This is a genomic window from Enterococcus sp. AZ035 (assembly GCF_050548325.1).
GTDB classification, from domain to species: Bacteria; Bacillota; Bacilli; order Lactobacillales; family Enterococcaceae; genus Enterococcus; species Enterococcus faecalis.
Map to the genome: position 1 here is coordinate 334799 of NZ_CP172958.1, position 115343 is coordinate 450141.

A 115343-nucleotide genomic window follows, 5' to 3' on the forward strand; every position below is an offset into this window, starting at 1 on the left:
AGCCGATTCCTACCGATTTATTGGTAGGCGGCGAAGATCAAAAATTTATTGGGATTGCGAAAAAAATGCAGGCACGTCAACCGTTGTTGAGGCTGACAATTTTTCCTGAAGCAGGACATTGTATCCATTTGGAACAACCAACGATTTTTTATGAAAAGGTGACAGCGTTATTGGAAGGAGCCATCTGAATGAACATTCAATCAATTGAAACCTATCAGGTTCGTTTGCCTTTAAAAACGCCGTTTGTCACGAGCTATGGTCGCCTGGAAGAAAAAGCGTTTGATCTATTTGTAATAACGGATGAGCAAGGAAATCAAGGGTTTGGCGAATTAGTGGCTTTTGAGCAACCTGATTATGTGCAAGAAACGTTGGTAACCGAACGCTTCATCATCCAACAGCATTTAATTCCGTTACTTTTAACAGAAGCGCTTGAACAGCCGCAAGAGGTTTCAACAATTTTTGAAGAAGTTAAAGGGCATTGGATGGGAAAAGCTGCGTTAGAAACTGCCATCTGGGATTTATATGCCAAACGGCAACAGAAGAGTTTAACTGAATTTTTTGGACCAACGCGGAGGAAAATTCCTGTAGGGATTAGTTTAGGGATTCAAGAAGACTTACCTCAATTGCTTAAACAAGTTCAGTTAGCTGTAGAAAAAGGGTATCAACGAGTGAAGCTGAAAATTCGTCCCGGTTATGATGTGGAACCCGTTGCTTTGATTCGTCAGCATTTTCCTAACTTGCCTTTAATGGTCGATGCCAATTCAGCGTATACATTGGCTGATTTGTCTCAATTGCAACGTTTAGATCACTATCAATTAGCGATGATTGAACAGCCTTTTGCTGCAGATGATTTTTTAGATCACGCACAATTACAAAGAGAACTGAAGACAAGAATTTGTTTGGATGAAAATATTCGTAGTCTCAAAGACTGCCAAGTGGCGTTAGCATTGGGCAGTTGCCGTAGTATCAATTTGAAGATTCCTCGTGTAGGTGGGATTCACGAGGCGTTGAAGATTGCCACATTTTGCCAAGAAAATGATTTATTGGTTTGGTTAGGTGGTATGTTTGAGTCTGGTGTTGGTCGCGCATTGAATTTGCAATTTGCATCACAGCCTACCTTTTCCTTTCCAGGTGATATTTCAGCAACGGAACGCTATTTTTATGAAGATATCATCACGGAACCTTTTATTTTAGAGCAAGGGACAATGACCGTGCCTCAGGGACTTGGTATTGGTGTTACACTTTCCCAGACGAATTTGCTAAAATACAGTCAGTATCAAAAAATCATGTAATGATAACAAAATTGCGCCTATGACTATGCAGAGAAGCATAATCTAGGCGCAATTTTTTATTTTTCTAATTGACTCGCTGCGGCTTCATCCAAGAGAACCGTTAAATTTGGATGGAGTTGAAGAATAGAAGCAGGATACGTTTCTGTGACAGGTCCTTGGAGCACTTGTTTGACCATCTGAGCTTTTTGTTCACCATTTACAATTAGGACAAGATGCTTAACTTTCATGATGCTGGCTGGCCCCATCGTAACAAAGGTCATGCCTGGCTGCATCATTTCAGGAACAAACCAAGGCTCTGAACCAGTGACGGTCACTTGATAGGTTTCATTTTTAAAATGAGTGGTAGTGGGCATGTTCCCGCAAAAATGACCATCTGCTCCTAAGCCAATTAACATCAAATCTAAGCCGCCTGCGTCAGCAATCCGTTGATCTTGTTGTTGAAAGTTTTCAACAGTTAATGGATGGATGTTTTGCTCGGATATTTCCGCAGGTGTCAAATACAGCGTCCGCAAATCTGTCAGAGTAATGCCTTCCTTTTGATGAGGAACGGGGATTTCATCAAAGTTATAATAATGAACATTATCAAATTCAGATGAATTTTTCACAATCGAGGCTAATTTTTGGTAAACAAGTGTTGGCGTTTTGCCAGCGGTAATTGATAAATTCACTCGTTTATCTTTGCTCATCGTGCTTAGAAGTAACATTTTTGCCCATTCGCTCATCGTGTCGAAATCTTGTTTAATTAAAATTTTCATACTTGCTCACTCCATTCTTTGAATAAGCTAAGTATAATTTGTGGGAACCATCCCATGTCAAGCTCTTCACAAAAAGGATTTAATTAACGGTAGACAAAAGAAAGAGGAGCAGCCGTCAAAACGATGGCTGCCCCTCTTTTTAAAACTTAAGATAACCTACAACGAGTTAACTTTTTAGCTTTCTGTTCCACTTGCTACAATGCTAATCTAAACGTTCTTTTGACCAACACTGTTTAACAAAGAATTTTATTTTATTGTTCTTTTAACCATTTTTCTAGTTGTAAACGTTGCACTTTCATAGTAGCTGTGTGAGGGATTTCATCAAAAGCCATAATGATAGGTTCGTTTAAATGTGGTAAATCGGCTACTTGTGTCCACCAAGCGTCCCAATCCATTTCTTCCCCAGGAACAACCGCTAAAATTGGCTGAGGTTCATTTTCTTTGCCACGGACAATAATCACTTCTTCTAAGAAATCTAATGCATCCAATAAATGATCTTCAATAGCTAAATTACTGTCGATGTTTTCAATTAGATCTACTTGGCGATCTTTCAAGAATAAGTGGCCGCGTTCATCTAACATTCCGTAATCGCCGCTGTCCCACCATTCGCCGTAGACATTTTCTGCAAAGCGGGCATCTTCTTTGTAATATGTTAAGGCCCGTCCTTTTGATAAGAATTGGATATGGCCGTCCGTCATCACAGGTAAAACTTGTCCTTTTTCATCAGTAATTCGAGCTTGTGTTAAATCCTCTAAACCAACGCCCATGTCACGAGCATCTGAATCTTTTAGAGATTCTAAAGTATGCGCTCGTAAGATCATTGGCCCGCATTCACTTTGTCCATAAACTTGTAGGAAAATTGGTTCATTGGCAGCAGATGCTTTTAAGAAAGCCACCATTGTAGCGTTGTTAATTGCATCAAAAGTAGAATGATAATAATGGACACTAGCGAAAGCTTCAGGTTTTTCTTTGGCCAAACGAACCCATTGAACGAAGTTATTGGGGTGTGTTTCTACAGCGATTGGTTGATAGGTGCTGAACATTTCAGCGACTTTTTCGCTCGAAGCATTTGCTAAAGGCATCATAGGGAAGCCCATGGCCATTAAAGAAGACACGCCAATGTTAAAACGAGAATGAACTGGCGAAATATGAAAGCCAACTAATTTCTTTTCAGCAATTTTTGTAAAAATGGTTTTTTGCCATTTTGTACGCCAACCCATAGAGTGATTGGAATGACAGATAAGTTTAGGAATACCTGTTGTTCCAGAGGTGTGGGTCATGTAGGCAATTTCGTCTTTAGTCAGTTCGTCTTGAGGAACTTCCGTGGCATCAGCTTCTAAAAGAGAAGCAACCGAAAGTTTTTTATTGGCAGAGCTATTACGAACAGCTTGAACTTTTTCAGCAGTCACATCATCAAATAAAATATAAGGATCTTCTAAACGATCAACGAATACTTCAATTGTTTCAAAAGGTAAATGGTATGAAACCATTACAGGAACGGCTGCTAGATATGAGGCTGCAACAGCTAGTAAATACGTGTCGAATTTAGGACTTTTATAAATAATAATTTTGTCGCCTTTTTTTACACCTAAAGTGGCTAATTGATATGCCCGTTTCAAAATTTCTTGATGGCTTTCACCATAAGTTGTTTCTAAGCCAAGTGCAGGAAAAGCAGGCAAAGATTCATCAAAAATAATTGGAACAGTTGGTGTTTTTTCTGCGGCTTCTTGATAGTTTGTATAGAGGTTTAATGGTTGATAATCAAGTAAGTGTGTCAAGGGAAAGTCTCCTTTGTAAAATAGTTTGTGTACAAATGTACAAGTTCACTTTATCCTATCATAGAATGGGTTCTTTTTCTACGTCAAAAATACAACGTTAAATGTTATTTTTTATTATTCACAAGCACAACGTTTGCTGTATCTGGCAAAGTTTCCTACAATAATTATGTAAGTAACAAGTTCTCAGAAGTGTAAAACTTTACAAAGGAGAGGAATTTACATGAAAAAAATCTATGAAACAACTATCATTAATACGGGTGGACGTGCAGGAGAAGTTCACTCACCGGATAAATCATTTTCTTATGCGGTTGCTTCGCCAGGTGTCAAGAAAGAAAATACAACAAATCCAGAACAATTATTCGCAGCGGCTTACAGTGCTTGCTTTAACGGTGCATTAGAATTAGTGATGGATCAAGAAAAAGTCGAAGGTAAAAGTACAGTAACTGCACGTGTATCCTTATTCCAAGGAGAAGATGGGTTTAGCGTTGGTGCTGAATTAGAAGTTCATATTGATGGGGTAGATCAAGCTAAAGCAGAAGAACTTGTTAAAAAAGCCCACGAAATTTGCCCATATTCTAAAGCAACAAGAAATAATATAGATGTTAAATTAACAGTGATTTAATTAAAAAAGAAGCGTTTTGTCTATACGACAAAGCGCTTCTTTTTTAGATAACAGTCCACAAATTATACATATTTAACAAAATAACTAAAAAAACAACTAAACTATAAATTTGGGCGACCCGTTGTTGGGATAATTTTTTACTGAAAAGACCTCCGACATAACCACCGAATAAAGCGGCAGGAATAATAGCCCAAAGCATTGTCAAATCAAAAACCGCAAACCCTGTGGTCAAGCCGATATTGCCAAGTTTGGCGAGTTGGGAGAAAAAAATAGTAATGATGGAATAGACAGTTGCTGATTTGATATCCATTCCAAAAAAGAGAATAAGGCAAGCTACATTAATGGGACCGCCACCGATGCCTAAAAAGGTTGATAGAATCCCTAAGCCTAATCCGACAATCAGAAAAATGCTCAATCCGTTGAGGTGTAAGTGCCAGTTGGAAAATTGATTGTAGAGAAGAACCAAAACCAAGGTCAGCAACATGATGATATATTGGATTAGTTGTACTTTTTCTTCATTTGGCGCTAGTGCAATCGCCTGATTAAGAAGTAAATCACCTAACATGCCGCCGACTAAGGAACCAAACGAAATACTCGCGGCTTTTTTCCATTCAATTTGGACACCATTTTGATACTGTTTATAAGTCGAAGAAATGGACATGACAAAAACAGCGACACTTGAATAGAACGCAATACTATTTAACGAATGGAACCCAAGAAAATCCAAAACAGGCTTAATAATGACGCCTCCACCCATCCCAGAGAGCGCCCCAACTGTATTGGATAGAAAAATAGTTATGAAATAAATCAGCAAAACCCGCACATAATCACTCCTAAACCGTTTTCTTTTAGTATAGCACAAAAATTATATAAGAAATGTAATTTCATTTAAAAATATTTTTAAAAAGAAATTGAAATGATATTTCTTTAATGGTATTCTACAAATACAAAAAAGAAAACGCATTCAAGGAGGATGAGAAAGCATGACAGTATCGATTGGTATTATTTTGATTTTATGTCTTTACACAGTTGTTGGTGTACTTGACCAAATTTCTATTCAGATTGGTCCATATACACCATTGTTTGCTGCAACGTTTACTGGCCTAGTCTTAGGGGATGTTCAAACAGGTTTGATGATTGGGGCAACGCTTCAATTGATGACATTAGGTGTAGCGACTTATGGAGGAGCAACAGTCCCAGACTTTCTTTCAGGGGCCATTATGGGAACGGCTTATGCAATCATTTCAGGGAAAGGGGCAGAGTATGGTATCGGAGTTGCGGTTCCAATTGGGTTATTATTAACACAACTAGATATTTTAGGCAGAATGGCTAATACGTTTTTTCAACACAAAGCAGATCGTTATGCGGAAGAAGGAAATTATAAAGGGGTCGAGCGCTGCAATGTTTTAGGAATTTTTCCTTGGACGATTTCTCGTGTCATCCCAGTTTTTATTGGCCTAGCTTTTGGTGAACAAGTTGTAAACGCTATCAATGATTGGATTCCTATTTGGGTGATGAATGGGTTAAAAGCAGCAGGCGCTATTTTACCAGCGATGGGGATTGCTATTTTAATGCGTTACTTGCCAATTAAAACATACTGGCCTTATTTTATTATTGGGTTCGTGTTACTTGCTTATGGGGCCCAATTCTTCTCAGTTTTAGGTGTCGCACTGGTTGGCTTGGCTTTAGCAGCGATTTATGTGATGAATCATAACAAAGGCGGCGCAGCTACAACAAGTGGCACGGTTATTTACGAAGATGATGAGGAGGTTGAGATTGATGACTAACAAATTAACAAAAAAGGATATTAATAAAGTTTACGTCCGTAATCTTTTTGGCTATCAGTGGGGCTGGAACTATGAAAAAATGCAAGGACTTGGTTACGCTTGGGTGATGATGCCTGCATTAAAGCGACTATACAGTGAAGATCCAGTAGCTATGAAGAAAGCCTTGAAGACACATCTTGGCTTTATGAATACAACGCCAGCCATGTCGCACTTAATTGTCGGAGCTGATATGGCTTTGGAAGAAGAAGTCGGCATTGAAGATGAAACGGCCATTACTGGTTTGAAAACAGGTCTAATGGGTCCGTTTGCTGGTGTTGGTGATACCATTTTTATCGCGATTTATCGTGCGATTGTTTTTTCGATTGCAGCTTACATGGCGCAAGGGGGCCAGGTTGTTGGGTTACTGATCCCGTTAATTGCCGGAGCAGTGGTCCTATGGGTTCGCTATAAATTCACTTGGATTGGTTACCATCAAGGGAAAAAAATTGCGACAGAATTTGCGGATAAAATGAAATTGTTTACGCAAGGTGCAGCCATTTTAGGGTTAACAGTGGTCGGCGGTTTGATTCCTTCGGTAATTACTTACAAATTAGATTTAACTTATAAAATGGGAGATGTAACATTATCTGTTCAAGAAATGTTGGATAAAATTTTACCCGCATTAATTCCTTTAGGGATTGTTCTTTTATCCTATTGGTTACTAGGGAAAAAGAAAATGAATTCAACACGGCTAATCTTTGTTTTAATTTTAATTGGCATGGTTTTAGGCAATTTACAACCAATGTTGGCTTGGGTTGGCGGTTTATTTTAAAAAAATAGTATATAATAGGAGAGATTTATTATGACAATTGTACATGCAAGAGTAGATGAGCGTTTAATTCACGGACAAGTTGCAACCGTTTGGACGAATACGGTTGGCGCACAAAGAATCATGGTAGTAAATGATGCCGCTGTCAAAGATCAATTACAAATTGGTGCCTTAAAAATGGCTAAGCCTGCAGGAGTTAAATTATCCATTTTATCAAAACGTAAAGCGATTGAAAAAATTTTAGCAGGCAATTATGATGAAGAAAAAGTCTTTTTAATTACGAAAGACATTGCAGATATGGCGGCTTTAATTGATGGCGGTGTTCCGTTGCAGAGCTTCAATGTCGGCAATATTTCTCAAAAAGAAGGCAGTCGAGCAATTAAAAAATCTGTTGCATTAACCGATGAAGATATTCAAACCGTTCGTCGTTTAACAGATAATGGGGTGACTATTACCGCACAGATGATCCCTTCTGAACCAAACGAAGCAATTTTAACTTTCATAAAATAGAAATGGAGATGAGAAGATGGAGCCAATCCGTTCAATCAGACAAAAATATAAGGACTTTTCCAAAGTAAATAAGAGAATCGCAGACTATATACTGAAGGATCCGACCCGTCTTCTCTCATTAACAGCAAACGAAATTGCTAGCAATAGCGAAACTTCTCCGGCGTCAGTTACCCGTTTTTCTAAACAATTAGGGTTTGACAGCTGGGAAGAGTTAAAACTATCCATTGCAGCGGTACAAGCTGCCAGTAACGGTAAAAAAGATATTGATCCAATTGTAGCGGCGGATGATTCGGTGGATACTATTTGTATGAAAGTGGAATCTTTATTAAATGCTACGATTGAGGATTTATTTTATACAGTGGATAAACAAGCCTTGGAACGAGCAATCGCGCATGTTAAAAAAGCGGAAAAAATTCATTTGGTTGGAATTGGTGCCTCTTCTTTAACGACTTATAATCTTTATCACAAGTTTAACCGCGCTGGTCGCCAAGCAATTTTTAATTATGATAGTCACATGATGTTGGAGTTTTTAAATTATGCAACGGCACAAGACATTTTGATCACGGTCTCCTATAGTGGTTTGACAAAAGAAGCCTTAATCGCCTGTGAAATTGCCAAAAATAGAGGCGCAACGGTTATTTTTATTACCAGTAACGATGGAGAAAACGTGCGATCATTGAGCGATGAAGTTCTTTTAGTCCCCAATAATGAGCACCTCATTCGAGTTGGGGCTATTTCATCGATTGCTTCGTCAATGGCAATTGGCGATGTTCTGTATTTAGGTTCAATTCAAGATGATTTAGACACAGAAATTGAACGCAATATGATTGAAACGAGTCAACTTGTCAGCCGTCTAAAAGAGAAGTAGGGGTGTGCAAGCAAATGAACTTAGAAGGATTAACGACAGAAGCCAGAAATGAAGCGACTAAAAAGATTGACCAAGTGTCAACATTAGAAATGGTAACTTTAATAAATCAAGAAGACCAAAAGGTAGCACAAGCAATTGAAAAGGTGCTTCCGCAGATTGCTGCAGCAATTGATGCAGCGGCAGAACGATTTAAAAAAGGGGGCCGTTTAATCTATTGTGGTGCAGGAACGTCTGGACGTTTAGGTGCTTTGGATGCGATTGAATTAACACCCACATATAGTGTGTCGCCAGAACGCGCATTTGGTATTTTAGCTGGTGGTGAAAAAGCAATGTATCAAGCAATTGAAGGCGCTGAAGACTCGAAAGAATTAGCTATCGAAGATTTAACGCAACATCAATTGACTGCCCGAGATGTCGTAATTGCGATTGCTGCTAGTGGTCGGACACCATATGCTGTTTCCGCAATTGAATACGGAAAAAAAGTGGGCGCTCTAACCATTTCAGTTACCTGTAATAATCAAAGTCCGATGAATCAATTGGCGGAAATTGGGATTGCGCCAATTGTAGGACCGGAAGTCATTACAGGGTCAACTAGAATGAAAGCGGGTTCAGCACAGAAAATGGTGTTAAATATGTTTTCAACAGGAATTATGGTTAAAGTAGGGAATATCTATCAAAATTTGATGGTCAATGTACAACCAACGAACGAAAAATTAATTCAACGTGCCACGAATATCATTAAAGAAGCAGCAGAAATCGAGGAATCGCAAGCCAAAGAATACTTGGAGGCAGCACAGCTAGAAGTGGCACCAGCCATTGTAATGGCGAAAGCCCACGTTGATTTTCAAAAAGCCAAACAACTATTAGCAGAACATGACGGACGGATTTCAGAAGTTTTAGCATAGAAGTGGTGAACAATGAATCAAATCGCAATTCAAGAAACAATTCAGAGACTGATTAATCAGCAAGTCGTTCCGGGTGTCGCTTGGGGGACGATCACAGAAGATAGCTTATCAGAACAGTATACGGGCTTTTTAGGTAATACTGGTCCATTTGCAAGACAAAAGATTTCATCAGCTAGCCTGTATGATTTAGCGTCCTTAACGAAAGTTATTGGGACAACAAATCGAATGTTACAATTAATCGATACAAATCAGCTTACATTTTCAACCACTGTGGGGGAAATCCTACCTGATTATCAAGGACTATCTTGTTCGATTGGGGAGCTTCTACTGCATCAGAGTGGATTGCCAGCTGATGTTGTCGATAAGAAAAATGTCACAAAAAAAAGCTTGCAAGAAATCATTTTAACGCATTCGTTATCTGAACGAGGGAAAACCACTTATTCTGATTTAGGGTATTACTTATTGGGAGAAATTATTCAAGTATTGGATCGCTGCTCATTAGAAGAGAGCTTTCAAACATACGTATTTCAACCAATGAACCTACAGCATACAAGTTTTACGGTCAGCGATTTTGCCCAGGCAGTGCCCACAGAGATTACAAAACAACGCGGCGTTATTCAGGGAGTGGTCCACGATTCGAAAGCCTATCAACTAAAAGCGCCAATTGGCAGTGCAGGTTTATTTGCAACTTTACCAGATTTACTCACTTTTGTTCAGTGTTTTATGAACAATCGCTACCCGTCTGGCAAACCATTATTTTCTGAAAAAATGTTCACTGCTCTCTGGTCTATGAATCAAGGGGGACGTACATTTGGTTGGGAAGTGAAAAAGACGCAAGCAGGGGCAGACTATTTGTATCATACTGGCTTTACTGGAACGGCGATTGGTATGAAAAAAGAGACCAAAGAAGCCCTAATTTTGTTAACGAATCGGATTCATCCCACTCGTGAAGAACGTGGCTTTCTGAAAGCACGAACAAAAATTTATCAGCAGTATTTTTAGGAGGATATGATGAAACCAAAATTAATTTTAATGAGCCATGGACGGATGGCAGAAGAAACCTTAGCTTCTACTCAAATGATTGTCGGGGAATTAGCAGATGCTGCGATTGTGTCAATGACCGCAGAAGATGGCTTGAGCGGCACGCAAGCAAAACTGGCAGCAATCTTAAAAGAAGCTGGCAATGTCCCGACGCTTGTATTAGCTGATTTAAAAGGAGGAACACCTTGTAATGTGGCTATGATGGCCATGGGCACTTATCCGCAATTGCGAGTAGTCGCTGGACTTAATTTAGCAATGGCAATTGAAGCAGCCGTCTCACCTGTGGAAAATGTGGATGAATTAGCTGCATATTTAACGCAAATTGGCCAATCTGCGGTGACCACGATTGACTTACCTGAATTAACAGATGAAGAAGAATTTGAAGAATAGTAAAAAGGTGTTGTCTTTAAGACAACACCTTTTTTTAAGAACCAGGGATATTCCGTGGTTCGTTTTTGGTTGTGACAAAGAAAAAGAACAGACTTAGTAAAATAACTAGGATGCCATCGTTAAACATCGGATTTACGAAGTTTAAAATAGCACTTAAGATAACTGGCACGGTAGCACAATACGTAATAATTTTTAAACAATCAATCAAACGTAAAGAATAAAAACGTAATTTTGAATAGAGAGATGCACCGATAGCGGCAATCAGTAAGTCTAAAACTAAACCGATTAGAACAGGGTAGATAGCCACTAAAAAGACAATGAGTTTTGTCCACCAGGGGATCGCTGCCTCACTTAGCGCAGTCTTGATACTCTGAGCGTTAACGCCATCTAAGGTTCCTTTACTATAGGGGAAGATAAATTGGTCGGTGCCTAGAATTGATTCAGTTGCGCCTGAATTTGGTAAGGCGACTACAAATTCATCTTGTAAAAAAGCCAAACCAAACGCATTACCAATTAAATCCTTTTGGACATCAGCGGCTGTACGTTTTCCATCTGGATCAAACGTAAAAATAATCGAGTCGGTTTGATAAATAAAGCCAGATTCTTTGGCCTTTGTTTGCAACGTGCCATTTTCAATAGAAAAGTCAGGCAACTTTTCTGCAATTTTTTGGCCATCTTGTTGCACCTCTTGTAGCACAGAAAAGACTTGTTTGGTAATAGGTAGTGCTAAAATAGCACTTAAAAAAACAGCATAGAGAATTACTTTCCAAAACGCCATTTTTTTCGCATGCCGTAATTCTGAAACTGAAAAAAAGGCCTGCTTAAATAATTGCAATGTATTCATTTATTTACTCCTCACATCATTCTTCTACAGGTCATTCTAGCGAATTTATGAGGGAAACACAAGGTAATCTCCCTCTTTTGTAAAACTTTTCTTTTGGCAAGCAAACTATTTTGTAGAAAGCGGTTCACTCTGTTATCATAATAGTTGTATGAAAGACGTATGTTACATACTAAAAAATAGGGGGATTTAAAAAATGACTTACACATTACCAGAATTACCATATGCTTATGATGCATTAGAACCTTACATTGACGTGGAAACAATGCACTTACACCATGATAAACACCACAACACTTATGTGACTAACTTAAACGCAGCGATTGAAAAACATCCAGAATTAGGCGAAAAATCTGTAGAAGACTTAATTTCAGATATGAATGCTATTCCTGAAGATATCCGTACAGCCGTTCGTAACAATGGTGGCGGTCACGCAAACCATACATTCTTCTGGGAAATTATGGCACCAAATGCTGGTGGACAACCAACTGGCGCTATTAAAGAAGCAATCGATGAAACATTTGGTAGCTTTGATGAAATGAAAGCTGCTTTCAAAACAGCTGCAACTGGCCGCTTTGGTTCAGGTTGGGCTTGGTTAGTTGTGAATAACGGTAAATTAGAAATCACTTCAACACCAAACCAAGATTCACCATTAATGGATGGTCAAACACCTGTTTTAGGTCTTGACGTTTGGGAACATGCGTATTACTTAAAATATAAAAACGTTCGTCCAGATTACATTGAAGCATTCTGGAACGTTGTTAACTGGGATAAAGTAAACGAACTTTTTGCAGCAGCAAAATAAGTTTGCCAATTGTGAAGGAAAGAGTCAAATGACGGCTGTCATTTGACTCTTTCCTTTTACAAATCCAGGGTCGAAATAGTTGTTCGTTTATGGCATACTAAAGTAAGTAGGGAAAGATAACGGATACATAAAGAAGGAGCTAAAAAAATGAATGTTATGATGCAAAAAGTACACGGGTCAGAAAATGATTTCTTTTTATTGGATGAAACACAGTTTGAGCGTTCTTTAACCGCTGAGGAAATTGAGCAATTGCGCATCCAGTTATGTTCGCGGGAAACAGGATTATTGGCGGGAGCAGATGGGTTACTTTTGGTAGGAGAAGGGACTCACGGCACGTCCAATGCTAGAATGCGAGTGATTAACAGCGATGGTAGTGAAGCAAGCATGTGCGGGAACGGCTTGCGTACGGTTGCCCGTTATTTAGCTGAAAAAAACCAAGAAAAATCATTTACAGTTGAAACAATGTTTGCAGATTTGAAAGTACGTCAAGCCCCCAATTTAGCTGAAGAAGTAGCGACTTACCAAGTGGAAATTTCACCAGTAAGTTTTGAAGCAGTCACTATCCCAATGCATTTAGGGGTCCAAACATTAATTGATGAAATCGTACCAGCCTTATCTAACACCATTCGCTTTACAGCGGTAGCAGTGCCTAATCCGCACCTTGTAGCATTTGTGGATCATGAAACCTTAAATGGTCCAGAATTTGAACGAATCGCTACCTATGTAAATAATGAAAATCCATATTTTCCAGAAGGGATAAATGTGAGTTTTGTTGAAATTCTTGGCAAAAATCAACTATTTGTTCGAACGTATGAACGTGGTGTAGGTTTTACAAGTGCTTGTGGGACAGCTATGTGCGCAAGTAGTTTACTTTATACGTTATTGAAAGATGGTGTTTTTTATGAAGAAATAACCGTCAAAAATGCTGGAGGTATGGTGAAAACAGTCGTCCACGAAACGTCTGATGGCAGTTATTGGATGGAATTAATTGGGAATGCCACGATTACGCATTTGATTGAAGGATCACTGACTGATTTACTAAATGGTGCATTTGAGAAAATAACTATTACTGAAACGAATGAACAGAAACATTATCAAGAATTTCTGCAAACACTTTCTCAAAAATAACAATTGTTCCTTGATAAAGCACTCTTTTATTTTACAATTGTGTTAAGTTCTTGTTCCAAAAAATAAAAAATATTGCTTGAATAAGCAAACTATGAGAAAATAAAGGGCATGAATTAAGAATTATTCTTAGATAAACGAGGAAGTGTCTTATGAAACTATGGAAAAAAGTAGTACTGGGCTTCTTGAGCGTCTTGCTAGTGGTAGTAGCTGGGGTATGTGCTTACGGGATTAAGATGTATTCAGATGCCAATTCAACAATTAATGGGATCTATCAATCAGTTAACCGTAAGTCCAATAAAGGAGCCACGGCCAATATTGATGCGCAAGAACCATTCTCTGTTCTTTTAATGGGGATTGACACAGGCGATTTAGGTCGAACAGAACAAGGTCGTTCAGATACTACAATGGTTGTAACCATCAACCCGAAAGAAAACAAGTCCACAATGATCAGTTTGGATAGAGATATTTTAACAGATATTGTTGGAAATGACACACAAGACAAATTGAACCATGCCTATGCATTTGGTGGCGCCGAAATGGCGATTAATACAGTCCAAGAATTACTGGATATTCCCATCCATCACTATGTATCCATCAATATGAAAGGGTTAAAAGACCTGATTGATGCGGTAGGCGGTATTGAAGTAGATAATACGATTGGTGAATTTACGTTGGACGGTATTACTGTTCCAGCAGGTAAAATCAAGTTAGATGGCACGACAGGTTTGGCTTATGCGCGGATGCGTCACGAAGATCCTGAAGGAGATGTGGGTCGTCAACGCCGCCAACGAGAAGTTGTTGAGAAAATTGTGCGCAAAGTCATGAGTTTTGATGGTGTTTCAAAATATCGAAAAATTCTTGATGCTGTTGAAGCCAATGTAAAAACAGACTTAACTTGGGATGACATGATGGACATCCAATCAAAATATTTGTCTGCCTTTAAAACAATTGACTCTGAACAATTACAAGGATACAGTGCAACTATTGATGATATTTATTATCAAGTCCTAGATCCAAATAGTTTATACAAAACACAAACAACACTTAGAAAACAACTTGGTTTAAAAGAACATGCTTCTGAACGTGAAAAAGATTTAGCCTTTTATAATCAGTTTAGCTATGCTGTTACAGATACTGCACTGATTGGTGAATCTGGTGATTCAAGTGCCAATAGCTCTACTAGTTCGAGTAGCACAGCGGACACCACAGCCGGTCAAACAGAATACAACGGCAATACGCAACAAGCAGCAGAAGGAGCCTACGATCCGAATACGTACGTTGACCCAAATACGTACACAGATCCAAACGCTTATGCTGATCCAAATACGTATGTGGATCCCAACGCACCACAATATTAATCTGTTAAACAAGCTCGAAAACTTCTATTTCTGATGGAAATAGAAGTTTTTTTCTTTTATTCTAGAAATTTTTTTCAGAAGGTGTTATAATTGGACTATACCAAAATAAACCGTAAGGAGCGTGTCAAAATGCAAATTATCCGTGTAGCAAATGCAGAAGAAGGCGGCAAAAAAGCGTTTGAATTAATTAAAGAAGGTATGAACAATGGTGCGAAAGTTTTAGGCTTAGCAACAGGTAGTACACCAGAAACATTATATAAAGAAATGACAGCAAGTGATATCGACTTTACAGAAATGACTTCTGTAAACTTAGATGAATATGTTGGTTTAGGTGGCGAAGATGAGCAAAGTTACCGTTATTTCATGAACAAACACTTATTCGACAAAAAACCATTTAAAGAAACATTTGTACCAAATGGTAAAGCAGAAGATTTAGATGCTGCTTCCGCAGAATATGAAAAAATTATCGATGCACATCCAGTAGATATCCAAATCTTAGGTATTGGTCAAAATGGACACATTGGTTTCAACGAACCAGGCACACCTCTAGATAGCTTAACACATGTCGTTGAGTTGACTGAATCAACAATCAACGCAAACAAACGTTATTTTGACAAAGTAGAAGATGTCCCAACACGTGCTGTTTCTATGGGGATTGGCTCAATCATGAAAGGTAAAAAAATGATTTTAATGGCTTATGGCGAAGCAAAAGCAGAGGCCATTAAAGGAATGATTGACGGACCAGTAACAACAGACATGCCAGCAAGTGCATTACAAAACCATCAAGATGTTGTTGTAATCATTGATGATGCAGCTGCAAGTAAATTATAATCGTTGATGAAAAAGAACTTGAAACATAAGGATTTCCTTATGTTTCAAGTTCTTTTTTTGTTATACTGGAAGTAATAGAAGAAGAGGTGAAAAGGATGTTACAGCTAACAATTCCAGAAATTATTTTACGGTTAGTCCTAGCGATGGTGATGGGTGGCGCAATTGGTTTTGAAAGACAATATAAGAATCGCCCAGCAGGGATGCGCACTCACATTTTAGTTTGTATGGGCGCGGCTATTATTGCGTTAATTCAGTCGCAAATTGCAATCAATGCATTGAAAGATGCGTTAGCTAATCCGGCTTTGACGGGGGTCATTCGTTCAGATCAAGCAAGGTTGATTGCACAAGTTGTAAGTGGAATCGGCTTTTTAGGTGCTGGAACCATCATTGTAACGAAACAAAGTGTCACCGGATTGACGACAGCAGCGTCACTATGGACCGTTGCTGGTTTAGGGATCGCGGTGGGCATGGGCTACTATACGATTGCCTTAACAAGTTTTATCGGTGTATTATTTGCCTTAACCATTGTCAAACGAATTATTCACGTACCAACAATCAAAAAATTAGAAATTCGCTATCAACATAAACAAGAAACCAAAGAATTTATTAATCAGTATTTTGAAGAAAAACATATTGAAATTTATGATGTGAATTTCAATGTTTCTTGGGTGGATGATACAAAAATCTATACGAATATCTATACTATTGATTTACCTAAAGGCCTAACGTATGCCGATGTTATCGAAGATCTATCTGTTTCAAATAATGTAACAAAATTACGATTGATTAATGTGTAGAAACATCTATTTATAATTAATGACAACCGCTATAAGTTAAAATGCTTATGGCGGTTTTCTTCTAGGACCTAGGACTGATTTTTTAAGTTTAATATTTCAAAAAGATTACAAAAGAGTTATGATTGTATTACGAGTTAGAAAGAAAGGTGATAAGTAAGATGAATAAAAAAAATAAATTTCTTAGTATTATTGTTGTTGTCGTTGTGATTATTGGTGCATTTGTGATGAAAGCTTATAATCAATTGATTACTTTAGATAATAAAGTCGAAGCAGAATGGTCACAAGTAGAGAATGTAATGCAAAGACGTGCTGATTTAATTCCTAATCTTGTCAGTAGTGTTCAAGGCAGTATGACTCAAGAAAAAGAAGTTTTAAAAGAAATAACGGAAGCACGTAAAGCATACGCAGGAGCAAAATCTTCTTCTGAAAAAGGGCAAGCAAATGAGCAAATTGAAAAAGGATTAGGTAATTTTGTTACAGTATTGAATGAAGATTACCCAAAGTTAGCTTCTTCTGAAAATGTCAAAACCTTAATGACTCAATTAGAAGGATCTGAAAATCGAATTTCTGTTGAACGCCGTAACTATATACAAGCTGTTGAAACATATAACCAACAGATTTCAAAATTCCCTGATAAAATAATTGCAAAACTTTTAGGATTTGAGAAGAAAACTAACTATGTTGCGACAGAGCAGGGAAAAGAAGTGCCACAAGTAAAATTTAAATAAAAAAATTATAGAAAATTTGGGTTAAAAAGAAAGAAGTGAGGAAGGTTGGATAAAAAAGTCGAAAAAATTCAAGAAAAAGTTCGTTTGTTTTATAAAAAGCATCAGCGGAATACAACGATTGTTGTGGTAATTAGTTTAAGTATGATTTTAATATTAGGAATGGCTGCTTGGCATGAAGGAAAGGGAATCTCCTATGAAGCAAAACAAACTGCACTGAGAGAGAAGCAACAAGTCTTACAAAAAAAGAGAGACGATATTTTAGCAGGGAAAATGACTGAAGCGTCAACCCAGACAACAATAAATAACTTTTCTAAACAAGAAATAACTGGTGAAAATGAATTAGTGACAATTACTGGAACGAATGGGCAGTTGAACATTAATGATGCTAATATCTATGTTTCAGATAATGCAGGTATTGTCTCAAATCAACTTAAACAGAAAATGTTTCAATTGAATCAACAATTGTTGGAAAATGCGAATGGCGCACAATTTATGCTTATTACCGTTCCTGCGTTACCTAGTGGGGAATCTGTTGAATCTTACAGCAATAAGATTGCTAATCAATTAGGTGTAGGGGATCGTGAAAAAAATAATGGTGTGGTTTTTCTAATGGCAATTGAGGATCGCGAGTCTCGCTTGGAAGTTGGATATGGCTTAGAGAGTATTTTAACGGATAGCTATGCGGATGATATTATTAATAATGAAGAAGTAAAAGAGGCTTTTAGAGACGAGGATTATAATACAGGTCTCAATAAAATTATTGATCAAGTATCGGCTGCAATCAATTCAAAAACCGCACAAGTGGATAATGAATTAACAAATATACAAGCAGAGTTAAACACTAACACAACGAAAAGAAATGTTCTTTTAATGGCAAGTATTGCTGGGATGCTCATTTGTGCTGTTTATATTTTACAAATTTTAAGAACAAGAAAACTTGTTAAAAAAATGTATCAAGATTATTTGAATTGTTTACCAACAAAGGCTGTCCTAAATAACTCAGAACAGACAAAGAAAGTATTAAATAAGATGAAAAAGACTTCTTTTTATTGTTTATATCTTAATGGAGCAACGTTATTTGCCACAAAAGGGAAAATAAGACGTGCCACTAAGCGTGGTTCTTTACTAAGTATATATCCAAATGCAAAAAAACAATCTTTTGGGCGTTTATTAGTAGGAGATACTTTATATAGTTATGATGGTAGTGTTTTGACGTATGCTTATTTAAACTCACAATACAATCCGTCTAATCATAGTAGTTCTGGTAGCAGCAGTGGTGGTTCATTCGGTGGCGGCTCATTCGGCGGTGGCGGTGCCTCTGGAAGTTGGTAAAATAAAAAGCTAGAAACGTTAATCGTTTCTAGCTTTTTGCTATTTATCTAAACCGTAAAGATAGTCATCATCTTTCATGGCTTCAACTGTTCCTAGTAAATAGCCATTTCCTACTTGAGAGAAGAAGTCATGGTTGCTAGTTCCTGTCGAAATACCATTCATTACAATCGGGTTCACATCATTGGCTGTATCCGCAAATAAGGGATCCATACCTAAGTTCATTAAAGCTTTGTTGGCGTTGTAACGTAAAAAGGTTTTTACTTCTTCGGTCCAACCTAAGTCATCATATAATTCTTCTGTATAACGTTCTTCGTTTTCGTACAATTCGTAAAGTAAATTATACATCCAGTCTTTTAGTTTATCTTGCTCATCTTCTGGTAATTCATTAAATCCTAATTGGAATTTATAGCCAATATACGTGCCGTGCACTGATTCATCACGGATAATCAATTTAATAATTTCAGCGACGTTCGCTAGTTTATTGTTTCCTAAATAGTAAAGGGGAGTGTAGAACCCAGAATAGAATAAAAACGTTTCTAAAAATACACTAGCAATTTTTTTCTCTAACGGAGTACCGTTTTTATAAATTTCGTTAATCCGTTCTGCTTTATATTGCAGATGTTTGTTGGTATTTGTCCACTCAAAAATATCATCAATCTCTTTTTTTGTATTTAATGTACTGAAGATAGAAGAATAACTTTTGGCATGGACAGATTCCATGAATTGGATGTTATTTAAGACGGCTTCTTCATGAGGCGTCCGCACATCATTTCTCAGTTGATCCATGCCGCTTTCTGATTGAACAGTATCTAATAAAGTTAAACCGCCGAAAACGTAGCCGACAGTAGTTTTTTCTAAATCGGAAAGAGTCCGCCAATCATCTAAGTCATTGGATAACGGAATCCGTGTATCTAACCAAAATTGTTCGGTTAATTTTTCCCAAGTGGATTTATCAATGACGTCTTCAATGGCGTTCCAGTTAATTGCTTCATAATACGTTGCCATGGTTATTCCTCCTGTATGCTGGGACAGCAGTCTATTTGACTAGTTGTCTCGTTTCTTCGCTTAAAACGTTCTACAGAGTCCAAATAGGAGCGTGCAGCCGTTCTTCTTTGTCCAGTATATCTGAAAATGTCCTGTTTAAAAAGAGAACATTCCTAAAAAATAAGACGCTCAAGCAGAACGCCTTATTTAAGTGCTTTTCATTAAATCACGCAAGACTCACATTGATTGCTGCCAATTTCTTCAGCATCATCTGTAAATGTACGAATATAGTAAATTGATTTAATCCCTTTGTTGAACGCATAATGACGTAAAATGTTCAAGTCACGGGTTGTTTGTTTTGGTGTTTCTTTCCATTCATACAAGCCTTCAGGGATTTCTGAACGCATAAACAAGGTTAAACTCATTCCTTGATCAACGTGTTGTTGCGCTGTTGCGTAGACATCAATCACTTTGCGCATATCCATATCGTAAGCAGAAGTATAGTAAGGGATTGTATCATTCGCTAAATAAGGCGCTGGATAGTAAATCTTACCAATTTTCTTCTCTTGACGTTCTTCAATCATGCGAGTAATTGGATGAATGCTGGCACTAGTATCATTAATATATGAAATTGAACCATTTGGCGCTACGGCTAAACGATTTTGATGATAAAGACCATCTTTTTTCACAGCATCGCGTAACGCAGCCCAATCTTCAGCTGTTGGAATCTGAATGTCTTTGAAGATTTCTTTCACTTTATCAAATTTTGGTGTAAAGTTGCCTTCAATATATTTATCGAAGTAAGCACCAGAAGCATAATCTGATTTTTCAAAATTGTGGAAGACTTGGTTACGTTCTCTCGCAATTTGGTTACTTTCCATTAAAGTCCAGTAATTTAATAACATGAAATAAATGTCTGTAAAGTCTAGTGATTCTTCAGAGCCGTATTCCATATGATTTTTAGCGAAGAAGGTGTGTAAGCCCATTGCGCCTAGTCCGATTGTATGGCTTAAACGATTTCCATTTTGGATAGTTGGCACGACATCAATTTCAGAAGCATCTGTTACAAAAGTTAACGCACGCGTCATAGCGCGGACAGATTTTCCAAAGTCAGGACTTTCCATTAAATTAACAATGTTAGTTGAACCTAAGTTACAACTAATATCTGTTCCTAAAACTTCATATTCTTGTTTCCCATTAATAACAGAAGGCGTTTGAACTTGAAGAATTTCAGAACATAAGTTACTCATGATAATCTTGCCATCAATCGGATTGTTTTTGTTAGCTGTATCAATATTGATGATATAAGGATAGCCAGATTCTTGTTGTAATTTAGAAATTTCATTTTCTAAGTCACGGGCTTTAATTTTACGTTTACGTATGTTTGGATTGGCCACTAGGTTATCATATTCTTTGGTGATATCTACATAGGAATAAGGCACACCATATTCGCGTTCCACACTATAAGGACTAAATAAATACATATCTTCGTTGTTACGTGTTAATTCGTAAAATTTATCAGGAACAATAACACCCAGAGACAACGTTTTTACACGGATTTTTTCATCAGCGTTTTCTTTTTTAGCAGATAGGAACATTTCAATATCTGGATGGAAGACGTTTAGATAGACCACACCAGCACCTTGACGTTGACCTAGTTGGTTAGAGTAGCTAAAGCTATCTTCAAATAATTTCATAACAGGGACAACACCACTTGCTGCGCCATCGTAACCTTTGATTGGTGCGCCCGCTTCACGTAAGTTGGAAAGAGTAATCCCTACGCCACCGCCGATTCGTGATAATTGAAGGGCAGAATTAATTGAACGCCCAATGCTGTTCATATCATCTGTTACTTGAACTAAGAAACAAGAAACCAATTCACCTCGACGTTTACGCCCAGCGTTTAAGAAAGAAGGTGTGGCTGGTTGATACCGTTGATGGATCATTTCATCCGCCAATGTTAAAGCCAACTCTTCATCGCCATCCGCAAAATACAAGGCATTAAAGGCAACCCGATCTTCATATGTTTCTAAATACTCTGTTCCGGCGTTGTTCTTTAAAGCGTATTGAGAATAAAATTTATAAGCCGCCATGAAAGACTTGAATTGGAAATGTTGTTCATCTAAGAAAGCATACAATTTTTCAATAAAGTCCATTGAATATTTTTCGATGAATTCAGTTTCAATAAAATCTTCTTTCATTAAAAAGTTGATTTTTTCTTCAGCAGAGCTGAATTTACGTGTATTCGGTTCTACATTTTCTTTAAAGAAGGCTGCGAGTGCTTCTTTATCTTTATTTAAAGGGATTTGACCATCAACAGGACGGTTAATCTCGTTATTCAGTTTGAAATAGCTGACATCTCTAATTTCTTTTAGACTCAATTTCTTCCACTACTTTCTTAAAGGTCTCCACGTCTTCGTCTGTTCCGCTAAACTCAAAGGAGTATAGAAGCGGAACGTGGTAATCGCGGGCAATATCTTTGGCGGTATAGACAAATAATTCAGCAAAATTACGGTTGCCCCCACCAGCTACACCAACTAACAGTTCTTGGTTACTTTTATAATCAAGAAAGTCATTCACTACCTCTGTAATTTCTGCATCATAGGTAGGAATGACAAGAATAAAAGGCTCATTTATTTCAAAAAAAGGATTCGCTGGCTCAAGTTCATAAGCAGGCAAATCCAATTTTTTAATAAAGCGCCTTGTTTGACCGGTGACTGAAAAATAAACAAGTTTCATCTTAGCTAGCCAATTGTTTTAATTGGTCTGGACGGAAGCCAACAACGGTTGTTGCTTCAGATGTGATTACCGGTACGCTTTGGAACCCTTGTTCTTTTAACCAGTCGATAGCATCTGGTTGTGCATCGATATTGATTTCTTCAAAAGCGATGTTATTTTCACTTAGGAAACGTTTCGCCATTTTACATTGGATACAGTTATTTTTTGAAAAGATTTTTACGTTCATTGAAAGTTCCTCCTCTTTTTTTCTACATAGACTAGTATAAATCTATGTAGAAAAAAGTCAACACTTTAACACTATATATTGTGGTGCGTTTTTCTCATAATACTAGTTTTTGTGTTTTTGAAAGAAAAATGAAAACACGTGAATCCTCGTTTTTGGGAGAAAAAACACATTGGTCAGTGTTTGACAAACAAAAAAATTAAAATTTTGAAAGAGAACATTTAGTGAAAAAACACTAAATATTGTGTTGACATTTGAGTTAGGCACAAGAAGAAAAAATAAGCGGATTTGTTATTGAATGAGTGGAATTTTATAGTAGCTAGTAACATAAAAAACAAGAGCTGACTTTTTTCAAAAATGGTAACCTGAAAAAAGTGTCTCTATATAGAAGGAAAATAGAAGAAAACAGGAGATACATCCAGAAATTCATTGACTTTCCGTGTAAGCAAGCGTATTCTTTTAATTGAGAACGATTCTCATTTTCGTTTGAAACTTTTTCACATGGAGGAAAGTAAATGATTACGTTAGCGCAGGCAGAAGTTGGGAAAGTCTATACAGTCGAAAGCGTCCAAGCAGATGTTCAGACAAAGAAACATCTGAACAATTTAGGTGTCGTTGCAGGCCAAGCAGTTGTCCTTGTCAATTATCAGAATCAAAATGGTATTGTTTTATTACATAATAGTCGAATTGCGCTGACAGATACGATTTTACAAGCGATTCATGTGGAGGAGCGCTCGGCGAATGAGAAAGTTTGGGTCTCCTTAGATACCTTGAAAGTTGGAGAACGCGCTACAATAGTAGGGATCCACGGACAAGGAGCGGTGAAACGTCGGTTGATGGACATGGGCTTAACAAAAGGAACAGTAATTTTTATTCGCAAAGTAGCTCCTTTAGCTGATCCAATTGAAATCAATGTACGTGGCTACGAACTAACGTTACGAAAAAGTGAAGCGGAACTAATCTTGGTTGAAAAGGAGGAAAGCGAATGACTCAGCAAATTGCACTAGCCGGCAACCCTAATAGCGGTAAAACGACAACGTTCAATATGTTAACAGGAGCCAACCAATATGTTGGAAACTGGCCAGGGGTGACTGTGGAACGCAAAGAGGGGGTGGCAAAGAAAGATAAGACACTCATTATTCAAGATTTGCCAGGGATTTACTCTCTTTCTCCTTATACGCCTGAAGAAATTGTGGCACGAGATTATCTTTTGGAGGACCAACCTTCAGTGATTTTGAATATTCTCGATGTGACCAATTTGGAACGGAATCTTTATTTAACAACACAATTAATTGAAACTGGATTACCGGTTGTTTGTGCGTTAAATATGATGGATTTGTTGGAAAAAAACGGCCAAACATTGAATAGTGAAAAGTTAAGTTATGGCTTAGGCGTGCCTGTCGTTGAGATTAGTGCTTTGAAGAATCGTGGGTTGGATCATGCTTTAAAACAAAGTAAGCAGCGAGCGAATGCCATAGAGACAGAGGTTATTTATCCTTCTTATGATAATCGCTTAGAAGCAGCACTTGCTGAAATTGTTGATATTTTAGGGAATACTGTTCCTGAAACGCAACAGCGTTGGTATAGTTTAAAACTTTTTGAACGAGATGTTCGAACCAAAGAGCAATTATTATTGAGTTCTTTTCAAGAAAAAGAAATTGAAGAAGTCATACAAATTACCGAAAAAATCTTTCAAGATGAAAGTGAAGCCATTATCATTAATGAACGCTATGCCTTTATTGCTCGATTAATTGCTTTGTGTGCGACGAAAAAAACAGAAATGACATTTACTCACAGTGATAAGATTGACCGAGTGGTAACCAATCGGTGGTTGGCGTTGCCAATCTTTGCGTTTGTGATGTGGTTGGTCTATTACTTATCTATTCAAACGGTTGGTACAATGGGGACAGACTGGTTAAATGATGTCTTTTTTGGGGAATGGGTTCCTCAATTTGTGGGAAATTGGTTGGCGCAATGGCAAGTAGCGCCATGGATGCAAAGTTTAATTTTAGATGGGATCATTGCAGGTGTTGGGGCGGTGTTAGGATTTTTACCACAACTGGCCGTCCTGTTTTTATGTTTAGGTTTTTTAGAAGATTGTGGCTATATGGCCCGGATTGCCTTTGTCATGGATCGCTTGTTTCGGAAATTCGGCCTATCTGGTAAGTCGTTTATTCCAATGTTAATTGCGACAGGTTGTGGGGTCCCAGGCGTGATGGCTAGTCGAACGATTGAAAACGAACGCGATCGGCGAATGACTATTATGGTCACGACTTTTATGCCATGTTCGGCGAAGTTGCCAATTATCGCTCTGATTGCAGGTGCATTTTTTCCTAACCAAAGTTGGGTCTCGCCCTCTGCTTATTTCTTAGGGGTTGCTTCCATTGTGTTATCAGGAATTGCTTTAAAAAAGACCAAGCATTTTTCGGGAGATCCAGCACCATTCATTATGGAACTTCCCGCCTATCATTTGCCACAGCTTAGAAGTGTGGTTCGGCATGCCTATGAACGATGTCGCTCATTTGTAAAAAAAGCAGGTACGATTATTTTTGTTTCCAGTATTCTCATTTGGTTCATGTCACATTATTCTGTGACGTTTCAACCCGTTCCAGAAAGTCAAAGTATTCTAGCATTTCTAGGTAAAGGGTTGGCGGTGCTATTTATCCCATTAGGTTGGGGTAATTGGCAAGGGGCAGTTGCCACAATTACAGGATTGATAGCGAAAGAAAATATTATTGGTACCTTAGGCATTTTATTTGGCAATGTGAAAGATGTTTCTGAAAACGGGGTAGAAGTCTGGGGCGCACTGCAACACACCTTTACGCCAGTCGCGGCCTATTCGTTCTTAACTTTTAACTTATTATGTGCACCTTGTTTTGCTGCAATTGGCGCAATTCGTCGTGAAATGGGAGACCTTAAATGGACATTAGGAGCCATTGGTTATCAATGCGGTTTGGCTTATATGGTTAGTTTTGTGATTTATCAATTAGGCCATGTGTTAGTCGAAAAAGGCACACTAACTCTGGGGACTTTTTTAGCGATGGGTGTTGTTTTAGCTGGATTTTATTTCCTTATAAGAAAACCAAAGCCAGGCAAAGAAAGTGTCCAAGCAATCACTTCTTTAGAAAGAGGGTAATAACGGATGGCAACAATTATTTTATCCATTTTAATTTTTGGAACAGCAGGAATCATCACCTATCGACGAATCAAAAAAGGGGAAAGTTGTGAAGATTGTCAAACAGCTTGTCCTGTAAAAAAAGAACAATCTTCACAAGAATAACAACTGAAAAAAATTCCCTCTTGTATAAATAATAGCGGAGTGCTACAATATTGAGGTAGCTGAAAAGCCATTTTATACAACGGGGGCATAGCTCAGTTGGTTAGAGCATCTGACTCTTAATCAGAGGGTCTAGGGTTCGAATCCCTATGCCCCCATTGGGTGCCAAACCCACGAGAACGGTATTCTGTCGGCGTCTTAGGACGTTTCGAAGACGGAGTACGCGTTCTCTTTTTTTACATAAAATGTCGTGTGTCGTGAGAGATACACTAGTTAAATCGGTTAAAGAATGCTACGCTTAGAAGAGCGAGAAAGTACGTTATATAAAAAAAGTTAAAAATTTTTCAGGCTAAAAAAGCGAATTTACCAAAAAGCGCACTTTTTGGTTCCTATGAAACGAAAAAGTACGTACTATACAGCATGTACGGCACGGTATATGATGATATCAGAAAACGTTAAAGGAGCGAATCAAATGATTACATCACTAGCAGATACAGTAACATTAAACAACGGCACTAAAATTCCAGGAATGGGTCTCGGGGTATTCCAAATACCAGATGAAGAGACAGCAAAAGTGGTCGAAGAAGGGATTATAAATGGTTATCGTTTAATCGATACAGCGCAAATCTATGGCAATGAATCTGGCACAGGAGCGGGAATTAAAGCAGGCTTAGCGGCAACTGGTTTGAACCGTGAGGACTTATTTGTTACCTCGAAAGTTTGGAACGCGCATATTTCCTATGATGAAACAATTCAAGCTTTCAATGATAGTTTGGAACGTTTAGGTTTAGATTATTTAGATTTGTATTTAATTCATTGGCCAGGAAATAATTCTTACAAAGAATCATGGCAAGCTTTAGAAACTTTATACGCCGAAGGAAAAGTGAAAGCAATTGGTGTCAGCAACTTCCAAGTTCATCATTTAGAAGATTTACTTTCTTATGCAAAAGTTGTTCCGGTAATTAACCAAGTGGAACTACATCCAAAATTGGATCAAAAAGAAGTGCGTGATTTCTGTGAAAAACATGATATCAAAGTCCAAGCTTGGTCACCGTTGATGCAAGGTCAATTATTATCGAATGAAACCATTTTGGCGATTGCTGAGAACCATAATAAATCAGCAGCCCAAGTGATTTTACGTTGGGATATTCAACAAGATATCTTATTAGCCGTGAAATCTGTCCACAAAGAACGGATGATTAACAATGCAGCGGTCTTTGATTTTGAACTAAGTGCAGAAGAAATGGCACAAATTAACCAATTGAATGAATCGTTACGTGTGGGACCAGATCCAGACACGTTTGATTTCTAAAAATTAACTAGGAGGAGATATAATGAGTGAAGCAGTTAAAGGTTTTTCAGTAGTCAACCACGTGGGGATTACAGTCAGTAATTTGGATGAATCAGTGAAGTTTTATGAAGCATTAACAGGAACAAAAATCGCAAATCGTGATGAAATTGGTGGAAAACGGATGGCCCAAACACAAGGGTTAGATGATACATTAATCAAGTATGCCAATGTGCATCTAGAAAACATCAATATTGATTTATTAGAATATGTTAAACCAAAATCAGAAAAAGCTTCTTATTCCAACGAACAAATTAGTGCAATGCATATGTGTTTCGAAGTGGAAGATATTGATGCAGCTGTTGCACGTTTAAGAGCGATTGGCGTAGAACCTGATGGAGAGCCGATTACATTCCAAGAAGAAGATGGCTTGAAGAGCGGTTTTGGTACAGGGGTCGCTTACTTTACCGATCCAGATGGTACAAATTTAGAATTGATTGCTCCTAAAGGTCCATTTACACGAAATTAAGTTAAAGGACTTTCAAACAAACATCAAAAAGAACCCCTCATTCTAGTTACTGGTACTAGAATGAGGGGTTCTTTTTATTTTTTTAGACAGAAGCAGCTAAAGAAAAGATATTCCAAATCCGTAATTGATGGTATACTAAAACGTAACAAATAAAGGAGGAAGACAATTGATTCTTAGCGTCTTAACAGTTATTTATTTTATTAATGCAATTATTGCGGGAATTACCATTTTGTTAAAACCTCGAGATGTAGCAGCAATTTGGGCATGGCTACTCGTACTGATTGCTCTACCCGTTTTTGGTTTTTTCTTATATTTATTCTTTGGGCGCGGTTTAACCGACAAAAAGAAATTTTATTTGCAACAAAGTGATTTACGGGAATTAGAGAATTTCCAGAATTTCCAAGAAGAAAGTTTTGAACTTTATAGTCAAAAGATGCCGACGGAGGAGCAACAACAGTTTACAGACTTTTTTTCCTCGTTAAATAGGATGCCTCTGACTAAGAAAAATGATGTTGAAATTTTTACGGATGGTACGGAAAAATTCAATGCGTTGATGGCGGACATAAAAAAAGCTCAGCACTCCATTCATATTGAATATTATGCCTTTGTAACGGATCATATCGGTACCAAAATTTTGAACTTATTAGAAGAAAAGGCGGCTGAAGGGGTTGAAGTGCGGTTGCTTTACGATGCCTTTGGCTCAAAGGGCACCAAGGTTCATCATTTGAATGAATTGAAAAAAAACGGCGGTTTTGTCCAAACGTTTATTACTTCTCAAAAAGCACTCTTGAAGTTTCGTTTGAATTATCATGATCACCGGAAAATTGTTGTTATTGATGGGAAAGTAGGCTACATTGGCGGCTTTAATGTTGCCGATCAATATGCCGGGACGACTAAAAAGTTTGGCTATTGGCGGGATACACATTTACGGATTCAAGGGCCAGCAGCCTCATTACTGCAAATGCGTTTTTTAATGGATTGGAACGTCTCTTCCCCTGAGAAAAATCGTGTGGCGTATCAATTGGATTATTTCTTTAAACTTGAAGCATTGGTGCCAGAGGCAAATACATCCATTCAGATGATTGCCAGTGGTCCTAATAGTGACCGTGAACAAATTAAATTGGCCTTTATTAAATTGATTACTTCTGCCAAGAAAAGAGTCTGGATTCAAACGCCGTATTTAGTTCCTGATGATAGTGTCTTGGCGGCTTTAAAGGTTGCTGCGGCTTCAGGAGTAGATGTTAAAATTATGATTCCAGATAAGCCCGACCATCCGTTTATTTATCGAGCAACACAGTATTACGGCCGCTTGTTGATGAAAGAAAATATTGAAATTTTAATTTATAACGGTGGTTTCTTACATGCGAAAACAATGATTATGGATGATGAAGTCTGCACAGTAGGTTCAGCCAATCAAGATATCCGAAGTTACAAATTAAACTTTGAAGCAAATGCTGTGTTATATGATAAAAAAATCATTGATCAATTAGAAGCAATTTTCTTAGAAGATCGAAAAAAATGTACAACAATGACTCCAGAAGTTGTTCGCGACATGTCCAAATGGTTGATTTTTAAACAACAAATTTCACGATTATTTTCACCAATTCTTTAAAACTGTTTTTCACAAAATGACGAACTTCGGATCAGAAGTTCGTCATTTTTCTTCGGGAATTCTATAAAAGTATAGAAAATCACAAAAAAAGTCAAAAAAATTTTAAAGAATATTTTTTAAATTTTTTCGTTATTTTTTTATCTTTAGTTGCTGTTAAAACAAATAAATCTTATTGTAAATTTGTTATTTTATTTTTGCGAAAAAGGGACATCTTTTATAAAAGTAAAAAAAATTAAGCAAAGAGTGTTGACAAAAAAAACGAAAAGGAATATGCTACATGTACAAGTTAAATACAAAGCAATGACAGAAAAGCAGTAGAGAAATAACCACTGTTACAGAAAGCTAGTGGCGCTGGAAACTAGTACACGTTATTTATCGAATTACATTCTTGAGCTTCTGCCTACAGGGCACGGGTAACAGCGTTATTTGTTAAGAGGTATATAGTATTTTAAATAAATTAAACTATGTATAAATTTGGGTGGTACCACGAGAAATTCGTCCCTAAGTCGTTTCGACGGCTTAGGGATTTTTTGTATTCTTTTTTTGAATACGTGGCAGACCAAAGAAAATTTCGTGAACCCGTGTATACATAGAAATAAACACGGGATATCGTGTAAAAACAAGTGTGTTAATCGTTTATTTCTTTAAATGAACGATTTCCTATAAAGAGATAATTATAAATATGGAGGGTGATAACATGAATATCATTGACGAGCTAGCATGGCGTGATGCAATCAATCAACAAACAAACGAAGAAGGACTAAGAGAACTTACAGAAAATACGAGCATTTCGCTATATTGCGGTGTCGATCCAACTGGAGATAGCATGCATATTGGACATTTAATTCCTTTTATGATGATGAAACGATTCCAATTAGCAGGTCATCACCCATACATTTTAATTGGTGGCGGAACTGGAACAATTGGTGATCCAAGTGGACGAACAACTGAACGTGTCTTACAAACGATGGAAGCTGTGCAACATAATGTGGACAGTCTTTCAAATCAAATGAAAAAATTATTTGGTAAAGATGCTGAGGTAACAATGGTGAACAACTACGATTGGTTATCAGAACTATCTTTATTAGATTTTTTAAGAGATTACGGGAAAAACTTTAATGTCAACACGATGTTGGCAAAAGACATTGTCGCTAGTCGTTTAGAAAGTGGCATTTCCTTTACAGAATTCACATACCAAATTCTTCAATCAATTGACTTTTACACATTGCATAAAAAACATAATATTCAATTGCAAATTGGTGGCGCTGATCAATGGGGCAATATCACTGCAGGATTAGATTTGATTCGTAAAAAAGAAGGACCAGAAGCCAAAGTATTCGGGTTAACCATTCCTTTAATGCTAAAAGCAGATGGTACAAAATTTGGGAAAACAGCGGGTGGCGCTATCTGGTTAGATCCTAAGAAAACCTCACCATTTGAATTCTACCAATTCTGGTTAAACCAAGATGATCGTGATGTCATCAAATACTTGAAATTCTTTACTTTCTTAGATAAAGAAGAAATCGATGCGTTAGCTGAAAAAGTTGAAAAAGAACCAGGTAAACGTGAAGCACAAAGACGCTTAGCTGAAGAAGTGACACGATTTGTTCACGATGATGCAGCATTAGAAGAAGCGCAAAAAATTTCAGAAGCTCTTTTCTCAGGCAATATTAAAGACTTAACGATTGAGGAAATCGAGCAAGGGTTAGAACATGTGCCAACTGTTGAAATTACCAAAGATGCTAAAAACATCGTAGATTGGTTAGTTGACACAGAAATCGAACCATCAAAACGTCAAGCTCGCGAAGATGTGAGCGGAGGAGCTATAAGTATTAACGGTGACCGAGTTACCGATTTAGATTTTGCAGTCGATCCAACACAACATTTCGATGGAAAATTCGTTGTTGTACGGAAAGGGAAGAAAAATTACTTTTTAGCAAAAGTAATGGATTAGAAATTGATAATAATTTCACGAAGAGAAGACGTGTGATTATTTGATCAAAGTTAAAATTCTATTTCTCCTTACAGGTAGTGGTGAAACCGTTAATACACCTAATAAGAGTGGGATTGTACACACAATCCCACTCTTATTTTTTTATATAATGGTTCTGACAAGACACCTTGTGAAAAAATTATAAAATTAAAGAGCTATGATAACCATTGTTATTTTTCTTCTTTACACTTTAGCCGTTTGGGTGTAAGTTGTGAATGCAAAATCTAATTCATTAAAATTTGTAAGGAGGAATTTTCGTATGAAAAACGAAAAATTAGCAAAAGGCGAAATGAACCTTAATGCACTATTCATTGGGGACAAAGCCGAAAACGGACAATTATATAAAGACTTGTTGATCGACTTAGTAGATGAACATTTAGGATGGCGTCAAAACTACATGCCACAAGACATGCCAGTTATCTCTTCTCAAGAACGCACATCTGAAAGCTACGAAAAAACTGTCAACCATATGAAAGATGTATTGAATGAAATCTCTTCTCGCATGCGTACACATTCAGTTCCATGGCATACAGCAGGTAGATATTGGGGACATATGAACTCAGAAACATTAATGCCTTCTCTATTAGCTTACAACTTTGCAATGCTATGGAACGGGAACAACGTTGCCTATGAATCTTCTCCAGCAACTTCTCAAATGGAAGAAGAAGTAGGACATGAATTTGCTCACTTAATGAGCTACAAAAATGGTTGGGGACACATCGTTGCTGATGGTTCTTTAGCTAACTTAGAAGGCTTATGGTATGCCCGTAACATTAAATCATTACCATTTGCTATGAAAGAAGTAAAACCAGAATTAGTTGCTGGCAAATCAGATTGGGAACTATTGAACATGCCAACAAAAGAAATTATGGACTTATTAGAATCAGCTGAAGATGAAATTGATGAAATCAAAGCTCATTCAGCTCGTTCAGGTAAACATTTACAAGCAATCGGTAAATGGTTAGTCCCACAAACTAAACACTATTCTTGGTTAAAAGCTGCTGATATTATCGGTATCGGTTTAGATCAAGTTATCCCAGTACCAGTTGACCATAACTACCGTATGGATATCAACGAATTAGAAAAAATCGTTCGTGGCTTAGCAGAAGAACAAATTCCAGTGCTAGGTGTTGTCGGTGTAGTTGGTTCTACTGAAGAAGGTGCCGTTGACTCAATCGATAAAATTATTGCTTTACGCGATGAATTAATGAAAGACGGTATTTACTATTATGTACACGTGGATGCTGCTTATGGTGGTTATGGACGTGCCATCTTCTTAGACGAAGACAACAACTTCATCCCTTACGAAGATTTACAAGATGTTCATGAAGAATACGGTGTCTTCAAAGAGAAAAAAGAACACATTTCAAGAGAAGTGTATGATGCATATAAAGCAATCGAATTAGCAGAATCAGTAACAATTGACCCTCATAAAATGGGTTATATCCCTTATTCAGCTGGTGGTATCGTTATCCAAGATATCCGTATGCGCGACGTTATTTCTTACTTCGCAACTTACGTATTTGAAAAAGGTGCCGATATTCCTGCATTACTAGGTGCTTATATCCTTGAAGGTTCAAAAGCTGGTGCAACAGCTGCTTCTGTATGGGCTGCACATCACGTTTTACCTTTAAACGTTGCAGGTTATGGTAAATTAATTGGTGCTTCAATTGAAGGATCACATCATTTCTATAACTTCTTGAATGATTTAACATTCAAAGTTGGCGACAAAGAAATCGAAGTCCACACATTAACTCATCCAGACTTCAACATGGTTGACTATGTGTTTAAAGAAAAAGGCAACGATGATTTAGTAGCAATGAACAAATTAAACCATGATGTATATGACTATGCATCATACGTTAAAGGAAATATTTACAACAACGAATTCATTACTTCACATACTGACTTTGCTATTCCAGATTATGGCAACAGCCCATTAAAATTTGTAAACAGCTTAGGATTTAGTGACGAAGAATGGAACCGTGCAGGTAAAGTAACTGTGTTACGTGCTGCTGTAATGACTCCATACATGAACGATAAAGAAGAATTTGATGTTTACGCTCCTAAGATTCAAGCTGCTTTACAAGAAAAATTAGAACAAATTTACGACGTAAAATAATTGAATCTTAAACGGAAAAAAGAAATGGTAACCGAACGAGGGAACGTTGGTCTGGTTGATTTATTCAATAGATAAATCAACCAGACGGCTAACCTCTTAACCAATTCTTTGTCTGGGTAAGAGGCAGTCGAATGACTGTTTTACTCAGCGTATAACAGTCATTCATGCTCCTTATCCAAAATCTTATAAGGAGTGTACAAAATTGGATAAACAACAAGTTAAAAAAATTGAATTAGGTACTTTTATCGGTTTAACAATGGCATTGTGTGCAACTGTACGTAGTATCCCAACACTTGCTGCTGTTGGTTGGACATTAATTTCTTACACAATTTTCGCGGTCTTATTCTTTGCTGGTCCAATCGCATTGATATCTGGTGAATTATCTACGATGCTTCCTCAAGAAGGTGGCCCTCAACTTTGGGTTAAAACTGCCTTAGGTAGCAAATGGGGTTTTGTTGTCGCTTGGTTACTATGGGTGCAAATGTTCCCAGGAATGGTAATGGTTGCTTCTACATTAGGCCCTTTGCTAGGTAATACATTTGGTAATGTTCATTTAGGTGAAAATCATTGGTTCGTATTAGGTTGTATCTTAGTGATTTACTGGATTATTACAATCTTGAACTTGAAATTTGACATGGCGAAAGTTGGCGGAAATATTGGTGTTTGGCTAGGTGTTTACATCCCAGTATTAGTTATGTTTGTTTTAGGTCTTCTTTCAATGATTAAAGTAGGCTTAACACCTGGCGGCTATTTAGGTGCCTTCTCTTGGTCAAAAGTTTTACCAAACTTAGAAAATATGGACACATTTAAATATCTAGCAGGGATTGCGTTTATCTTTGTTGGGATTGAAATGTCTTCTGTTTATATTCCTCGTTTGAAAGATGCAACAAAAAATTATACAAAAGGCGTTTTCATTTCATTAATTGGTTTAGTTTTATTAAACGTTATTAATGCAATGTTTGTTGCTAATATTGTTCCAAATGGCAAAATGGAATTGTCTAACATTACACAACCAATTTTGCTTTATTGTGACGTTTTAGGTTTACCAACAATTATTGGTAATATCTTTAGTTTCATGGTCTTCTTAGGTGTGTTATTACAATTATCTGCTTGGGTTACTGGACCATCAAAAACAATTATTCAAGTTGCTCGTGATGGCTTATTGCCACCAAAATTTGGTTTCCATCGCGAAAATAAATATGGCGTTTCTCGTAACGTTGTGTTAACACAATCTGTAGTTATCTCATTATTCGCTTTACTTTATGGGGTAATGGATGATGTCAACGCTGTATTCTTAACTTTAACAAATGCAACAACAATTATTTATAGTATTGTGTATGTATTGATTGCGATTTCCCTAATTAAATTACGTAAATCTCAACCAGATACACTACGTCCTTACCGAATTGGTAAAAAAGGTAATGGCTTAGCTTATTTAGTGGCAGCAATGTTAATTTTTAGTGTTATCATTGTTATTTTCGCCACATTAGGTACAACAACCGTGACTGATGCAGTCTTAGTTGCATTAATCACTATTGTTATGTTTGTGATTCCGTTAATCATTAATCGCTTTAAAAAAGCAAGTTGGGCAACGGAAGTAAAAGAAGATTTAGGTGAATAAAAAGGCTAGCAATTATTTTGCTGAGTGCCTCTTCACCTGATGACTATAGTAAATTGTCGTTTGGAAACTGAAGCAAGTTCGATTATTGCTTCAGTTTTCGCTTTCCATAAAAGGAGGTTTTCATATGAAATCAACGAAACCCACTGTTTCGTTCGCTGAAAGTTTAGGCATTTTGATTGCCTTGTTAGCGATTCTCGGGTACTTAATTATTGGTCAAAAATTAACCCCTCACATACCGATTCTTTTTGTGTTCATGTTGTTGTTGCTTTATGGCAAATGGAAAGGATTTTCTTGGGATGAGATCCACGAAGGCATTGTGGAAGGGATTAAACCAGGGATCATTCCGATTATTATTTTCTTGTTGATAGGTGTCTTAGTTGCTACTTGGATCTTGTCTGGGACGATTCCAACAATTATGGTCTATGGTTTTAAAATTATCTCAGTGAAGTTCTTCTTACCAACCGTTTTTGTGGTCTGTGCACTAGTTGGTGTGACGGTAGGGAGCTCCTTTACGACTGTTTCAACTATGGGGATTGCCTTTCTAGGTATTGGACATATTCTTGGATTCGACAATGCGATGACAGCTGGCGCAGTTGTTTCAGGTGCCTTTTTAGGGAACAACATTTCACCGTTATCTGATACAACAAACTTAGCTGCTGGAATTGGTGGCGTGAACCTTTTTGAACATATACTAAACATGATGTACACTGTTATTCCGGCGTTTATTATTTCGATTGTCGGCTATATCTTCTTGGGACATCAATCTGGTTCGGCGGATTTAAAATCGGTTGATGCAATGGTCCAAACGTTACATCAAGGATTCTGGATTTCACCGATTACATTGTTGCCAGTAGCGGTTTTATTCTTATTCGCTTGGAAAAAGGTACCAGCTATTCCAACGTTATTAGTCGGCTCTACAGTGGCGGTCATCTTAGCTTTTATAAATGATCATCACCTAAGTTTAGCGAAAGTTTCTACCATTTTAATGAGTGGTTATGTGGCAGATACAGGGGACCAAAGTATTGATACACTTTTATCTCGTGGTGGGATTGAAAGCATGTTAGGTTCTGCTGCGTTGATTATTTTGGCATTAGGTTTAGGCGGCTTGTTGATTAAGTTTAACATCGTGGCTACTTTAATTGATAAAATTAAAGGCTATGTGAATAATCCAGCCAAATTAATCGCTTTAACTGCCTTAAGTTCTGTGGGAATTAACTTACTAGTTGGCGAACAATATTTGTCAATTATTTTACCAGGGGAAACATTTAAATCCTCATTTACTCGTTTAGGTATTGATAAAAAATATTTAACTCGTACTTTGGCAGATGCTGGGGCGGCAGTCAACTCGTTAATTCCTTGGGGGGTTAGTGGTACCTTCATTATGGGAACGTTAAAAGTTGGTGCACTAGAATACTTACCATATGCCTTTTTCCCATTGCTTTGTCCCATTATCACCGTCATTTTGGGGATATTCTTAAAAAAACAACAAGGGGAAAACAAAAAAGCACCAGGGACTAACGTTGAATTGTGAGTTTTTTCAGATAATTAAACAATTGGTTACGATTGAACCTCAGTGTATCTACTGATTGGTTCAATCGTTTTTTCGTCACAGATTTTTTACAATTCTTCATATAATCTTTGAAGCTCCTTAAAGGCAATTTAATTATTCTAAGTTATGATACAAAGGACCAATCAAATAGGTGGATGAACGTGGTGTTAAACTCATAGAGACTAACAGTAGTTTATTCTTGCTCAATGTTGAGGTGTAGGTTCGAATCCTACCGTCCACTTTCTGTTATTTAAACCAACTAGAACGAAACACAAACAAGTGACGGATACAAATGATTAAGGTACAATAAGGGTAGGGAAAACAAGGAGGAATTCTTATGAAAAAGATAGGGCTTATTTCTAGTGCTTTTCTTTTAACCCTTGCTTTAGCAGCATGTGGCGGCGGAAAAAGTACAGAAAATACGGATAGTCGTTCCAGTGCTGCGGAAAGTACCACAGTCGAGAGTACAAAAGCATCTGCTACAAAAGAATCAAGTAGCAAAGCAGCAACGAAATCTAGTGATGCGAAACCGTCAGGAACAACGACAGCTGATTCGAAAGCAACAGCTTCTTCTACGAAGGAAGTGGCAAATAATGGCTCAGCAGAAAAACAATCACCAGCGAAAAATGCGAATCCAGATGACCAAGCCAAGCAAGTGCTTAACCAGCTAGCAAACATGTTTCCTGGTCAAGGCTTACCGCAGGCAATTTTAACGAGTCAAACGAATAACTTTTTAACTGCAGCGACAACTTCACAAGCGGATCAAAACAATTTCCGTGTTTTATATTATGCAGAAAAAGAAGCGATTCCAGTGAATGATGCACGTGTCAATCAGTTAACGCCAATTAGTTCTTTTGAGAAAAAAACATATGGCTCTGATGCCGAAGCAAAAAATGCAGTGAACCAAATCATTGACAATGGCGGTCAACCAGTAGATTTAGGTTACAATATTACTGGGTATAAACAAGGGGCGGCAGGTTCTAGTTACTTATCTTGGCAAGAAGGCAATTGGAGTTTAGTCGTACGGGCCTCAAATATCAATGGTGAATCGCCTGATGATTTAGCGAAAAATGTTGTCAACATTTTGGAACAAGAAACGTTGCCAGCACCGAATACCGTTGGTCAAATCACACTGAACGTGGCAGGAACCACTGACTATAATCGAAACTCAGTAGTTTGGCAAGCCGGTACAGTCGTTTACTCTGTCCATCATTTTGACCCAATTCAAGCAGTGAAGATGGCAACATCGATTTAAATAATCAAAAGAAAGCGTGCAACAATGCCCATTGTCGCACGCTTTCTTTTATTATTTTTGTTCTGTATAACCTTGTGACTCCACCAATTCTTGGCTTTTCTTCATGCTAATTCCCTTAGAAGAATCTCCATCAATCTGGATACCATCTACTTTTTTGGCTTTATCATAATCAAGTTTTTCATAATTAATCGTCAATTTTTCGATGGCTTGTTTGTCCTCATAGGTCAGTTTGTAATTAAGCCCTTTGATGTCCTCATATTGTTTAGAAACGGGTTCCAACGCTGTTTTTGCCTCTTCTTTTGTAATCCCCAATTTGTCATAAGAAACAATGTTTTTAGCCGTTTGCGTTAAGACTTTATCTCCTTGGTACGTATAGGTTAAGGTGGAATCAATCCCATCTTGTGGCGAACCTACAAAGGTTTTTGTCTCTATTTTTGAACCGCAACTTGCAAGAAAAAATACCCCAATAAAAATTAAAAATACGCGTAAAAACTTTTTCATTTCTAGATAACCTCCTTTAGCTGTTTATTCTTGAGTGTAACATAACACGGCAAATAATTACTGTTAAGTAGAAAGCTTGTGAGAAGTCCAGCAAATAAAACTAAATAAAAAAACTTGCCTCTTCATTTTTATGAGAAGAGGCAAGTTTTTTTATTTAGTAATATCACTTAAATCTGGTTGTGAGTGAGCCAACCGACTGGCAGCCGCAGCCGCAATTGCGCCCACGATATCATCCAAGAATGTGTGGACATGTTCGCCATCATGCGCATTTAACTCTTTTAAAATGCCTGGTTTTACCTTGTCGATATACCCATAGTTCGTAAAACCGATAGATCCATAAACATTTACAATGGAGAGCGCCATAATTTCATCAATGCCATAAAGCCCTTCATCTTCCGTTAAAATTTCTTGTAACGGTGAAAGTAGCTTGTTTTCTTCCGCCAGAATATCCAGTTGGACACCTGTAATAATCGCGTTGTGTACTTCACGCTTTGTTAACACGGCATCAACACTTTCTAAACAAGTATCTAATGTTAAATTGTCAATATAATTTTTTTGTAAAAATAACACAAGTTCAGCTAAATCATTCATTGTTACGCCACGTTCTTGCAATAAACGACGTGCGCTATTTTCTAACGTATCTCCTTGGATTACCATTTTTTGTCCTCCTAATTTCTGCTTTAGTTGAAGTTCTTCTTTCATGGTACCAAAAAGAACGATAAAGGGGAATTAGAATCTATTTTGGTAGAGAATAATTTAGTTGAAGTGTTATTTTTAGTTAAAAATTACTAAGCGTTCGGTTGTAACGATGCCATCACTTGTTTTAATTGTGTCACTGATTTTTGGAAGAGTTCTTTTTCAGCGGCATTCAGATTCAATTCAATAATGTCAGTCACACCTTGATTGCCAACGACTGCAGGAATCCCTGTAAATACATCTTGTTGCCCATATTGCCCATCTAAGTAAGCTGAGACAGGTAAAATAGCTTGTTCATTATTTAAAATGGCTTTAACAATGCGTGCAGTACTCATACCAATCCCATAATAGGTCGCTTGTTTGCGATCGATAATTTCATAAGCTGTATTTTTCACTTTATCAGAAATGATTGGTAAATCATCACTAGTTAAGCGCTCTGTCGTATCCACAATTTCTAAAATAGGTTTTGTTCCAATCATGGTATGAGACCAGACAGCCACTTCAGAATCCCCGTGTTCGCCAATAATATAGCCGTGAACATTGCGTGGATCAATCGCTAAACGTTGAGACAGTTCTTTGCGGAAACGAGTTGTGTCTAAAGCTGTACCAGTTCCAATTACTCTTGAAACAGGTAAAGCAGAAGCTTGCCAAGCCACATAAGTCAGTACATCGACAGGATTTGAGGCAATCACTAAAATTCCATCAAAACCAGATTTCATGATATTGTTAACAATTGTTTTCATAATTTCTGCATTGATTGAAACCAAATCTAGACGACTTTGCCCAGGTTTTTGATTAGCGCCAGCTGTAATCACGACGATATCGGCATCTTGGCAGTCTTGATAGTCGCCAGCCCAGACGTTTACATTTTCTTGACCCCAAGACACACCATCTAATAAGTCAATTGCTTCGCCTTCAGATTTGGCTTTGTCAATATCAACTAAGATTAATTCATTCGCAATCCCTTGGTTGATCATGGAATAGGCAATACTTGTGCCAACAAAACCAGTACCAATAATTGCGACTTTTTTGTTAAATACTTTCATCGTTCATCTCTTCTTTCTGTAATATTTCTTTCTTAGTGAATTATATCACGAACTTTTTAGGTGTGGTTATACCAATCTGTAATAGTCTTTATTAACAATTTAAATAAGGGAAGCGTGCTTTTTTTGTTATGATAAGAGTAGGAAAATAGAGGAGATAAGGAGGCAAAATGACAACGACAACAGTATATTATGCAAGCAATAATGAAAAACAGCCGAACTGTTTTCAACTAGTTATCGGTAGCTGTAGCTATGAACTTCCAAAAATAGAAATCTACGAAATCCTGGAATGTGTCGCTTCAGCATATGGCTATCAAAAAGAACCATTCATTGAAGAACAAACAGAATGTTTTGTTAAAGGCAACCGTTGTATACATGTTTCCCAACAAGCGACGACGTTGACTTTTGTTGTGAATGATCTGCGTTTAGTAATGGAAAAACAATGCCGGAATCACGAAGAAGTCTTTCAAGAAGTCAATCATATTTTATTGAATATTTTTGAGGAGACCCCTTGTGTTTTTCTCGAAAAGTAGGAAAGAAGGATTAAGATGAAACAGGTGAAAATAACAACTACCTCAGACTTGATTAATGGCGGCTGCAATGCCTGTCCGAATGTGAAGTGTACGAATTATCTTGTTCATGTAGAAGATGAAACAATTGCGTTAGAAACGCTAACGGTTGCAGATTTAGTAACTTTATTAGCACTCAAAGAAGGGTTTCGTCAAAAATTAGTTATGGAAATGTTCGAAGAATATACGGTGTTTGAAAGGGAAACTCATCAAGTTGTATTTAAGGAAGAGGAAACGAGAATTCTTTTTCAATCAAAAAAACAGACCATTCAAAGCACTCTTTTGTCTAAAGAACCACAACAAGTGTTCCAAGAAACCCAGCAAATTTTACACCAACTATTTGAGTTAGAACCTTTTGAATTTGAATTTGTAGAGGAAACTGATGAATAAAAAACAGGAAAACGATTTAGCGAAAGCTAAGTCGTTTTCCTGTTTTTTAGGCTTGTCGTTCACGAATTTTTTCAACGATTCGGTTATAAACTTCAGAGAAGGAAGTATTGGCATGGTGATCGGTCTGGACAATGAAAATTTTTCGAGAAGCAAAGGACTGATCAATTGGTTGCCAAGGGATCTCATCGGAAATAGATAATCGAGAAACAATTGATTGCCCAATGTTATTTTTTAGCAATTGTAACAGGACTTCGTTGTTGTTTAATTCGATAATTGGTAAGTTGATGCTGTGTTCGTTGAGATAAAGCTCATTGAAAAAACGTAAGCCAGAGTTCTTTTCTCTTAAGAGCCAAAATTTTGAAGCGGCATCTCCTGCTAGAACTAGTTGATCTTCATAAACAATTTCTTTGTGTAGATTTTTGGTTTCAATGGGTTTTTCAATTAGTCCAATGTGGGCATGATTATTTTGAACCATATCCACGACTTCGTTTGAATTCATCAGTTGAATCGAAAAGTTGATGAGTGGAAAAGCGGTAACCAAACTCTCCATAATATCTGGCAATAAATAAATAGCAACTGTATTTGAAGAGGCTATAATGCAGTCTTCTTTAAAATTCTCTTTTTCTGCAGCTTGCGCAAAAGAAGTAGTTAAGCTTTCAATAATCGAGAGCATTTTTGGATATAAAAAATCAGCTTCTTTGGTAGGAATAACCGATTGTTTTCCATTACGATAGAACAGCTTGATCGAAAAGTGTTGCTCTAATTTCTTGATTTGCAAAGAAACAGTTGGCTGAGAAATATACAATTGTTTGGCCGCCGCACTAAAATTTTTGGTTTCATACACAGCAATAAATGTTTTGATCCATTCGAACATAAAATCGCCTCTTTCTATTTACTATCTTAATAGTTGGTATTGCAAATATTTATTTTACAAATATAAATATTTCATTTAGTATAATAACATACTTTTGATTAATATCAATAATAATAAATAAAGACGGAGTGTGACTACATAATGGTAGAAAGTGCGAAAAAATTCTTGCGGAAAGTCCCGATTCCCATTTGCGGACTAATTTTAGGGATGGTTTCTTTGGGGAATTTACTTTATTCCTTGGGATATGCAACAATTGGGACCATTTATTGTGTACTTGGCAGTCTCTTAATGATTTTAGTTATTTTAAAAATTATTTTTACAATGAAACATGCATTAAGCACCTTAGATGATCCAATTATTGCTTCGGTATCACCAACATTTACAATGGCTTTAATGGTTATCTGTGTTTTCTTAGATCGGATATTTACCAATGCTGCTTGGATTAATGTGTTGTGGATTGGCGCAGTGATTTTACATTTTATTTTAATGATTTATTTTGTAGCGGTGCATATTTTTCCAACAAAAATCGAACTGGAACATATTTATCCAAGCTGGTTTATTACGTTTGTCGGCATTGGCGTTATTCCTAATACTTCTCAATTGTTTATCAATGAGTTGGGAAAAATTGTTTTTTGGGTAGCGTTGTTCTTTTATTTACTCTTGTTACCAATTTTAATCAAGAGAATTACGAAGTCGAAAGAAATGCCTGAATCGACCATTCCTTTATTGACGATTATGACAGCGCCAGGTTCGTTATGTTTAGCTGGCTATATTTCAATGGGTGGTCATTTGTATATGCCATTAGTTGTTTTCTTGCTAATTTTATCTCAATGTATTTATGGGATTGTAGTTGTGAATCTATATAAAATTATGCAAGTGACATTCTATCCAAGTTATGCTGCCTTTACATTCCCATTAGTGATTTCTGCGACAGCATTAGTCAAAGTTAAACCTTTATTTGCAGAAAAGGTAGGCCTAACGAGTCTGCTAAATATTTTGTCTACTTTTGAACTTTTATTAGCTGTGGCTATTGTAAGTTATGTGTTCATTCGATATTGCATTTTTTTATTCCAAAGAGAAAATAACACGAAAAAAGTGGAATTAAATTAAAAAAGAGAGGAAGCAAAGAGGTGAAGAAACTATTAATTACTGGAGGAGCTGGCTTTATTGGTTCTAATTTGGCTAATTTTTATAGTCAACAGTATCAAGTTTTTGTGATTGATGATTTGTCCATGGGGCGAGTGTCAAATTTGCAACAAACTGAGCAGTTGGTTTTTATTAAAGGAAGTGTGACGGATCAGCAATTATTGGACGAAGTACTTTCAAAGCATTCGTTTGAGTATATCTTTCATCTTGCGGCCGTGGCAAGCGTGGCAAGTTCTGTGGCACAGCCTCTAGAGACCCACGAGGTCAATTTTTTAAGTGTATTGAAAATATTGGAATCAATAAAAAAATATCAAAAAGAGCTCAAACGTTTTGTTTTTGCTTCGTCGGCAGCCGTTTACGGTGCAGAGCCAACGTTGCCTAAAAGAGAAACTTCGGTGATTTGCCCTTTGAGTCCCTATGCTATTGATAAGTTTGCTGCTGAACGTTATGTTCTCAATGAATACCATTTACACGGGGTACCCACGAGCGCAGTTCGCTTCTTTAACGTCTATGGTCCCAATCAAAATCCTTCTTCACCCTATTCTGGTGTCCTGTCCATTTTGATGGATCGTTATATCCAGTTAGAACAAGGGCAAGCGAGCCAATTTCAAATATTTGGAGATGGTCAGCAAACACGTGACTTTATCTACATTGAGGATGTCCTAACTGCATTAGATTTAGTAGCAACCAAAAGTGAAGCGTTGGGACACGTTTATAATGTGGGTACCGAAGTTGCCATTTCCCTTAATCAATTAATTGAAGAAATGAACCAATTAGTGGGACTTTCTTTGCCAGTTTCTTATCAAAAGGAACGAGATGGCGATATAAAATATTCTCTTTCAGATAGTTCTGCTTTGAAAGGCTTAGGTTTTTCACCCGTTTATTCAATTCAAGAAGGACTTCAAAAATATCTTAAGTTTACCCATAATACCCAAAATAGATAAAAAAAGACGAGACTTATTTGTTAAGTCTCGCCTTTTTTTGTGCAAATGTTTCGCCCCAATGGCAAAGTGAAGAGAGGGCATCGTAAAGAGCATATCCTTCCGGAGTGAGCGTATATTCCACACGCGGGGGTAGTTCGTTAAAGGATTCTCGATGGACTAGGCCATCTTTTTCCATTTCTCTCAAGCGATCTGTCAGGACGCGCTGAGTGATTCCGTCGAGCGCACGCATCAATTCACCGTTGCGCTTGGTTCCTTGGAATAATTCATCCATTAATGATAATTTCCATTTGCCGTTAATGGTGGAAAGGGCTAAGTTGATACTGGTTTGTTTATCAGTTGTCATAGTTTCTCCTTGTGACACGTAATGGTTACTTTTTTCTTCCTAGGTGAATAAAAAGTGCGTACTTTTTTTCTCCATCATAGTGAGTAATAATAACTATGTAAAGTAAGGCAAGAGGAAGGAAGAAGAAATATGATGTATCAAGATGTTGTTCGCAGCCGCCGCTCAGTTCGGGATTTTATGCCAGATGTTGAGATTCCTAAAGAGGAATTAATGGCCATAATTGAGGAAGCGATGTTCGCGCCAAATAGTACCAATTTAAATTCATGGCGTTTTTTAATTGTCACAGAAAAAGAACAAAAAGAGGCCCTTTACGAAGTTTCGATGCAACAACCAGCAGTTAAAGGGGCAGCGGCGGTGATTATTTTATTAGGTGATTTGACTGCTTATACAGTGGCCAATGCAGATGAAATCAGTGCTAAAGCTGTCGCACAAGGAACGATGACGGAAGAAATTCGTCAAGGAATTAATGAAAATGTTTCTTGGTACTATGATGTTAGCGAAGAACAAAAAAGAGAGTGGCTAATGTTAGACCAAGGCTTAGTTGCGATGCAGCTGATGCTTTCTGCAAAAGATCGAGGCTATGATACTGTGGCGATGTCTGGTTTTGAAACAGAAGCTGTTCGCAAGTTATTTAATATTGAGGATCATTTAGTGAACGGACTGATTATTCCGATTGGCAAAGCTCAAACACCCGGCTTTGAAACAGTCCGACGAGATGTTTCAGAAGTAGTAACTTGGTTAGATTAAAAAGCTAAACAGTTCTGCAATTGCTGTTTATTAGATTTTGAGCGTGGAACAAACATCCAAAGTGATTGTTGTCCCACGTTCGTTTTTTTGTTGATCATCCGCTTTTGAGAATGGCCAGAGAAGACGTTTAGTGAACCAATTTTGAAAGAAAGTGATACACTAGAAGAAAAAGAAGTGGGGCGACCTTATGCGTTATGTCATAATGCAGTCACGAGATATTCGTGAAAATTTAGCAACGGAAGATTATCTATTAAACACTCTCTCTTTTGAAGAGCCCTTAGTGTTGTTTTATATTCAGGAACCCTGTGTTATTTTAGGCCGAAATCAAAATGCTTATGAAGAAATTGACTTAGCTTATGCTAGAGAGAAGGGAATCGTTATTACTCGCCGTTTATCGGGCGGTGGTGCTGTTTATGATGATCTCGGGAATGTCAGCTTTAGTTTTGTTGTTCAGGAAGGACATCAAGCTTTTGGGGATTTTAAAGCGTTCACTAAACCAATTATTGAAGCATTACATAAAATGGGCGCAACGGGGGCCGAGATTAGCGGTCGCAATGATTTATTAATTGATGGGAAAAAATTTTCTGGCAATGCCATGTATACAAAAAAGGGGAAGATGTATACTCATGGTACCTTGATGTATGATGTTGATTTGGCAGAAGTTCAACGTGTTTTAACTGTTTCTAAGAAAAAAATTGAATCAAAAGGGACAAAATCTGTTCGGGGACGCGTAACCAATTTACGGCCGTACTTAGACGAAAAATATCAACAATTAACCATTGAGGAATTTCGCAATCGTTTACTGATGGAGCTCTTTGATGTCGAATCTCTAACTGAAATTGCGGAGAAAGAATATGTCCTAACCAAAGCAGATCAACAGGAAATTAGGAAATTGGTCGCTGAAGTGTATGGCAATGAAGCTTGGATTTTTGGTGAAGCGCCTAAATTTACGATCAAAAAAGAAGAAAAGTTTAAAGGCGGCATCGTGGATGCACGTTTGACTGTTGAAAAAGGTAAAATAATTGAGTTAACGATTTATGGTGATTATTTTGCCAAAAAAGAAACAACGGAAATCGTTGCAGCTTTATTAGGTGTGGACTATCAGTATTCATCAATTTGGCAAGCATTAGCAGCGTTTAACTTTGAAGACTACTTTGTAAATATCACCAAAGAAGAATTTGTTCATTTATTGGTGGATTAATAAACGTGCTGGGACAAAAGTTAAAGAATCTTTTGTCCCAGCACGTTTATTTAATGATGGTTGGCTCTTGCTAGAAAAATTTCCCATGAACGTCCCAATTGCCAGTATCTTTGGCTTTTTTCAATGTTTGCATTCGACGGAAGCCAACAGGATGATCGGATAAGAAGTTACTCAATTTAAGCCAGATGGTATCATCATGTAAATCAATACTGTGAAAGTATTCTTCTAAATCCACACGACTGCCCATGTATTTTCCTGAAAATAAATAAATCATACTTAAAGCACCTTCTTCGGCGTAGTATAAACCTGCGCGATCAGCGGTATATTCTTGCGTTCTTGTAAAACTTTTATCTAACGCAACTGGTTTCAAAATAATGGATAACATTAGTCGCCATAAATTAGTGTGCCCACATTTATGGTGTCCTAGCTCGTGTGCCAAAATAAAGCGAATCAGCGAAAAATCGCCTGTATTGTACGCGATATCCAACAAATCACTGTGAATGACAACATAGCGTCTGTGTAAAGAGCATTTTGCCGCAAAAGCGTTTAAGACACCATTCCCGTTGATTAAATAAAGACGTGGCATCCTTAATTTTTTAGTGCCAAAGCCCATTTCTTTTGCCAAATCAATATACAAGGAATAAATTTCTGGTAACTGATTTTCTGTAATTTCCACTCCGTTAGAAGCAGTATCCATGTACATATAACGAATGGTAAAAAAAGCAATGACTGGCGCAATTGGTGCAATTAAGACAATTAATAACCAGTCAGGAATCGGCAAATCACTCAATATCAATAAGGCAACTAACCCCAATGCGAAAAACAATAAAACAAAACCAATGATAATCATTGGTACTTCAAAACGATAACGTAACTTAGCAACAGAAATTTCTTTCTTTTTTTCCTGCGGTTGACACATAAACATTCCTCCCCAAACATTTCCCAAACACTTTTTCAAATAAAATGACTTATCTGTTACTTCTAATATACCATTGGTTAATCGATAATGACAATGGTGGGAACTTGAATAAAGGTAATTATATCAAGTGATTAATGAAAGGGACTCGTTGTACGCGGGGAATTGGTCTATCTTGATTAAATAAAATTTTAATAATCTAACTGTTTTAGACGTAATAAAGTAGTTTCTGGAGTTAATTTTTTAATAACATACAAACGCAAAATCGCATGTTCAATTTTTTGTTCTTCTGGCGATAGCGCCGAATTTATATAGGATAACTTCTCGATTAAATAGGTTAAAAATGAGCCAGCACCTTGGCTGCCCACTAAAAAGCCCATTTCTTCCGTTTCGGTTAATTGTTGTTTTTTTAAGTGGTAAATTTCTTGTGCAAGTGCCCCCGAGATAATGATTTCATCTGTTTGCTTGTTCAAATTTGTTAGTAAGTCGCTTTTTGTTGCTACTGTAACAGTTTCCATTGCACTCATCCTTTGCTTTTATATGATACATCTAGTATAACATGGTCTCACTTTTTTTATTTTTCCTCTTGCTCTGGTACGCGTTTCATAAGGTAAGCTAGGTGTATCAAAATATTGGAGGGCATGAAAATGAATGTTATAGTGGAGATAAGCGATAGACTTGGTATGGATTACTATTTTGTCTCGGTGACTACGACGGCCAAAAGTCTGCAGTTAAATAGTCCCAAAAAATACTATAAGATTTGGCATCAAGAAATTCCGTACCATCAGATAACGGAGTGGCACTTGACACAGCAGGAGGATATTCAGGAAATTTCTTTTGCTTGGCAGGAGACCTTTTATCGTTTTGTTGATTACGGGACAGGGATTGTGCCTTATTTAACTCAATTTTGTAAAGTAATGAGGTGAAAGTATGACAACAATTCGAGAAATTGCGCGCCTTTCAGGATCTTCAGTTACGACTGTTTCGCGTGTGATTAATCATCATCCTTATGTTTCTGAAGAAAAACGACTGAAAATCCAAGCAATTATCGATGAGTTGGGCTATAAGCCCAATATATTAGCGAGAAATCTTAGCTTTAGGAAAAGTAATACATTAGGTGTCATGGTTCCTTATACGAATCAACCTTATTTTGATGCTATTTTAAGTGGGATTATCCACCAAGCATTTCAACAAGGGATGATGGTCAGTTTATTACCAACGGATTATGATAAAGAAGTTGAAAAAAGTTACTTGGAAAAAATGGCCACGGGTGCGTTTGATGGCATGATTGTTTTGTCAAAGGCAAATCCTTTAAGTGTGTTTGCTCCATATAAAGAGCAAGTTGTTTTTTGTGAAAAAATAGAAGACCCTAGTTATGCTAGTATCTATATCGATCGTTTAACCGTTTATCGGCGGGTCTTCCAAGCATTGAAACAACAAGGATGTAGTGAAGTGGCAATTACGATTAACCGTGCACCAGAAAAAAGTACAAGCGCACGCTATTTAGTTGACGCATATCAGGAAATTTATGGAGCGATTCCTGAAAATCGGTTATTTAAGGACTGTTTAACCTATGAAGATGGGTGTGAAGTAGGACGTCACTGTGGGCAAGATCCAACGCTCCAAGCGGTTGTGACCAACGGTGATGAAATTGCCGCAGGGATTCAAGCCGTTATTGAAAGACCACTCTTTTTAGTGGGACAGGAACAAACTTTATTAAGTGAAATTTTAAATTTTTCAACAATCTGTCATCCATTAATGGAATTAGGGGAAAAAGCCACACATTTATTTCAAGAAAAACGGCCGAAAACGATTCAATTGACTTCTACATTTATTAATCGACAACCAGATTTTTCTTTTTCTTAGAAAAAAGCTGGTTGTTTTTTCTTTGGTAGAATAAGGTTTTTCACTAAAAAATAAAAAAAACTTACAAAAAGTAAGACAAAAAGCTTTACTTACTTTTAGTAAGGTAGTATAGTAAGCATGTAAACAAAATTAAATGAATTTACTGAGGAAATTCGAAAGGATGAACATATTATGTCAAAATTTACTGAAATGATGAAAAACCGTCGTTCAATCTATGCTTTAGGAGAAAACTTACCAATTTCAAAAGAAGAAGTAACTGCTTTAGTAAAAGAAGTTGTTAGAGAAAGTCCAACAGCTTTTAACTCTCAAACACAACGTGTTGTGTTCTTATTCGGCGATGCTCACAAAAAATTATGGGCAATGACTGAAGACGCCTTAAAACCATTAACTCCAGCAGAAGCATTTCCAAACACACAAGCTAAATTACAAGGTTTTGCAGCTGGTGCGGGCACAATTTTATTCTTTGAAGATACAGATATCGTGAAAAACTTACAAGATAGCTTCCCATTATATGCGGATAACTTCCCTGTTTGGTCTGAACAAGCAACTGGTTTAACACAAGCGAACGTTTGGACTGCCTTAGCGCAAGAAAATATCGGCGCAAACCTACAACACTACAATCCAGTTATTGACGAAGCGGTTGCTGCAGAATGGTCAATTCCTGCAAACTGGAATTTACGTGCACAAATGGTCATTGGTTCCATTGAAGCGCCAGCTGGCGAAAAAGAATACATGGAAGATAGTGCTCGTTTTAAAGAATTCAACTAAATCATTGCTTTAGTAAAACGAAGAGGAAAGGAGTGAAAGCAAATGGTTCAAGCATTACCAAGTAATATTGGGATTCAACAAGTCACTTTGAAAGTGGCTGATTTAGATAAAATGGTAAACTTTTATACGAAAACAATTGGCTTAAAACTTTTAAAACAAGGAGAGGGACGTGCTTGGCTAGCGCCACAAGGCACCAACGATGCAATTCTTGTCTTAAAAGAACTAACAGCTGGGGAAGAAAATCAGGGTACCACTGGCTTGTACCATATTGCTTTCCTGCTACCAACCCGCAAAGATTTAGGCAATATGTTGCTGTGGCTTTTGCAGGAAAATGTGCAAATTGGCGCAGCAGATCATGGCTATAGTGAAGCCCTTTACTTAAGTGATCCAGAAAATAATGGCATCGAAATTTATTGGGATAAACCAGAAGAAGTCTGGGATATTCGTCCAAATGGTGAAATTATCGGTGTGACAGAAGAATTAGACGGTGATAGTTTAGCTGCAGAAGCTGACGGTCACTGGCTAGGAATTTCCGAAGGTTCTAAAATTGGGCACATTCATTTGAAAGTGGCCGATTTAGATGCCACTGAAACGTTCTATAAAAACTTAGGGTTTGGCTTAAAGTCTAACTTTGGTCAACAAGCGAAGTTTTTTGCAGCGGGTCAGTACCATCATCATATTGGGACAAATACATGGAGCGGCAAACAGCTGCCAACGATTCAAGAAAATCAATTTGGCTTAGAAAATTACACCTTCCGTTTACCAACTGCGGCAGATTTAGAGATAGTCCAAGCCAATGCGGAAGAAGCAAAGTTACATTTTATTGCCAAAGATCATTTACTTGCGTTAGAAGATCCTAGCGGCATGATTATTCAATTTACCTATTAAAACCACTCTCAAACTAGCCCTTCGTTAGAAAATGAAGGACTAGTTTTTTTGTCTTTTTTTTGCATTGTTTTGCATTTGTTTGCAAAATGATGCAAAAGGTGCTATCTTTACTTAGAAGAGGTGAGGAAGCATGTTGATTGAAGAACGTTTAGCCAAGATTCAAAAAATAGTGAATGAACAAAAAAGTATTTCCATGGAAGCGTTAGCGGAGCAAGTCTCCGTTTCAAAAGATACTATTCGGCGAGATTTAATTCGTTTAGAAAAGGAAGGACATTTAAAGAGAACGCACGGTGGCGCTATCTCAGTGCAGTCTGAAGCAACTATTTACGATTATGCTCAACGAATAGTGAAGCATCCAGAGAAAAAACAAGCGATTGCCCAAAAAGTTTGGGCAAATATTCCCAAACAAGCGTCCATTTTTTTTGATTCATCAACCACGGTGGAAGCAGCTATTCGAGCGATGGAAAATAGTCCGATTCACGCGATAACGAACTCTCTCAGTCATGCGCTACTTCTAGCGCAAATGGATCAGACAAAAATTACAGTATTACCTGGGCAACTGCATAAACAACAACTCTTTTTGTTTGGGGCAGAAACAGTCGCTAAGGTTGGGGAATTTGCCCCCGACTATACATTATTAGGTGTGTTTGCGTTATCTGAACAAGGATTATTTATTCACACAGAAGAAGAAGGTCAAGTCAAGCGGCGAATGATTCAACAAGGCAAACAAGTCATTGCCTTAGCAGACCAAACGAAATTAAACAAAACGGGTTTATTTAAAATTTGCGAATTAACAGAAATTGATTGTTTAGTGACAGATACACGACCTGATGAAAAATTCTGTGAGCAGTTAGCGCAAGCAGGCGTAACGTTGATTGTCGCAGATGAATAATGGAGGATAATAATGAAGCGAAAAATTAATTATACACATATTGCTGAACCTACTGTTTTTGAGAATGTTTTTCCAACGTATTTGACGAATGAAACGATGATGGCGCGCAAGCAGAAAGTATTACAACGAATGGAAACAGAAAAATTCGATCAATTGGTCTTCTATGCAGACAAAGAGCATGGCAGTAATTTTGAATACTTAACTGGCTTTATTCCGAGGTTTGAAGAAGGACTTCTTGTGTTAAATAAGGATGGTGCGGCGACACTTATTTTAGGTAATGAAAATTTAAAACTGTGCCAACATGCCCGCATCTCAGCCGATTTAATTCATTATCCAGCTTTTTCACTACCTAATCAACCAATGGCTGGGGAACAAAAGTTGTCGCAGATTTTTGAAACGCTTCTCGATGAAACTGCTCAAAAAATAGGTATCGTTGGGTGGAAAATGTTTACGACACAACAGCAAGAACCTGCTACTATGTTTGATGTGCCACATTTTATTGTCGAAGCACTGAAAAAAGCGCTGCCGAAAGAAGCTCGTTTACTAAATGGGACCCACTTATTGATTGGAGCAAAGGGGGCTCGCGCAACAAATAATGCTAACGAATTGGCGCACTATGAATATGGGGCGAATTTGGCTTCTCGCAGTATGTTAAAGGCCTTAAATGCAATTGAAATAGGACAGCGTGAAACGGACATTGGGGCTTTGTTAAATGATGAAGGTCAAACGCCGACGGTAGTAACCATTGCGGCAACTGGTCAACGTTTTGAATATGCAAACATGTATCCGACTGCCAAAGAAATTCAGTTAGGTGATGCCTTATCATTAACTACAGGCTACAAAGGCGGCTTGTCTAGCCGAACAGGTTTTGTTATTGAAAACGAGCAGCAATTGCCAGAAGCGCAACGTGATTATTTAGAGCGCGTAGCAAAACCCTATTTTCAAGCTGTCGTTCACTGGCTTGAAACCATTCGAATCGGACTGTTAGGGCGAGAAATGTACCAAGCGATTGAAGAACAGTTACCAAAAGAAATCTATCACTGGCATTTGAATCCTGGGCATTTAGTTTCGGATGATGAATGGATGTCGTCGCCTATTTATCCAGATTCAGCCATTCGCTTGGAAAGTGGCATGCTCTTTCAAGTGGATATTATTCCTTCTGTACCTGGTTATACAGGGGTGAGTGCAGAAGAATGTGTGGCTTTGGCTGATGAAACACTGCAAAAAGAGATTCAGCAAACTTATCCAGACATGTGGCAACGGATTGCGACACGCAAAGCCTATTTAAAGGAGACATTAAAGCTCGATTTACCATCGGAGGTTTTACCAATGTCTAATTTAGTTGGTTACTTACGGCCTTTTTATTTAGCTAAAGACAAAGCTTTGTGTGTAGAAAAACCAGCGCTTAAATGAATAGGCTCCTTTTTTTGAGTTTCTTTTGGGCCTTATTTATAATCAATATAGCGAAGGAAGAACACCAGAAGAGAGGCGTGATGGTAAATGCACTATCCTGAACATCTGAAAAAAGCAGTTTTAGCTAAAGCGAAAGACTTACCATTAGAAGGTTTTGTGGAAGGTCAAGGTCCGCAACAGCCAAAAGTGATGCTGATTGGGGAAGCCCCTGGAAAAGAAGAAATTAAAGAAAACGTACCATTTATAGGGCGTTCAGGTCAATTGTTGATGGAACAATTACAACAAGTTGGCTTAAGTCGTGAAACGGTGTATATCACCAGTGCGGTTAGGAGTCGGCCTTTTTCTGTAAAAACGAAGCAGATTGCAAAAACGGGAGAAAGAGTAACCAAATTTCCTAATCGAACGCCAACCAAAGAAGAAATCAAAATTTTTGCACCTTTGCTTGATTGGGAAATCGCTGTTTGCCAACCTGAACTAATTTTGACACTGGGGAATATTGGGTTGCAACGACTTTTAGGACCAAAGCCAACAATCACTGCAGTGCACGGAACGGTCATTCAGTCGCCCATTCAAACATTTGATGAGCAATCACAAAACTATCATTGGACGCAGAAAACCTATCAAATCATTCCACTCTTCCATCCAGCGGCTGTCTTTTATAATTATCGTTTAAAAGAAGTCGTGAAAGAAGATTGGCAAGTGGTTCAAAAACAACTGCAACTGCTTAAGAAAGTTTAAAATGAGAAAAATAAAAGGATGGTTGTTTTTTCGAAGAGAGAATGCTACCCTAGAAGTATCAATAAATAGACAGATTATTTAATCGCTGGGTTGAATAATTGAAGGATTCTGATTTTTGCGTAAGCCTTGAAGCAAAAAGAATGAGTCCTTTTTTTGTTAGAAGGAGATTTGGGTATGGAGCAAACACAGCAAAACCATTTTACTGCGTTGTTTTATAAAAATGTTCTGTTAGGAATTTTAAGTATGGCGGCGCAATCAATTTTTATTTTGGCGGACACATTTTTCATTGCAAATGGGATCGGCACCGAGGCGTTGGCGGGGCTTAACATTGTCTTACCACTCGTTAATATTATTAATGGATTAGGTTGGATGTTTGGCGTTGGCGGCGCTACGTTGTTTTCGACCACGGTTGCGCAAAAAGAAATCAAAAAAGCCAATCAGTATTTTAGTTTAACGATTGGGTTAGTTTTCGTTATAGGGAGTCTCTTTACTTTAGTGAGCTTGATTTTTTCCGATCAAATTATTCGGGGGCTTCAGGGGACCGGTGTCTTGTTTGGTTTGGCAAAGGAATATTATATGATTTACCTTAGCTGTTCATTATTATTTATTTTAAACAATTGCCTGATTACTTTTTTAAGAAATGACCATAATCCTCGTTTGGCAACGATTGCTTTTGTCAGTGGGGGAATTGTCAACATTATTTTGGATTATGTCTTTATTTATCAATTTGGGTGGGGTATGGCAGGTGCGGCCATTGCAACGGTGATGTCACCGTTAACAAGCTTAATCCTGATTACGTTGCATAAGTGGTCGCCGCAACGAGTTTTACGTTTTGAAAAGTTTAAAGTGAAATTTCAGGATGTTCGAGAAATTATGTCGATTGGTTTTTCCTCCTTTTTAAATGAATTTTCTTCGGCCTTTGTCATGTTTTTATTTAATATTGTTTTGTTAAACTTAGTTGGTCATGTGGCGATTTCAGCTTATGCGATTGTTGCCAATCTCAATATTATTGTGATTGCTATTTTTACAGGGATTGGGCAAGGGGCGCAACCATTACTCAGCCGATACTATGGTTTAGGGGAAACGAAGGTGTTGCGTAAATTTGTTAAACTTAGCTTTATTACGTACTTGGTCGCCGGCTTCCTGTTCTTTTTAATCAGTCAAGTGTTTACGGGACAAATTATTGAGGTCTTTAATAGCGAAGGGAACGACCAGTTGGCGCAAATTGCTAGGACAGCCATCCGCTTATATGCGATTTCCTTCTTGTTTACAGGATTGAATTTTATGGGGATTTATTACTTTTCGGCAGTTCGTAAACCGAAAATGGCGCTAATGATTTCCTCTTTGCGTGGGTTCTTTTTAATTGTGCCAGTTTTATTTATTTTGGTGAAATTACTAGGATTAACCGGTGTTTGGTTAGCCATGCCAGTAGTTGAATTTGTTACGTTTGGACTAATGCTTGTGGGCTACCTTGCGTATCGAAACTATTTGAAAAAAAGAGAAGCAGTAACCTGATGTTGGTTACTGCTTCTTTTTTGCTTAGTTTACATAGTTTTCAGTTAAAGTCATGAATTGTTCCACATCTTTTAGGACTTGATCAATGCCGGCTTGCCAGAAATCAGGTTTTGTTAAGTCAACATTTAAATGTTTTTTCGCTAATTCTTCGCTTGTCATCGAAGCAGTGTCTCTTAATAACGCAATGTATTGGTCTTCAAAAGAACTGCCTTGTTGATTGGCATACGCATAGATACCCATGCTGAATAGATAGCCAAAAGTATATGGGAAATTATAGAAAGGCACATCATCAATAAAGAAGTGCAATTTGCTCGCCCAGAAATGAGGATGATAACTGCCAAGACTATCTTTGTAGCTTTCTTTTTGCGCCGCTAACATTAATTCAGTAATATCTTCTTCCGCTACTAAACCTTTTTGGCGCGCTTGATAAAAATTATTTTCAAAGATAAAACGCGCATGAATGTTCATAAACATGGCAATGGCATTTTGCATTTTTGTGTCTAAAAGGTTAATCTTTTCAACATCTGATTTGGCCTCTTTTAAGGTGGCGTCAGCAACAATCAATTCTGCAAAGGTACTAGCCGTTTCTGCTACGTTCATGGCATACTCTCGATTCAATGAAGGTAAATCCCACATCACGCTACTATGGAAAGCGTGACCTAATTCATGGGCTAAAGTAGCTACTTCGTTGATTGAATTGCCAAAGGTCATGAAAATACGCGACTCTTGTGTTTCAGGTAATTCTGTACAATAACCCCCAGGACGTTTGCCTGGACGATCTTCAGCTTCAATCCAACTTTTTTCAAAAGCCATCTGGGCAAAATCAGCCATTTTTGGACTGAATTTACGGAAATTTTCTAAAATAAAGGCAGCGGCTTGATCAAAGGAATACGTTTTTTCTTCTAAATCACCTAAAATAATTGGCGCATCTTGGTCTTGCCAATCCATTTTTTCTTTGCCAAATAATTGCGCTTTGCGCGTTAGAAAGTCGACGAATGGTTGTTTATTTTTTTGGATGGTTTCCCACATAACCGTTAATGTTTCTTGACTCATTCGATTATAGTTTAAGGGATTTTCTAAATAATCTGTAGTGCCATGCAATTTGTAATCAGATAAACGGAACCCATCCAAGTGATTTAGGGTGTCTGCTAAAATTGAAGCTTTGCCACTCCAAGCTTTCTCCCAGGCTGTAAACAAACGTTGACGAACCTCTTTGTCAGGATCTCCCATCATGCGGTTAAAGGCTTGGCCTGCAGATAGTTCTGTCACAGAGCCATCTTTTTCTTCAAAAGGAATCACAATGGAAGCAACAATCGTATCGTAATGTGTACTCCAAGCATTTAACCCATCTAGAGAAAGCGTATTGATGATATTTTCTTCTTGTTCGGAAAGCAGTTTTTTTCCATCACGGCGTAATTCATTTAAGCGAAAAGCCATTGTTTTAAACGGTTCTTCGGCTAACAGGGCTTGCCAATGTTCTGCTGAAATCTCGGTGATTTTTTTAGTAAAAATGGTTTCAGCTAATTGAATCGCTGGCAATAGATTGTATAAATCGCCTGATAAAATTTTGGCCTTGGTATCATTAGTATTAGCAGAAATTAAAGCAGTTAAAAAACTATTACATTGTGAAAAGCCATTTGAGATTTTCCCTTGTAACGTTAAGATTTCAGCAAATTGTTCTTTGCCTTGGGCACTTTCTGGTGTCCATTCTGTGATTAATTGATGGTACTCTTTTGTCTGTTCGGTTAATTGAGTCATTCGTTGGCTAAGTTCTTTGGACTCGCTCCCATTGGGGAAAATACTGTCTAAATCCCATGTAATAGAATAGGTCATATCCAATCCTTCTTTCATTTTTTTCTTTTCAGTATATCATAAGACCTAAGAGAAGTTGTTTCTTTTTCCCTCGAAACCGACTATAATAAAAAAGAATTTTCCGTGGCAGGCACGGGGCAACTTGAAACCAAGAAAAGAGGATTATATGAAAAATTATTTGAAAGATAGTAATTTATATTTAGTCATTGCGTTTGTTATTATGGCCATTTTATTTTTCAGTTCATCACAGACGTATGAACAGCAATCACAAGTTGGTCTTTTAGATAAACTTCTGAGCAGTCATCCTTTTGAAGAACAATTAAAAAACATTTCTTTTCAATATGCTGGCAGTGAAGTGAGCATTCAAGCTAGTGGTTATAGTAAATTTATTGAATTTTTTATTCGTAAGGGAGCCCATTTTGGTACGTATTTTCTATTAGGTGGTAGTTGGTTTATTGGATTAGTGCCAAGAATCAAAGGTCTGTTTTTAACAGCTGTTGTTTCCTGGCTAGCTGCTACTGGCTATGCAGGTTTAGATGAATTTCATCAAATGATCACAGGCGGAAGGACCTCTCTTTTTCAAGATGTTATGTTGGATGCCATGGGTGCTTTGACAGCCATCGTTATTTGTTTGGTGGTTCATGGTTTGAAGAAAAATAAAAAAAGAAGACGCTAATTTAGAAGAGCTTCGTTTATTCGTCAGAAAGGTGGATAAGCGAGGGTCTTTTTTTGGTAGCGCTTGTTCCTAACTGAAAAGAAGAGTAGAATAAAGGAGAATAGTAACGAAAAGTCAGGAGGAATCAAGGATGTCAGGACACAGCAAATGGAGCAACATTCAAGGGCGTAAAAATGCGCAAGATGCCAAACGTGGGAAAATTTTCCAAAAAGTTTCAAGGGAAATCTATATGGCGGCAAAAGCAGGTGGCCCTGACCCCGCAATGAATCCTGCTTTACGTTTAGCAGTCGATAAAGCTAAGTCAGCCAATATGCCCAATGATAATATTGCGCGCGCCATAAAAAAAGCCAGTAGTGCTGGTGAAGGGGAACATTATGACGAGGTAACTTATGAAGGATACGGGCCAGGTGGCGTGGCAGTTTTAGTTCATGCACTAACAGATAACCGCAACCGAACGGCCACCAATGTTCGCGTCGCGTTTACTCGAAATGGTGGCTCTTTAGGTGAAACGGGTTCGGTGAATTATATGTTTGATCGTAAAGGCTATATTGTCATTAAGCGAGAAGATCATGCAATTGAGGAAGACGACATGCTAGAAGTCGTTTTGGAAGCAGGCGGCGAGGATATAGAAACATCACCAGAAGTATTTGAAATTTACACAGCACCAGAAGATTTTACAGCGGTTCGCGATGCTTTAGAACAAGCAGGTTATTCATTAGCACAAGCTGAATTAACAATGGTTCCGCAAACCTTACTAACCTTGAACGATGAACAAAAAGCGCAATTAGAGCGCTTGGTTGACAAGTTAGAAGACGATGATGATGTGTCAGAAGTATTTACCTCTGCAGAAAATCTATAAAATAAAGGGATGCTTGGCATCCTTTTATTCATAAAATGAAAGCGGATACAGAATGGAGGGCATTTTGAAAAAGAGAATTTGTTTACAAGCAATCAGGGAAGAAGCGGAAGCCTATTATCGTAACGGTGATTTTTATTGCTCGGAAGCGATTGTGGCGACCATTCGGCAACACTTCGATGCGGAGATTCCCATTGAAGCTGTGGCCATGGCTTCTGGGTTTCCTGTAGGTGTTGGAGGAGCGAAGTGTATTTGTGGTGCTCTTTCAGGCGGGGTTATGTGTCTGGGCTACTTTTTTGGTCGGACAGAAGCCAAAGGAGAACAAGTAAATAAAACGATGGCTTTAGCCAACGAATTGCATCAAAGTTTTCGACAAAAGCATCGAGTGGTTTGCTGCAGTATTTTGACAAGTAAAATGACGATGGGTTCACCTGAACATATGGAACAATGCATTGGCTTTACTGGAGAAATCGCTGAAACAACCGCAAAAATTATTGCACGAGAACTTGCTTACGAATTAGTCTAGTAAAAAATGAGAGAGGAGCAACCAGATTCATTCACCTGAATCTGGTTGCTCCTCTCTCATTTAATGCGTAATCAATTAACCAAGTACTTTTTCATAAGCTTCCACTTGAGATAAGACACGTTGGAGCTGTAATTCATTTTCAATATAGTTGATTGAATTACCTAAATCTTCTTGGCGGTTTGTTTCTAAACGATCGACTTCTTTTTTTGCTTCGTTCAATAAGTGTAGAACTTCTTCCTTAGATAACATGTACTCACCTCCTTGCGCAGTTCATCTACTATTAGTGTACTCCTTTTTTTCAAAAAAGGGCAATAATAGGATATTAAAAAACAAAAATAGCGGTTAGAACCGCTATTTTTGTTTACTCATGGCGTTGTTGTGCTAAAATCGCTTCGATTCGTTCTCTTTGATCTGCCAAAAAGTGAGGCAAATAAAGGGGGATTTCATCAAAGTTTGAGCTTTGATTTTCATAGGCTTCGGCATCTAGCAGGCCTTTTTGTGTGGCTACTTCAAATAACAAGTGGTTCGGTTCTCTAAAATACAATGATTTGAAAAATTCGCGGTCTTTAATTCCTGAGTTTGTAAAATTCTTTTCCTCTAACAGGCTATCAACTTGCGTTAATTCTTGCGTATCTTCCACCCCAAAGGCGACGTGATGAACGCCACCAATTCCTTCAATGGCAAGCGGATTGGTACGGTCATCAATGATATGCACCTCTTGATAAAACTGTGGATGATGATTTTCCAGAACGGTTACTTCATGCGCAGTTTCAAAAAAAGGTACTGTTTCTTTTTCATGCCAATGTAAATAATCCACTAAAGGTTGTTTGGTAGCTACGGCATATTGGACGCGTAATTGAATTGCATCAATGCCTAAAATTGCATGTTCTACTGGAATTTCGGAATGCTCAGCTGGAAAATAATCTTCCGCATTTTCAAATTCACGTAACGGAACAAGCGCCATTTGCGTATTATCGGGCGCTTCAAAACGCAAAATTGGGTGTTGGTTAAATGTTTCCACACCATAGTGGCAGATACCCGCTTGCTCAAGACGTTCTGCCCAAAAATCCAAAGAGGCGCGCGTTGGTACTTTTAAAATAGTTCGTTCAATCGTATTTGTCCCAAAGGATTGATCTTGGCCATCATTCAATTCAAAAAAAGTTAATTCGGTACCTGTTCGTTGCTCATTATCTGAGAAAAACAAGTGATACATGGTGTGGTCATCTTGGTTGATCGTTTTCATTAGTAATTTTAATCCCAGTGTATTATGATAGAAGTCAAATGTAGGCTTTATCAATCGATTTAAAATAGAGATGTGATGAATTTGTGCATACATAGTAAAATTCCTTTCTTGGAGGTTTATTAAATGAAACAATTTTTTCAAAAAGGGTCGAAACCTAATCAATTAGTTGTCGCTTTCCATGGTACTGGTGGCAATGAATATCAATTATTAACCACCATCGCAACCCTTTATCCAGAAGCGAGTGTTCTAAGTTACTTAGGGACAGAAGGTGTAGGCGAACAGCGACGCTTTTTTGCGCCATTAGTCAATGGAGCATTACCTCGTGCTAACTTTGATGAGCGAGTGACGGCGTTTCTAGAAGAAGTTTGGCAACCGCAAAAGTTATACGATGAAGTTATTTTTATAGGGTACTCTAACGGTGCCAATTTTATTTTAGGCCTGTTAGAAAAGAACCCAACTATTGCTAACACTGTTATTTTACTGCATCCAAGCAATTTAGGCTATCAATATGTATCTGGTGAGTTTGCGACAAAAGTGATTGTCACAACAGGGGCTCAGGATGAGTTGAGTATTCCGGGACAAGTTCTTTCTTTAGCTAATCAATTAAAGAAACATTTTCCAGTCGACTTTTTACTAGTGGATGGCGGTCATGGCTTATCAGAAGAAGAAGTAACGAAAATAAAAGAAGTTCTTTAAAAAACAAGCTGCAACCTTTGCTGATAAGTGGTTGCAGCTTGTTTTTTTCATGTGTGTTTAAATGATTTAGTTCTTTTTATTAATGAAAGCTTCCGCAAGGGCAAAGTCTCCTGCGTAAGGTTCATCTACGCCGTTTACTTTTTGATAAAGGTCGGCGCCTTTACCAGCTAAGACAATCGCATCATCAGCCGTTGTGCTTAAAGATAATGCGTGAGCAATTGCTTCGCCACGATCTAAAACGGTGTAAACAGGCATTTCTTTGGTAATATGGGCTTGAATTTCTTGGCAAATTTTTGCTGGATCTTCACTGGCTGGGTCATCGGTTGTTAGGACTGCAACATCAGCCAATTCAGAAAGAACCCTACCAAAGTCTTTGCGGCGAGAAATCGCTTTGTCTCCCGTGCTACCGACAAGAACAATTAAGCGGCCGTCAGGATGTTCTTCACGGACAAAGGTTAAAAGATTCTTCAAACTGTCATAGTTATGAGCGTAATCAACATAGACGGTTGCACCGTTGGTATTCGTTAAAGATTCCATCCGGCCAGGGACGGTGGTTGCTGCGATTCCTTGTTGACACTCTTCTTTTGAAGCTCCCACAAGGACACTAGCAATCGCCGCACTTAACGCATTACCTTTGTTAAAATCACCACCTAAACGAAGGTGATAAGAGCCGGCCAATCCTAACGCATCTGCAGGACTTTCAACGATAAAACGTAAGGAATCCTCTGAAGAAACAGCGAATGAATAGTCTACTTCTGGAGCCGGCTGACTGCCATAGACAATGGCTGGGACTTTTTGCTGTTGTGCAGTTTCTTTAAGTAATGGAAAATAATCAGCTTCGTGATTCAACACAATGACTTTAGAATGTGTAATCAATTGACGTTTGCAATAAAAGTAATCGTCAAAGGTTGGATGTTCAATTGGACTGATATGGTCGGGGGTAATGTTTAAAAAAATGCCGACATCAAAAAATAACTTGTAGACACGATTAGTTTTGTAGGCTTGGGAAGAAACTTCCATAATAAAATGAGTCATCCCGTTAGCAACAGCGGTTGCCATCATTCGATACAAGTCCAAAGATTCGGGTGTAGTCAAGGCAGATTTAAAGAATGTTTTGCCATCTAATGTCGAATTCATGGTAGAAAGCAAGGCTGTTTTTTGTTGTGTAGCAACATCTAAAATATATTTGGTGAAATAAGCCGCTGTTGTTTTACCCTTGGTTCCAGTAAAGCCAATCAGTTTTAATTTATTTTGTGGATAATCATAAAAAGCCATGCTTAACACAGCCATTGCTTTTTTAATGTCAGTCACGATAATTCCTAGTTGCGCCGGAACCTCATAAGGCACCTCAGAAACATAGATTTCTAGGCCGTCTTTTACAGCATTTTCTAAATAGATTTCTTTAAAGTTTAATCCTTTACAAAAAAAGAGTGTTTCTGCTGTTACGTCTCTCGAATCGTAAGAAAGAGCCGTTACTTCTCGTTGACCTAACGTGTCGGAAAGAGTCAAGTGCCAGCCTTCTGGTGAAATAAATTCTTTTAATAAATCTTCTTTTTCTAAGCAATCGCGAATTGCGAATAATGAAATCGTCACTTTTTTTGCCTCCAAACGTTTCAACGAAATTTCAAAACTGATGTCATTATAGCATTATTTTTCTTTTAAAAAAACCATCTCGTTAGCGTGAGAAAATCCATGAGAAATGTTAAAATAGGATAATTCTTCGAGAAAGTCGTTGCATATCCCAAGATGAACAATTAAAATAAAGAAAGCATACTCAAAGAATATTGGAGGACAAAATGATCAATCAACCAAATTCAGTTGATCAACCAATCCTGACGAACCAAGAAAAAATGGTCAAAGGCTCAGCTTGGATGACAGCTAGTAATATTATCTCCCGCATGTTAGGGGCGATTTACATCATCCCCTGGTACGCTTGGATGGGCGAGCACGGAAACGAAGCGAACAGTTTGTTTTCAATGGGGTATACGATTTATGCCTTATTCCTAATGATCTCTACCGCCGGAATTCCAGGTGCGATTGCCAAGCAGACCTCGCATTATAATTCATTGAACGAATATAAAATTAGTCGACAGCTTTTTTATCGTGCCTTACAACTAATGGGTGGCTTAGGTGTGGTTTTTGCTATTGTGATGTATTTGGCATCTCCGGCATTAGCAGCTTTGTCTGGCGGAGGACCTGAATTAGTTCCAACAATGCGTTCATTAAGTTTAGCCGTTTTAGTTTTCCCAAGCATGAGTGTCATTCGCGGTTATTTCCAAGGAAATCAAGAAATGATGCCCTTTGCTTTATCACAAATTGTTGAACAAGTAGCACGAGTTTTTTACATGTTATTAACTGCTTTTATTATCATGAAAGTCTTTGAAGGTAATTACGTTACAGCGGTGACCCAAGCCACTTTTGCGGCATTTATTGGGATGCTCGCAAGTTTTGCGGTTTTAGGTTATTACATGTACAAACAAAAACCATTATTTGATTATTTAGAAGAACACAGCGCCAATGAACATGAAATTGCTCCAAAAGAGTTATTGATTGAAACTTTTAAAGAGGCGATTCCTTTTATCGTAGTCGGCTCAGGAGTGACTGTCTTTAAACTTGTCGATCAGTTTACTTTCTCAAACTTTATGCGTTTGTTTACGGATTATTCAGATACCCAATTACGAGAGCTTTTCGGTATTTTTAATGCCAATCCGGACAAATTAACCATGATTGTCGTGGCTTTAGCGACTTCGATTTCGGCTACTGGATTACCGTTAATTACAGAAGCGGTCACCTTAAAAAATCACCGTGAATTAGCGCGTTTGATTAGTAATAATTTACAACTTTTTGTGTTTGTAATGTTGCCAGCAACGTTCGGTATGATTGTTTTAGCGCAACCACTATACACTGTTTTTTACATGCCAGATGCTTTAGGTACTTCTTTATTAGTGCAAGCTTGTTACGCTAGTTTATTCTTGGGCTTGTATATGTTAGTGTCAAATATGTTGATGGGGATGTATGAAAATCGTGATGCAATGCGTTATTTAGGAATTGGTTTAGCAGTGAAATTAATCGTGCAATTCCCCGCAATCCGTTTATTTGAAGTTTACGGTCCGTTATTAGCAACGATGATTGGCTTTACGGTTTCTTGCGTATTGATTCTAAGAAGAATTCGTCAAGTGACACGTTTTAATTACAAATTAACCTTACGGCGAACATTGTTAATGTTCTGTATTACAGTCATCATGATGATTATCGCTTTGATTTTCCGTCAGTTCTTGTATCTATTTTTAGATCCAACTAGACGTTTCCAAGCCTTCATTATCGTTGTAATTGTGGCTGCTGCAGGAGGCGCTTTTTATGGCTATTCGGTCTTGAAGATTCGCTTAGCTGATCGTTTATTAGGGAAAAATGCCGCAAAATTACGTGCAAAATTCAATATTAAATAATAGCTGATTGAACTCCTTTCAGCAGATTCTCTTAAGAGACAAGGCTTGAGACATCGATCGATTCGATTTATGTCCCAAGCTATTTTTTTAAAGGAAAGAGGAATGACGATGCGTTTAGATAAATTTTTAGCCGATGTTGGTATCGGTAGTCGTAAAGAAATCAAACAATTGTTAAAGAAAAAAGTCGTTACGGTGAATGGTGACGTCGTAAAAGAAGCCAAAACACAAGTAAATGAAGAAACAGATCAAATTGCCTTGATGGGAGAAATTCTTACGTATCAGAAATTCTTTTATTACATGTTGCATAAACCACAAGGTGTCATTTCTGCGACGGAAGATCAGCGAGATGAAACGGTAATTGACTTGTTAACTGATCAGGATTACCGTGCCGACTTGTTCCCAGTTGGTCGCTTGGATAAAGATACCGAAGGCTTGCTTCTATTAACAAATGATGGCCAGTTAGCGCATCAATTATTATCACCCAAAAAGCATGTGGATAAAGAATATTTAGCTGAAGTTGAAGGACTTGTGACAGCGGAAGATTGTCAACTGTTTGCGCAAGGATTTGCCTTGAAAGATGGAGAAATGGTTAAACCAAGTCGTTTAGTCATTGAGACGATCAATGAGGAAGAAGGGACTTCCGTAGTCCGTTTAGTGATTCAAGAGGGGAAATTTCATCAAGTCAAACGGATGTTAGCCACTGTAGGCAAACCTGTGACGTATTTAAAACGATTACGAATGGGCGAACTATGGTTGGATGAAACGTTAGAACTAGGGGAATATCGGCCCTTAACAGAAGCCGAATTGCAACAACTACAACCTAAACAATCATACCTCAATTAAAATAAACAAAAACCCAGCCCTTTCTGCGGAAAAGATAAAAAATTTCTAGAAAAATAGTGTCGGGTTTCTTTCTTTTTCTGCATAAAATGGTATGATTGACTATGTAGAACTTTATGAATAGGAGTGACAACAAATGACAATTGATTGGACAAAAGAAGTCGAAGCACGTAAAGACGACTTATTAGAAGATTTACAAAACTTATTACGGATCAACAGTGAACGTGATGATGCACAAGCAACACCTGAAGCGCCCTTTGGACCTGGGCCAGTTGCTGGCTTAAAACACATGTTAGCGTATGGTGAACGTGATGGCTTTACGGTGAAAAATGTCGACAATTACGCTGGACACATTGAATATGGTGAAGGCGACGAAACGTTAGGAATTTTTGGTCATATGGACGTTGTTCCTGCTGGTGATGGTTGGGAAACAGATCCTTATGAACCAGTCATTAAAGATGGCAAAATTTATGCACGTGGTGCAAGCGATGATAAAGGCCCAAGTATGGCTGCTTATTACGCAATGAAAATTATCAAAGAATTAGGCTTACCCGTGTCTAAAAAAATTCGTTTCGTAGTAGGAAGTGACGAAGAAAGCGGCTGGGGCGATATGGATTACTATTTCCAACATGAAGAAGCGCCAGACTTTGGTTTCTCACCAGATGCTGAGTTCCCAATTATCAATGGGGAAAAAGGAAATGTGACTATTCGTTTAACTTTCCGAGGCGGTAACGGCGCTGATTATAAATTAGAAAGCTTCAAATCTGGCTTACGTGAAAACATGGTTCCGGGAACAGCAGATGCTGTTGTAACGGCTGCTTCAGCAGACGAAGCGGCTTCACTAGCTGCTAGCTTTGAAACATTCATCAAACAAGAAGCAAAAATTTCAGGTAACGCAGAACTTTCAGATAAAACAGTGACTTTCCATGTAGTTGGTAAAGGTGCTCACGGTGCTAGCCCACAATCTGGAATTAACGCAGCGACTTTCTTGGCAACTTTCTTAAATGATTACAGCTTTGCAGAAGGCGCATATAGCTTTATTAATACCATTGCTGAATTTATCCATGAAGATTTTTATGGTGAAAAATTAGGCGTGGCTTTTGAAGACGAAAAAATGGGTAAATTGACAATGAACGCTGGGATTGTTAACTTTGATCCAGAAAACCCTGAAAATAGCTTAGTAACATTAAACTTCCGCTATCCAAAAGGAACTTCAGCAGAAGAATTACAAGCAAAAGTTCAAACAACAGTCGGTGAAACGGTCACTGCAACACAAGGAGATCGCAACCAAGAACCGCATTATGTACCAGTTGATGATCCATTGGTGGCAACGTTACTACAAGTTTACGAAGACCATACAGGCGAAAAAGGCCAAGAACAAATCATTGGTGGCGGTACTTATGGCCGCTTATTGAAACGTGGTGTTGCCTATGGCGCAATGTTCCCTGGCTACACAGACACAATGCACCAAGCCAACGAATTTATGGAATTAGATGACTTATTCCGAGCAGCTGCTATTTATGCAGATGCGATTTATCGTTTAGCGAAGTAAAGTAAAAAAGCTGTTTTCGATTTTCGAAAACAGCTTTTTTTTGCAATTTTTGCCTTTTAAAAACCCAAAATCAGAACCGTCAATTTACTGAAAATTTCTTGCAAATCAACGGATCCCACGATACGATAAATAGGAGAAAACGCAATGAGTGAAACACTTATTGTTAACTATTTAATCAAAGGACGTGTGAAGATGAACGTAGAAGAATTAGTTCAAAAAGCAAAAGATTTAATTGGAGAAGGCAACGTGGAACATGCGCAACAATTCATTGAAGAACATAAAGATGAATTAGGCGAACACTATCATAAAATTACAGCGATGTTAGCTGATACAACGACCGATGGTTTGTTTGATAAAATTAAAGGATTGTTTCAATAGTTGAAAAAAATCTGAGATAAAAGTGTTTAGCTCCAAAAACCAAGTAGGTACGATGATTTCATTTGTTCATGCTTCACGGTGAAACATTGCAACTCTCGCCGTTTAACAGTTTTTGAGCGTGGAGCAAAAATCCAAAGTGATTTTTGTCCCACGCTCTTCTTTTTTTATTTAACTTTTAACCATTGTTTTGGCAACACATACGCAATTGGATTAAAAAGATAATCCGCTCCCCGTTTCACCACAGGCATATTCGTAATAGCTAAAATGAAGAGGGCTAAGAAGAAAAGTGCCAGGATTCGGAAAGTAAACCATTCTTTAAAGAGTGTGTCTAATTGCAAACCACTTTCCAACAGAATAATTAAGGGCATATGCAAGAGATAAGGGTAGAGGGTATCTTTTCCGAGGGCGCTTAAAGGTAACTTTCGTTTCGGCAATAATGCAAACCAAGAAAGAGACACCAATGCTGCAGCAACGTAAAAGAACAGCTGAATGAAACTACTGTATTCAAAGGCCGGACTAATTTCAGCGTAGGAAGCCCAACCAGTTAAGAAGCCCCAAAATTTCGTTGCCAATGACCATTGACTATTTACAAATAAAAAGGAGCTTAAAATTACGCCTATCGCTGCCCATTTGACTTTGCGATGATCTAAAAAGGTTTGTAGCTTTTGAATATCCATTAAGTAGCCACAATAAAAGAAAGGGAAGAAGCCCAGAGTCCGTCCTAAAGACAAGAAACCTTCCACAGGTAAATAGCCTGAGGCGCAGCCGATAACAATGATGATTGGCAACATGATTTTCGGCTGAACGCGCTGAAGAAAGATGGTAATTAAGTAGAAACTTGCTAAGGAAAGTAAGTACCAAGGAACGCCTGTTTCGTTCAGTAAATCAAAATTCATTTTATTTGCAAAGGCGAAATTAGCAAGCGTAATCAACAACTTCGCTAAGAGATAAAGCCAAACAAAGGAAAGTAAGCGTAGATATTTTCGTTGTTTAATGGCATGTTTACTAAAGAGTCCAGAGACAAAAATAAAGGCTGGCATATGGAATGAATAGATCCAAAAGTTGATCGTTTCCATGAGTCGTGAAGGAGAAGCTTCACGATCTAAAATATGCCCAAAAATCACTAAGAAAATTAAAAAAAGTTTCACGTTGTCCCATTTATAAATTCGCTTGTCGTTTTCCATAACGATCACTCCTTTTAGTAGAAAACAGTTCACTTTTGTTTAAGGCAGAAGAGGACAATTTTTCCATTCATTGAGTAGATAATTGTAGATACGAACCGGCAGCCGTTAAATGAGCCCCCACATACTTGCGCTTAAAACAAAAAATTAGGCAGGATGTTAGTCTTAAATTATACTGAAAGAGTGACGATCCTCCAAAGATTTTGTTTATTAAGAAGTGAAAGATGCGGTGAAAATAAATGATAAAATTTCAAAATGTTTCAAAAGTATATCAAGAAAATGCCGTTTTGTCCGATGTGAATTTAACAATCCAACAAGGCGAATTTTTTGTATTAGTAGGGCCGAGTGGTAGTGGAAAAACGACGACTTTGAAAATGATTAATCGGCTCATTGAGCCAACGACAGGTGAAGTGGCTCTCAATGAACAAGCGGTAACCAATTATCCTTTACGTGAATTACGACTAAAAATTGGCTATGTTCTTCAGCAAATTGCCTTATTTCCTAACTTAACCGTGGCGGAAAATATTGAGTTGATTCCTGAAATGAAAAAATGGCCCAAAGAGCAACGCAGAGAGCGAACCATTGAACTATTGAAAAAAGTTCAGCTGGATCCTGAGGAATATCTGCATCGTAAGCCAGCAGCGCTTTCAGGAGGCGAGCAACAACGTATCGGGATTTTACGCGCCATTGCAGCCGAACCAGAAGTGATTTTAATGGATGAACCTTTTAGCGCGCTAGATCCGATTTCAAGACATCATCTTCAACGTTTGGTGAAAGAACTTCATCATGAATTAGCGAGTACCATTGTTTTTGTGACCCATGATATGAATGAAGCTTTACTGTTAGGAGAGCGCATCTGTATTATGGACGCTGGCAAAATTATTCAAGTCGATACGCCAGAAGCCATTCAAAAACATCCGAAAAATAATTTTGTCGGTCAATTTTTCAAACAATCTTCACCAGAACTAGCGAACTATTGTGGCGCTGACTTGACTGCATTTTTAGAAGCCGCAGATGAGACGATTGAGCCAGTGCCGACTGTTTTCATGGAAACCAATTTAAAAGAGATTGTCCAACTCATTAATGCGCAAGAGAAAGCAAATTTAGTAGAAAAACAACAAGTTTTAGGGTGTATCACCTCAAAAACGATTACTCGTTTTATGGAACAGCTGTTGGAAAGCGAGGGACAGTAGATGCAAGCACTGATTGAAACTTTTTTCGCTCGAAAAGAAGAATATCTGCAAGCGTTAATCGAGCATATGCAATTGTCCTTTATCTCGTTATTATTCGCTGCGTTGATTGCAATTCCTTTAGCCATTTATTTAACAAGTCATCGTAAGTTAGCGGAAAGTCTGTTACAAGTGACTGGGATTTTCCAAACCATCCCTTCTTTAGCCTTGCTAGGCTTACTGATTCCGTTAATTGGTATTGGTCGACCACCGGCAATTGTTGCGCTAGTGATTTATGCCTTATTCCCAATTTTACAAAACACCTATACTGGTTTGACGGAAATTGATCCTTCGTTAGAAGAAGCTGCAGAAGCATTTGGGATGAGTAAAAAAGAAAAACTGTTTAAGTTTGAGTTGCAAATGGCGTTACCATTTATTATTTCTGGGATTCGAACGGCTACCGTTTTAATTATTGGTACGGCCACGTTGGCGGCGTTAATTGGAGCAGGTGGTTTAGGGACCTTCATTTTATTAGGAATTGATCGAAATAATTTATCGTTGATTTTTATTGGAGCCCTTTCATCGGCTGCACTAGCAGTCTTATTTAATTATGGAATTCATTGGTTGGAAAAAGCGAATGGGCGGCGACTAATCATTGGCGGTACTATTTTAGGCCTTTTGTTAGGTGGTTCATTTTTCTGGAATCAACAAACTTCTTCAAAGGAAAAGCAGCTGACAATTGCTGGCAAATTAGGAGCGGAACCAGATATTATTATTAATATGTATAAAGCCTTAATTGAAGAAAATAGCGACATTCAGGTGACGTTAAAGCCAAACTTTGGCAAGACTACTTTTTTATATAATGCCTTGAAATCAGATGAAATCGATCTTTATCCGGAATTTACAGGAACAGTGATCGAAACCTTTTTAAAAAATCCTCCTCAGCTAGACAATCAACCTCAAGTAGTCTATGAAGCGGCACGCGCTGGCTTGAAAAAACAAGAAAACCTTACTTTGTTGAAACCGATGCGCTATGAAAATACGTATGCCGTCGCAGTTAAGCGCTCATTTGCAAAAGCGCATCAATTAAAAACGATTAGTGATTTACAGAAAATTAGCAATCAGTTGAAAGCAGGTTTTACGTTAGAATTTATTGATCGGCAAGATGGTTATAAGGGATTACAAGAAAAATATCATTTAAATCTGAATGTCCAATCGATGGAACCGGCGTTACGCTATCAGGCGATTAATAATGGTGAGGTAAATGTGATTGATGCCTATTCAACGGATAGTGAATTGAGACAATACGATTTAGTAACGTTAGAAGATGATCAAGCGCTATTTCCGCCTTATCAAGGAGCACCACTTATTAAAACAGCAACGTTGGAAAAATATCCAGAATTAGCAGAAATATTGAATAAATTGGCAGGAAAAATTAGCGAAGAAGAAATGAGTGAAATGAATTATCAAGTCAATGTGGAAGGGCAAGATCCTAGCATAGTGGCGAAAGACTATTTAAAAGAAAAGAATCTTCTTAAATAAGTATTTTTTACTGAAAAAGACTGGTATATAAACATTTATCCAGTCTTTTTCAGATAAATAAAGAGTTTAATGTGAAAAGTACCTGTATTTTTACTCATTTTTGGATATAATAAAAGAAATGAATGGAGAGGAGTGGTCTATATGAAAAAAGCAGAACGTCAACGTTTGATTAAACAATTAATTATGCAACAAGAAATTGAAACACAAGATGAATTAATCACTCGTTTGGAAGAAATTGGCGTCCGAGCCACTCAAGCGACTGTTTCAAGAGATATCCGTGAAATGAGTATTGTTAAAACACATGGTGCAGATGGTCGTGTCAAATATGCAATTTTTTCTCAAGCACAAGGCACAAGCAGTGAAGAGAAATTACGAGAATCAGTAAAAGATTCAGTTGTTCGAATGGAGCGAGTACAATTTATTGTCATCTTGCATACAGAGATGGGAAATGCCGATGTGGTGAGTAACTTTTTAGATGAAGTAGCTTATCCAGAAGTGGCTGGTACAGTGGCTGGTGCGGATACAATTATTGTGATTACACGTTCAGAAGAGGATGCGGAACACTTTATCGAACGCATCGAAAATATGATTTTTTAAAATTGAAAGCATCAATAGAAGGGAGTTTTTTTCTTGGCAGAATTGAAAGCGCTACAAAATGGTTCGGATATTCGGGGAATTGCTTTGGATACGGAAGAGCAAACTGCAACATTAACCGCAACAGCAGTAGCCGAGATTGCGGTGGGCGTGGTTCGTTGGTTACAGGATAAAAAACAGCTGCCACGAAAGGCACAACAGCGCCTGACAATTGCAATCGGACATGATAGTCGTCTAACGGCGGAGCCGATTAAGCAAGCATTAGTAGATACGTTTCTTTCATTAGGTATTCAGGTGATTGACGTTGGTTTAGCTACGACGCCTGCTATGTTTATGGCTACTCAATTTCCAACGCTTCAATGTGATGCAGCGATTATGATTACAGCTAGCCATTTGCCTTATTACTTTAATGGCTTGAAGTTCTTCACAGCAGAAGGTGGAGCAGAGAAAGAAGATATTCGGTATATTTTATCTCATACTGATCCGCTGACGGCCAATGAAAATGGCACACTGATGAAGCAAGAGTTACTGCCAATTTATGCGGAGCATTTGGTGGGAAAAATCCGCCAAGGAATTCATTCGCCAGAAGAGAAACCTTTACAGGGCTTTCGAATTATCGTTGATGCGGGTAATGGGGCTGGGGGCTTCTTTGCGGAGCAGGTTCTTCAAGTTTTGGGCGCTGATACGACGGGATCACAGTTTTTAGAACCAGATGGGCATTTTCCTAATCATGTACCTAATCCAGATAATTCTGAAGCAATGAAAAGTATTCAAACGGCTGTTTTAGCTAATCAAGCAGATTTGGGCATTATCTTTGATACAGATGTAGATCGTTCGGCCGTGGTGGACCAATCAGGTGAGGTACTAAACCGAAATAATTTAATTGCTGTTTTAGCGGCAATTGTTTTAAAAGAAGCGCCTGGTAGTTATATTGTGACAAATTCGCCAACCTCAAGTCATTTAAAAACATTTATTGAAGAAAAAGGCGGCCAACAGATTCGTTATATTTCTGGTTACCGAAATGTCATTAATAAAATGATTGAATTGAATCATGGGGGCTTTCAGACACCGTTAGCCATTGAAACCAGTGGTCATGCAGCGTTTCAAGAAAACTACAATCTGGATGATGGTGCATATGTCGTGGCGAAAATTTTAATGTTGTTACCAGAATTGAAACAAAACAATCAAACGTTAGGAGATCTGATTGCTACATTGAAGCAACCGGCAGAAACCAACGAATTTCGCTTCAAAATTACTGCGGAGGATGTTACTTGTTATGGGCAACAAGTCTTGCGAGACTTTGAATTGTTTGTAGAAAATCAAGCAGACTTTGCTGTGGACCGTGAAAACCAAGAAGGTGTTCGGGGAAACGTGTCTGGTCAATATGGCAGTGGTTGGTTTTTGCTACGCTTAAGTCTGCATGAACCGTTGCTTGTTCTTCAGGTAGAGAATGACCAAAGCGATAAAAATGCGTGTGTCATCGAAAAAATTGCCACTTTTTTACAAAAATACGAGGAAATAGATAGTCAGCAAATAGAAAAATAATCTAGGAAATTAAAGGTGTTCTTATGGAAAATGTTTTAAAAGGAAAACACGTTGGCTTTTCTCATTTTAGAGAAGAATATATCGAACATATTGCAAAACAGCAATGGGATAATGAATTGCTTCGGCATTTGAGCTGGGATGCTTTACATCCGTGGGGGCTTGAAGAATGGAAAGATTTCACAATTAATAAAGGAGAAGATGATCGATTTCTATTTGCTATTTTAGAAAATACGACAGAGGAATTTATTGGTTGGGTTTCGTTGTCTGATGTACAGTTGAAAAATAGAGGGGCCAATTTAGGGATTGCTATTTTACAAAAAGAGCAACGAGGTCAAGGATGTGGCTTTGAGGCGGTGTCTTTAATTTGTAAATTTGCTTTTTATGAATTGGGTTTGCACAAAATCAGATTAGCTGTCAATAGTAACAATCAAAAAGCGATTCATGTTTATGAAAAAGTAGGCTTCAAAAAAGAAGGAATTGATAGAGAAGCGTTATTTCAAGATGGCCAATGGCTGGATATCTACAATTACGGAATTTTACAAAAAGAGTGGCTACAAATGATTAAGGCTGAGAGTTAGCTCAGGAACTGTTTAACACCAAGACACTGAGCAAACGCAGATATGCCGTTCTCAGCAGTGAATGTGCGGTAAAATAAAAAAGCAGAAGAAATCGGCGGTTACCGTCCGATTTCTTCTGTTTTTTTTACCATAGGCCAGGTGTTGCAGTCACAACGATTTGTTTTTTTGTAAACGGATGGAGTAAATGAAGTTGTGAAGCATGGAGCATTAAACGAGCTGCCTGCGATTTTGGGTTGTATAACGGATCACCAATAATTGGATGCCCTTCGCTAGCTAAATGGACCCGAATTTGGTGCGTCCGACCTGTTTCTAAAACACAGGTAACTGCGGTTTGATTGTTAGAAAGAGCTTGGACCACTTGGACATGTGTAATCGCTGAATCCCCTTTTTGAGGATCAATCCGTCGTTTCCGGCGATCATGTCGATCACGACCGATCGGCTGATTGATTGTCTGCTCTTTTTGGTTAAAGTGACCAGCCACAATCGCTTGATATTGGCGGTAAATTTGTTTTGTTTCTAATAAACGCCCTAAAATAGGTAAGACAAAAGGATTTTTAGCAAAGACAATCGCACCACTGGTTTCTTTATCTAATCGATGAACGACATAAGGGACCTGATTTTTCTCAGCTAAATAGGCAGCAACATGATTTAACAAGGTGTTTGTTTCCTGTGGCTGATTTGGATGGGTTTTAATGCCATAAGGTTTATTTACAATCATTAAATGTTCATCTTCATATAAAACCTTCACATGCGTTGCTTCCCCCAAATGAATAGTGGGACGTACATAATCGGTTTCTTCAAACGTTAAGGTGACACAATCGCCAGCTTGGACTGGAAAATGAAAAGCAGCTGTTTCTCCGTTGATTTTGACATTTTTTCGCGTGCGTAAAAAATGGCGCACTTTTCGAGGGACTAGCCACTCATTTTCTAATAGTTCTTTTACAGTCATTGTTGAAAAATTTTCAGGTAATCGCATTGAATATTCCACCAAATCCCACCTTTCACTGATTCGCTATTTAGTGTAACAAAGCTGCTCAAAAGGTCAAGTCAGAACGGAAAAAAAGCTGAAATTTGTTAGAAAGGCAGTTCCTTGAGAGATTCTTAAACAAATTTACATAAAAAACGAAGAAAAGCATGATAGAATAGAGGCTAAATAAAGACTCGTTTCTAAGCGTAAGCAATTATTTACCTCTAGTGAAGGCCATATTTCCTTTGCTACAGCGAAAAGACCATTGAAATTGTTTTTCAACAATTTTTCATGCTTTAGACCTAGGTCGTACCTGCAAGAATATGGTAGACTTAGCCAAGAAACGTAAACAGAGGGAGTACTATGGACAATCTTAAACAATTTTTTAGTAAAGTCGGTGTCGGATTACGTCATTTTTGGACGTGGATAAAGCCTTATTTAATACAATTCCATCAAGCCAGAAAGCGGATTTGGAAAAAGTATCAAATCAATAAAATTTTCTTGTTAATTGGTTTGGTAGTCGCTTTAGGTGCCAGTATTTATTTATTTTACTTAGCCAAGTCCGCAAACGTTGAGACCCTAAAATCAGGGCTAAGTGAATCAACACGCGTTTATGATGAATCAGGAAAAGAAGTCGGAAAGTTATTCGGGCAAAAAGGGACTTTTGTGGAACTGGATAATATTTCTCCTTATATTCAAGATGCGGTTATTTCAACTGAAGATCGCGGGTTTTATCAACATAAAGGGTATTCCATCAAAGGGATTGCCCGTGCGGTTGTTGGAAAATTGACCTTCGGGAAAATCGGTGGCGGTGGTGGCGGAAGTACAATTACGCAGCAATTAGCCAAAAATGCTTACTTAACGCAAGAGCAAACGTTAGATAGGAAAGCCAGAGAATTATTCTTAGCGATTGAAATCGAAAAGAAATATTCGAAAAAAGATATCTTGGCAATGTATTTAAATAATTCTTATTTTGGTAATGGTGTCTGGGGCGTGCAAGATGCAGCTCGTAAATACTTTGGCGTGGATGCGTCCCAAGTGACAGTGGGGGAAGCCGCAACGCTAGCAGGTATGTTAAAAGGGCCAGGAATCTATAACCCAATTGATTACATTGACAATGCCACAGCGCGACGGAATACCGTTTTACAACTTATGGTCGACAATAAAAAACTGTCTCAAGAAGAAGCCAATCAAGAAGCGAGTGTTAACTTAGCGAGTCTATTAAATGACACCTATGTTGGCGACGAAAATAGTTACAAATATCCATATTATTTTGATGCGGTAATTGATGAAGCGGTCAATCGTTATAAATTTAAAGAAGAAGATATTTTAAATAAAGGCTACAAGATTTACACTTCTTTAAATCAGGGGTATCAAGATGCGATGGATGCAACTTATAAAAATGATGCACTATTTCCACCCAATGCAGAAGATGGTGCCATGGTTCAAAGTGGCTCTGTAGCCATTGATCCGAAAACCGGCGGCGTGCAAGCACTGGTGGGCGGTCGAGGAGAACACGTTTATCGAGGCTTTAACTTTGCAACGCAAACAAAACGTTCACCAGGCTCGTCCTTAAAACCAATTTCTGTCTATACACCAGCTTTAGAGGCTGGCTATAAACCAGACTCTGTTTTAGAAGATAAACCACAAGATTATTATCCAGCGCAAAACTATAGCCGAACGTACAGTGGAGAAGTTCCTATGTACCAAGCCTTAGGAGAAAGCTTAAATTTACCAGCGGTGTGGTTATTACATCAAATTGGTTTAGATAAAGGCTATGAAAAAACAGAGAAATTTGGCATTCCATTATCAGAAAAAGATCGATATTATGGTTTAGCACTTGGGGGATTACAAACGGGTGTTTCGCCACTAACCATGGCGGGAGCTTATAGTGCCTTTGCCAATGAAGGTTATAAAACTGAAACGCATTTAATTACAAAAATCGTCGACTCAACTGGCGCAATTGTAGTTGATAATACTAAAGTCAAGAAAGAACAAGTTATTACCAAAGATGTTGCAGACGGGATTACAAGTATGTTACTAGGGGTCTTTAGTTCTGGGAGCGGGGTCAACGCACAACCAGCAGGCTACGTAATGGCTGGTAAAACAGGTACGACAGAAACCAACTTCGATAGTAGTAAAACGAACGATCAGTGGGTGATTGGTTATACACCAGAAGTTGTCATTGCTACTTGGTTAGGCTTCCAAGAAACCAGTAAAACCCATTATCTGGAAGGTAGTAGCGCCACATATGCCTCTCAGGTGTTCAACAGTCAAGCCAGTGGCATCTTGCCACAAGTCAAACAAGCACAATTTCCTGTCGCGGATGCTTATGCCACAGGTGGGAAAGTTGTTGATAGCAACGATAGTTTAACCGGTGGTGCCAATTCTAATTGGCGGGATAACTTAAAAGACTTTGGAAACTCTGTTCAAGATGGCGCTAGCAATTTCGGAGATACATTGAATGAAGTTGGAGGCCAAATTAAAGACGGCGCAAAAAAAGTCAAAGACAAGATTGAAGGAATTTTCGGAGGCTTATTAGGAAATTAGTTGGGAAAACCTAAGAGAAATGGTACAATAAAGATGAAACTATTGAGAAAAGAGGGATTCCATTGAGTAACATTTATGATACAGCCAATCAGATTGAACGTGAACTACGTGAGTTAGACGAATTTAAAGCATTACAAGCAGCGTATGAAGAAGTAAAAGCAGACGAAGCAGCTTACACATTGTTTAAAGAATTCCAAGGATTCCAACAAGGACTACAAGAAAAACAAATGCGCGGCGAAGAATTCACGGATGAAGATGCTGAAAAAGCACAAAGCATTGCAACGAAAGTGCAAGAAACAGCAGTTATCAACGAATTAATGCAAAAAGAACAAGCGTTTAGCTTAGTTGTCAATGATTTAAACCGAATTATCATGACTCCTGTGCGTGATATGTATAACGATTAATTTACGTAATTGAACTCTGACAAGTTGTCTATAAGACAATTTGTCAGAGTTTTTCTTTTACTGAAAATAAAAAAACGAACAAATTTTCGTATGTTTTTACTGACCAAGCTGGCAGAAAATGATATGATAAAGGGAGGAGAAAAGGAGGGGAAACGATGAAACTATTGCATACAGCTGATTTACACATGGATCGGTCTTTTGAAGGGTTAACTGGGATCCCGACAGCCTTAGCGAAGCGCTTAAGAGAAGCTAATCAACAATTGTTGATGAATATCGTAACAGTTGCCATTCGAGAAGCGGTGGACTTGGTTATTTTTGCAGGAGATACGTTTCATCAAAGTCAGACCTCTATTTCAATGCAAGCCCAATTGATGGCTGCATTAGAACAGTTGAAACAAGCAGAAATCCCTGTGATTCTAACATTTGGGAATCATGATTACTATAAAAAAGACCGCTATTGGTTTTCTTTTCCGGACAATGTTTTTTTATTTGAAAAAGAAATGGTTGAGACACTGTATTTTGAAACGAAAGCGGGCGAACAAGTGGCTGTTTCAGGGTTTAGTTATGAGCATCCCTGGATTGATGAAAATAAAGCACTAGAATTTCCTATCAAACAAGCAGAATCTGACATTCATATTGGGATTTATCATGGAGACACCAGTCGGAAAGCGCAACAAAATTATGCTCCGTTTACATGGAAGGATTTAAAAGCCACTGGCTATAATTATTGGGCATTGGGCCACATTCATCAGCCGCAAATTGTTAGTGAACAACCGCTAATTGTTTATCCTGGAACACCTCAAGGACACACGAAAAAAGAACAGTCTTTACAAGGGGTTGCAGTGGTCACACTTTCCCAGAATCAAGCGACTGTTCAATTTGAAAAAGTCGCAGAAATAGATTGGACGAATGAAGAAGTATCTCTTGCGCAATGCCGTGACACCCAAAGCGTTTTGTCTTATCTTGAAACCAGTTTGCTGACGAAATGGCATGCGCATCAGCAACAGCAATTGATGGCGTTGACACTGAAAGAAACGCAACATTTGGATGTGACCGTGGTGCAAGCCATTGTCAATGGTGAACTATTAAGCTACTTACAGCAGCAGCTTTTACAAAAAACGCAAGGTGATTTTTTTGTTTATCGCCTAATATTGCAAGCAGAGGAACCAACGAAAGAACCGATCTATTTAGCCGCTAGTCCCAACTTATTAACGGCATTAGAAAAAACATACTTAGATCCAGTTATTTTTGAAGATACCACCAAGGAATTGTTACGTTATCCAGAATTTGCTGGAATTTTTTCAATGGATGAGCAGTGGCGATTAGAGAGCTTGCGCCTAGCACATGAGCAAATTAATAAAGACTTTACTATTCAGGAGGACCCACTATGAAATTACTCGCAGTAGAGATTGTGGGCTTTGGAAAATGGCAACAACAGAAAATTACATTTGAATCTGGTAATCAATTGCTGTACGGCGCAAATGAAGTTGGCAAGTCCACATTGTATCAATTCATTCAAGCAATACTGTTTGGGTTTCCCACAAAGGGTAAAAGAAAACGCGATTACGCACCTAAAAATGGTGGCTCGTATGGTGGTCGTTTGTGGTTGGCACATCCTGTGTTTGGGGAAGTTCAAGTCGAGCGTTTTAAAGAAAAAAATAAAGGGCAAGCAATCATTTATTATCAACAACAAATGGGGGATGAAAAAACCTTACAGCAAATGTTACATCCGCTAACGAAAAAGTTATTTCAAGAGGTTTTTACTTTCCAACAAGAACAATTAATTACGAGTGACAAGTTGACAGAAGAGGAACTGCAAACATCCTTGTTAGCCATTGGTGTTTCTGGTAGTCAACAACTTTTGACTTACCGAAATGCGTACTTTAAAGAAGCACAAAAAATCTTTAAAGGCAAAGGGCAGCAGCCATTACTCAATCAGAAGTTGGCGGCTTATCAAGAACTAAAAGAGCAAATTCAAGAGAAAGAAGCGCAGCAACAAACTTTTCAACAATTAGAAGAAACGATTCGCGAAACAGAACAACAGCGAGTGACACTGCAACAGCAATTAAAAGAAACGCAACAGGGCTTGTTACAGGTTGCGGAACAGCAACGTCACTTTCCCTTGTACGAAGAATGGCAGTCGCTACCTGAAGAAACAGAGAACGTTGTTTTAGTAAAAGAAGACCAAGTTCAATTAGAAGAAACCTTTCAAGAATATATGTACCTAGACAAAGAACGGCAACGTTTGACCAAAGAGTTATCTCTTCAGTCAGAAGCGCTCGATGTTCCAGAAGGCTATGCTTTTTACCTAGAACAAGAAGCATTGATTCAACAATTGTTGAATCAACGCTATGATATGCAACAATTGATGACGGAATCGGAATGGATGACCCAAACCTTTGATCAAAATCGTCAAGAAATGGTCCTTTTAGAGAACGAATGGTCATGGTCGCCTGAACGACCACCACAGCTTTTCTATGACAACGAAACCGTTCAAAAGTGGCGCCAACAACAAGTTGCGTATACGCAAGCTCTTCAAAAAGGACAAGAACAGAAAGCATTCTTGGCTTCTCAAATTGAAAATCTGGAAGACCAGTTAACGGATTTTGAAAAAGCGCATGCCGCATTTTTTGGTGAAGCGACGCGTGCCCAAAAAGCGCAGAAAACAAGTCAACCACTTTGGTTATTGCTAGGAAGTATCCTTGCATTACTCGGTTTCTTTTTGCCAAGCCCTTTAAAATGGGGCCTAGTTCTCGTGGGAGTTAGTTTTATCGCGAAAGAAGTGCTTAGCTACGCCACTAGAAAAGAAGTTTCCTCTGATGAAGTGAAAGAAGAGTGGCAGACAAAACTTTCGCAACTAGATTATTTAAATGAACAGTTCCAACAGGCGCTGAATCAAGAACGTGAGGCACAACTGCAAGTGGAACAACTTGAACAAGCAGTAGCGGAGCAAGCCCAAGTCCATCAATTAGGAAAAATGCAACAAATTGATACTTTAATGAATCAGCGGGAATTGATTACGCGCTATTTATTGCTTGTTCAAACAAATGAAGAACTCATGAGTCAATTGAAGGAAAATCAACAAAAACGCCAAGGATTTGAAGAACAAGTCTTTCCATTGATGACGCATTTACCCTTACAAGGAAAGAGCCTTTCCGAAAAGTTACACTTTTTAGAAGGATTTGCTGAAGAAATGGAGAAAGTTCGCTTTGCTCAGGAGTATCAAGCAGATGGCTATCTCAAACAACAGTTACGAGAGTTGAAAACTAAACAGCAAGAAGCATTAACACGAATTCAGCCTTTACTAATTCGTTATCGGATTCTATCAATCGCTGATGTTCCAAGTAGGATTCAACAGCTGACCACTCAGCAAGCTCAAGTTGGTCGTGGGCAAGAATTAGCGACGCAATTAGGCAATCTGTTTCCAGAAGCGGTAACAGAAGCAACGTTAAAAGCCCGTTCTCTACAACTAATGCAGCAACAAGCACTGGAAGAAAGCCAGTTAGATAAAATACAAGAACAGTATCAAGCGCTGATTTATGAAAAACAACAATTAATGACGGATGGTACCTTAGATGAGTTGTATCAACGCCAAGCAATTTTAAAAGCGGAAATCAAAGAACTAGCTCAACGTTGGTCTGGGTATCAACTGGCGGGGCAACTGTTAATGGACCTATTAACAGAGCTTTCAGAACAACAATTGCCCAGCTTATTACAGTATGCATCAAGCTACTTTGCACTTTTAACAAGCCAGCGTTATCAATCAATCCAAGTAGCCGAAGGTCAACTAGTTGCGGTGACGAAAGAACAAGAAATGTTTTATTTACATGAATTATCAACTGGCACTAAAGATCAATTGATGATGGCTGTTCGTTTTGCTTTTTTAGCAGTCCAAGGCGAGCAACTGGTTTGTCCAATTATCATTGATGATGGCTGGTTACACTATGATCATCAAAGAAAAGCCCAATTAGCTGAATTATTTACTAAGTTTGGTCAAAAACAGCAAGTCATTTGTTTTTCTTCTGACCAAGAAATGGTAAGCTATTATCAGGACTTAAAACAAAGAGTAATTGCGTTAGAAGGAGGAAGCGTCAAGTGAAAAAATTACGTGAATTAACAGTAGAAGAACTTTTTGAATCATTTGTTCTAATTAAAAATGCCGATGTACGTGTAGCTAAAAATGGGAAAAAGTTTATTGCCTTTACCTTTCAAGACACATCTGGCACGATTGACGGAAAATATTGGGACGCCTCTGAGGATGAAATTACACGATTTACTGCGGGGAACGTTGTTTTACTGAATGGGAAACGAGAAGTTTATCAAAATAAACCCCAAGTAAAAATTTTACACATGCGTTTAGCGACAGCAGAGGAACCAAGCCAGCCAAGTTTATATATGGAACGAGCGCCTTTGAAAAAAGAAGAGATGGTCGAGGAAATCAATCAAGTGATTTTTGAGATTACCAATGCTCATTGGAATCGTATTGTGCGCTATCTCATGACAAAATACCAACAAGAATTTTATGAATTTCCTGCAGCCAAACGGAACCATCATGCTTTTGCGAATGGCTTAGCTTACCACACTGTCTCAATGTTGCGCCTAGGCAAAGCAATTGCTAAGGAATATCCTGAAATTAACACGTCACTATTATACGCGGGGATTATTTTACATGACTTAGGAAAAGTTTTAGAGTTATCTGGCGCTATTACGACAGAATATACGGTGGCAGGGAACTTAATTGGTCATTTAGTTTTGGTGGATGAGGAAATTACCAAGGCGTGTTTGGCTTTGAAAATTGATGATCGAGAAGAAGACGTTGTCGTTCTTCGGCACATGGTCTTAGCCCACCATGGATTGTTGGAATATGGCTCACCTGTGCGACCAAGAATTATGGAAGCGGAAATCTTACATCAAATTGATACCATGGATGCGTCCATTCAAATGATGCTAGGGGCAATTCGTCAAACACAGCCTGGGGAGTATACGGAACGAATCTTTGGTTTAGATAACCGCAGTTTCTATGTTCCAAAAGATAAATAAAAAAGGGAGTGGTCAATCGACCACTCTCTTTTTTATGCTTATTTAGAAGAAGATTCTGTTGTTTTGCTTGAAGAATCTGTTGCTTTTTCAGAGTCGCTTGTTTTGGTATCGCTTGTTTTAGAATCACTTGATTTTGATTCTTTTTTCTCTGAAGAAGCGCTTGAAGATTCAGTTTGCATGTAGCCTGCTAAAGCGTTCTTGAAGGCATCATCTTTAATTTTCACATTGGCCGCTTTTAATTCGTCACTAATGACTTTCGAAACAAATGTTTGATCGGCTAATTTTGTTTCTTCAGCAATTTTCTTGATCTCTTTTTCATAAGGTTTCATGTCATTGCCTTTTGCTTTGTTTTTCGTCATTTTCACTACATAGTAGGTTGTTTGGTAGGTTTGCATATTTGTTGCAGCAATTGGTTCTGACACTTCGCCATCTTTTAATTTGAAGGCAGCTTCTTTAACTTCGGCAGGAACAGTTGTTGCTTGTGAATCAAATTTAATTTTACCGCCATCTTTTTTCGTAGCAGCATCTGTTGATTTTTCTTTAGCAATTTTTGTGAAATCGCCGCCGTCAGTGATTTCTTTCTTGACAGCTTTGGCATCATCTTCTGAAGCAACTTGGATAATTTGTGCTTCTACTTCTGGATGGAAACTTGCCCAAGCTGTTTTTAAGTCTTCATCTGTAATTTTTAAGTGGGCTTTTAGACCTGCATCATAGGCTGCTCTTTGTTTTAACTGTTTCTTGAATGTTTTTTCAGTTAAACCAGCTTGTTTTAATGCATCAGAGAACTTTCCACCTTGTGCTTCTACTTGTTCTTTGGCTTCGTCAAAGTTTTTTTGAATATCTTTGTCAGTTACTTTGTCGCCATATTTTTCTTCAAAGACTTTATAAATAACCATTTGGCTAAACGCTTGTTGGCTAGTGCTTTGTTCTTTAATTTGGTTATAAAAATCATCAACAGTAATTGTTGAACCTTTCATTGTTGCGATATCTTTTGAACCGCTTGAACACGCTGCTAAACTAAAAACGGCCATTGCGCCCGCTGCAGCTAAGATTAGTTTTTTCTTCATTCTCTTATGCACTCCTGTTTTTTTTAGTTTTATTTCTGTTATAACTATACCATACCTTATTTTGAAAAAGAAAGAGTCTCAGGCATAGTTTCAAACAAAATTCGTATTTACGTCACACTTTTTATTTTTTTAATAACAAAAGAAATAATTAACATAAAAGACTTTACTTTTGCTTGTTGGTTTGTGTGTCAGGTAATTCAGCCGTGATTTTGGCAATTTGTTCTTTAATTTGAGCAATCCGAGGTTCCGCTTGGAATTTGAAATCAGTGATTTCTTGTTGCAGGTCTTTTGAAAATTCAGTTGCCAGTGGAACGTTTTCTTCGACAACTGCCAAATTTCGTTGCACCTGATCCCAGTCATTCGTGACTTGATTTTTCAGTGAACGATAGTCCTCTAGCTCATTGATTAAATGTTGGCGTGTTTCTTTCCCGCTTCTTGGAGCAGCCAACAAGCCGCCAATGGTACCAGCAGCTGCACCAAAAAAGAGACCTTTAATAAATTTTTTCATTTAGTTCACCTGCTTTGCAATGGTCTCAGCAATTTCTTGCATCGCTTCGGCGGAATAGTCCTCTTGATGGTTGCCAAAATGAATAGAGAAATCATCTTCTTTTGAATAACGGGGAATCAAATGAACGTGGGAATGGAAAACGGATTGATAAGCCACTTCCTTATTGTTATTTAAAATGTTTAATCCTTCCATTTCTGGAAAAGCTTTTTCTAATGCTCGTGCTACTTTAGGAATACGAGCAAAGACGTCGCTTGCTAAAACGTCATTATATTCAAAAATATCAGCAACGTGTTGTTTTGGAATCATTAAGGTATGCCCTTTGGTCACTTGTGTAATGTCTAAAAACGCGTAGACTTTCTCGTCTTCATAGACTTTATAACTTGGGATTTCGCCGTTGATAATTTTACAAAAAATACAATCATTCATGAAAAATTCCTCTTTTCTCTAGATTCTTTCCTTTACTTTACCACAAGTTGATTTCTCTGTGGATGAAAAAGTACGTGAGTTCGCTAAAAAGTTCGTTTCATTTCGTGTATAATAAGAGAAAGAAAAAAATCCATTTAATTAAGGGAGTAATTTTTGAATTCTTGGTTCGCTTAGGGTTTAATAATGGTAGAGAGAAAAGGTTGGAGGCAAAAGAAATGAGCTTAACAATTGAACATTTAACAGGAGGTTACGGCCATATTCCTGTCTTAAAAGATATTAATTTTGACGTCAAGTCTGGTGAAATGGTTGGTTTAATCGGCTTGAATGGTGCGGGGAAAAGTACCACCATCAAAAATATTATTGGGTTACTTACGCCGCAAAAAGGCAAAATTATGATTGACGGGGAAACATTGCAACAAGCCCCTGAAGAATATCGTAAAAAAATCGGGTATATTCCGGAAACACCTTCTTTATATGAAGAATTAACATTGAAAGAGCATATCGAAGTAACGGCCTTGGCTTATGATATTCCATTAGAAGAAGCGTTCAAACGAGCAGAACCATTACTAAAAACGTTCCGTTTAGACAATAAATTGGAATGGTTTCCTGCTAATTTTTCAAAAGGCATGAAACAAAAAGTCATGGTACTTTGTGCATTCTTAATTGAACCGAGTTTATATATTATTGATGAACCTTTTCTAGGCTTAGATCCTTTAGCAATTCATGCTTTATTAGAATTAATGGATACGATGCGTAAGCAAGGGGCAGCGATTTTAATGTCCACGCATATTTTAGCAACAGCTGAAAAATATTGTGATCGCTTTGTGGTGCTACACGAAGGGAAATTATGGGCAAACGGTACAATGGCTGAATTACGTGCAGAATTTAATTTACCAGAGTCTTCTTTAGATGATATTTATCTTGCCTTGACAAAGGAAGAAAAGGTGGGGTAACATGGGCGAATTTTTTAGTCAACGTTTGTCACGGCATTTCAAAAAAATGTCCAAGTACTTGCGCTATATTTTAAATGATCATTTTGTTTTAGTCTGTATGTTTTTATTAGGCGGATTAGGTCTGTACTATTCCCAGTTGTTAAAAGAATTACCTCGTGATTTTGTTTGGGGCAGACCGTTAATTCTGTTGGGCTGGCTGCTACTCATTCAAGTTGGTAAGTTGGCTACTTTGACAGAAGAGCCGGACAAGGTTTTTTTATTACCAAAAGAAAAACAATTCGCTGCTTATCTGAAACGAGCGCTGCGCTACTCTTTACTTTTACCGATTGTGGTCAGCTTTCTAGGAAGTGGCCTATTGATGCCGTTGATTGTAGTCACAACAGGTTGGTCGTTTCAAACCTTCTTTTTATTTTTGATCATGCTAGTTTGTATGATTTATACACATCTTAGTTTACAAAGCTATGGGCTCTATCATCTTTCGTCAACCACTTACCGTAGTTGGTGGTTTGTTTGGTTGATCAGTAGTCTCTTGATTATGACGGGAGCTATTTACTGGACGCCTTGGGTTGGTGTGATTGGTGGCATCATTCTGGCCGTTGGTTTATCGAGTATTTGGCAAAATAAGATGAAACAGAGTTTCTTGGATTGGGAAAAAATGATCCAAAAAGAACAAAACAGAATGCATAGAATTTATAAATTCATTCAGCTGTTTACAGATATTCCTGAAGTGAGTAGTACAGTGAAACGCCGTAAATACTTAGATCCTCTCCTCGGAGTAGTCAAAAAAACATCTGAGAACACGTATGCTTACTTATTCATTCGGAGCTTTTTACGAGGTAGCGAATATAGCGGCTTATTGTTTCGTTTGATTTTGGTTGGTGGCGTGCTACTCTTCTTTTTACAAGAATTCTGGATTGCGTTGGTAGTTGCTTTATTGTTTGTCTATTTAATCGGGTTCCAGTTGATTCCCATGTACACGCAATTTGATTATATGGTGATGACACAGTTATATCCAATTTCAATAGAAAAAAAACAAGCAGCGATTCGCCGGTTAATTAGCGGCGCATTATCTGTTGCGGCCATTATTTTTGGTGGGATTGTCTGCCTTCGTTTAGGCAGTTTGCAAAATAGCTTGATCATTCTGGGTGCCTTAATTGTAGAAGTTGTGATTTTCACTAAAATGTATGTTCCAATGCGCTTGAATAAGTTATAAAGATGAGAAAACCCAGCAAAATTTACAAAAGAACCACATAGAAGCTTGACGAAGCAAGGTTTGGCGACTAAAATGGTAATTGCTGTAAAAATTGCAATAAAATTGTGTTGAGATAGGAGATAATTTCCATGGAATTTCAGTTGGATAAAGACTGGCGTCTGCAGCCGATAAAGGGCGCAACTGGTCAAACATACATGGGAATAAAAGAAACAGAGAAAGTGTTCATTAAACGAAACACTTCTCCACTTCTTGCAGCATTGTCTAAAGAAGGGTTAGCCCCGAAGATGATTTGGACAAAGCGGACAGCGAATGGCGACGTACTAACAGCCCAAGAATGGCTGGAAGGACGTTTATTACATGCGGACGAAATTGGCAAACGCAATGACGTGATTGACGTGTTATACCAATTGCATCATTCCAATTTGCTGAAAGACATGTTGAAAAAAATTGGTGGCGAAGTTTGTACCCCGCTAACAATGTTGAAAGAGTATAAGCGTCAACTACCTAAAGAATTAAAACGAAACAGTTATTTAAAAGAAGTAATCACTTATTTATATAATCATTTACCAGAATATCCAGAAACTAGTTATGTAGCTGTTCACGGCGATGTGAATCATCGGAATTGGTTAGTCTCGAATAATTATCTCTATTTAGTAGATTGGGATTCTGTGATGGTCGCGGACCCAGCGGTAGATTTAGGAATGATTTTGAGTCATTATGTCCCTCGTTCCGGTTGGAATCAATGGTTACTATCTTATGGTTTAATCCCGAATGAAAGTACGGTTCAACGAATTTATTGGTATGGTTTATTTAGCTTTTTACAAGAGATTGTTCGTCATCACCAAGAGGGCGAAAGAAGAGCAATGACTGCAGAAATTTTACAATTAAAACGAATGTTTAGTAGTTAAACTAATTCATTTAACATCCACACAGGCTGGCGAATTTCACCAGTCTGTTTTTAAAAGAAAGGAATTTTAAATATGCGTGTAAGAAATAGACCCGGAGCAGCAGAATATATGGCAAAATATCCACAATATGTGGTAGAAGGTCCTGAAAAATGGCAAGGGAAATGGCAAGAACGTTTTGGCAATAATCATCCCATCCACATTGAAATTGGTTCAGGTAAAGGTCGTTTTATTTATGAAATGGCTAAAGCACATCCTGAAATTAATTATATTGGTATCGATATGCAATTAAGTATTTTATCGATTGCATTAGATAAGCTAGTGGCCGAGCCGTTACCTAATCTACAGTTATTGCGAGTAGACGGCGAAGCATTAACAGAATATTTTGCTGAAAATGAAGTAGATTTAATCTATTTAAATTTTTCAGATCCTTGGCCAAAGAAAAAACATGAAAAACGTCGTTTAACGTATAAAAACTTTTTAGCGACAGATGAAATTATCTTAAAACCAAATGGAGAAATTCATTTTAAAACGGATAATCAAGGGCTCTTCGAATACTCATTAAGTAGCTTTTCTAAATATGGCATGATTATTGAACGTGTGTGGCTAGATTTGCATAATAGCGAGTTTGAAGGCAACATTATGACAGAATACGAAGAAAAATTTTCTAGTCGTGGTCAACGAATTTATCGAGTAGAAGCACGTTTTGTTGCAAAATAAAAACAAGCATTCCTTTATTTTAAGTGAAGGAATGCTTGTTTTTTATTATTTAAGAAAGCTTAAGTTGTCGTTCTTAAAGCATAGGCGTCCAATAAAATTCTTGCCAGAATGGATAGTGGTAACCGTGAACGCACTTCATAATCGGGGAAAAAGGAGCCTTCTGATTTGAAGCCTACGAACGGAATTTCAATGTATTTCATTAAACTAGAGTGTTTGCTTGCAGTTAAAAGGATAGTCCCAATTTCTGAGTCGTAACAGTTTTTACCAGCGACAACTAATTCTTGGGTTTCTCCGTTTAAAGAAACAAAAAGAGCCACATCCTTTTTTGATAACTTTTTACTAATATTTTTAATAATTTCTGGGTCCGTATGCAGTTCACAGTATTTGCCAGCCAATTGAAACTTAACCATCATTTCCTGAGCAATTAATTCTGAAAAACCTCTAGCAAAGATAATAATCCGTCGAGAAGCCTTGATTTTTTGGATCGCATCTTCGATATTACCAATTTCAATCATGTTAATCGTGCGAGTTACTTCTTCTTCATTCTTTAAAATGGCTGTCCGAATTCCTCGGTCTACTTTTTCTAATGCTGAAAAATTTATATTTTGGTTTTCTTTATCTTTCAAGTGATGCTTGAAGGATGTGAAACCTTCATAGCCTTTCTTTTTCATGGTTCTTACAATCGTCGCAGTTGATACATTGGCTCGTTCGCTTAATTTTACAATGGAATAATCAGGGATTTCTAAAATATGTGTTTCGATAAAATGCCAGAGATATTGCTCTGACTCACTCAATTTTTGTTCCATAATGACCAGCCCTTCTTTCTTTCACTAAAAAAACATTTATAAGCCTATTTTTAATGAAAAAAAATAAAAAAGCTAGAGAAATTATGAAATTGTAAATGTTTTCTATATTTTTGCGAAAGAATGAAAACCTTTACATGGCATTTTGAGACATAATAAAGAGGAGAAAGGAGGAACTACAGTGACTATTTATACATGTACATTAAATTTAGCCATTGATTTATTTATCGAAACAGAAGAGCTAGTTCCTTTTGTCGTGAATCGTACGAAGGAAGATGATATTCAAGCAAACGGGAAAGGAGTCAATGTTTCCCTAATTTTAAAGATGTTAGGGATTGATAATACCGCTTTGGGAGTCAAAGCTGGTTTCACTGGGAACTATGTCGAGGACTATTTAAAAGAAAAAGAAATAACCACTGATTTTATCGAAGTCGCTGGTACAACGAGAATTAATGTGTTTACAAAAGTTACCCAAGATCAAAAGGAATACAAATTAGTCAATAAGGGACCAAAATTATCTGAAGAACATGTACAACGTTTTTTGAAAAAAATTTCAGAGTTACGTAAAGGGGATTATTTGTGCGTATCAGGAAGTTTACCACAAGGGGTTTCGCCAAGTATTTTGATTGAAATTAGCCGAATTTGTTTTGAAAAACAGGTGTTCTTAATCTTAGACAGTAGTTATGAAGAAATTTTAGATTGTTTGCCTTATCAACCATTTTTATTGAAACCAAATGAAGAAGAACTTCAAGAGTGGTTTCATACAGAAGTGCAGACTAAGGACGATTACATTTTTTACGGACAAGAATTACTGAAGCGGGGAGCCAAAAATATTTTACTTTCTTTAGGTAGTGAAGGGGCTTTATTTATGAATAATGAAAAGGTTCTTTCAGGTAATTCACCAACTGGAATGGTTGTGAATACAGCTTGTTCAGGGGATGCAATGTTAGGTACCTTTTTAGCTGGTTGGCATCAAGGACTTTCATTGGAAAAAAATTTGAAAAGAAGTATTGCAGCAGGTAGTTCAACAGCATTTCGCAAAGGATTGACAGATTTTTCAGATGTTCAGGAGTTAGAGCAACAAATAAAGATTCAAGAGGAGGAATAAACAGATGGCTACGTATCAATTAATAGCTGCTACAGGTTGTCCGACGGGAATAGCGCACACGTATATGGCACAGGAGGCATTGGAACAAGCTGCGAAACGTAAAGGTATTACGATTAAGGTTGAAACACATGGTCAGATTGGTATAGAAAACGAGTTAACACCTGCAGAAATCCAAGGAGCGGAGGCAGTCATTATTGCCGCCGACAAAGACGTTCAAGCAGAACGTTTTGCTGGGAAACGAATCATTGATGTCCCTGTCAGTGTGGGAATTAAAGAAGCAGATCGCTTAATTGAAGAAGCGCTCGCAGGCAAAGGATCGATTGCGGCCGAAAACCAAGCAGTGGATGAACTTGAACAGGAAACACAGATTTCTTCAGGAAATGTTGGACATAGTATTTATAAAAACTTAATGAATGGCGTCTCTCACATGTTGCCGTTTGTAGTAGCAGGCGGCGTTTTAATTGCTCTTTCTTTTGCTATTTGGGGCATTTATTCATTTGATCCAGAAAGTAGTCAGTATAATGCTACCGCTGCTATGTTAAAAAGTATTGGTGATGCCTCAATGGGCATGATGGTGCCAATCTTATCTGCGTATATCGCAGAGGGGATTGCCAAACGACCTGGTTTGGTTGTGGGCTTTGTCGGTGGTTTGATTGCTAACACTGGTGGCACTGGCTTTTTAGGAGGGATATTATCTGGTTTTCTTGCTGGGTATTTCATTCTTTTATTACAAAGAGTATTTAAAGGCTTGCCTAAATCATTAGATGGTTTAAAAGCAATTTTCCTTTATCCAGTCATTGGCGTTGCAGTTATTGGTATCACTATGTCTTTACTAGCAGATCCGATGAAAGCTGTTAACGAAGGAATGATGAGCTTTTTAGCTAGTTTCCAAAACTCCAGTCCGTTGGTTTTAGGAATTATTGTGGGTTGTATGTGTGCCTTTGATATGGGAGGTCCAGTTAATAAAGCGGCCTATGTTACTGGGACGGCACTCTTAGCTCAAGGAAATACTTCTTTTATGGCAGGAGTTTCTGCTGCCTGCATAGCGCCACCTTTAATTACAGGCTTTGCTACATTATTCTTTGGAAAATACTTTGACACAAATGAACGCAATGCGGGGCTAGTGAACTTTATTTTAGGCTCCACACATATTACAGAAGGCGCTATTCCGTTTGCGGCAAAAGACCCCTTGAAGGTTTTACCAATTATGATGCTCGGATCTTCAATTGCGGCAGTCCTAACGTATATGTTTGGGGTACAAGTGCCAGCACCTCATGGAGGATTTCTTGTTCTACCAGTTGTTACTCACGCTGTTCAATGGGTTTTGGCAATTTTAGCTGGTTCATTGGTAGGTGGCTTATTGCTAGGTTTTGTACAAAAAAGTAGAATCGCCAAACAAGAGCAATCGTTATCAAAAAAATGAAATAACAGGAATTAGGAGTGGATGGAATGGCTTTTATTAAAGAAAATCATATTTTTTTAAATCAACAGTTACAAACGCAAGAGGATGTTTTTCACTTTTTAGCAAAAAAATCAACAGAATTGGAAGTTGCTCAGGACGCACAGGAAGTTTTCGATAAACTGAACGAGCGAGAACAAGAAGGAACAACGGGGATGATGAATGGATTTGCGATACCTCATGCAAAAGCAGCAACGATTCAACAAGCGGCCATTATCATCGTTACCTTGGACCAAGGTGTTGAGTGGCAGAGTCTTGACAACCAATTAACGGAGTTTGTGATTGCGCTGTTTATTCCAGATGCCGAAGCTGGCACGACACATTTGAAATTACTCTCTTCTGTTGCGCGCCTCTTATTAAGAGAAGAAGTTACTTCTGGACTGAAACAAGCAAGTTCGCCAGCTGAAATTGCTACGTTACTAAATAATCAATTAGGAGAGGGAACAGAATGAAAAAAATTAGTGAACAAAAACGTAAACATTTAGAAAATCTGGTAGATGATCAAGGGATTATTGGCGCACTAGCCATTGATCAACGTGGGGCCTTAAAACGCATGATGGGAAAATACAAAGAGGTGACTGCGCAAGAAATCAGTGACTTTAAAGTATTAGTATCTCGTTGCTTAACACCAGAGACTTCAGCAATTTTGTTGGATCCAGAATATGGCCTAGCTGCTGCTGAAAATCGAGCACAGACTTCAGGTTTGTTACTTGCGTATGAAAAAACGGGCTACGATGCTTCGACACCAGGACGGTTACCCGATAGTCTTGATGTTTGGTCGGTTAAGCGTTTAAAAGAAGCGGGCGCAGACGCGTGTAAATTTTTGCTTTACTACGATGTTGACGAAAGTGAAGCAATCAATGAGCGAAAGAAAGCTTATATAGAACGGATTGGTTCAGAGTGTTTAGCCGAAGAAATTCCATTCTTTTTAGAAATTGTCTCTTATGATGCAAACAATTCGGATAGTGCTTCAAAAGAATACGCTAAAGTAAAACCGCACAAAGTAATTGAAGCGATGAAAGAATTTTCAAAGGATCGCTATAATGTTGATGTTTTAAAAGTAGAAGTCCCTGTGAACATGAATTTTGTAGAAGGTTTTGGCACTGAAAGTCTTTATAGCCAAGATGAAGCACAGGCCTTTTTCAACATGCAAAGTGAAGCAACACAACTTCCATTTATTTTCTTGAGTGCAGGGGTTAGTGCTACGATGTTTCAGGAAACATTGAAATTTGCAAAAAAAGCAGGTTCCTCGTTTAATGGAGTCTTATGTGGTCGCGCAACTTGGGCAGACGGCGTGCTTCCATTTGTTCAACAAGGTGCTGAAGCAGCCGTTGCGTGGCTTGAAACAACTGGTAAAACAAATGTTGAAGAATTGAATCAGGTTTTAAGAGAGAGCGCAGTATCAGTCTTTGAAAAAATACAGTAATTAAGCTGAAAATATATACTGAATTTAAACTATTTGGTCATCTGAATTAAATTTTTTCAGAAATCGTCTTCTTTAAGTGAACTCAATGTACGCAAACTCAAAAGATATGATATAATTATTTCGATATCGATGTATGAACACCCAAAAAGTAACATTGCTTTACTTTATTTGGGGAAAGTTGGGGTATTATGGGAATTCCTAAAGAAGGCGAGTTTGTAACCATTCAGAGTTATAAACATGACGGACATTTACATCGAACGTGGCGTGATACGATGGTACTAAAAACGAGCGAGTATTCTTTAATTGGTGTGAACGATCACACGTTAGTAACGGAATCCGACGGACGTCGGTGGGTGACTCGTGAACCAGCCATTGTTTATTTTCACAAGAAATATTGGTTCAATATAATAGCAATGATTAGAGAAAAGGGGGTTTCGTATTACTGCAATCTGGCTTCGCCATATGTTTTAGATGACGAAGCGTTGAAGTATATTGATTATGATTTAGATATCAAGGTTTTTCCAGATGGTGAAAAACGTTTACTAGACGTTGATGAATATGAATTTCATAGCAAACTAATGGATTATCCAGAAGATATTGACTTCATTTTAAAAGAAAATGTCAAGACTTTAGTGGATTGGATTAATAACGAAAAAGGCCCCTTCTCGCCCGAGTATGTAGATATCTGGTATCAACGTTATCAACAGCTATCAAAAAAATAGCCGATGTAAACAGCCCACAAAAGGAGCTTGGAGCATTAGCCAAAATGGCTAATGCTCCAAGCTCTAAATTTTCCGATTTAATTGGTGTTATAGTTCTTTGTTCATTTCGTAGTGTTCAATGCCAGCATCCATAAAAGGTGCTCCTGTTTTTTGATAACCTAAACGTTCATAGAAGCCTACAGCGGTGACTTGTGCTCCTAGAGTAATCTTGTGGTAGCCTTGTTCTTTGGCAAAATTTTCCGCCGCTTCCATAATCACTCGTCCATAGTCGGCGCCACGGTAAGCTTTTTCAACGGCCATTCGTTGTAATTTCATAACGCCATTTTCTAGTGGAAGCAAGCGACAAGTTGCGACAGCTACATGGTTCGTGTACAAAACAAAGTGAATACAATGTGCTTCATATTCATCGATTTCCATCTCTTCTGGTACCCCTTGTTCCGCTACGAATACGCGTTGACGAAGCCGGACAGCATCTAAATAAAGATCACTCATGGTATCTTTTGTTTGAGCTACATGCATAGAAAAACCCCCAAGTTCAGAATCTGTTTCTATTTTATTATACCATGAAAAAGTTCTAGCAATGAAGTATTCTCAATGACTGAGGGGGGGAAGGTGTGATAAAATAAAACAGCAACAATTGAATAAAAATAAAGGAGGAGCCGCTGTGATTAATCGATTTAAAGAATCGAAATTATTTTTCTGGTCAGTTGAATTACTTGTCGTGGCCATGCTATTATTTATTGCTTCGAAAATTAATTTCTTATTTGCACCGATTGGGACATTCTTTTCAACGTTGTTTGCCCCAGTCTTAGTAGCAGGCTTTTTGTATTATTTACTAAATCCTGTGGTCAATCTACTAATGAAGACGAAAATGAAACGAATTTATGCCGTCTTACTGGTATTTTTATTACTAATCATCGCATTAGTTCTGATCTTATTAACAATTATCCCTAAGTTGGCAGATCAGCTAGCTAGTTTAGCATCAAGTATGCCGGATTTCTTTAAACAAGTGGAGACCTGGATTTATGAGATTGCGGAGTTACCTATTTTTAAACAAATTGATTTAACAAGCTATATTGAAAAAATGGATATTTCTTATGCCAATATTATCCAACAATTTTTAAGTAGTTTATCAAGTAGCTTAGGTTCAATCGTATCAACGGTGGCGTCAACCACTATTGTTTTGGTCACTGCGCCATTTATTTTATTTTATATGTTAAAAGATGGAGATAAGCTAGTACCAGCGATTCAACGCTTTTTACCTGAGAAAAGAAAAGATGATATTGTGGATCTTTTAGGACAATTGAACCAAACCTTATCCAGTTATATTAGTGGACAAGCGATTGAATGTTTATTTGTCGGTACATTTACGATTATTGGGTATTCATTGCTTGGCGTTCGTTATGCCTTTTTATTTGGTGTCATTGCCGGCTTTACGAATTTGATTCCCTATCTAGGACCTTATCTAGGATTAGCGCCTGCTGTCTTAGTGACCATCTTTAATGAACCCGTCAAAGCAGCCTTATGTTGTTTAGTGGTGCTAGTGGTTCAACAATTGGACGGAAATATTATTTATCCAAACGTTATCGGAAAATCTCTAAAAATCCATCCATTAACGATTATTTTAATTTTATTGGTAGCAGGAAATTTAGCAGGTTTGCTAGGTATTTTCCTCGGTGTCCCATTTTACGCAATCTGCCGGACCATTATCTACTATGTTATTGATATGGTCAAAGCGGGTCGTAGTGAAAAAGTTACCAATGCCGTTCTTTTAGGGAATGAAACAAATACGAAAGAAAATAACGGTTAATGATTGAATCCGCTAATCTTTCGTGCTATGATTTTATGGATTAGGATAGAAAATAACCTGTCATAATACTGATTGTGTCTGTTTCTAAGCCTAACCATAAAAAGAGGAAGAACGTTAAAAGAGTACGAAAGTACAGCCTCGGAATTATCAACAATTAAGGAGAGAGAGAACATTATGAATAATGCTGACCCTGAGAGTCAGTCGCTAATTGCGCAACTTCTATTATTAGTCGTGTTGACGTTTATCAATGCCTTTTTGGCAGCGGCGGAAATTGCAGTCGTATCTGTTAACAAGAATCGTGTGGAACAAAAAGCGGAAGACGGCGACGCAAAAGCTCAAAAATTGCTTAAGGTATTGCAAGACCCCAATAACTTTTTATCCACAATCCAAGTAGGGATTACTTTGGTTAATATCCTATCTGGTGCTTCATTAGCAGAGACTTTATCTAGTCGTTTGGCCCCTGTATTAGGTGGCGGCGCCGCAGCTAAGAGTCTTGCCAGTATCATTATCTTAGCTTTGTTAACGTACGTTTCTATTGTATTTGGTGAATTATACCCTAAACGAATTGCTATGAATAAATCAGAAGAAGTCGCTCAATTGACTTCTGGTGCAGTCCGCTTTTTAGGAGTTATCGCGCGTCCCTTCGTTTGGTTGCTATCGGCTTCGACCGATTTATTATCCAAAATCACACCAATGACTTTCGATGATGCTGATTCGAAGATGACACGAGATGAAATGCGCTACATGCTTGAAACAGAAGGTGTTTTGGAAAACGAAGAACTAGAAATGTTACAAGGTGTCTTTTCATTAGATACAAAAGTGGCACGAGAAGTAATGGTTCCTCGGACAGACGCATTCATGGTTGATATCCAAGATGATGTCCAAGAAAACATCAATTTAATTTTAGGAGAAAATTATTCTCGGATTCCTGTTTATAGTGAAGACAAAGATAAAATTGTTGGTATTTTACATACCAAAACGTTACTAAAAGCTGCACGTAATTTAGGCTTTGAAAACATTGAATTAGGCGCGATTATCCAAGAACCATTATTTGTCCCAGAAACCATTTTTATTGATGATTTACTTTATGAGTTAAAACGAACACAAAACCAAATGGCGATTTTACTAGATGAATATGGCGGTGTTGTCGGTTTAGCAACACTGGAAGATTTACTAGAAGAAATCGTTGGTGAAATTGACGATGAAACAGATGAAGTAGAAAATTTATATACACAAGTGGCCGACAATGAATATTTGGTTCAAGGACGCATGTTAATTGACGAATTTAATGAAGTATTTGAAACAGATTTACACATGAGCGATGTTGATACAATGGCGGGTTACTTAATTACAGCATTAGGAACCATTCCTGATGAAGGGGAAAAACCTTCTTTTGAAGTGGGCAATATTAAGTTAACTGCTGAAGAAATGGAAGGCACACGTTTGCTAGTCTTACGCGTTCATTTCTACGATGAAGAAACTGTCGATGAAGAACCAGAAGAAAATCGTCGTTTTTTCCGTAAAGAAATGGAAGATGACGAACCAAGACGTTAAAAATAACCTGTGACATCAGTCGTTTTGACTAATGTCGCAGGTTTTCCTTTTAAAAAACAGCCAACAGCAGCTCTTTATTCTCAAGGCTTGACATGATATACTAGCAAAGGTTAATCAAAAATTATGCTGAAGAAAATAAATAAATAAACATCACAAGTGATAAGGAGATTTTTATGACGATCAATCAAAAAGAAGCAGTCGATAGTCGCCGTACGTTTGCGATTATTTCCCATCCGGATGCCGGGAAAACAACGATTACTGAACAATTATTATTATTTGGGGGCGCCATCCGCCAAGCTGGAACAGTCAAAGGGAAAAAAACAGGGAACTTTGCCAAATCTGACTGGATGGAAATTGAAAAACAACGGGGAATTTCGGTAACGAGTTCTGTGATGCAATTTGACTATCAAGACAAACGGATTAATATCTTGGACACCCCAGGGCATGAGGATTTCTCAGAGGATACGTATCGGACCTTAATGGCCGTGGATAGTGCTGTGATGGTTATTGACAGTGCCAAAGGGATTGAAGCACAAACGAAAAAACTTTTCCAAGTTGTTAAAAAACGTGGTATTCCAATTTTTACTTTTATTAACAAATTGGACCGTGACGGACGGGAACCATTGGAACTTTTAGAAGAATTGGAAGAACTATTGGATATTGAATCTTATCCAATGAACTGGCCAATTGGTATGGGAAAAGGCCTAGAAGGTCTATACGATATTTATAATGAACGCGTGGAATTATATCGTCCAGAAAATAATGGCGGGGAGCGTTTTATTCCTTTAAAAGATGGCGATATACCAAGCGATTTACCATTGCACAATAACAGCGTTTATCAACAAGTGTTGGAAGATGTTGAGTTATTGGTAGAAGCAGGCGATGAATTTAGCGAGGAAAAAATCGCTCGTGGTGATCAAACGCCAGTCTTCTTCGGTTCTGCTTTGACAAACTTTGGGGTTCAAACATTTTTAGAAACCTTCTTACAATTTGCGCCTGCGCCACATGCGCATAAAACAGAAGAGGGTGGCGAAGTAAGTCCTTATGAAAAAGAATTTTCAGGCTTTGTCTTTAAAATTCAAGCGAATATGAACCCCGCCCATCGTGATCGAATTGCTTTTGTTCGAATTTGTTCAGGTGTTTTTGAAAGAGGCATGGACGTGACCTTAGGTAGAACAGGCAAAAAAGTCAAATTAAGTAACGTGACGCAATTTATGGCGGATGCCCGCGAAAACGTCACAGAAGCTGTTGCAGGCGATATTATCGGCGTGTATGACACAGGAAATTACCAAATTGGCGATACTTTGTATGAAGGGAAAATGAATGTTCAATACGAAGAGTTGCCGTCATTTACCCCTGAATTATTCATGAAAGTGACTGCCAAAAACGTAATGAAACAAAAATCTTTCCATAAAGGAATTTACCAACTGGTTCAAGAAGGAGCCATTCAATTATACAAAACATATTTAACGGAAGAATATATCATTGGCGCCGTAGGTCAATTGCAGTTTGAAGTTTTCCAATACCGAATGTCTAATGAATACAATGCTGAAGTGGTAATGACGCCAATGGGTTCTAAAATTGCCCGCTGGATTAATCCAGAAGATTTAGATGAACGCATGAGCTCTAGCCGAAACATTTTGGCACGGGACCGTTTCGATCAACCATTGTTCTTATTTGAAAACCAATTTGCGGAACGCTGGTTTGCGGATAAATATCCAGATGTTGAACTGAAAAGTTTGATGTAAAATTAATTTGTAATCAATCAGTAGCTGAATCTTTAGAAGATTGAAGCTCGCATCTTCAGCAAAAATCCATTAAGATGCGTTGGTTTGCAAGAAGTCCTTTTTTATCAAAATTTGATAAGAAGGGACTTTTTTTCATGAATTGGGAGGATATTATTTTAGAATTTTGTATGGATATTACAGTGAGAGGTTTTTCAAAAATAACAATCAAAAATTATAAATCAAAATTGAGAAACACAGCAAATTTTTTCAAATCAATAAATGTTGAACCGTTACAGCTTGAAAAGAAACATATAAAAAGCTGGATAATAGATATGAAAGAAAAAGAAATGCAAGCATCGACAATCAATGTAAGTGTTAGCAGATTAAAGAAGTTATTTGACTATATGTTAATTGAAAAATATATTGAGTATAATCCGTTTGTTGATATTGAAAGATTAAAAGAACAAAGAAAAGTAATCTATCCTTTGAATGATTATGAAATTAAACAAATGCTGACAGTTGCTAAAAAACATCCATACAAACATATAGCACAAAGAAATGTTGTGATATTGATGTTGATGATTGAATGTGGGTTAAGGATTAGCGAAGTTTGCGAGATACGAGATGAAGACATTATGAATAATCAAATCATTATTAGAAAATCAAAAAATAATAAGGATAGAGCCGTTGCTGTCAGTCCAATTCTCAAAAAAGAAATATTAAAATATCATCGAATTAAGAAAAGAAAATATGGGCTGTTAGAAGGAAATACTTTTATTGTCAGTAATTTAGGTAAAAAATTGAATGAAAAAAGTATTTGGCAGATTATGCAAGAAATAAAGAAACAAATTGATATAAGAGATTGTGTTCGTTTTTCGGGGCATACGCTAAGACATACTTATGCAAGTATGCAATTACGGAACGGATTAGATATTTATACGTTAAGTCTAAATATGGGGCATAGTTCAATTGAAATGACTCAAAGATATGTTCAGACGTTAAGTAGCGAAGATTTTATTGAGAAATCTATTAAAACGAGTACTTTGATGAATTTGAGGTAAATAGTAAATTTATATCTATAAAACTTGATAGGAATACCTATTGAAAGTCAAGTTTATTATAGTTATTTCAAACCAGATAATTTTTGATTTTGTGAGTACCTCAAACCATTCGTACATCAAATATAAAATAATATCTTATATACAATAACAGTTTTAAATAATTAATATACTTAGAAAGGAAGATTAATATGAAAGAAAGGCACATAAACCATTAAAAAGATTCTACTTAGAGAGTAGAGATTTATTTATGGGAGCAAACTATATGTACTTTTAAAATATAGTCATATTGAGGGGACCCAATTATGGTATTTACACAGATAAATATTGCTTAACATTTACCATAAAAATTCTCCCTTTAAAGCATAGGATAAAGTTAAGAATATTATATGATATTTTTTAGACAAATTTGATACAATTTTCTATAAAAAAAAGAAAAATTATTTGTATTTGAAGTTTTGTTCTTACATATTTTTGATATAATGGTATAAACACTATGAAAAGCGACTTTTTTATCAGAGATGAATTTTTATAATTGGAAACGGGGAGTAAAGAATGCCGAACAATGAAGTAGCAAGTACTTTTTTTAACCAACTAGATGAAGACACACTTTTGTTCAGAGAATTAGAAAGTTATTCTAGTCAGGAATTAAGGCAAGTATATGTGTTAAATTCTCCTTTGGGAAATAATAATTTTGATTATGATTATGAAAAAGCTTTTATAATCCTGATTCCAGACTATAAAATAGTTTTTATTAATAAGGATACAAACGAGAAAGATAATTTTGAGGATTATGTAGACGATATTATAGATGATATTGATAATATATCAATAACTTATGATTTTAGAAAGAGAATTGGAAGAAAGCGTAAGTGGGAAAGAAAGTTTGTTGAGAAGGTTAACATAGATGATTTCAATATCAAAGGTATAGAAAAATTCAAATTGAGTGATGAGCAAGACAAAAGAGATGTAAATATTATTATTTCTTTGTTGATAGGTAGTATAAACTCTGTCGAAAAAATTGGAACTGATGCTCCTGTAAATATTCTTGATAAAGTTAAGCAAAAAATAATCTTATTTGATGGCGACCAGACTAGATTCATTTTTAAACCATCAAAAAGTAAACTGATATCTATCCAAGGGTTAGCGGGTACAGGAAAGACCGAATTATTGCTACACAAATTGAAGGAACTTTATTTGGAAGACCCTGAAAATAGAATTGTTATGACCTGCTATAGTAAAACATTGACCAATAGCTTAAAAAAACGTATTCCAGATTTTTTTACTACTATGAAAGTAAACGAACAGATAGATTGGGAAGAAAGACTATGGGCAATGAGTAGTTGGGGTTCTGCGGCGAATCCAAATTCAGGTTTGTATAGTTATATTTGCTATACCTATGGAATACCATTTCAAAGATATTCTTCGTACACGAATTTAGAGACAGTCAGTGCATCTGCAATTGAGTTTTTAGAAAATTTGGATGATGTTGAGCCTTGCTTTGATTATATATTAATTGATGAAAGTCAGGACTTTTCCGATACTTTTTTTGAGTTGTGTAAAATGGTAGTTAAAAAGACTGTATACACTGCTGGAGATATTTTTCAAAACATTACTGATGTCCCTCCAGCGAGACGTTCAGTAACATATTTATTAAATAGATGTTACAGGACTGATAATAGAACGCTTATGTTTGCTCATGCATTAGGCTTGGGTTTGTTTGAAAAAACTGCATTAAATTGGTTTAATGAAACAGAATGGAAATTTTTTGGTTATAATATTCAACAACTCCCTACAAAAGATAACAAGATAAGATATGAGCTATCTCGAACACCGCTTAGACGTTTTGATGATATTGATGATGAGAAAAATGATTGTACTAGAATAATTAAATGTGAATCAGAAGATTGTACTGAGGAAATAATAGATGTGATTAAAGAAATAAAGACTAATAATCCTACAGTGCAGCCTGATGATATAGCAGTTGTTTATGTTACTCAATCAAGAGATAATTTTGCACAAATAGATAGATTATGTGTCAAGATAAATAATTCTTTTTCTTGGAAAACCACTAAAGGGTATGATACTAAAAAGACTGAAAAAGGTAGTTTGTTTATTACAAATAAATATAATATAAAGGGTTTAGAATTTCCTTTTGTTATATGTGTTGCAAATAAAGGGATAAAAACTAATCTTTCTAGTAGGAATACATTGTATATGGCGATGACGCGTTCGTTCATTTCTTCATACTTACTTTTACATGATATCGAAGGTGAGATAATTGATATTCTTGAAGAAGGATTGGAATCTATTCTAGAGAAAAATAAGCTAATAGTAGATAAGCCTGAAGTAATAATGGATAAAACAGAACTTATTCAAATTTTAAACGAAGAATATAAGTCACAATATGATATAAGTGAAGAAATATTTAATAAGTACAAGATTCCAAGTGTTAAGAGGAAAAAACTTCGTGATATAGTTAAAGCATATGACACTAATACAGTTGATAAAAAGAAAATTGAGCAGATAATTCTTGCTAACAAAGATTTGGATTAAAGATTATGAATAAGAAAATAGATAATTTTATAACTTATGAAATGAATCAATTGATGTCGTTTAGAATTAAAAGTAAAAAAGAATTAATATCTTTATTATTGGAATGTTGTAGTTATATACTAACTGGGTGTTTAAGTAAGGATAATAATCTTGGTGTTTTTCAATTGCATATAGGGAAAATGAGCAGATTATTCTTTTATTGTGAGAACTCAAGAAAAATTTTTAGTTTTTCTTTTCCATTTACTATTAAAATAAATGAAGATTCAAGTTACTCTATTTTTGCTACATCAAAAAGAATTGAGCTAGAGCCGTACTTGATTAGTATTTTAAGAGATTTAAACGAAGAAAATTGGTTCAATGAGAATAATGAATACAACGATTTATATGATAAAATACAATATTTAGAAGAAATTTGTATCCAATACAACTCATCTTATGAGGAATTGGGACAAAACATTTTAAGTATTGTGGATTTGTTAAACTCGTTTGAATTAGGTTATATTCGCTGTGATTTAGATGACGAAGAAAATTTCAATCATGATTTTCCTAACAAACACCCCAAAAATCATGTTGATATTAATTATTCACAGATTACAACTTTTAAAATAGGACTTAAGAATAAGCTATCGCTTGAAAGTTTTAAAAGTTTAATGGATATAGAACAAGATTGTTTTTTTATTAATTAATAAATCGTGTTCTACAAATTTGCACCGTTTCAACAACGATGCTATAAAGGACCTCAAATGGATACTTCTTACATTTCTATCCATCGGAAAACCTATTCTATCAACGCCTATGATTGGACTTTGGTAAAGATGGATAGTTTTAATATGTATGAGATAGAAAGTATCCATGAATAATTAATCATGGAGGTTCGTTATGGCACAAAAAATTATTAATGTAAAACCGATTAAGTCAACAGAAGTTTTAAAAGAATTTTCAAACGAGTTGTTAAAAAATAAACATGGGCAAAGAGACTATACCATTTTTACTTTTGGGGTTTTTACGGGATTAAGAATTTCAGATATATTGAATCTGAAAGTTGAAGATGTAAAAGGTAAGTTGAAAACGGATATTATTGAACAAAAGACAGGGAAGAAAAGAACGCTTAATCTAATGCAATTAACGAATCAAATCATTAAATATCTGGATGAAGAACATGGTGGGGAAAGTGAATGGTTGTTTCCATCGCCTAGAGATAATACGAAACATTTGGCAAGCCATCAGTATTATAAAATCATGCAAAAAACTGCTGATTTGTTAGAGTTGGATTACGTTGGTACGCATACATTAAGAAAAACATTTGCTTATTTTTATTACAAGAGAACGAAAGATTTAACCACGTTGATGAAAATTCTAAATCATAGTTCGCAAAGTGTTACTTTAAAATATATAGGTATTGAAGAAGAGGAGATTCAATCAAGTCTAGATAACTTTAATCCATTTCAATAATCAAAAAAGCACAGTCAATTAAGATTGTGCTTTTTGTTTGGAAAATTTTTATTAATTGTATTAAATTTTCGTTTATTGGAAAGTCTGATTCGATATAAATTTATTGCATCTGTTAAATCTTTAGACTCATTTGACGAATAAATTGAATTTTTTGAGTAAGAATATTTAGTTAAATAATAGAAAAAATCAATAGGGGTAGTAATTTCTTTAGATTCATATTGATATTGACTATTTTTAAAGAAATAAAGTAATTTTTGCTCTGAGGAAATATAAATAAGAATATCTTCTCGAATAAATTCAGTATTTTTGTTTACTCTATTGGAATAGGATACATCTTTTAGTTTTGATTCAATAGAAGATAATACTTCTTTGGTTGGAATTACTAGAATTTCAGGAACATCTAAACTCGTTGTGAAGTAGTTATCGGTATACAACTGGTCAATATTTGAAATTTTAACAGGAAAAGAAGTAAATCTATTATTTCTAAATTGAGTAAAAAATTCCTTCTGACTATTATATCCTAGCATGTTATGATAGTCTCTTGTTTGATTTTTTAACTTATCAGAAGACTTATACAGACGGTTACCTAAAGTAAAAACCGAGAGATACAGTTGTTTTTGTTTTTTCTCATTTGTTAATACTTGAATGCGACTTGTATAAAAACCTAACTCAATAAATAATGAAACTAGCTCTGTTTGTTTATCTAATGCTTGGATATTTTGAAAATCATACTTATTCGTATAACAGAAGTATTTATTTGATTTCTTTTTATGAATGAGTCCATTCTGTTTTAAAGTTTTTAAACGTGATTCAAGGCTCGTCCTATTACATTGTAGAAGTTTGACTAAAGTAGATTGATAAATACCATTACTTGCGTGGATAATTTGAAATAACTCCTCTGTGTCAATGGCTCTTATGTTGACTGTTTGTTTACTCATGTTCACTCCCTCCGATTATTTTTTCGTTTACTAGTTATAATTTTTCTACTCTTTAAACTATCCATTTTTAGTTAGATGAAGAGTAGAGTTTTCCATCAAACTTATGATGGATTTTTAGTGTTCAAAATGAATTATAAAATGGAAAATTTTTTATGGCAGCTCATGTTTTGAAAATTTTGTGGAGGTTTCCATTCGATTTTTTTGAAAAGCAGCCTCAATTTTAAAAGTTTTCAAAAAGTTCTCATCTGTTAAAAAAAGTTGATTTAGCAATGTTTTAAATCATATTTTGATGATTTCATAGAAAAAATGGATACTTAAGAGAAAATTAGATGTGCAGGGAATACGTAGGGTCCGTGAAGGCTTTATGCAAACTATGTATTCTACGAAATGTAGGGTTAACGTAGGGGTTCATTTCTAAATAAAAAAATATTAATTCTTATAAGTATCCATCTCGTAACTATCCTTTTTTACGCTCCCTATAATTCTATTATAGCATCGTTATTTTGGTGATGGAAATTTGAACGTTATGTATAAAATTTGTTGACAAAAAATGTAATTAATAACAAAACTCCTTTGATAATTTGTCAAAGGAGTTTTGAAATTAACGTGAAAACCAAGTACCATCCTGCATTTTAATACTATTGTTAGCTATTTTTGTGTTAGGATTTTTTATAGTTACTTTACTAAATTTAGTAATTGGAAAAGCTAAGCTCTCTATACTTTCTACATTTTTAGGGATAATTAATTCCCCTGAATAATTTGAATTTGCAAATGCCCCTCTACCAATTGTTTTTAGATTTTCAGGAAGTTTTAATTCTCCACGAAGCATCATAACAGTACTAAACGCATTATTACCAATATGTTCTACAGAATCAGGTAAATTTATTTCAAAAGAGGAGTATGCTTTACTAAAAATACTATCGCCAATAACCTTTAAACCATCATTGAAAACAACTGACGTTGGTGCAGATTTTTCAAATGAAGAACTCCCTATTTCCGTCAAGAATTTTGGAAATTGTATTTTACCATTTAAATTGGTTGATTGAAAAGCATTATTTTTAATTTTTGTAACTGGGATATCATGAATCTTATCTGGAAATACTAATGTTCCAGTCATTTTAGAATTTCCGTATAGATAATCTCCATTATAATTAGAACTCTTATCTATAGATAGCGTTCCATCTTCTAGTTGAGAAATTTCAACCCAGATTTCTGTTTCACCTGCTCCATTATTTTCACTTCTAATTTTAACGTACTTTTGTTCTTCTGTAATTTTTGGATATTGAGGGGAAAGAGTTTTTCTTGTTAGGTTACCTTCTGCTTGCTCTAAACTGTCAGTAAATATTGTCGATAAACTAGGTTTTAAAGTATCTCTAAATAGTAAATAGCTAATAGCTATAAAAATCCCAAATATAATTATTGCAACAACTATAAATAGTCCTTGACTTGTTCCATTTGTCATAAAAAATGGCCTCCTTTTTGTTATTTTATTGTAGTATAAATTATAGCAAGTACTTATCAGAAATCAATTTTATAGAACATCATAACAATTGTTAAAAAAGGTTTTGTCTTGTGGAATAGAGTATTTAAAGATAAATAATAGAAAAGTAAAGGAGGATTAATTCGCTGGACATATGTTATTTTTGATGCAATAATAAATGTATACCTTGACGAAACACCATTGCCATATAATTCGATACAATATTTGATAATTATATTCTTCTATATGATATAAAATCCCTAATTTGCTCTAGTATTTACTCCTCCAGTGGTACTAGGGTATTTTTGTATAGAAAATAAACGATTAAACTAAAGAAAGAAGGGAGGTTTTGCAGGATGACAAATAAAGTCATTGGATATATCAGAACAAGCACTAGCTCACAAGATTTAGGATTAGAAGTTCAGAAAAAAGCGTTAGAACGGTATGAATCAGACATTATTTATTCTGAAAAAGTTAGTGGAAGAAAAGAGAAGCGAACAGAACTTGAAAAAGCGTTAGAAAATTTGGATACAGGAGATACTTTACTCGTCTACAATTTAGCTAGATTAAGTAGGTCTAGTAAGCAGTTAGTGAATCTAATGTCAGAATTAAATGCGAAAGGAATTCATCTGAAAAGTATTCAAGAGAGTGTAGACACGAAAACGGCCACAGGAAGGTTATTCTTTACCGTTTTAGCTGCTATTGCCGAATTTGAAGCAGAAAATATCAGTATCCGAACAAAAGAAGCATTGGCGAATTCAAACAAAAAACTTGGGAGACCTAAAGTTAAAAATAACACGAAAAAGAAAGTTTTAAAGCTATATCAGAATAAAGAATTATCACTAAATGAAATTGCTGAAAAATGTGGTATTAGTGTGAAAACTGTCTATAATTTGGCTAAAAGTGAAGGATTATCAAGAAAATAGTACTTGCTATTTTTTTGGACAAGCGATAAGATTTAGTAGTATAACATGATGTTTAATCGGTACAAAACCAAGGTTTTTTACCGATAATTTATTAAAAAAATAACTGACAGACAAAGACGAGTGTATCAATGTTTTAAAGATTGATAGATTGGTCTTTTTTTTATGCAGAAAAAACCTTGGTTTATTACATTGAATGAGAGTGAGAAAGGATTGATTTTGTGGGACTAAGTAAACGTACAAAGATTGGTATAGGAATAATAGGAGCAATTCTAATTTCTAGTTGGGGAATTTTCACCTATGTTCAAAAACAAAAAGAGTTGAAAAGAGAGCTAACTATTGAAGAAACAAAAGAATTAAGACCATTTTCGGCAGTAGGTAAAACTTATTCAAATGAAGATGGTCAATTAGTGATGACATTTAAGTTTGAAAAAGAGTATATTGATGAAAATAAACGACAAAAAATGGAGTATTATCTCTATAATTCTCAAAATGATGAGTTAACTAAACTAGCGTTAGATTCAAAAGATAAAGTTCAATATACTGTTGATTTGAAAGAAGCAGTTCGACCAGAAATCACGAAATTCGTTAATACAGGAGACGGGCAATATTCTTATGCCCCCTATAGATTTCAAGAATTATTAGCCAATGAATTTAAAAATGAGAATTATTATTGCGTAGCAATTCCTAAAAATTATATGAAAAAACATGATATTGATAATTACGAGAAATTTGCAGAAGAGAATAGTTTCTTTTCACGTGATTTTACCTCTGAATTGGATTATTCAGGATATAACGAACATTCAGTTAAAGGAGGATATTCAACCATCAGTGAATATGTTTCAAGCTTAATCACGAATGAATTATCACCAAAGGATTTTGCTTATTTAGTAACAAAAGTAAAAGGAAATGTTCCCAGAGCGGTAGAAATTTTAAATGCAACACTTTTTGAAGGTCAATATTCCAAAAAGTTAAAAGATGGTTATTTTGCGAGAGGGAATTATGATTTTAGAAGAACAGGATATGTCATAGCTGAAGATTTTGGTTTACCCATATATAGTCCAATGAGTTTATATCTGAGAACGTATAGTGTTTCTGAGAGTGAAGAAAAATCTTTAGCAAGAGATATATCAGAATGGAACCAACAAATTATTGATGACAAAGAAAAGTATGAAAAAGAATCTGATTTAATTTTTTTTGATAAAAAGATTAAAAAGTTAGGGAAAATTGAAAATGCTCTATTTACTTTTCGTATAAATGATGATTTAGGGCAATGGTTGGAAATCACAACGGATGATGTGAATGAATAGTTTAGATAAGAAGAAATATGTGCAAAATAAAGTAAAACGAACGTTTGTGAGAGCCAACGTGACCATACCTAAGATTGTTTTAAATAAATTGGCAAATGAATTATATAGTCAATTTGAAAAACTATCTGATAAACAGCAGGAAAAATTGATATTTTCCGAGGACTTGGTGATTGAATTATGGAATAAGCATATGGATAAAATGAATACAGAATTGTTAGAAGAGATATGAATTTATTCATGTCTCTTTTTTATTTACAAAATTATCTTAAAAATTTTGTAAAAAGTCACTTAAAAAATGACCCTCGAAAAAGTCAGTAAAATCAATACTTTTCTACTTGTTGACAAAATTAACAGATTGTTGTTATATCAACGTTTTAAAGTGTTATTTTTCAAAAAACACCTCTCAAACGCCATGAAAAAATTTTTGTGGGTAATTCTACGCTTAAATGAATCTGAGAGGTGTTTTTTAGTATGTAGATAGATTTAAAATTTGAAAAAATACCGATATATCAGCTTTTTTTAAAGATTTTACTGTTTCTAAGAAAGTGCTAGGAAAATAGGAGATAGCAAAATGAAATTTCTGATAAAAATAGACTACTTATTTTTTAGTGTCCAATTATGGTAGATTTACTTTACTTCAGTGTTGGATGATGGTAAGGTCCTATCGTGATTAGAAAATTAATAACTATGAAGGAGAAACTTACAATGAGAAATAAAAAATTTACAGAAGAAACTATTCAAAGACAAGAAAAAGTAAAAGAATGGTTAGATACTTTAGAAGGATATTATGGAGTGAAGATGACTAGTGTAGCTAACGCTGTCGGGATTCATTATCAAAATTTACATAACTTCAGAAAAGGACAACGAACGATAAGTGAAGAAAAATTAAGTGGATTAGAAGAATTGTTGCAAGTTAAGTATGGAAAATTATTTGAGGAGGAGTTATAAGTATGAAAATTGAGCTTTGTATAGAAGATATTCAAAGAAAGAGTAAACCTAATTCTGATGAAGTCAGGATGATTCAAAATGTGTTATATAAAAAAATAAAGAAAAAAGAAATTGATGGTATTGCTGAAAGTATTGCTGTTAATGGAAAAACAAGTATGTTGGCAACCTATTTTGAAACAGGAGAGTTCTCTGAACGCATTCATTCGATTAATTTTAAACAGCAACAACTGATTATGCTTGATTTTGATAATTCTAAAGTAGATATAGAAAAATACGGTATAACCACTTATGACTATGTAAGAAATCATGACTTTATTAAACAAAATGCTTGTTTCATGTATCGAACCTTCTCTGATAAAGAAGCAATAGTTGATAAATTTAGAGTAGTTTTTGTGTTGAATGAATCAGTAAAAGATTATTTACTGATTGGGAATATCTATACTAAATTATTTCGTTTATTCCCATCTGCTGATAGAAAATGTTCCAATCCTAACCGTTTATTTTTTGGAAGTAATCGAGGATATGAAGAAGTTCATTTTTCCAATCTTTTAAATGTAAAACAGTTTACAAGTGATATTGTTCCAACGAAAAAAATAATAAATAAAATGGTAAAAACAGAAATTTCTAGTGAACAATATGAAATTCAAGATAGAAAACTGGTTTGGCAATTAATTAAAGAAAATACGCAAGAATCCATCGATGAAGCAAGAGCCATCATCCTAGATAAATTTGATTCAGAAATTTCTAAGGTTTATCCTTCGTATACAAATGCAAGAGTCATTTTAAGACAAACGATTGATATGAGAGAGTTTTTAGAACTACCTAAATCAGAACCGTTTCATGATATTTTAGAAAAAGATGAAAATCCAAGTGCGAGCGTTATTCAATGGGAAGATGACACACAAATTTATCATAGATTTAATAAGGATTCTTTTGCCAATTTAGATATTTTACGAGTGGTTGCCAAACTGTTAAATCTAACAGGGTATGAAGGAAGTTGTAAATCCATTGATTTGTTATTATATTTAACTGGAAGTGGTTTGGATAGAACTTCTGAATCAGCAGAACAAATTGATAAAATTCATTTTTTTAGAAAAGTATTGAAGAGTGAAAAATTAGCTGTTGAATACCCTAAATTCAGAAAGTTTTTAGGAAGTGATTTGAATATATCTATCGCATTGTTGGATATGTTTTCAGAGTATATGTATGAAGATTTTAAAACAGGGGAAGTTCGACATTTACTATGCCTAACAAGTGAAAATATTGCAAAAGAAATAAATATTGTTCTGGGAACAAGGTATGATAGTAAAAGAATACAAAGAGTAATTAACAAACTGGCGATTACAGAAAATATTGAAAAGCTGGAAGAATCACAAATACCTACTGAATTATTTGAAAAATACACGGAAAATTCTTATGAAAAAATAACTAGCAATAAATACCATCATACAAATTTTATAGAGTTTAAAAATGCCGACATAGAAAAATCGGAGAACATATCTAAAGAATTATATGCTAATAATTATACATTGAGTGCTTTGAATTTTGAAGGAATTGCTAGAATTCTGGGAAAAGATATTGCTAGTAATGTATTTAAGCAAAGAGAAACAACTGTAGTATCTAAAAAAATTAAAGTAGATGAAAATCTATTATCAGAATCAAAAAAGGAAAATGAGTTGAAAATAGCTAAATTCATTTTAAGAAAAATAGAAACCCAAAGATATGTTGCTGAAAGAGATATAATTTTTTATGTTTATAAATATCTATTAAAGAAAAAGACAAAGAAAGATGCTGAATATTTGGTAAAACAATGTCGTGCAAATATCTGTAAAGACTATTATTTAGAGCTTATCAGAGTAACCAATAGTATTCGAGACAGTTATAAAATATCTAATGAAATTAGGAGTAGAAGTATCATATACGTGAAGAATTAGTATTATTGAAGAGATTGTATAAGTTATACCCTATTTTTATTGAATTGTAACTTTCATTCGATTTCTTCAATAAAACTAGGGGTAAATCATAACTTTTATAATCATACCTCAAAGAACTTATTATTTATATATTCTTATTTGAGGTATGATTATAAAACCTAATAAGTTTTACCAGAAAAACTGGGTTTTCTCCACGAAAGTTACAATTCAATATTAATGGTATATAACAAGTAGGTTTATAATCATACATACTGATTGAGTATTAGCAAAGCGAAGCTTTGCTTACTTATATAAGAATATTTAAATTTAAAAAGAGGATGTTTTCTTCTCTTATTTTTAGGTAGTAGCAAGTCAAAGACTTGCTTATTAAATAGAGATTCTAACTTTAGTAAAATAGCTAAAATTTACGCTCTAGATATATTTATATAACGAAATAGTGATAATTCATTGTTGCTTTAGTTGAATTATTTGTTTTTTTGAAATCAACTAGAACTATCTTCATATCTAGAATATATAGGTAAAGTTATATTTTTATTTTGTTTAGATATGTAGTGTTAAAAATAACGTAGTATGGAATTTAAATAGCCTGTGTTATTTTTTAGGAGGGTTAAAATTTATTCTTGATAAATTACTACTTAATATTTTAGAAACGCTTAGAATGTAATTTAGACAGCATACAATCGATTCTGGAGATTTTGAATATATTTTTAGAAGAGAGGAAGTGTGGTCTGGTTTCTGTGAATATTAATTTAAGTTAATAGTAAGAAAAGTATGGATTATACGAGTTTTTTATATCTATTTTAAGTTGATTTTTCTTATAAGTTTGAGATAATATTGTATGATTGGAAAATTTAGAAGAACGGAATATAAAATAGAGTAATTTTACTTGTTATTTGATTATGGAACCGTATTCTCTAAAATATTGTTCTTTATTATTGTGATAATTCAAAAAATACACTCACAGATTGAAAAATAAGTCAACTATGCAAGGAGATATGATATGGTGGAAAGAGGATTTCAACCTTTAATTACTATCAAAGAAGCTATTGAAAATATAGACAAAAATATTTATCTATTACCTGCTATCCAAAGAAAATTTGTATGGAGCCCAGAGCAGATAGAATCATTGTTTGATAGTATCATGAGAAAGTATCCTATAAATTCGTTAATGTTATGGCAAATTACTTCAGATGAAATAAAAAATAATTATAGATTTTATTCTTTTTTGAGAAAATATAAACAACGTTTTGGAGAAATGAATGAATATTATAATTCTATGGGACGAACAGACAATTTTTTTGCAGTAATTGATGGACAACAGAGGTTGAACAGCTTATATATTGGACTAAAAGGAAGCTATGCAGTTAAATTAAATCACAAACGATGGGTGGACAATGAAGACAATTTTCCTCCAATGAAGTTATACTTAAATATAAAAAATACCTATAAGCAAGAAACAAAAATTGATAAAGAATATGAATTCAAATTTTTACGTAGAGATAAAGTAGAGAAAGAAAATAAATTAGGTGAAAAATATTGGTTTGAAGTAGGAAGTATTTTAGGCTTGTCAGATGAAAAAAATCGATGTTCTTATTTAGAAAAAGTGGGTTTAGAAAATAATGAATACTCCAAAGATATATTAAATCTGTTATATGAGACTATCAACGAAGAAAAAGTTTTAAATTATTACTTGGAAGATGAACAAAATCTTGATAAGGTATTAGATATTTTTATTCGAACTAATGATGGCGGGACGAAACTTACTTTTTCAGATTTGTTGATGTCTTTTTTAACAGTTCATTGGTCTGATGCGAGGGAAAATTTTGAGGAATTAATTAGAGAAGTTAACCAGTTCGGTGATTTTTCTATCACAATAGACTTCATTTTGAAAAATATGTTAGTTTTATATGCAGATGACATAAAGAGTAGAGTGAAAAATTTTAATGAAGATGTAATTAATAAAATTAAAACTAATTGGGAAAGGATTCGTAAATCAATTCTTAATGCTTTTGAGATGTTCTATAGATTAGGTTTTGAAAACAGAACGTTTCCTGCTAAAAATGCTGCTATACCAATTGTTTATTATATCTATGAAAACAAACTTGAGGATGAAGTTATAAAAAATAGATTCTTAGATTCCAACACGCAAAACGCCAATTCTCAACTCATGAAAAAATGGTTATTATTAGTGTTTTTGAAACGTATTTTTGGTGGGCAATCAGATAGTATCCTTCGAGAAATTCGTAAAATAATTGATGACTCTTCCTCTGGTGTCTTTCCTTTAAAAGAAATAATCAATAGTGCTAAAAGCAATCCTACAAAAAATTATTCTTTTGATGATGCAATAATTGAAGGCTTATTTGAAGTACAATGTGGTTCTGATGACGCATTTTTTGTATTGTCTTTATTCTATCCAGATTTAGATTATTTCAATCAAAATTTCGATATTGACCATATTCACCCAAAATCAAAATTTCAAAATAAAACATTTATGGAAAACCATTTTAGTAAAGAAGAAATTGAGAGGATTGGTAATAATTGGAATAAAATTGGAAATTTACAATTATTAAATAAGGAAAAAAATATTTTGAAGAAAGATAAGAGTTTGTCAGAATGGATGGAAATCAATCACTTGAATAACTCATTTTTATTTATTGATGAAGATATCAAATTAGATATAGAAAATTTTGAATTGTTTTATGAAAATAGAGTTGCCAAGATGAAACAAGATTTAAAGGAGCTTGTTAAATAATACCTTAGTGGCTTGTAATTCAACTTATTATCAGGTAGGTGTTATTATGAAAGATTTCGAAATTGATTTACCTAAAGACGCATCGTTATTGGTAAATGTTACCGATAAAAATTTATACAATTATGATTTTACATCTTATTCATTATTGCCATTGCAAAGAATAGCTTCAAAATCGATAGCGGTAAAAATTAAAAACAGTTTATTTTCAAATATTTCAGAAATGAGTTTGATTGAAAATTTGTCTAATCAGAAAGAAACAGAATACGTAGCTAGGATACCTGATTTTGCAAAGGAAAAGATAGATTCTGGAGAATGGTCATTTGGCGTAAGAAAAAAAACAGGTGAAACATATGCTGTCATTAAGGATAATTTAAGTGGGGAAAATAAAAGTTTTGTTACTCTTGATAAGAAAATTGTAAAAGAGTTAGGTGTTCTACCAGAGTTATCAGCAATTCAAGGTCAGTTAGCATCAATTTCAGAGCAAATTGAGGGATTAAATCAAATTATACAAAGGGTAGAGAAAGGTCAGTATAATGATAGATATGCGGGATTTTTTTCATCCAGACAATTAGTTGTTGAAGGATTAGCTTCAGAGAATGAATCGAACAAAAGAGAGCTATTGATTAGTTCTATCAAAATTGCTAATGAAACAATTAGCAAGCTAATGCTTTCTATTCACGAAGATGCAGCTCTTTTAATTGATTCAAAAACAAAATCAAAAGATGCACGTAGAATTGATAATTTATTGCAAACATCTTTAGGATATTTAAATTCTGCA

The 115343-nt window shown here is 36.5% G+C and carries 111 protein-coding genes, 1 tRNA gene and 1 other annotated feature (2 of these 113 running past the window's edge); of the genes, 84 read left to right on the plus strand and 28 right to left on the minus strand.

The features are described 5' to 3' along the window. Positions 1-188: the final stretch of a 2-succinyl-6-hydroxy-2,4-cyclohexadiene-1-carboxylate synthase gene (menH, locus tag IGL32_RS01690; RefSeq protein ID WP_010707853.1), read on the plus strand. The gene continues 637 nt to the left of window position 1, outside the view; 188 of the gene's 825 nt are visible here — the last part of the coding sequence; its start codon lies beyond the left edge, outside the window; the stop codon is at positions 186-188. Then, positions 189-1292: an o-succinylbenzoate synthase gene (menC, locus tag IGL32_RS01695; protein ID WP_016618130.1), complete on the plus strand. Its 1104-nt coding sequence runs from the start codon at positions 189-191 to the stop codon at positions 1290-1292. Positions 1293-1348: 56 nt separating this feature from the next. Here the strand turns inward: menC and IGL32_RS01700 are convergent, their stop codons facing one another. After that, positions 1349-2047 carry a glucosamine-6-phosphate deaminase gene (locus IGL32_RS01700; RefSeq protein ID WP_033624804.1) on the minus strand — a complete coding sequence of 233 codons (699 nt, stop codon included), beginning with the start codon at positions 2045-2047 and terminating at the stop codon, positions 1349-1351. 251 nt (positions 2048-2298) lie between these two features. Continuing rightward, positions 2299-3825: an AMP-binding protein gene (locus IGL32_RS01705; RefSeq protein WP_156210157.1), complete on the minus strand. Its 1527-nt coding sequence runs from the start codon at positions 3823-3825 to the stop codon at positions 2299-2301. Between the two features lie 220 nt (positions 3826-4045). Between IGL32_RS01705 and IGL32_RS01710 the strand changes: the two genes are divergently transcribed. Further along, complete coding sequence (locus tag IGL32_RS01710) at positions 4046-4447, plus strand: organic hydroperoxide resistance protein (RefSeq protein ID WP_002355332.1); 402 nt, start codon at positions 4046-4048, stop codon at positions 4445-4447. A 43-nt stretch (positions 4448-4490) separates the two neighbouring features. Here IGL32_RS01710 and IGL32_RS01715 read toward each other — a convergent pair whose 3' ends face one another. After that, entirely contained in the window at positions 4491-5261 is a 771-nt protein-coding gene (locus IGL32_RS01715) for a sulfite exporter TauE/SafE family protein (RefSeq protein ID WP_225581367.1), read from the minus strand. 169 nt (positions 5262-5430) lie between these two features. Here IGL32_RS01715 and IGL32_RS01720 point away from each other — a divergent pair, with 169 nt between their 5' ends. From IGL32_RS01720 to IGL32_RS01750, 7 genes are read left to right on the plus strand one after another with little or no spacing between them, the layout of a single operon-like run. Continuing rightward, complete coding sequence (locus IGL32_RS01720) at positions 5431-6234, plus strand: PTS mannose/fructose/sorbose/N-acetylgalactosamine transporter subunit IIC (protein ID WP_002377923.1); 804 nt, start codon at positions 5431-5433, stop codon at positions 6232-6234. Beyond that, the gene (locus IGL32_RS01725) at positions 6227-7045 is read left to right on the plus strand and encodes a PTS system mannose/fructose/sorbose family transporter subunit IID (RefSeq protein ID WP_002355336.1); all 819 of its coding nucleotides are present in this window, start codon (positions 6227-6229) and stop codon (positions 7043-7045) included. Before IGL32_RS01720 ends, IGL32_RS01725 begins: the two co-directional genes overlap by 8 nt. Positions 7046-7075: 30 nt before the next feature. Continuing rightward, the gene (locus tag IGL32_RS01730) at positions 7076-7552 is read left to right on the plus strand and encodes a PTS system mannose/fructose/N-acetylgalactosamine-transporter subunit IIB (RefSeq protein WP_002355337.1); all 477 of its coding nucleotides are present in this window, start codon (positions 7076-7078) and stop codon (positions 7550-7552) included. Positions 7553-7568: 16 nt separating this feature from the next. Then, positions 7569-8420 (plus strand): MurR/RpiR family transcriptional regulator, encoded by an 852-nt coding sequence (locus IGL32_RS01735; RefSeq protein WP_002355339.1) that lies wholly within the window; start codon positions 7569-7571, stop codon positions 8418-8420. Positions 8421-8434: 14 nt separating this feature from the next. Further along, entirely contained in the window at positions 8435-9325 is an 891-nt protein-coding gene (murQ, locus tag IGL32_RS01740; RefSeq protein WP_002355340.1) for an N-acetylmuramic acid 6-phosphate etherase, read from the plus strand. 12 nt (positions 9326-9337) lie between these two features. Next, positions 9338-10327, plus strand: a complete 990-nt coding sequence (locus tag IGL32_RS01745) for a serine hydrolase domain-containing protein (RefSeq protein WP_002387687.1) — start codon at positions 9338-9340, stop codon at positions 10325-10327. Between the two features lie 9 nt (positions 10328-10336). Beyond that, on the plus strand, positions 10337-10756 hold the full coding sequence (locus IGL32_RS01750) for a PTS sugar transporter subunit IIA (protein WP_002363016.1): 420 nt from the start codon (positions 10337-10339) through the stop codon (positions 10754-10756). 34 nt (positions 10757-10790) lie between these two features. On the opposite strand, the gene IGL32_RS01755 is transcribed toward IGL32_RS01750, so the two are convergent. After that, on the minus strand, positions 10791-11600 hold the full coding sequence (locus IGL32_RS01755; RefSeq protein ID WP_002355344.1) for a DUF1189 domain-containing protein: 810 nt from the start codon (positions 11598-11600) through the stop codon (positions 10791-10793). Between the two features lie 193 nt (positions 11601-11793). Here IGL32_RS01755 and IGL32_RS01760 point away from each other — a divergent pair, with 193 nt between their 5' ends. The 7 genes from IGL32_RS01760 to IGL32_RS01790 all read left to right on the plus strand — a co-directional run bounded on the left by IGL32_RS01760 (position 11794) and on the right by IGL32_RS01790 (position 18576). Next, a complete protein-coding gene (locus IGL32_RS01760) occupies positions 11794-12402 on the plus strand; it encodes a superoxide dismutase (RefSeq protein WP_002361201.1) in 609 nt (202 codons plus the stop codon). Between the two features lie 147 nt (positions 12403-12549). After that, on the plus strand, positions 12550-13530 hold the full coding sequence (gene dapF, locus IGL32_RS01765; protein WP_002361202.1) for a diaminopimelate epimerase: 981 nt from the start codon (positions 12550-12552) through the stop codon (positions 13528-13530). A gap of 149 nt (positions 13531-13679) precedes the next feature. After that, positions 13680-14888 (plus strand): LCP family protein, encoded by a 1209-nt coding sequence (locus IGL32_RS01770; RefSeq protein ID WP_002383706.1) that lies wholly within the window; start codon positions 13680-13682, stop codon positions 14886-14888. A 129-nt stretch (positions 14889-15017) separates the two neighbouring features. Beyond that, positions 15018-15719, plus strand: a complete 702-nt coding sequence (nagB, locus tag IGL32_RS01775) for a glucosamine-6-phosphate deaminase (protein ID WP_002379080.1) — start codon at positions 15018-15020, stop codon at positions 15717-15719. A 95-nt stretch (positions 15720-15814) separates the two neighbouring features. Continuing rightward, positions 15815-16516: an MgtC/SapB family protein gene (locus IGL32_RS01780; RefSeq protein WP_002355354.1), complete on the plus strand. Its 702-nt coding sequence runs from the start codon at positions 15815-15817 to the stop codon at positions 16514-16516. 158 nt (positions 16517-16674) lie between these two features. Next, complete coding sequence (locus IGL32_RS01785) at positions 16675-17244, plus strand: LemA family protein (RefSeq protein WP_002385314.1); 570 nt, start codon at positions 16675-16677, stop codon at positions 17242-17244. 45 nt (positions 17245-17289) lie between these two features. After that, on the plus strand, positions 17290-18576 hold the full coding sequence (locus tag IGL32_RS01790) for a TPM domain-containing protein (protein WP_016617053.1): 1287 nt from the start codon (positions 17290-17292) through the stop codon (positions 18574-18576). Positions 18577-18615: 39 nt separating this feature from the next. Here the strand turns inward: IGL32_RS01790 and nrdF are convergent, their stop codons facing one another. From nrdF to IGL32_RS01810, 4 genes are all read right to left on the minus strand, one after another. After that, the gene (nrdF, locus tag IGL32_RS01795; protein WP_002355357.1) at positions 18616-19581 is read right to left on the minus strand and encodes a class 1b ribonucleoside-diphosphate reductase subunit beta; all 966 of its coding nucleotides are present in this window, start codon (positions 19579-19581) and stop codon (positions 18616-18618) included. 200 nt (positions 19582-19781) lie between these two features. Further along, on the minus strand, positions 19782-21941 hold the full coding sequence (nrdE, locus tag IGL32_RS01800) for a class 1b ribonucleoside-diphosphate reductase subunit alpha (protein WP_033625396.1): 2160 nt from the start codon (positions 21939-21941) through the stop codon (positions 19782-19784). Further along, positions 21922-22299, minus strand: a complete 378-nt coding sequence (gene nrdI / locus IGL32_RS01805; RefSeq protein ID WP_002355359.1) for a class Ib ribonucleoside-diphosphate reductase assembly flavoprotein NrdI — start codon at positions 22297-22299, stop codon at positions 21922-21924. The genes nrdE and nrdI overlap by 20 nt, the downstream gene beginning before the upstream one ends. A 1-nt stretch (position 22300) precedes the next feature. Beyond that, the gene (locus tag IGL32_RS01810) at positions 22301-22525 is read right to left on the minus strand and encodes a redoxin NrdH (protein WP_002355360.1); all 225 of its coding nucleotides are present in this window, start codon (positions 22523-22525) and stop codon (positions 22301-22303) included. Between the two features lie 512 nt (positions 22526-23037). Here IGL32_RS01810 and IGL32_RS01815 point away from each other — a divergent pair. From IGL32_RS01815 to IGL32_RS01870, 12 genes are all read left to right on the plus strand, one after another. Further along, entirely contained in the window at positions 23038-23511 is a 474-nt protein-coding gene (locus IGL32_RS01815) for a ferrous iron transport protein A (protein ID WP_002355361.1), read from the plus strand. After that, positions 23508-25658 carry a ferrous iron transport protein B gene (feoB, locus tag IGL32_RS01820; RefSeq protein ID WP_002355363.1) on the plus strand — a complete coding sequence of 717 codons (2151 nt, stop codon included), beginning with the start codon at positions 23508-23510 and terminating at the stop codon, positions 25656-25658. Before IGL32_RS01815 ends, feoB begins: the two co-directional genes overlap by 4 nt. 6 nt (positions 25659-25664) lie before the next feature. Beyond that, positions 25665-25802, plus strand: coding sequence for a hypothetical protein (locus IGL32_RS01825; RefSeq protein ID WP_002355364.1), 138 nt, complete (start codon positions 25665-25667; stop codon positions 25800-25802). 81 nt (positions 25803-25883) lie between these two features. Continuing rightward, positions 25884-25957 (plus strand) — tRNA-Lys (locus tag IGL32_RS01830). A 278-nt stretch (positions 25958-26235) separates the two neighbouring features. Further along, positions 26236-27111, plus strand: a complete 876-nt coding sequence (locus IGL32_RS01835) for an aldo/keto reductase (RefSeq protein WP_016617056.1) — start codon at positions 26236-26238, stop codon at positions 27109-27111. Positions 27112-27133: 22 nt separating this feature from the next. Then, a complete protein-coding gene (locus IGL32_RS01840; protein WP_002355441.1) occupies positions 27134-27616 on the plus strand; it encodes a VOC family protein in 483 nt (160 codons plus the stop codon). Between the two features lie 166 nt (positions 27617-27782). Beyond that, complete coding sequence (gene cls / locus IGL32_RS01845) at positions 27783-29228, plus strand: cardiolipin synthase (protein WP_002361214.1); 1446 nt, start codon at positions 27783-27785, stop codon at positions 29226-29228. A gap of 291 nt (positions 29229-29519) precedes the next feature. After that, positions 29520-29734: a binding site (T-box leader), on the plus strand. A 191-nt stretch (positions 29735-29925) separates the two neighbouring features. Continuing rightward, positions 29926-31182 (plus strand): tyrosine--tRNA ligase, encoded by a 1257-nt coding sequence (tyrS, locus tag IGL32_RS01850; protein ID WP_002355444.1) that lies wholly within the window; start codon positions 29926-29928, stop codon positions 31180-31182. 298 nt (positions 31183-31480) lie between these two features. Next, positions 31481-33343, plus strand: coding sequence for a tyrosine decarboxylase (tdc, locus tag IGL32_RS01855; protein WP_002355450.1), 1863 nt, complete (start codon positions 31481-31483; stop codon positions 33341-33343). A 202-nt stretch (positions 33344-33545) separates the two neighbouring features. Continuing rightward, the gene (gene tyrP / locus IGL32_RS01860) at positions 33546-34964 is read left to right on the plus strand and encodes a tyrosine-tyramine antiporter (protein ID WP_002355453.1); all 1419 of its coding nucleotides are present in this window, start codon (positions 33546-33548) and stop codon (positions 34962-34964) included. Positions 34965-35088: 124 nt separating this feature from the next. Next, positions 35089-36495 carry a Na+/H+ antiporter NhaC gene (gene nhaC / locus IGL32_RS01865; RefSeq protein ID WP_071646554.1) on the plus strand — a complete coding sequence of 469 codons (1407 nt, stop codon included), beginning with the start codon at positions 35089-35091 and terminating at the stop codon, positions 36493-36495. Between the two features lie 355 nt (positions 36496-36850). After that, the gene (locus tag IGL32_RS01870; RefSeq protein WP_002382936.1) at positions 36851-37768 is read left to right on the plus strand and encodes a hypothetical protein; all 918 of its coding nucleotides are present in this window, start codon (positions 36851-36853) and stop codon (positions 37766-37768) included. Positions 37769-37819: 51 nt separating this feature from the next. Here the strand turns inward: IGL32_RS01870 and IGL32_RS01875 are convergent, their stop codons facing one another. The 3 genes from IGL32_RS01875 to IGL32_RS01885 form a co-directional block, all read right to left on the minus strand. Then, positions 37820-38269, minus strand: a complete 450-nt coding sequence (locus IGL32_RS01875; protein ID WP_002382937.1) for a YehR family lipoprotein — start codon at positions 38267-38269, stop codon at positions 37820-37822. 150 nt (positions 38270-38419) lie between these two features. Further along, a complete protein-coding gene (locus tag IGL32_RS01880; RefSeq protein ID WP_156210155.1) occupies positions 38420-38926 on the minus strand; it encodes a phosphatidylglycerophosphatase A family protein in 507 nt (168 codons plus the stop codon). A gap of 131 nt (positions 38927-39057) precedes the next feature. Beyond that, positions 39058-40011 (minus strand): L-lactate dehydrogenase, encoded by a 954-nt coding sequence (locus IGL32_RS01885; RefSeq protein WP_156210154.1) that lies wholly within the window; start codon positions 40009-40011, stop codon positions 39058-39060. Between the two features lie 167 nt (positions 40012-40178). Here IGL32_RS01885 and IGL32_RS01890 point away from each other — a divergent pair, with 167 nt between their 5' ends. Further along, positions 40179-40541, plus strand: a complete 363-nt coding sequence (locus tag IGL32_RS01890) for a DUF4809 family protein (RefSeq protein ID WP_002361220.1) — start codon at positions 40179-40181, stop codon at positions 40539-40541. A 15-nt stretch (positions 40542-40556) separates the two neighbouring features. Then, the gene (locus IGL32_RS01895; RefSeq protein ID WP_156210153.1) at positions 40557-40967 is read left to right on the plus strand and encodes a DUF4809 family protein; all 411 of its coding nucleotides are present in this window, start codon (positions 40557-40559) and stop codon (positions 40965-40967) included. 46 nt (positions 40968-41013) lie between these two features. On the opposite strand, the gene IGL32_RS01900 is transcribed toward IGL32_RS01895, so the two are convergent. Next, entirely contained in the window at positions 41014-41841 is an 828-nt protein-coding gene (locus IGL32_RS01900; RefSeq protein ID WP_002355461.1) for a LysR family transcriptional regulator, read from the minus strand. A gap of 141 nt (positions 41842-41982) precedes the next feature. Here IGL32_RS01900 and IGL32_RS01905 point away from each other — a divergent pair, with 141 nt between their 5' ends. Further along, the gene (locus tag IGL32_RS01905) at positions 41983-42951 is read left to right on the plus strand and encodes a TDT family transporter (RefSeq protein ID WP_002355462.1); all 969 of its coding nucleotides are present in this window, start codon (positions 41983-41985) and stop codon (positions 42949-42951) included. A gap of 20 nt (positions 42952-42971) precedes the next feature. Continuing rightward, the gene (locus tag IGL32_RS01910; RefSeq protein WP_033624811.1) at positions 42972-43931 is read left to right on the plus strand and encodes a GDP-mannose 4,6-dehydratase; all 960 of its coding nucleotides are present in this window, start codon (positions 42972-42974) and stop codon (positions 43929-43931) included. Positions 43932-43944: 13 nt separating this feature from the next. On the opposite strand, the gene IGL32_RS01915 is transcribed toward IGL32_RS01910, so the two are convergent. Further along, entirely contained in the window at positions 43945-44292 is a 348-nt protein-coding gene (locus tag IGL32_RS01915; RefSeq protein ID WP_002355464.1) for a winged helix-turn-helix transcriptional regulator, read from the minus strand. 111 nt (positions 44293-44403) lie between these two features. Here IGL32_RS01915 and IGL32_RS01920 point away from each other — a divergent pair, with 111 nt between their 5' ends. Beyond that, complete coding sequence (locus tag IGL32_RS01920) at positions 44404-45021, plus strand: nitroreductase family protein (protein WP_002355466.1); 618 nt, start codon at positions 44404-44406, stop codon at positions 45019-45021. A 187-nt stretch (positions 45022-45208) separates the two neighbouring features. After that, on the plus strand, positions 45209-46222 hold the full coding sequence (locus IGL32_RS01925; RefSeq protein WP_002371455.1) for a lipoate--protein ligase: 1014 nt from the start codon (positions 45209-45211) through the stop codon (positions 46220-46222). A gap of 70 nt (positions 46223-46292) precedes the next feature. On the opposite strand, the gene IGL32_RS01930 is transcribed toward IGL32_RS01925, so the two are convergent. Next, positions 46293-47147, minus strand: coding sequence for a M48 family metallopeptidase (locus IGL32_RS01930; RefSeq protein ID WP_002382951.1), 855 nt, complete (start codon positions 47145-47147; stop codon positions 46293-46295). A 182-nt stretch (positions 47148-47329) separates the two neighbouring features. Beyond that, the gene (locus IGL32_RS01935; RefSeq protein ID WP_002358645.1) at positions 47330-47665 is read right to left on the minus strand and encodes a hypothetical protein; all 336 of its coding nucleotides are present in this window, start codon (positions 47663-47665) and stop codon (positions 47330-47332) included. Positions 47666-47779: 114 nt separating this feature from the next. Between IGL32_RS01935 and IGL32_RS01940 the strand changes: the two genes are divergently transcribed. The 8 genes from IGL32_RS01940 (at position 47780) to IGL32_RS01975 (ending at position 55218) form a co-directional block, all read left to right on the plus strand. Continuing rightward, complete coding sequence (locus IGL32_RS01940) at positions 47780-48064, plus strand: hypothetical protein (protein WP_002366136.1); 285 nt, start codon at positions 47780-47782, stop codon at positions 48062-48064. A gap of 4 nt (positions 48065-48068) precedes the next feature. Next, positions 48069-49004 carry a LacI family DNA-binding transcriptional regulator gene (locus IGL32_RS01945; protein ID WP_202569246.1) on the plus strand — a complete coding sequence of 312 codons (936 nt, stop codon included), beginning with the start codon at positions 48069-48071 and terminating at the stop codon, positions 49002-49004. Between the two features lie 171 nt (positions 49005-49175). Then, positions 49176-49772: a nitroreductase family protein gene (locus IGL32_RS01950; RefSeq protein WP_002355475.1), complete on the plus strand. Its 597-nt coding sequence runs from the start codon at positions 49176-49178 to the stop codon at positions 49770-49772. Positions 49773-49814: 42 nt separating this feature from the next. Further along, entirely contained in the window at positions 49815-50660 is an 846-nt protein-coding gene (locus tag IGL32_RS01955; protein WP_002358647.1) for a VOC family protein, read from the plus strand. A gap of 130 nt (positions 50661-50790) precedes the next feature. Continuing rightward, positions 50791-51552, plus strand: coding sequence for a DeoR/GlpR family DNA-binding transcription regulator (locus tag IGL32_RS01960; RefSeq protein ID WP_002371456.1), 762 nt, complete (start codon positions 50791-50793; stop codon positions 51550-51552). Positions 51553-51564: 12 nt separating this feature from the next. Then, positions 51565-52965 (plus strand): M24 family metallopeptidase, encoded by a 1401-nt coding sequence (locus IGL32_RS01965; RefSeq protein ID WP_016634001.1) that lies wholly within the window; start codon positions 51565-51567, stop codon positions 52963-52965. A gap of 87 nt (positions 52966-53052) precedes the next feature. Further along, positions 53053-53703 (plus strand): uracil-DNA glycosylase, encoded by a 651-nt coding sequence (locus tag IGL32_RS01970; RefSeq protein ID WP_002355481.1) that lies wholly within the window; start codon positions 53053-53055, stop codon positions 53701-53703. 174 nt (positions 53704-53877) lie between these two features. Then, positions 53878-55218 (plus strand): MATE family efflux transporter, encoded by a 1341-nt coding sequence (locus IGL32_RS01975; RefSeq protein ID WP_002366141.1) that lies wholly within the window; start codon positions 53878-53880, stop codon positions 55216-55218. 24 nt (positions 55219-55242) lie between these two features. Here IGL32_RS01975 and IGL32_RS01980 read toward each other — a convergent pair whose 3' ends face one another. Continuing rightward, positions 55243-57069: a M3 family oligoendopeptidase gene (locus tag IGL32_RS01980; protein ID WP_002399760.1), complete on the minus strand. Its 1827-nt coding sequence runs from the start codon at positions 57067-57069 to the stop codon at positions 55243-55245. Between the two features lie 127 nt (positions 57070-57196). Here IGL32_RS01980 and IGL32_RS01985 point away from each other — a divergent pair, with 127 nt between their 5' ends. The 3 genes from IGL32_RS01985 (at position 57197) to IGL32_RS01995 (ending at position 59088) form a co-directional block, all read left to right on the plus strand. Continuing rightward, positions 57197-57706, plus strand: coding sequence for a VanZ family protein (locus tag IGL32_RS01985; protein ID WP_002391486.1), 510 nt, complete (start codon positions 57197-57199; stop codon positions 57704-57706). 130 nt (positions 57707-57836) lie between these two features. Then, the gene (locus IGL32_RS01990; RefSeq protein WP_002370883.1) at positions 57837-58565 is read left to right on the plus strand and encodes a YebC/PmpR family DNA-binding transcriptional regulator; all 729 of its coding nucleotides are present in this window, start codon (positions 57837-57839) and stop codon (positions 58563-58565) included. Positions 58566-58617: 52 nt separating this feature from the next. Then, complete coding sequence (locus IGL32_RS01995; protein ID WP_002384891.1) at positions 58618-59088, plus strand: C-GCAxxG-C-C family protein; 471 nt, start codon at positions 58618-58620, stop codon at positions 59086-59088. Positions 59089-59163: 75 nt separating this feature from the next. On the opposite strand, the gene IGL32_RS02000 is transcribed toward IGL32_RS01995, so the two are convergent. Beyond that, a complete protein-coding gene (locus IGL32_RS02000; protein WP_002355495.1) occupies positions 59164-59337 on the minus strand; it encodes a hypothetical protein in 174 nt (57 codons plus the stop codon). A gap of 112 nt (positions 59338-59449) precedes the next feature. Continuing rightward, positions 59450-60424, minus strand: a complete 975-nt coding sequence (locus IGL32_RS02005; protein ID WP_002371460.1) for a ring-cleaving dioxygenase — start codon at positions 60422-60424, stop codon at positions 59450-59452. A 30-nt stretch (positions 60425-60454) separates the two neighbouring features. Here IGL32_RS02005 and IGL32_RS02010 point away from each other — a divergent pair, with 30 nt between their 5' ends. Next, positions 60455-61027: an alpha/beta hydrolase gene (locus tag IGL32_RS02010; protein WP_002358653.1), complete on the plus strand. Its 573-nt coding sequence runs from the start codon at positions 60455-60457 to the stop codon at positions 61025-61027. Between the two features lie 66 nt (positions 61028-61093). On the opposite strand, the gene IGL32_RS02015 is transcribed toward IGL32_RS02010, so the two are convergent. Then, on the minus strand, positions 61094-62620 hold the full coding sequence (locus IGL32_RS02015) for a UDP-N-acetylmuramoyl-L-alanyl-D-glutamate--L-lysine ligase (RefSeq protein WP_002371461.1): 1527 nt from the start codon (positions 62618-62620) through the stop codon (positions 61094-61096). 203 nt (positions 62621-62823) lie between these two features. Here IGL32_RS02015 and IGL32_RS02020 point away from each other — a divergent pair, with 203 nt between their 5' ends. The 4 genes from IGL32_RS02020 (at position 62824) to IGL32_RS02035 (ending at position 67243) form a co-directional block, all read left to right on the plus strand. Then, complete coding sequence (locus tag IGL32_RS02020; RefSeq protein WP_002364837.1) at positions 62824-64473, plus strand: putative polysaccharide biosynthesis protein; 1650 nt, start codon at positions 62824-62826, stop codon at positions 64471-64473. 108 nt (positions 64474-64581) lie between these two features. Further along, positions 64582-65316: a pseudouridine synthase gene (locus tag IGL32_RS02025; RefSeq protein WP_002355501.1), complete on the plus strand. Its 735-nt coding sequence runs from the start codon at positions 64582-64584 to the stop codon at positions 65314-65316. 133 nt (positions 65317-65449) lie between these two features. Then, entirely contained in the window at positions 65450-66865 is a 1416-nt protein-coding gene (pepV, locus tag IGL32_RS02030; protein ID WP_002371462.1) for a dipeptidase PepV, read from the plus strand. 144 nt (positions 66866-67009) lie between these two features. Further along, on the plus strand, positions 67010-67243 hold the full coding sequence (locus IGL32_RS02035) for a hypothetical protein (RefSeq protein ID WP_002355504.1): 234 nt from the start codon (positions 67010-67012) through the stop codon (positions 67241-67243). A 164-nt stretch (positions 67244-67407) separates the two neighbouring features. Here IGL32_RS02035 and IGL32_RS02040 read toward each other — a convergent pair whose 3' ends face one another. Further along, positions 67408-68427: an acyltransferase family protein gene (locus IGL32_RS02040; protein ID WP_002355505.1), complete on the minus strand. Its 1020-nt coding sequence runs from the start codon at positions 68425-68427 to the stop codon at positions 67408-67410. A 236-nt stretch (positions 68428-68663) separates the two neighbouring features. Here IGL32_RS02040 and IGL32_RS02045 point away from each other — a divergent pair, with 236 nt between their 5' ends. From IGL32_RS02045 to IGL32_RS02065, 5 genes are all read left to right on the plus strand, one after another. Further along, positions 68664-69617 (plus strand): ABC transporter ATP-binding protein, encoded by a 954-nt coding sequence (locus IGL32_RS02045; RefSeq protein ID WP_085443762.1) that lies wholly within the window; start codon positions 68664-68666, stop codon positions 69615-69617. Further along, positions 69618-71135, plus strand: coding sequence for an ABC transporter permease/substrate-binding protein (locus IGL32_RS02050; protein WP_002355507.1), 1518 nt, complete (start codon positions 69618-69620; stop codon positions 71133-71135). It begins immediately after the preceding gene. 141 nt (positions 71136-71276) lie between these two features. Further along, the gene (gene argR / locus IGL32_RS02055; RefSeq protein WP_002371463.1) at positions 71277-71732 is read left to right on the plus strand and encodes an arginine repressor; all 456 of its coding nucleotides are present in this window, start codon (positions 71277-71279) and stop codon (positions 71730-71732) included. Between the two features lie 33 nt (positions 71733-71765). Next, entirely contained in the window at positions 71766-73274 is a 1509-nt protein-coding gene (locus tag IGL32_RS02060) for a phosphomannomutase/phosphoglucomutase (protein ID WP_430600074.1), read from the plus strand. Positions 73275-73297: 23 nt separating this feature from the next. Continuing rightward, the gene (locus IGL32_RS02065; RefSeq protein ID WP_002358673.1) at positions 73298-73852 is read left to right on the plus strand and encodes a GNAT family N-acetyltransferase; all 555 of its coding nucleotides are present in this window, start codon (positions 73298-73300) and stop codon (positions 73850-73852) included. Positions 73853-73976: 124 nt separating this feature from the next. Here IGL32_RS02065 and IGL32_RS02070 read toward each other — a convergent pair whose 3' ends face one another. Then, positions 73977-74840 carry an RluA family pseudouridine synthase gene (locus tag IGL32_RS02070; protein ID WP_002379103.1) on the minus strand — a complete coding sequence of 288 codons (864 nt, stop codon included), beginning with the start codon at positions 74838-74840 and terminating at the stop codon, positions 73977-73979. A gap of 342 nt (positions 74841-75182) precedes the next feature. Here IGL32_RS02070 and IGL32_RS02075 point away from each other — a divergent pair, with 342 nt between their 5' ends. The 5 genes from IGL32_RS02075 to IGL32_RS02095 all read left to right on the plus strand — a co-directional run bounded on the left by IGL32_RS02075 (position 75183) and on the right by IGL32_RS02095 (position 82813). After that, positions 75183-77369, plus strand: a complete 2187-nt coding sequence (locus tag IGL32_RS02075) for a PBP1A family penicillin-binding protein (protein WP_002366159.1) — start codon at positions 75183-75185, stop codon at positions 77367-77369. Between the two features lie 62 nt (positions 77370-77431). Further along, positions 77432-77773, plus strand: a complete 342-nt coding sequence (locus IGL32_RS02080; RefSeq protein ID WP_002355518.1) for a YlbF family regulator — start codon at positions 77432-77434, stop codon at positions 77771-77773. Between the two features lie 155 nt (positions 77774-77928). Then, positions 77929-79164 carry a DNA repair exonuclease gene (locus IGL32_RS02085; RefSeq protein ID WP_016633998.1) on the plus strand — a complete coding sequence of 412 codons (1236 nt, stop codon included), beginning with the start codon at positions 77929-77931 and terminating at the stop codon, positions 79162-79164. Then, a complete protein-coding gene (locus IGL32_RS02090) occupies positions 79161-81872 on the plus strand; it encodes an ATP-binding protein (RefSeq protein WP_430600075.1) in 2712 nt (903 codons plus the stop codon). Before IGL32_RS02085 ends, IGL32_RS02090 begins: the two co-directional genes overlap by 4 nt. Next, a complete protein-coding gene (locus IGL32_RS02095; protein ID WP_002355522.1) occupies positions 81869-82813 on the plus strand; it encodes a 3'-5' exoribonuclease YhaM family protein in 945 nt (314 codons plus the stop codon). Before IGL32_RS02090 ends, IGL32_RS02095 begins: the two co-directional genes overlap by 4 nt. A gap of 38 nt (positions 82814-82851) precedes the next feature. Here the strand turns inward: IGL32_RS02095 and IGL32_RS02100 are convergent, their stop codons facing one another. The 3 genes from IGL32_RS02100 to IGL32_RS02110 all read right to left on the minus strand — a co-directional run bounded on the left by IGL32_RS02100 (position 82852) and on the right by IGL32_RS02110 (position 84814). Continuing rightward, positions 82852-83880, minus strand: coding sequence for a peptidylprolyl isomerase (locus IGL32_RS02100; RefSeq protein ID WP_002355524.1), 1029 nt, complete (start codon positions 83878-83880; stop codon positions 82852-82854). 163 nt (positions 83881-84043) lie between these two features. Continuing rightward, positions 84044-84388, minus strand: a complete 345-nt coding sequence (locus IGL32_RS02105; RefSeq protein WP_002355526.1) for a YtxH domain-containing protein — start codon at positions 84386-84388, stop codon at positions 84044-84046. Next, positions 84389-84814 (minus strand): HIT family protein, encoded by a 426-nt coding sequence (locus IGL32_RS02110; RefSeq protein ID WP_002355527.1) that lies wholly within the window; start codon positions 84812-84814, stop codon positions 84389-84391. Positions 84815-85029: 215 nt separating this feature from the next. Between IGL32_RS02110 and IGL32_RS02115 the strand changes: the two genes are divergently transcribed. The 4 genes from IGL32_RS02115 to trmB all read left to right on the plus strand — a co-directional run bounded on the left by IGL32_RS02115 (position 85030) and on the right by trmB (position 88605). After that, on the plus strand, positions 85030-85767 hold the full coding sequence (locus IGL32_RS02115; protein ID WP_010707824.1) for an ABC transporter ATP-binding protein: 738 nt from the start codon (positions 85030-85032) through the stop codon (positions 85765-85767). A 1-nt stretch (position 85768) separates the two neighbouring features. Next, entirely contained in the window at positions 85769-86980 is a 1212-nt protein-coding gene (locus IGL32_RS02120; protein ID WP_033591941.1) for an ABC transporter permease, read from the plus strand. A gap of 128 nt (positions 86981-87108) precedes the next feature. Next, the gene (locus tag IGL32_RS02125; protein WP_002355531.1) at positions 87109-87888 is read left to right on the plus strand and encodes a phosphotransferase family protein; all 780 of its coding nucleotides are present in this window, start codon (positions 87109-87111) and stop codon (positions 87886-87888) included. Between the two features lie 72 nt (positions 87889-87960). Next, on the plus strand, positions 87961-88605 hold the full coding sequence (trmB, locus tag IGL32_RS02130) for a tRNA (guanosine(46)-N7)-methyltransferase TrmB (protein WP_002355532.1): 645 nt from the start codon (positions 87961-87963) through the stop codon (positions 88603-88605). Between the two features lie 59 nt (positions 88606-88664). Here trmB and IGL32_RS02135 read toward each other — a convergent pair whose 3' ends face one another. After that, on the minus strand, positions 88665-89411 hold the full coding sequence (locus IGL32_RS02135) for a MurR/RpiR family transcriptional regulator (RefSeq protein WP_002363162.1): 747 nt from the start codon (positions 89409-89411) through the stop codon (positions 88665-88667). Between the two features lie 178 nt (positions 89412-89589). On the opposite strand from IGL32_RS02135, the gene pfkB reads away from it, so the two are divergent. From pfkB to bph, 5 genes are all read left to right on the plus strand, one after another. Continuing rightward, the gene (gene pfkB, locus IGL32_RS02140) at positions 89590-90516 is read left to right on the plus strand and encodes a 1-phosphofructokinase (RefSeq protein WP_002355534.1); all 927 of its coding nucleotides are present in this window, start codon (positions 89590-89592) and stop codon (positions 90514-90516) included. 4 nt (positions 90517-90520) lie between these two features. Next, positions 90521-91939 (plus strand): PTS fructose transporter subunit IIC, encoded by a 1419-nt coding sequence (locus IGL32_RS02145; RefSeq protein ID WP_002355535.1) that lies wholly within the window; start codon positions 90521-90523, stop codon positions 91937-91939. A gap of 26 nt (positions 91940-91965) precedes the next feature. After that, the gene (locus IGL32_RS02150; RefSeq protein WP_002358680.1) at positions 91966-92427 is read left to right on the plus strand and encodes a fructose PTS transporter subunit IIA; all 462 of its coding nucleotides are present in this window, start codon (positions 91966-91968) and stop codon (positions 92425-92427) included. Further along, the gene (gene lacD, locus IGL32_RS02155; protein ID WP_002371479.1) at positions 92424-93401 is read left to right on the plus strand and encodes a tagatose-bisphosphate aldolase; all 978 of its coding nucleotides are present in this window, start codon (positions 92424-92426) and stop codon (positions 93399-93401) included. Before IGL32_RS02150 ends, lacD begins: the two co-directional genes overlap by 4 nt. Before the next feature lie 188 nt (positions 93402-93589). Next, entirely contained in the window at positions 93590-94123 is a 534-nt protein-coding gene (bph, locus tag IGL32_RS02160; RefSeq protein WP_002355538.1) for a biofilm phosphatase Bph, read from the plus strand. Between the two features lie 87 nt (positions 94124-94210). On the opposite strand, the gene IGL32_RS02165 is transcribed toward bph, so the two are convergent. Continuing rightward, positions 94211-94642 carry a GNAT family N-acetyltransferase gene (locus IGL32_RS02165; protein WP_002355539.1) on the minus strand — a complete coding sequence of 144 codons (432 nt, stop codon included), beginning with the start codon at positions 94640-94642 and terminating at the stop codon, positions 94211-94213. A 145-nt stretch (positions 94643-94787) separates the two neighbouring features. On the opposite strand from IGL32_RS02165, the gene IGL32_RS02170 reads away from it, so the two are divergent. The 7 genes from IGL32_RS02170 to IGL32_RS02200 all read left to right on the plus strand — a co-directional run bounded on the left by IGL32_RS02170 (position 94788) and on the right by IGL32_RS02200 (position 104280). Continuing rightward, the gene (locus IGL32_RS02170) at positions 94788-95933 is read left to right on the plus strand and encodes an AI-2E family transporter (protein ID WP_002355540.1); all 1146 of its coding nucleotides are present in this window, start codon (positions 94788-94790) and stop codon (positions 95931-95933) included. Between the two features lie 174 nt (positions 95934-96107). Further along, positions 96108-97487: a hemolysin family protein gene (locus tag IGL32_RS02175; RefSeq protein ID WP_002363168.1), complete on the plus strand. Its 1380-nt coding sequence runs from the start codon at positions 96108-96110 to the stop codon at positions 97485-97487. A 173-nt stretch (positions 97488-97660) separates the two neighbouring features. Next, a complete protein-coding gene (locus IGL32_RS02180; RefSeq protein ID WP_002355543.1) occupies positions 97661-99235 on the plus strand; it encodes a peptide chain release factor 3 in 1575 nt (524 codons plus the stop codon). 74 nt (positions 99236-99309) lie between these two features. Beyond that, the gene (locus IGL32_RS02185) at positions 99310-100275 is read left to right on the plus strand and encodes a tyrosine-type recombinase/integrase (RefSeq protein WP_202569247.1); all 966 of its coding nucleotides are present in this window, start codon (positions 99310-99312) and stop codon (positions 100273-100275) included. Between the two features lie 552 nt (positions 100276-100827). Further along, positions 100828-102828 (plus strand): AAA family ATPase, encoded by a 2001-nt coding sequence (locus IGL32_RS02190; protein ID WP_430600078.1) that lies wholly within the window; start codon positions 100828-100830, stop codon positions 102826-102828. Between the two features lie 5 nt (positions 102829-102833). Then, positions 102834-103514, plus strand: a complete 681-nt coding sequence (locus IGL32_RS02195; protein ID WP_202569250.1) for a hypothetical protein — start codon at positions 102834-102836, stop codon at positions 103512-103514. Between the two features lie 193 nt (positions 103515-103707). After that, positions 103708-104280, plus strand: coding sequence for a site-specific integrase (locus IGL32_RS02200; RefSeq protein ID WP_010825024.1), 573 nt, complete (start codon positions 103708-103710; stop codon positions 104278-104280). Positions 104281-104294: 14 nt separating this feature from the next. Here the strand turns inward: IGL32_RS02200 and IGL32_RS02205 are convergent, their stop codons facing one another. Then, the gene (locus tag IGL32_RS02205; RefSeq protein WP_430600080.1) at positions 104295-105218 is read right to left on the minus strand and encodes a hypothetical protein; all 924 of its coding nucleotides are present in this window, start codon (positions 105216-105218) and stop codon (positions 104295-104297) included. Between the two features lie 601 nt (positions 105219-105819). Continuing rightward, positions 105820-106680 carry a leucine-rich repeat protein gene (locus IGL32_RS02210; RefSeq protein WP_202569251.1) on the minus strand — a complete coding sequence of 287 codons (861 nt, stop codon included), beginning with the start codon at positions 106678-106680 and terminating at the stop codon, positions 105820-105822. A 374-nt stretch (positions 106681-107054) separates the two neighbouring features. On the opposite strand from IGL32_RS02210, the gene IGL32_RS02215 reads away from it, so the two are divergent. The 7 genes from IGL32_RS02215 to IGL32_RS02245 form a co-directional block, all read left to right on the plus strand. After that, positions 107055-107624, plus strand: a complete 570-nt coding sequence (locus tag IGL32_RS02215) for a recombinase family protein (RefSeq protein ID WP_010776244.1) — start codon at positions 107055-107057, stop codon at positions 107622-107624. Between the two features lie 218 nt (positions 107625-107842). Continuing rightward, a complete protein-coding gene (locus IGL32_RS02220) occupies positions 107843-108931 on the plus strand; it encodes a hypothetical protein (RefSeq protein ID WP_202569252.1) in 1089 nt (362 codons plus the stop codon). Further along, positions 108924-109160: a hypothetical protein gene (locus IGL32_RS02225; RefSeq protein ID WP_010776246.1), complete on the plus strand. Its 237-nt coding sequence runs from the start codon at positions 108924-108926 to the stop codon at positions 109158-109160. The genes IGL32_RS02220 and IGL32_RS02225 overlap by 8 nt, the downstream gene beginning before the upstream one ends. 476 nt (positions 109161-109636) lie before the next feature. Further along, positions 109637-109879, plus strand: coding sequence for a hypothetical protein (locus IGL32_RS02230; protein WP_010776247.1), 243 nt, complete (start codon positions 109637-109639; stop codon positions 109877-109879). Positions 109880-109881: 2 nt separating this feature from the next. Then, complete coding sequence (locus tag IGL32_RS02235; protein ID WP_202569253.1) at positions 109882-111813, plus strand: hypothetical protein; 1932 nt, start codon at positions 109882-109884, stop codon at positions 111811-111813. A 1000-nt stretch (positions 111814-112813) separates the two neighbouring features. Beyond that, positions 112814-114565 carry a DUF262 domain-containing protein gene (locus IGL32_RS02240; protein ID WP_002384918.1) on the plus strand — a complete coding sequence of 584 codons (1752 nt, stop codon included), beginning with the start codon at positions 112814-112816 and terminating at the stop codon, positions 114563-114565. Continuing rightward, a protein-coding gene (locus IGL32_RS02245; protein WP_185931621.1) for a hypothetical protein crosses the window boundary here: on the plus strand, positions 114555-115343 show its 5' portion. Its footprint extends 273 nt past the window's final position; 789 of the gene's 1062 nt are visible here — the first part of the coding sequence; it begins with the start codon at positions 114555-114557; its stop codon lies beyond the right edge, outside the window. Before IGL32_RS02240 ends, IGL32_RS02245 begins: the two co-directional genes overlap by 11 nt.

What these genes read in the sequence shown, in the direction of transcription:
- IGL32_RS01750 (WP_002363016.1), top strand. Translation starts at nt 10,337, where the DNA reads ATGAAACCAAAATTAATTTTAATGAGCCATGGACGGATGGCAGAAGAA.
- IGL32_RS02185 (WP_202569247.1), top strand. Translation starts at nt 99,310, where the DNA reads ATGCGTTGGTTTGCAAGAAGTCCTTTTTTATCAAAATTTGATAAGAAG.
- IGL32_RS02190 (WP_430600078.1), top strand. Translation starts at nt 100,828, where the DNA reads ATGCCGAACAATGAAGTAGCAAGTACTTTTTTTAACCAACTAGATGAA.
- IGL32_RS02150 (WP_002358680.1), top strand. Translation starts at nt 91,966, where the DNA reads ATGGCTTTTATTAAAGAAAATCATATTTTTTTAAATCAACAGTTACAA.
- IGL32_RS02135 (WP_002363162.1), bottom strand. Translation starts at nt 89,411, where the DNA reads ATGGAACAAAAATTGAGTGAGTCAGAGCAATATCTCTGGCATTTTATC.
- IGL32_RS01980 (WP_002399760.1), bottom strand. Translation starts at nt 57,069, where the DNA reads ATGAAAGAAGGATTGGATATGACCTATTCTATTACATGGGATTTAGAC.
- IGL32_RS02225 (WP_010776246.1), top strand. Translation starts at nt 108,924, where the DNA reads ATGAATAGTTTAGATAAGAAGAAATATGTGCAAAATAAAGTAAAACGA.
- IGL32_RS01755 (WP_002355344.1), bottom strand. Translation starts at nt 11,600, where the DNA reads ATGAATACATTGCAATTATTTAAGCAGGCCTTTTTTTCAGTTTCAGAA.
- IGL32_RS02240 (WP_002384918.1), top strand. Translation starts at nt 112,814, where the DNA reads ATGGTGGAAAGAGGATTTCAACCTTTAATTACTATCAAAGAAGCTATT.
- IGL32_RS02180 (WP_002355543.1), top strand. Translation starts at nt 97,661, where the DNA reads ATGACGATCAATCAAAAAGAAGCAGTCGATAGTCGCCGTACGTTTGCG.
- IGL32_RS01930 (WP_002382951.1), bottom strand. Translation starts at nt 47,147, where the DNA reads ATGTTTATGTGTCAACCGCAGGAAAAAAAGAAAGAAATTTCTGTTGCT.
- IGL32_RS02100 (WP_002355524.1), bottom strand. Translation starts at nt 83,880, where the DNA reads ATGAAGAAAAAACTAATCTTAGCTGCAGCGGGCGCAATGGCCGTTTTT.
- IGL32_RS01825 (WP_002355364.1), top strand. Translation starts at nt 25,665, where the DNA reads ATGGCAACAATTATTTTATCCATTTTAATTTTTGGAACAGCAGGAATC.
- IGL32_RS01835 (WP_016617056.1), top strand. Translation starts at nt 26,236, where the DNA reads ATGATGATATCAGAAAACGTTAAAGGAGCGAATCAAATGATTACATCA.
- feoB (WP_002355363.1), top strand. Translation starts at nt 23,508, where the DNA reads ATGACTCAGCAAATTGCACTAGCCGGCAACCCTAATAGCGGTAAAACG.
- IGL32_RS01975 (WP_002366141.1), top strand. Translation starts at nt 53,878, where the DNA reads ATGGAGCAAACACAGCAAAACCATTTTACTGCGTTGTTTTATAAAAAT.
- IGL32_RS02110 (WP_002355527.1), bottom strand. Translation starts at nt 84,814, where the DNA reads ATGAATGATTGTATTTTTTGTAAAATTATCAACGGCGAAATCCCAAGT.
- tyrS (WP_002355444.1), top strand. Translation starts at nt 29,926, where the DNA reads ATGAATATCATTGACGAGCTAGCATGGCGTGATGCAATCAATCAACAA.
- nagB (WP_002379080.1), top strand. Translation starts at nt 15,018, where the DNA reads ATGCAAATTATCCGTGTAGCAAATGCAGAAGAAGGCGGCAAAAAAGCG.
- IGL32_RS01760 (WP_002361201.1), top strand. Translation starts at nt 11,794, where the DNA reads ATGACTTACACATTACCAGAATTACCATATGCTTATGATGCATTAGAA.
- IGL32_RS01815 (WP_002355361.1), top strand. Translation starts at nt 23,038, where the DNA reads ATGATTACGTTAGCGCAGGCAGAAGTTGGGAAAGTCTATACAGTCGAA.
- IGL32_RS02050 (WP_002355507.1), top strand. Translation starts at nt 69,618, where the DNA reads ATGCAAGCACTGATTGAAACTTTTTTCGCTCGAAAAGAAGAATATCTG.
- IGL32_RS02125 (WP_002355531.1), top strand. Translation starts at nt 87,109, where the DNA reads ATGGAATTTCAGTTGGATAAAGACTGGCGTCTGCAGCCGATAAAGGGC.
- IGL32_RS01940 (WP_002366136.1), top strand. Translation starts at nt 47,780, where the DNA reads ATGAAAATGAATGTTATAGTGGAGATAAGCGATAGACTTGGTATGGAT.
- IGL32_RS01880 (WP_156210155.1), bottom strand. Translation starts at nt 38,926, where the DNA reads ATGGTAATCCAAGGAGATACGTTAGAAAATAGCGCACGTCGTTTATTG.
- IGL32_RS01895 (WP_156210153.1), top strand. Translation starts at nt 40,557, where the DNA reads ATGAAACAGGTGAAAATAACAACTACCTCAGACTTGATTAATGGCGGC.
- IGL32_RS02120 (WP_033591941.1), top strand. Translation starts at nt 85,769, where the DNA reads ATGGGCGAATTTTTTAGTCAACGTTTGTCACGGCATTTCAAAAAAATG.
- IGL32_RS01745 (WP_002387687.1), top strand. Translation starts at nt 9,338, where the DNA reads ATGAATCAAATCGCAATTCAAGAAACAATTCAGAGACTGATTAATCAG.
- IGL32_RS02045 (WP_085443762.1), top strand. Translation starts at nt 68,664, where the DNA reads ATGATAAAATTTCAAAATGTTTCAAAAGTATATCAAGAAAATGCCGTT.
- IGL32_RS02105 (WP_002355526.1), bottom strand. Translation starts at nt 84,388, where the DNA reads ATGAAAAAATTTATTAAAGGTCTCTTTTTTGGTGCAGCTGCTGGTACC.
- IGL32_RS02065 (WP_002358673.1), top strand. Translation starts at nt 73,298, where the DNA reads ATGGAAAATGTTTTAAAAGGAAAACACGTTGGCTTTTCTCATTTTAGA.
- IGL32_RS01970 (WP_002355481.1), top strand. Translation starts at nt 53,053, where the DNA reads ATGCACTATCCTGAACATCTGAAAAAAGCAGTTTTAGCTAAAGCGAAA.
- IGL32_RS02115 (WP_010707824.1), top strand. Translation starts at nt 85,030, where the DNA reads ATGAGCTTAACAATTGAACATTTAACAGGAGGTTACGGCCATATTCCT.
- IGL32_RS01885 (WP_156210154.1), bottom strand. Translation starts at nt 40,011, where the DNA reads ATGAAAGTATTTAACAAAAAAGTCGCAATTATTGGTACTGGTTTTGTT.
- IGL32_RS02165 (WP_002355539.1), bottom strand. Translation starts at nt 94,642, where the DNA reads ATGCATGTAGCTCAAACAAAAGATACCATGAGTGATCTTTATTTAGAT.
- dapF (WP_002361202.1), top strand. Translation starts at nt 12,550, where the DNA reads ATGAATGTTATGATGCAAAAAGTACACGGGTCAGAAAATGATTTCTTT.
- IGL32_RS01710 (WP_002355332.1), top strand. Translation starts at nt 4,046, where the DNA reads ATGAAAAAAATCTATGAAACAACTATCATTAATACGGGTGGACGTGCA.
- IGL32_RS02205 (WP_430600080.1), bottom strand. Translation starts at nt 105,218, where the DNA reads ATGAGTAAACAAACAGTCAACATAAGAGCCATTGACACAGAGGAGTTA.
- IGL32_RS01935 (WP_002358645.1), bottom strand. Translation starts at nt 47,665, where the DNA reads ATGAGTGCAATGGAAACTGTTACAGTAGCAACAAAAAGCGACTTACTA.
- IGL32_RS01725 (WP_002355336.1), top strand. Translation starts at nt 6,227, where the DNA reads ATGACTAACAAATTAACAAAAAAGGATATTAATAAAGTTTACGTCCGT.
- IGL32_RS02040 (WP_002355505.1), bottom strand. Translation starts at nt 68,427, where the DNA reads ATGGAAAACGACAAGCGAATTTATAAATGGGACAACGTGAAACTTTTT.
- nrdI (WP_002355359.1), bottom strand. Translation starts at nt 22,299, where the DNA reads ATGAAACTTGTTTATTTTTCAGTCACCGGTCAAACAAGGCGCTTTATT.
- nhaC (WP_071646554.1), top strand. Translation starts at nt 35,089, where the DNA reads ATGAAATCAACGAAACCCACTGTTTCGTTCGCTGAAAGTTTAGGCATT.
- IGL32_RS02010 (WP_002358653.1), top strand. Translation starts at nt 60,455, where the DNA reads ATGAAACAATTTTTTCAAAAAGGGTCGAAACCTAATCAATTAGTTGTC.
- IGL32_RS02035 (WP_002355504.1), top strand. Translation starts at nt 67,010, where the DNA reads ATGAGTGAAACACTTATTGTTAACTATTTAATCAAAGGACGTGTGAAG.
- IGL32_RS02235 (WP_202569253.1), top strand. Translation starts at nt 109,882, where the DNA reads ATGAAAATTGAGCTTTGTATAGAAGATATTCAAAGAAAGAGTAAACCT.
- IGL32_RS01810 (WP_002355360.1), bottom strand. Translation starts at nt 22,525, where the DNA reads ATGAACGTAAAAATCTTTTCAAAAAATAACTGTATCCAATGTAAAATG.
- IGL32_RS02230 (WP_010776247.1), top strand. Translation starts at nt 109,637, where the DNA reads ATGAGAAATAAAAAATTTACAGAAGAAACTATTCAAAGACAAGAAAAA.
- IGL32_RS01875 (WP_002382937.1), bottom strand. Translation starts at nt 38,269, where the DNA reads ATGAAAAAGTTTTTACGCGTATTTTTAATTTTTATTGGGGTATTTTTT.
- IGL32_RS01785 (WP_002385314.1), top strand. Translation starts at nt 16,675, where the DNA reads ATGAATAAAAAAAATAAATTTCTTAGTATTATTGTTGTTGTCGTTGTG.
- IGL32_RS01780 (WP_002355354.1), top strand. Translation starts at nt 15,815, where the DNA reads ATGTTACAGCTAACAATTCCAGAAATTATTTTACGGTTAGTCCTAGCG.
- IGL32_RS02195 (WP_202569250.1), top strand. Translation starts at nt 102,834, where the DNA reads ATGAATAAGAAAATAGATAATTTTATAACTTATGAAATGAATCAATTG.
- murQ (WP_002355340.1), top strand. Translation starts at nt 8,435, where the DNA reads ATGAACTTAGAAGGATTAACGACAGAAGCCAGAAATGAAGCGACTAAA.
- IGL32_RS02175 (WP_002363168.1), top strand. Translation starts at nt 96,108, where the DNA reads ATGAATAATGCTGACCCTGAGAGTCAGTCGCTAATTGCGCAACTTCTA.
- nrdF (WP_002355357.1), bottom strand. Translation starts at nt 19,581, where the DNA reads ATGGCAACGTATTATGAAGCAATTAACTGGAACGCCATTGAAGACGTC.
- IGL32_RS01735 (WP_002355339.1), top strand. Translation starts at nt 7,569, where the DNA reads ATGGAGCCAATCCGTTCAATCAGACAAAAATATAAGGACTTTTCCAAA.
- IGL32_RS02025 (WP_002355501.1), top strand. Translation starts at nt 64,582, where the DNA reads ATGCGTTTAGATAAATTTTTAGCCGATGTTGGTATCGGTAGTCGTAAA.
- IGL32_RS01920 (WP_002355466.1), top strand. Translation starts at nt 44,404, where the DNA reads ATGATGTATCAAGATGTTGTTCGCAGCCGCCGCTCAGTTCGGGATTTT.
- pepV (WP_002371462.1), top strand. Translation starts at nt 65,450, where the DNA reads ATGACAATTGATTGGACAAAAGAAGTCGAAGCACGTAAAGACGACTTA.
- menC (WP_016618130.1), top strand. Translation starts at nt 189, where the DNA reads ATGAACATTCAATCAATTGAAACCTATCAGGTTCGTTTGCCTTTAAAA.
- IGL32_RS01955 (WP_002358647.1), top strand. Translation starts at nt 49,815, where the DNA reads ATGGTTCAAGCATTACCAAGTAATATTGGGATTCAACAAGTCACTTTG.
- IGL32_RS01990 (WP_002370883.1), top strand. Translation starts at nt 57,837, where the DNA reads ATGTCAGGACACAGCAAATGGAGCAACATTCAAGGGCGTAAAAATGCG.
- IGL32_RS02075 (WP_002366159.1), top strand. Translation starts at nt 75,183, where the DNA reads ATGGACAATCTTAAACAATTTTTTAGTAAAGTCGGTGTCGGATTACGT.
- IGL32_RS02090 (WP_430600075.1), top strand. Translation starts at nt 79,161, where the DNA reads ATGAAATTACTCGCAGTAGAGATTGTGGGCTTTGGAAAATGGCAACAA.
- IGL32_RS02020 (WP_002364837.1), top strand. Translation starts at nt 62,824, where the DNA reads ATGATCAATCAACCAAATTCAGTTGATCAACCAATCCTGACGAACCAA.
- IGL32_RS02200 (WP_010825024.1), top strand. Translation starts at nt 103,708, where the DNA reads ATGGCACAAAAAATTATTAATGTAAAACCGATTAAGTCAACAGAAGTT.
- IGL32_RS02005 (WP_002371460.1), bottom strand. Translation starts at nt 60,424, where the DNA reads ATGTATGCACAAATTCATCACATCTCTATTTTAAATCGATTGATAAAG.
- bph (WP_002355538.1), top strand. Translation starts at nt 93,590, where the DNA reads ATGGGAATTCCTAAAGAAGGCGAGTTTGTAACCATTCAGAGTTATAAA.
- IGL32_RS01770 (WP_002383706.1), top strand. Translation starts at nt 13,680, where the DNA reads ATGAAACTATGGAAAAAAGTAGTACTGGGCTTCTTGAGCGTCTTGCTA.
- IGL32_RS02000 (WP_002355495.1), bottom strand. Translation starts at nt 59,337, where the DNA reads ATGTTATCTAAGGAAGAAGTTCTACACTTATTGAACGAAGCAAAAAAA.
- IGL32_RS01720 (WP_002377923.1), top strand. Translation starts at nt 5,431, where the DNA reads ATGACAGTATCGATTGGTATTATTTTGATTTTATGTCTTTACACAGTT.
- IGL32_RS01965 (WP_016634001.1), top strand. Translation starts at nt 51,565, where the DNA reads ATGAAGCGAAAAATTAATTATACACATATTGCTGAACCTACTGTTTTT.
- IGL32_RS01840 (WP_002355441.1), top strand. Translation starts at nt 27,134, where the DNA reads ATGAGTGAAGCAGTTAAAGGTTTTTCAGTAGTCAACCACGTGGGGATT.
- IGL32_RS02145 (WP_002355535.1), top strand. Translation starts at nt 90,521, where the DNA reads ATGGCTACGTATCAATTAATAGCTGCTACAGGTTGTCCGACGGGAATA.
- IGL32_RS01900 (WP_002355461.1), bottom strand. Translation starts at nt 41,841, where the DNA reads ATGTTCGAATGGATCAAAACATTTATTGCTGTGTATGAAACCAAAAAT.
- IGL32_RS01700 (WP_033624804.1), bottom strand. Translation starts at nt 2,047, where the DNA reads ATGAAAATTTTAATTAAACAAGATTTCGACACGATGAGCGAATGGGCA.
- lacD (WP_002371479.1), top strand. Translation starts at nt 92,424, where the DNA reads ATGAAAAAAATTAGTGAACAAAAACGTAAACATTTAGAAAATCTGGTA.
- IGL32_RS02210 (WP_202569251.1), bottom strand. Translation starts at nt 106,680, where the DNA reads ATGACAAATGGAACAAGTCAAGGACTATTTATAGTTGTTGCAATAATT.
- tdc (WP_002355450.1), top strand. Translation starts at nt 31,481, where the DNA reads ATGAAAAACGAAAAATTAGCAAAAGGCGAAATGAACCTTAATGCACTA.
- IGL32_RS01945 (WP_202569246.1), top strand. Translation starts at nt 48,069, where the DNA reads ATGACAACAATTCGAGAAATTGCGCGCCTTTCAGGATCTTCAGTTACG.
- IGL32_RS01870 (WP_002382936.1), top strand. Translation starts at nt 36,851, where the DNA reads ATGAAAAAGATAGGGCTTATTTCTAGTGCTTTTCTTTTAACCCTTGCT.
- IGL32_RS01905 (WP_002355462.1), top strand. Translation starts at nt 41,983, where the DNA reads ATGGTAGAAAGTGCGAAAAAATTCTTGCGGAAAGTCCCGATTCCCATT.
- IGL32_RS01995 (WP_002384891.1), top strand. Translation starts at nt 58,618, where the DNA reads ATGGAGGGCATTTTGAAAAAGAGAATTTGTTTACAAGCAATCAGGGAA.
- IGL32_RS01950 (WP_002355475.1), top strand. Translation starts at nt 49,176, where the DNA reads ATGTCAAAATTTACTGAAATGATGAAAAACCGTCGTTCAATCTATGCT.
- trmB (WP_002355532.1), top strand. Translation starts at nt 87,961, where the DNA reads ATGCGTGTAAGAAATAGACCCGGAGCAGCAGAATATATGGCAAAATAT.
- IGL32_RS01925 (WP_002371455.1), top strand. Translation starts at nt 45,209, where the DNA reads ATGCGTTATGTCATAATGCAGTCACGAGATATTCGTGAAAATTTAGCA.
- argR (WP_002371463.1), top strand. Translation starts at nt 71,277, where the DNA reads ATGAAAAAAGCAGAACGTCAACGTTTGATTAAACAATTAATTATGCAA.
- IGL32_RS01985 (WP_002391486.1), top strand. Translation starts at nt 57,197, where the DNA reads ATGAAAAATTATTTGAAAGATAGTAATTTATATTTAGTCATTGCGTTT.
- IGL32_RS02085 (WP_016633998.1), top strand. Translation starts at nt 77,929, where the DNA reads ATGAAACTATTGCATACAGCTGATTTACACATGGATCGGTCTTTTGAA.
- IGL32_RS01960 (WP_002371456.1), top strand. Translation starts at nt 50,791, where the DNA reads ATGTTGATTGAAGAACGTTTAGCCAAGATTCAAAAAATAGTGAATGAA.
- IGL32_RS02215 (WP_010776244.1), top strand. Translation starts at nt 107,055, where the DNA reads ATGACAAATAAAGTCATTGGATATATCAGAACAAGCACTAGCTCACAA.
- IGL32_RS01890 (WP_002361220.1), top strand. Translation starts at nt 40,179, where the DNA reads ATGACAACGACAACAGTATATTATGCAAGCAATAATGAAAAACAGCCG.
- IGL32_RS01730 (WP_002355337.1), top strand. Translation starts at nt 7,076, where the DNA reads ATGACAATTGTACATGCAAGAGTAGATGAGCGTTTAATTCACGGACAA.